The 111,513-nt window shown below is 70.3% G+C and carries 109 protein-coding genes and 3 tRNA genes (2 of these 112 only partly in view); 65 read left to right on the top strand and 47 right to left on the bottom strand.

All coding sequences use genetic code 11. The features are described from left to right. The 4 genes from aztB to aztD form a co-directional block, all read left to right on the top strand. Positions 1-665: the 3' portion of a zinc ABC transporter permease AztB gene (gene aztB, locus MT347_RS08610; RefSeq protein ID WP_243500116.1), read on the top strand. It extends 190 nt beyond the left edge of the window; only the last 665 of its 855 coding nucleotides appear in the window; its start codon lies beyond the left edge, outside the window; the stop codon is at positions 663-665. Between the two features lie 50 nt (positions 666-715). Further along, a complete protein-coding gene (locus MT347_RS08605) occupies positions 716-1,897 on the top strand; it encodes an ABC transporter (RefSeq protein ID WP_243500114.1) in 1,182 nt (393 codons plus the stop codon). Position 1,898: 1 nt separating this feature from the next. Beyond that, a complete protein-coding gene (gene aztC, locus MT347_RS08600) occupies positions 1,899-2,807 on the top strand; it encodes a zinc ABC transporter substrate-binding protein AztC (protein ID WP_243500112.1) in 909 nt (302 codons plus the stop codon). An 88-nt stretch (positions 2,808-2,895) separates the two neighbouring features. Then, on the top strand, positions 2,896-4,098 hold the full coding sequence (aztD, locus tag MT347_RS08595; RefSeq protein ID WP_243500110.1) for a zinc metallochaperone AztD: 1,203 nt from the start codon (positions 2,896-2,898) through the stop codon (positions 4,096-4,098). A gap of 12 nt (positions 4,099-4,110) precedes the next feature. Here aztD and MT347_RS08590 read toward each other — a convergent pair whose 3' ends face one another. Continuing rightward, complete coding sequence (locus tag MT347_RS08590) at positions 4,111-4,998, bottom strand: LysR family transcriptional regulator (protein WP_243500108.1); 888 nt, start codon at positions 4,996-4,998, stop codon at positions 4,111-4,113. A 99-nt stretch (positions 4,999-5,097) separates the two neighbouring features. On the opposite strand from MT347_RS08590, the gene MT347_RS08585 reads away from it, so the two are divergent. After that, a complete protein-coding gene (locus MT347_RS08585; protein WP_243500106.1) occupies positions 5,098-8,595 on the top strand; it encodes a bifunctional proline dehydrogenase/L-glutamate gamma-semialdehyde dehydrogenase in 3,498 nt (1,165 codons plus the stop codon). Positions 8,596-8,747: 152 nt separating this feature from the next. On the opposite strand, the gene MT347_RS08580 is transcribed toward MT347_RS08585, so the two are convergent. Next, positions 8,748-9,422, bottom strand: a complete 675-nt coding sequence (locus tag MT347_RS08580; RefSeq protein WP_243500104.1) for a pyridoxamine 5'-phosphate oxidase family protein — start codon at positions 9,420-9,422, stop codon at positions 8,748-8,750. Between the two features lie 81 nt (positions 9,423-9,503). Between MT347_RS08580 and MT347_RS08575 the strand changes: the two genes are divergently transcribed. Further along, a complete protein-coding gene (locus MT347_RS08575) occupies positions 9,504-11,030 on the top strand; it encodes a PLP-dependent aminotransferase family protein (RefSeq protein WP_243500102.1) in 1,527 nt (508 codons plus the stop codon). Here the strand turns inward: MT347_RS08575 and MT347_RS08570 are convergent. The 3 genes from MT347_RS08570 to MT347_RS08560 form a co-directional block, all read right to left on the bottom strand. After that, a complete protein-coding gene (locus MT347_RS08570) occupies positions 11,002-11,529 on the bottom strand; it encodes an AAA family ATPase (protein WP_243500099.1) in 528 nt (175 codons plus the stop codon). The genes MT347_RS08575 and MT347_RS08570 overlap by 29 nt on opposite strands. Positions 11,530-11,574: 45 nt before the next feature. Next, positions 11,575-13,086 (bottom strand): HNH endonuclease signature motif containing protein, encoded by a 1,512-nt coding sequence (locus MT347_RS08565; RefSeq protein ID WP_243500097.1) that lies wholly within the window; start codon positions 13,084-13,086, stop codon positions 11,575-11,577. Positions 13,087-13,221: 135 nt separating this feature from the next. Continuing rightward, a complete protein-coding gene (locus MT347_RS08560) occupies positions 13,222-14,805 on the bottom strand; it encodes an NAD(P)/FAD-dependent oxidoreductase (protein WP_243500095.1) in 1,584 nt (527 codons plus the stop codon). Between the two features lie 62 nt (positions 14,806-14,867). Here MT347_RS08560 and MT347_RS08555 point away from each other — a divergent pair, with 62 nt between their 5' ends. The 4 genes from MT347_RS08555 (at position 14,868) to MT347_RS08540 (ending at position 17,552) form a co-directional block, all read left to right on the top strand. Continuing rightward, positions 14,868-15,665: an inositol monophosphatase family protein gene (locus MT347_RS08555; protein ID WP_243500093.1), complete on the top strand. Its 798-nt coding sequence runs from the start codon at positions 14,868-14,870 to the stop codon at positions 15,663-15,665. Between the two features lie 251 nt (positions 15,666-15,916). Beyond that, complete coding sequence (locus MT347_RS08550; RefSeq protein ID WP_243500091.1) at positions 15,917-17,305, top strand: M23 family metallopeptidase; 1,389 nt, start codon at positions 15,917-15,919, stop codon at positions 17,303-17,305. Positions 17,306-17,371: 66 nt separating this feature from the next. Beyond that, a tRNA-Thr gene (locus MT347_RS08545) sits at positions 17,372-17,443 on the top strand. 35 nt (positions 17,444-17,478) lie between these two features. Beyond that, positions 17,479-17,552: transfer RNA gene (locus MT347_RS08540), tRNA-Met, on the top strand. Positions 17,553-17,620: 68 nt separating this feature from the next. On the opposite strand, the gene MT347_RS08535 is transcribed toward MT347_RS08540, so the two are convergent. Further along, positions 17,621-17,812 (bottom strand): zf-TFIIB domain-containing protein, encoded by a 192-nt coding sequence (locus MT347_RS08535; RefSeq protein ID WP_243500089.1) that lies wholly within the window; start codon positions 17,810-17,812, stop codon positions 17,621-17,623. Positions 17,813-17,892: 80 nt separating this feature from the next. Here MT347_RS08535 and MT347_RS08530 point away from each other — a divergent pair, with 80 nt between their 5' ends. Further along, the gene (locus tag MT347_RS08530) at positions 17,893-18,825 is read left to right on the top strand and encodes an aldo/keto reductase (protein ID WP_243500087.1); all 933 of its coding nucleotides are present in this window, start codon (positions 17,893-17,895) and stop codon (positions 18,823-18,825) included. Positions 18,826-18,867: 42 nt separating this feature from the next. Here the strand turns inward: MT347_RS08530 and MT347_RS08525 are convergent, their stop codons facing one another. The 8 genes from MT347_RS08525 to MT347_RS18145 form a co-directional block, all read right to left on the bottom strand. Beyond that, a complete protein-coding gene (locus MT347_RS08525; protein WP_243500085.1) occupies positions 18,868-19,245 on the bottom strand; it encodes a hypothetical protein in 378 nt (125 codons plus the stop codon). Further along, positions 19,242-20,234, bottom strand: coding sequence for a hypothetical protein (locus MT347_RS08520; RefSeq protein WP_243500083.1), 993 nt, complete (start codon positions 20,232-20,234; stop codon positions 19,242-19,244). The genes MT347_RS08525 and MT347_RS08520 overlap by 4 nt, the downstream gene beginning before the upstream one ends. Further along, complete coding sequence (locus MT347_RS08515; RefSeq protein ID WP_243500081.1) at positions 20,221-20,736, bottom strand: RNA polymerase sigma factor; 516 nt, start codon at positions 20,734-20,736, stop codon at positions 20,221-20,223. The genes MT347_RS08520 and MT347_RS08515 overlap by 14 nt, the downstream gene beginning before the upstream one ends. 412 nt (positions 20,737-21,148) lie before the next feature. Then, entirely contained in the window at positions 21,149-21,772 is a 624-nt protein-coding gene (locus MT347_RS08510; protein WP_243500078.1) for a TetR/AcrR family transcriptional regulator, read from the bottom strand. A 12-nt stretch (positions 21,773-21,784) separates the two neighbouring features. Then, on the bottom strand, positions 21,785-23,188 hold the full coding sequence (locus MT347_RS08505; RefSeq protein WP_243500077.1) for an NAD(P)/FAD-dependent oxidoreductase: 1,404 nt from the start codon (positions 23,186-23,188) through the stop codon (positions 21,785-21,787). Between the two features lie 75 nt (positions 23,189-23,263). After that, positions 23,264-23,521, bottom strand: a complete 258-nt coding sequence (locus tag MT347_RS08500) for a hypothetical protein (protein WP_243500074.1) — start codon at positions 23,519-23,521, stop codon at positions 23,264-23,266. Beyond that, positions 23,518-24,360: an NAD(P)-dependent oxidoreductase gene (locus tag MT347_RS08495; RefSeq protein ID WP_243500072.1), complete on the bottom strand. Its 843-nt coding sequence runs from the start codon at positions 24,358-24,360 to the stop codon at positions 23,518-23,520. The genes MT347_RS08500 and MT347_RS08495 overlap by 4 nt, the downstream gene beginning before the upstream one ends. Before the next feature lie 96 nt (positions 24,361-24,456). Then, positions 24,457-24,579 (bottom strand): hypothetical protein, encoded by a 123-nt coding sequence (locus MT347_RS18145; protein ID WP_279391167.1) that lies wholly within the window; start codon positions 24,577-24,579, stop codon positions 24,457-24,459. 121 nt (positions 24,580-24,700) lie between these two features. On the opposite strand from MT347_RS18145, the gene MT347_RS08490 reads away from it, so the two are divergent. The 6 genes from MT347_RS08490 (at position 24,701) to MT347_RS08465 (ending at position 29,344) form a co-directional block, all read left to right on the top strand. Then, positions 24,701-25,243, top strand: coding sequence for an RNA polymerase sigma factor (locus MT347_RS08490; RefSeq protein ID WP_243500070.1), 543 nt, complete (start codon positions 24,701-24,703; stop codon positions 25,241-25,243). A 5-nt stretch (positions 25,244-25,248) separates the two neighbouring features. Next, positions 25,249-25,821: an Asp23/Gls24 family envelope stress response protein gene (locus tag MT347_RS08485; protein WP_243500068.1), complete on the top strand. Its 573-nt coding sequence runs from the start codon at positions 25,249-25,251 to the stop codon at positions 25,819-25,821. Next, positions 25,818-26,138, top strand: a complete 321-nt coding sequence (locus MT347_RS08480; RefSeq protein ID WP_243500066.1) for a hypothetical protein — start codon at positions 25,818-25,820, stop codon at positions 26,136-26,138. The genes MT347_RS08485 and MT347_RS08480 overlap by 4 nt, the downstream gene beginning before the upstream one ends. Positions 26,139-26,209: 71 nt before the next feature. Beyond that, entirely contained in the window at positions 26,210-27,058 is an 849-nt protein-coding gene (locus MT347_RS08475) for an SDR family oxidoreductase (RefSeq protein ID WP_243500064.1), read from the top strand. A gap of 124 nt (positions 27,059-27,182) precedes the next feature. Further along, the gene (locus MT347_RS08470; RefSeq protein WP_243500062.1) at positions 27,183-28,187 is read left to right on the top strand and encodes a pyridoxal-phosphate dependent enzyme; all 1,005 of its coding nucleotides are present in this window, start codon (positions 27,183-27,185) and stop codon (positions 28,185-28,187) included. Then, entirely contained in the window at positions 28,184-29,344 is a 1,161-nt protein-coding gene (locus MT347_RS08465; protein WP_243500060.1) for a cystathionine gamma-synthase, read from the top strand. Before MT347_RS08470 ends, MT347_RS08465 begins: the two co-directional genes overlap by 4 nt. A 119-nt stretch (positions 29,345-29,463) precedes the next feature. On the opposite strand, the gene MT347_RS08460 is transcribed toward MT347_RS08465, so the two are convergent. Further along, entirely contained in the window at positions 29,464-30,099 is a 636-nt protein-coding gene (locus MT347_RS08460; RefSeq protein WP_243500057.1) for an NADPH-dependent F420 reductase, read from the bottom strand. A 260-nt stretch (positions 30,100-30,359) separates the two neighbouring features. Between MT347_RS08460 and MT347_RS08455 the strand changes: the two genes are divergently transcribed. From MT347_RS08455 to MT347_RS08440, 4 genes are read left to right on the top strand one after another with little or no spacing between them, the layout of a single operon-like run. After that, positions 30,360-31,262: a sulfite exporter TauE/SafE family protein gene (locus tag MT347_RS08455; RefSeq protein WP_374206520.1), complete on the top strand. Its 903-nt coding sequence runs from the start codon at positions 30,360-30,362 to the stop codon at positions 31,260-31,262. A 32-nt stretch (positions 31,263-31,294) separates the two neighbouring features. After that, positions 31,295-31,744 (top strand): MaoC family dehydratase N-terminal domain-containing protein, encoded by a 450-nt coding sequence (locus MT347_RS08450; protein WP_243500053.1) that lies wholly within the window; start codon positions 31,295-31,297, stop codon positions 31,742-31,744. Next, positions 31,741-32,145 (top strand): MaoC/PaaZ C-terminal domain-containing protein, encoded by a 405-nt coding sequence (locus tag MT347_RS08445; protein ID WP_243500051.1) that lies wholly within the window; start codon positions 31,741-31,743, stop codon positions 32,143-32,145. The genes MT347_RS08450 and MT347_RS08445 overlap by 4 nt, the downstream gene beginning before the upstream one ends. Beyond that, the gene (locus MT347_RS08440) at positions 32,145-33,281 is read left to right on the top strand and encodes a UDP-N-acetylmuramate dehydrogenase (protein WP_243500049.1); all 1,137 of its coding nucleotides are present in this window, start codon (positions 32,145-32,147) and stop codon (positions 33,279-33,281) included. The genes MT347_RS08445 and MT347_RS08440 overlap by 1 nt, the downstream gene beginning before the upstream one ends. 86 nt (positions 33,282-33,367) lie before the next feature. Here the strand turns inward: MT347_RS08440 and MT347_RS08435 are convergent, their stop codons facing one another. The 3 genes from MT347_RS08435 to MT347_RS08425 all read right to left on the bottom strand — a co-directional run bounded on the left by MT347_RS08435 (position 33,368) and on the right by MT347_RS08425 (position 35,987). Continuing rightward, positions 33,368-34,117, bottom strand: a complete 750-nt coding sequence (locus MT347_RS08435) for an endonuclease domain-containing protein (protein ID WP_243500046.1) — start codon at positions 34,115-34,117, stop codon at positions 33,368-33,370. Positions 34,118-34,421: 304 nt separating this feature from the next. Further along, positions 34,422-35,621, bottom strand: a complete 1,200-nt coding sequence (locus MT347_RS08430; RefSeq protein WP_243500044.1) for a pyridoxal phosphate-dependent aminotransferase — start codon at positions 35,619-35,621, stop codon at positions 34,422-34,424. A 39-nt stretch (positions 35,622-35,660) separates the two neighbouring features. Then, positions 35,661-35,987, bottom strand: coding sequence for a hypothetical protein (locus tag MT347_RS08425; RefSeq protein WP_243500042.1), 327 nt, complete (start codon positions 35,985-35,987; stop codon positions 35,661-35,663). A 54-nt stretch (positions 35,988-36,041) separates the two neighbouring features. On the opposite strand from MT347_RS08425, the gene MT347_RS08420 reads away from it, so the two are divergent. After that, positions 36,042-37,334, top strand: coding sequence for a chloride channel protein (locus MT347_RS08420; RefSeq protein WP_243500040.1), 1,293 nt, complete (start codon positions 36,042-36,044; stop codon positions 37,332-37,334). A gap of 112 nt (positions 37,335-37,446) precedes the next feature. On the opposite strand, the gene MT347_RS08415 is transcribed toward MT347_RS08420, so the two are convergent. Continuing rightward, positions 37,447-38,982 carry a PucR family transcriptional regulator ligand-binding domain-containing protein gene (locus MT347_RS08415; RefSeq protein ID WP_243500037.1) on the bottom strand — a complete coding sequence of 512 codons (1,536 nt, stop codon included), beginning with the start codon at positions 38,980-38,982 and terminating at the stop codon, positions 37,447-37,449. A 92-nt stretch (positions 38,983-39,074) separates the two neighbouring features. Here MT347_RS08415 and gabT point away from each other — a divergent pair, with 92 nt between their 5' ends. From gabT to nusG, 8 genes are all read left to right on the top strand, one after another. Further along, positions 39,075-40,424 carry a 4-aminobutyrate--2-oxoglutarate transaminase gene (gene gabT / locus MT347_RS08410; protein WP_243500035.1) on the top strand — a complete coding sequence of 450 codons (1,350 nt, stop codon included), beginning with the start codon at positions 39,075-39,077 and terminating at the stop codon, positions 40,422-40,424. Between the two features lie 108 nt (positions 40,425-40,532). Then, entirely contained in the window at positions 40,533-41,987 is a 1,455-nt protein-coding gene (locus tag MT347_RS08405) for an NAD(P)/FAD-dependent oxidoreductase (protein ID WP_243500033.1), read from the top strand. Beyond that, complete coding sequence (locus MT347_RS08400) at positions 41,984-42,856, top strand: universal stress protein (protein WP_243500031.1); 873 nt, start codon at positions 41,984-41,986, stop codon at positions 42,854-42,856. Before MT347_RS08405 ends, MT347_RS08400 begins: the two co-directional genes overlap by 4 nt. Next, positions 42,853-44,418, top strand: coding sequence for an APC family permease (locus tag MT347_RS08395; RefSeq protein ID WP_243500029.1), 1,566 nt, complete (start codon positions 42,853-42,855; stop codon positions 44,416-44,418). The genes MT347_RS08400 and MT347_RS08395 overlap by 4 nt, the downstream gene beginning before the upstream one ends. Positions 44,419-44,440: 22 nt before the next feature. After that, a complete protein-coding gene (locus MT347_RS08390) occupies positions 44,441-45,802 on the top strand; it encodes an NAD-dependent succinate-semialdehyde dehydrogenase (RefSeq protein WP_243500027.1) in 1,362 nt (453 codons plus the stop codon). Between the two features lie 228 nt (positions 45,803-46,030). Next, positions 46,031-46,103: transfer RNA gene (locus MT347_RS08385), tRNA-Trp, on the top strand. Positions 46,104-46,145: 42 nt separating this feature from the next. Then, entirely contained in the window at positions 46,146-46,421 is a 276-nt protein-coding gene (gene secE / locus MT347_RS08380; protein WP_243500025.1) for a preprotein translocase subunit SecE, read from the top strand. Positions 46,422-46,481: 60 nt separating this feature from the next. Next, complete coding sequence (gene nusG, locus MT347_RS08375; RefSeq protein ID WP_243500023.1) at positions 46,482-47,606, top strand: transcription termination/antitermination protein NusG; 1,125 nt, start codon at positions 46,482-46,484, stop codon at positions 47,604-47,606. A 185-nt stretch (positions 47,607-47,791) separates the two neighbouring features. Here the strand turns inward: nusG and MT347_RS08370 are convergent, their stop codons facing one another. Next, a complete protein-coding gene (locus tag MT347_RS08370) occupies positions 47,792-48,652 on the bottom strand; it encodes a hypothetical protein (RefSeq protein WP_243500020.1) in 861 nt (286 codons plus the stop codon). A 425-nt stretch (positions 48,653-49,077) separates the two neighbouring features. Between MT347_RS08370 and rplK the strand changes: the two genes are divergently transcribed. The 6 genes from rplK (at position 49,078) to MT347_RS08340 (ending at position 54,038) form a co-directional block, all read left to right on the top strand. Further along, the gene (gene rplK / locus MT347_RS08365) at positions 49,078-49,509 is read left to right on the top strand and encodes a 50S ribosomal protein L11 (RefSeq protein WP_013585556.1); all 432 of its coding nucleotides are present in this window, start codon (positions 49,078-49,080) and stop codon (positions 49,507-49,509) included. 11 nt (positions 49,510-49,520) lie between these two features. Beyond that, the gene (rplA, locus tag MT347_RS08360; RefSeq protein WP_243500018.1) at positions 49,521-50,213 is read left to right on the top strand and encodes a 50S ribosomal protein L1; all 693 of its coding nucleotides are present in this window, start codon (positions 49,521-49,523) and stop codon (positions 50,211-50,213) included. 210 nt (positions 50,214-50,423) lie between these two features. After that, positions 50,424-51,230 (top strand): amino acid ABC transporter substrate-binding protein, encoded by an 807-nt coding sequence (locus MT347_RS08355; RefSeq protein ID WP_243500482.1) that lies wholly within the window; start codon positions 50,424-50,426, stop codon positions 51,228-51,230. A 113-nt stretch (positions 51,231-51,343) separates the two neighbouring features. Continuing rightward, positions 51,344-52,009, top strand: coding sequence for an amino acid ABC transporter permease (locus MT347_RS08350; protein WP_243500016.1), 666 nt, complete (start codon positions 51,344-51,346; stop codon positions 52,007-52,009). Next, positions 51,996-52,796 (top strand): amino acid ABC transporter ATP-binding protein, encoded by an 801-nt coding sequence (locus MT347_RS08345; RefSeq protein WP_243500014.1) that lies wholly within the window; start codon positions 51,996-51,998, stop codon positions 52,794-52,796. The genes MT347_RS08350 and MT347_RS08345 overlap by 14 nt, the downstream gene beginning before the upstream one ends. Before the next feature lie 198 nt (positions 52,797-52,994). Beyond that, positions 52,995-54,038, top strand: a complete 1,044-nt coding sequence (locus MT347_RS08340) for a nitronate monooxygenase family protein (protein ID WP_243500012.1) — start codon at positions 52,995-52,997, stop codon at positions 54,036-54,038. Positions 54,039-54,261: 223 nt separating this feature from the next. Here MT347_RS08340 and MT347_RS08335 read toward each other — a convergent pair whose 3' ends face one another. Together MT347_RS08335 and MT347_RS08330 are read right to left on the bottom strand one after the other, a co-directional pair. Next, the gene (locus tag MT347_RS08335; RefSeq protein WP_243500010.1) at positions 54,262-54,537 is read right to left on the bottom strand and encodes an acylphosphatase; all 276 of its coding nucleotides are present in this window, start codon (positions 54,535-54,537) and stop codon (positions 54,262-54,264) included. A gap of 327 nt (positions 54,538-54,864) precedes the next feature. After that, positions 54,865-55,512 (bottom strand): LysE/ArgO family amino acid transporter, encoded by a 648-nt coding sequence (locus MT347_RS08330; protein ID WP_243500480.1) that lies wholly within the window; start codon positions 55,510-55,512, stop codon positions 54,865-54,867. 69 nt (positions 55,513-55,581) lie between these two features. Here MT347_RS08330 and MT347_RS08325 point away from each other — a divergent pair, with 69 nt between their 5' ends. Beyond that, complete coding sequence (locus MT347_RS08325) at positions 55,582-56,526, top strand: LysR family transcriptional regulator ArgP (protein ID WP_243500008.1); 945 nt, start codon at positions 55,582-55,584, stop codon at positions 56,524-56,526. 1 nt (position 56,527) lies between these two features. Here MT347_RS08325 and MT347_RS08320 read toward each other — a convergent pair whose 3' ends face one another. From MT347_RS08320 to MT347_RS08305, 4 genes are all read right to left on the bottom strand, one after another. Further along, the gene (locus tag MT347_RS08320; RefSeq protein ID WP_243500006.1) at positions 56,528-57,547 is read right to left on the bottom strand and encodes an NADP-dependent oxidoreductase; all 1,020 of its coding nucleotides are present in this window, start codon (positions 57,545-57,547) and stop codon (positions 56,528-56,530) included. 356 nt (positions 57,548-57,903) lie between these two features. Continuing rightward, a complete protein-coding gene (locus tag MT347_RS08315) occupies positions 57,904-58,377 on the bottom strand; it encodes a MarR family winged helix-turn-helix transcriptional regulator (RefSeq protein ID WP_243500005.1) in 474 nt (157 codons plus the stop codon). Then, a complete protein-coding gene (locus MT347_RS08310) occupies positions 58,370-60,064 on the bottom strand; it encodes an MDR family MFS transporter (RefSeq protein ID WP_243500003.1) in 1,695 nt (564 codons plus the stop codon). The genes MT347_RS08315 and MT347_RS08310 overlap by 8 nt, the downstream gene beginning before the upstream one ends. 96 nt (positions 60,065-60,160) lie before the next feature. Beyond that, entirely contained in the window at positions 60,161-60,841 is a 681-nt protein-coding gene (locus MT347_RS08305) for a YqaJ viral recombinase family protein (RefSeq protein WP_243500001.1), read from the bottom strand. 103 nt (positions 60,842-60,944) lie between these two features. Here MT347_RS08305 and MT347_RS08300 point away from each other — a divergent pair, with 103 nt between their 5' ends. The 5 genes from MT347_RS08300 to MT347_RS08280 all read left to right on the top strand — a co-directional run bounded on the left by MT347_RS08300 (position 60,945) and on the right by MT347_RS08280 (position 68,842). Further along, positions 60,945-61,229 carry a hypothetical protein gene (locus MT347_RS08300; RefSeq protein ID WP_243499999.1) on the top strand — a complete coding sequence of 95 codons (285 nt, stop codon included), beginning with the start codon at positions 60,945-60,947 and terminating at the stop codon, positions 61,227-61,229. Positions 61,230-61,710: 481 nt separating this feature from the next. Further along, a complete protein-coding gene (locus tag MT347_RS08295) occupies positions 61,711-62,562 on the top strand; it encodes a hypothetical protein (protein ID WP_243499997.1) in 852 nt (283 codons plus the stop codon). Between the two features lie 411 nt (positions 62,563-62,973). Next, a complete protein-coding gene (rplJ, locus tag MT347_RS08290; RefSeq protein ID WP_243499995.1) occupies positions 62,974-63,489 on the top strand; it encodes a 50S ribosomal protein L10 in 516 nt (171 codons plus the stop codon). Between the two features lie 38 nt (positions 63,490-63,527). Then, complete coding sequence (gene rplL, locus MT347_RS08285) at positions 63,528-63,914, top strand: 50S ribosomal protein L7/L12 (RefSeq protein ID WP_058232706.1); 387 nt, start codon at positions 63,528-63,530, stop codon at positions 63,912-63,914. A 269-nt stretch (positions 63,915-64,183) separates the two neighbouring features. Next, the gene (locus tag MT347_RS08280; RefSeq protein ID WP_243499993.1) at positions 64,184-68,842 is read left to right on the top strand and encodes an ExeM/NucH family extracellular endonuclease; all 4,659 of its coding nucleotides are present in this window, start codon (positions 64,184-64,186) and stop codon (positions 68,840-68,842) included. Positions 68,843-68,942: 100 nt separating this feature from the next. Here MT347_RS08280 and MT347_RS08275 read toward each other — a convergent pair whose 3' ends face one another. After that, entirely contained in the window at positions 68,943-69,953 is a 1,011-nt protein-coding gene (locus tag MT347_RS08275) for a LacI family DNA-binding transcriptional regulator (protein WP_243499991.1), read from the bottom strand. A gap of 238 nt (positions 69,954-70,191) precedes the next feature. On the opposite strand from MT347_RS08275, the gene MT347_RS08270 reads away from it, so the two are divergent. The 3 genes from MT347_RS08270 to MT347_RS08260 all read left to right on the top strand — a co-directional run bounded on the left by MT347_RS08270 (position 70,192) and on the right by MT347_RS08260 (position 73,976). Beyond that, positions 70,192-71,523: an ABC transporter substrate-binding protein gene (locus tag MT347_RS08270; protein ID WP_243499989.1), complete on the top strand. Its 1,332-nt coding sequence runs from the start codon at positions 70,192-70,194 to the stop codon at positions 71,521-71,523. Positions 71,524-71,805: 282 nt separating this feature from the next. Next, the gene (locus MT347_RS08265; RefSeq protein ID WP_279391190.1) at positions 71,806-73,002 is read left to right on the top strand and encodes a sugar ABC transporter permease; all 1,197 of its coding nucleotides are present in this window, start codon (positions 71,806-71,808) and stop codon (positions 73,000-73,002) included. Beyond that, a complete protein-coding gene (locus MT347_RS08260; RefSeq protein WP_243499985.1) occupies positions 72,999-73,976 on the top strand; it encodes a carbohydrate ABC transporter permease in 978 nt (325 codons plus the stop codon). Before MT347_RS08265 ends, MT347_RS08260 begins: the two co-directional genes overlap by 4 nt. A gap of 199 nt (positions 73,977-74,175) precedes the next feature. Here MT347_RS08260 and MT347_RS08255 read toward each other — a convergent pair whose 3' ends face one another. Together MT347_RS08255 and MT347_RS08250 are read right to left on the bottom strand one after the other, a co-directional pair. Then, the gene (locus MT347_RS08255; protein ID WP_243499983.1) at positions 74,176-74,847 is read right to left on the bottom strand and encodes a DUF305 domain-containing protein; all 672 of its coding nucleotides are present in this window, start codon (positions 74,845-74,847) and stop codon (positions 74,176-74,178) included. A gap of 1 nt (position 74,848) precedes the next feature. After that, a complete protein-coding gene (locus MT347_RS08250) occupies positions 74,849-75,556 on the bottom strand; it encodes a DUF3105 domain-containing protein (protein ID WP_243499981.1) in 708 nt (235 codons plus the stop codon). A gap of 231 nt (positions 75,557-75,787) precedes the next feature. Between MT347_RS08250 and MT347_RS08245 the strand changes: the two genes are divergently transcribed. From MT347_RS08245 to MT347_RS08235, 3 genes are all read left to right on the top strand, one after another. Further along, positions 75,788-77,161: a multidrug effflux MFS transporter gene (locus tag MT347_RS08245; protein ID WP_243499979.1), complete on the top strand. Its 1,374-nt coding sequence runs from the start codon at positions 75,788-75,790 to the stop codon at positions 77,159-77,161. A gap of 112 nt (positions 77,162-77,273) precedes the next feature. Continuing rightward, positions 77,274-77,987: a phosphatase PAP2 family protein gene (locus MT347_RS08240; protein WP_243499977.1), complete on the top strand. Its 714-nt coding sequence runs from the start codon at positions 77,274-77,276 to the stop codon at positions 77,985-77,987. A 10-nt stretch (positions 77,988-77,997) separates the two neighbouring features. Further along, entirely contained in the window at positions 77,998-79,935 is a 1,938-nt protein-coding gene (locus MT347_RS08235) for a helicase HerA-like domain-containing protein (RefSeq protein WP_243499975.1), read from the top strand. 219 nt (positions 79,936-80,154) lie between these two features. Here the strand turns inward: MT347_RS08235 and MT347_RS08230 are convergent, their stop codons facing one another. Together MT347_RS08230 and MT347_RS08225 are read right to left on the bottom strand one after the other, a co-directional pair. Beyond that, complete coding sequence (locus MT347_RS08230) at positions 80,155-81,624, bottom strand: MFS transporter (RefSeq protein WP_243499972.1); 1,470 nt, start codon at positions 81,622-81,624, stop codon at positions 80,155-80,157. A 62-nt stretch (positions 81,625-81,686) separates the two neighbouring features. Beyond that, complete coding sequence (locus MT347_RS08225) at positions 81,687-83,237, bottom strand: carboxylesterase/lipase family protein (RefSeq protein WP_243499970.1); 1,551 nt, start codon at positions 83,235-83,237, stop codon at positions 81,687-81,689. A 65-nt stretch (positions 83,238-83,302) separates the two neighbouring features. On the opposite strand from MT347_RS08225, the gene MT347_RS08220 reads away from it, so the two are divergent. The 5 genes from MT347_RS08220 to MT347_RS08200 all read left to right on the top strand — a co-directional run bounded on the left by MT347_RS08220 (position 83,303) and on the right by MT347_RS08200 (position 87,139). Then, positions 83,303-84,907 carry an SDR family oxidoreductase gene (locus MT347_RS08220; RefSeq protein ID WP_243499968.1) on the top strand — a complete coding sequence of 535 codons (1,605 nt, stop codon included), beginning with the start codon at positions 83,303-83,305 and terminating at the stop codon, positions 84,905-84,907. Between the two features lie 153 nt (positions 84,908-85,060). After that, positions 85,061-85,543, top strand: coding sequence for a molybdenum cofactor biosynthesis protein B (locus tag MT347_RS08215; protein ID WP_243499966.1), 483 nt, complete (start codon positions 85,061-85,063; stop codon positions 85,541-85,543). Beyond that, the gene (locus MT347_RS08210; protein ID WP_243499964.1) at positions 85,540-85,968 is read left to right on the top strand and encodes a molybdenum cofactor biosynthesis protein MoaE; all 429 of its coding nucleotides are present in this window, start codon (positions 85,540-85,542) and stop codon (positions 85,966-85,968) included. Before MT347_RS08215 ends, MT347_RS08210 begins: the two co-directional genes overlap by 4 nt. Positions 85,969-85,994: 26 nt before the next feature. Next, on the top strand, positions 85,995-86,675 hold the full coding sequence (locus MT347_RS08205; protein WP_243499962.1) for a hypothetical protein: 681 nt from the start codon (positions 85,995-85,997) through the stop codon (positions 86,673-86,675). Between the two features lie 11 nt (positions 86,676-86,686). Beyond that, positions 86,687-87,139: a helix-turn-helix transcriptional regulator gene (locus MT347_RS08200; protein ID WP_243499960.1), complete on the top strand. Its 453-nt coding sequence runs from the start codon at positions 86,687-86,689 to the stop codon at positions 87,137-87,139. A 60-nt stretch (positions 87,140-87,199) separates the two neighbouring features. Here MT347_RS08200 and MT347_RS08195 read toward each other — a convergent pair whose 3' ends face one another. From MT347_RS08195 to moaA, 5 genes are read right to left on the bottom strand one after another with little or no spacing between them, the layout of a single operon-like run. Next, positions 87,200-87,436, bottom strand: coding sequence for a MoaD/ThiS family protein (locus tag MT347_RS08195; RefSeq protein ID WP_243499958.1), 237 nt, complete (start codon positions 87,434-87,436; stop codon positions 87,200-87,202). After that, complete coding sequence (gene moaC, locus MT347_RS08190; protein WP_243499956.1) at positions 87,433-87,939, bottom strand: cyclic pyranopterin monophosphate synthase MoaC; 507 nt, start codon at positions 87,937-87,939, stop codon at positions 87,433-87,435. Before moaC ends, MT347_RS08195 begins: the two co-directional genes overlap by 4 nt. Continuing rightward, positions 87,936-89,159, bottom strand: coding sequence for a gephyrin-like molybdotransferase Glp (gene glp / locus MT347_RS08185; protein WP_243499953.1), 1,224 nt, complete (start codon positions 89,157-89,159; stop codon positions 87,936-87,938). Before glp ends, moaC begins: the two co-directional genes overlap by 4 nt. A 14-nt stretch (positions 89,160-89,173) precedes the next feature. After that, positions 89,174-89,956 (bottom strand): HesA/MoeB/ThiF family protein, encoded by a 783-nt coding sequence (locus tag MT347_RS08180; protein WP_243499952.1) that lies wholly within the window; start codon positions 89,954-89,956, stop codon positions 89,174-89,176. After that, a complete protein-coding gene (moaA, locus tag MT347_RS08175) occupies positions 89,953-91,167 on the bottom strand; it encodes a GTP 3',8-cyclase MoaA (protein WP_243499949.1) in 1,215 nt (404 codons plus the stop codon). The genes MT347_RS08180 and moaA overlap by 4 nt, the downstream gene beginning before the upstream one ends. Before the next feature lie 233 nt (positions 91,168-91,400). On the opposite strand from moaA, the gene MT347_RS08170 reads away from it, so the two are divergent. The 3 genes from MT347_RS08170 (at position 91,401) to MT347_RS08160 (ending at position 93,677) form a co-directional block, all read left to right on the top strand. Continuing rightward, positions 91,401-92,276, top strand: a complete 876-nt coding sequence (locus MT347_RS08170; protein ID WP_243499947.1) for a carboxypeptidase-like regulatory domain-containing protein — start codon at positions 91,401-91,403, stop codon at positions 92,274-92,276. Positions 92,277-92,541: 265 nt separating this feature from the next. After that, positions 92,542-93,126, top strand: a complete 585-nt coding sequence (locus MT347_RS08165; protein WP_243499945.1) for a hypothetical protein — start codon at positions 92,542-92,544, stop codon at positions 93,124-93,126. Then, the gene (locus MT347_RS08160; RefSeq protein WP_308194224.1) at positions 93,123-93,677 is read left to right on the top strand and encodes an RNA polymerase sigma factor; all 555 of its coding nucleotides are present in this window, start codon (positions 93,123-93,125) and stop codon (positions 93,675-93,677) included. The genes MT347_RS08165 and MT347_RS08160 overlap by 4 nt, the downstream gene beginning before the upstream one ends. A gap of 280 nt (positions 93,678-93,957) precedes the next feature. Here the strand turns inward: MT347_RS08160 and MT347_RS08155 are convergent, their stop codons facing one another. Then, entirely contained in the window at positions 93,958-94,959 is a 1,002-nt protein-coding gene (locus MT347_RS08155) for an SDR family oxidoreductase (RefSeq protein WP_243499943.1), read from the bottom strand. A gap of 193 nt (positions 94,960-95,152) precedes the next feature. Between MT347_RS08155 and MT347_RS08150 the strand changes: the two genes are divergently transcribed. Beyond that, positions 95,153-96,076, top strand: a complete 924-nt coding sequence (locus MT347_RS08150; protein ID WP_243499941.1) for a MerR family transcriptional regulator — start codon at positions 95,153-95,155, stop codon at positions 96,074-96,076. A gap of 239 nt (positions 96,077-96,315) precedes the next feature. After that, a complete protein-coding gene (locus MT347_RS08145) occupies positions 96,316-96,711 on the top strand; it encodes a molybdopterin-binding protein (protein WP_243499939.1) in 396 nt (131 codons plus the stop codon). Between the two features lie 222 nt (positions 96,712-96,933). On the opposite strand, the gene MT347_RS08140 is transcribed toward MT347_RS08145, so the two are convergent. Then, a complete protein-coding gene (locus MT347_RS08140; protein ID WP_243499937.1) occupies positions 96,934-97,845 on the bottom strand; it encodes an SDR family oxidoreductase in 912 nt (303 codons plus the stop codon). 129 nt (positions 97,846-97,974) lie between these two features. Then, positions 97,975-98,820 (bottom strand): helix-turn-helix transcriptional regulator, encoded by an 846-nt coding sequence (locus MT347_RS08135; protein WP_243499934.1) that lies wholly within the window; start codon positions 98,818-98,820, stop codon positions 97,975-97,977. Positions 98,821-99,077: 257 nt separating this feature from the next. Between MT347_RS08135 and modA the strand changes: the two genes are divergently transcribed. The 4 genes from modA to MT347_RS08115 all read left to right on the top strand — a co-directional run bounded on the left by modA (position 99,078) and on the right by MT347_RS08115 (position 102,452). Further along, positions 99,078-99,860 carry a molybdate ABC transporter substrate-binding protein gene (gene modA / locus MT347_RS08130; protein ID WP_243499933.1) on the top strand — a complete coding sequence of 261 codons (783 nt, stop codon included), beginning with the start codon at positions 99,078-99,080 and terminating at the stop codon, positions 99,858-99,860. Next, complete coding sequence (gene modB, locus MT347_RS08125) at positions 99,857-100,636, top strand: molybdate ABC transporter permease subunit (protein ID WP_243499930.1); 780 nt, start codon at positions 99,857-99,859, stop codon at positions 100,634-100,636. Before modA ends, modB begins: the two co-directional genes overlap by 4 nt. Next, positions 100,633-101,820 carry a sulfate/molybdate ABC transporter ATP-binding protein gene (locus MT347_RS08120; protein WP_243499928.1) on the top strand — a complete coding sequence of 396 codons (1,188 nt, stop codon included), beginning with the start codon at positions 100,633-100,635 and terminating at the stop codon, positions 101,818-101,820. The genes modB and MT347_RS08120 overlap by 4 nt, the downstream gene beginning before the upstream one ends. Positions 101,821-101,891: 71 nt before the next feature. After that, positions 101,892-102,452: a hypothetical protein gene (locus MT347_RS08115; protein WP_243499926.1), complete on the top strand. Its 561-nt coding sequence runs from the start codon at positions 101,892-101,894 to the stop codon at positions 102,450-102,452. A 12-nt stretch (positions 102,453-102,464) separates the two neighbouring features. Here the strand turns inward: MT347_RS08115 and cydC are convergent, their stop codons facing one another. The 4 genes from cydC to MT347_RS08095 are packed head-to-tail and all read right to left on the bottom strand — an operon-like array spanning position 102,465 to position 108,357. After that, the gene (gene cydC, locus MT347_RS08110) at positions 102,465-104,159 is read right to left on the bottom strand and encodes a thiol reductant ABC exporter subunit CydC (protein ID WP_308194223.1); all 1,695 of its coding nucleotides are present in this window, start codon (positions 104,157-104,159) and stop codon (positions 102,465-102,467) included. Beyond that, a complete protein-coding gene (cydD, locus tag MT347_RS08105; protein WP_243499924.1) occupies positions 104,156-105,862 on the bottom strand; it encodes a thiol reductant ABC exporter subunit CydD in 1,707 nt (568 codons plus the stop codon). Before cydD ends, cydC begins: the two co-directional genes overlap by 4 nt. A 20-nt stretch (positions 105,863-105,882) precedes the next feature. After that, a complete protein-coding gene (cydB, locus tag MT347_RS08100; protein WP_243499922.1) occupies positions 105,883-106,908 on the bottom strand; it encodes a cytochrome d ubiquinol oxidase subunit II in 1,026 nt (341 codons plus the stop codon). 9 nt (positions 106,909-106,917) lie between these two features. Then, complete coding sequence (locus MT347_RS08095; protein WP_243499920.1) at positions 106,918-108,357, bottom strand: cytochrome ubiquinol oxidase subunit I; 1,440 nt, start codon at positions 108,355-108,357, stop codon at positions 106,918-106,920. 132 nt (positions 108,358-108,489) lie between these two features. Here MT347_RS08095 and MT347_RS08090 point away from each other — a divergent pair, with 132 nt between their 5' ends. After that, positions 108,490-109,035 carry a PadR family transcriptional regulator gene (locus MT347_RS08090; RefSeq protein WP_243499918.1) on the top strand — a complete coding sequence of 182 codons (546 nt, stop codon included), beginning with the start codon at positions 108,490-108,492 and terminating at the stop codon, positions 109,033-109,035. Positions 109,036-109,135: 100 nt separating this feature from the next. Next, entirely contained in the window at positions 109,136-109,426 is a 291-nt protein-coding gene (locus tag MT347_RS08085; RefSeq protein WP_243499916.1) for a hypothetical protein, read from the top strand. A gap of 17 nt (positions 109,427-109,443) precedes the next feature. Here the strand turns inward: MT347_RS08085 and MT347_RS08080 are convergent, their stop codons facing one another. Continuing rightward, on the bottom strand, positions 109,444-109,788 hold the full coding sequence (locus tag MT347_RS08080; protein WP_308194222.1) for a cation transporter: 345 nt from the start codon (positions 109,786-109,788) through the stop codon (positions 109,444-109,446). A gap of 11 nt (positions 109,789-109,799) precedes the next feature. After that, entirely contained in the window at positions 109,800-110,081 is a 282-nt protein-coding gene (locus tag MT347_RS08075) for a metal-sensitive transcriptional regulator (protein WP_055956168.1), read from the bottom strand. 231 nt (positions 110,082-110,312) lie between these two features. Between MT347_RS08075 and MT347_RS08070 the strand changes: the two genes are divergently transcribed. Continuing rightward, positions 110,313-110,672, top strand: coding sequence for a hypothetical protein (locus MT347_RS08070; protein WP_243499914.1), 360 nt, complete (start codon positions 110,313-110,315; stop codon positions 110,670-110,672). A gap of 17 nt (positions 110,673-110,689) precedes the next feature. On the opposite strand, the gene MT347_RS08065 is transcribed toward MT347_RS08070, so the two are convergent. After that, a complete protein-coding gene (locus MT347_RS08065; RefSeq protein ID WP_243499912.1) occupies positions 110,690-111,382 on the bottom strand; it encodes an ABC transporter ATP-binding protein in 693 nt (230 codons plus the stop codon). Next, positions 111,379-111,513: the end of an FtsX-like permease family protein gene (locus MT347_RS08060; protein WP_243499910.1), read on the bottom strand. 927 nt of this gene lie beyond the right edge of the window; only the last 135 of its 1,062 coding nucleotides appear in the window; its start codon lies beyond the right edge, outside the window; the stop codon is at positions 111,379-111,381. Before MT347_RS08060 ends, MT347_RS08065 begins: the two co-directional genes overlap by 4 nt.

Below are 111,513 nucleotides of genomic sequence, written 5' to 3'. Positions count from 1 at the left end.
TCCTGCTCGGGGCCGCCGTCAGCGCCGTCGTCATGAGCCTGGGCATCGGAGCGCTCCAACGCCGGGCGAAGCTCTCGTACGACTCGAGCATCGGCCTGCTGTTCGTCGGCATGCTCGCTCTCGGCGTGATCGTCATCTCGCACGCCGGCAGCTTCGCCACGGATGCCACCGCCATCCTCTTCGGCGACATCCTCGCGATCGGCGCGGGAGACATCGTCGTCCTCGCCGTCGCCGTGATCGTCGGGCTCGCCGCCGCGATGCTGACGCACCGATCGCTCGTCGCCCTGGCCGTCGACGAGCGGGTCGCCCGCGTACTGGGTCTCAGCCCGCGCGTCGCGCAGACGGTGCTGGTGGGGCTCGTCACCCTGGCCGTCGTCGCCTCCTATCAGGCGGTCGGCTCGCTCCTCGTCGTCGGTCTGCTCGTCGCACCGGCGGTCGCCGCTCGTCGGTGGACCCACCGCATTCCCACGACCATGGCGCTCGCCGCCGCCATCGGCTCGGCCGCGGTCGCGGTCGGACTCCTCATCTCCTGGCACGCGGCGACCGCGGCGGGGGCCACGATCGCCGCCACCGCCATCGGCGCGGCCGGCGTCTCGTGGGCACTCGCAGCGTGCCGTGACGCCGTGCGCCGCCGCGTGGCATCCCCTGTTCTCGTTCCCGTCTGACCCGGAAAGTCCTCATGCCCCATCCCCCCACCTCCCGATGCCTCGCCCCGATGAGCGCGCTGCTTCTCCTCGCCCTCGCCGGGTGCGCGTCCCCGGCGTCGACCCCGCCTGCCGAGACCCCGTCCGCCGACACCCACGGCGAGATCGCCGGGGCCGCGGAGCTCGCCGAGCCCGCCGTGGGCCTCACCTCCATCGACGGCGAGGGACGGGTGTCGCACCTCGACCTGCTCGACGAAACCACCACCGACCTCGGCGCGGTGCGCGTGCCGCTGTCGCTGCACTCTGACGGGCGCTACCTGTTCGCGGCTGACGAATCCGGCGTCTCGATCGTCGACAGCGGCGTGTGGACCTGGGACCACGTCGACCACTTCCACTACTACCGCGCCGCGGCTCGGATTCTCGGCGAGGTGGAGGGCGAGGGGACCGCCGTCGTGGCGACGTCGAACTCCTCGACCACCGGCGGCACGGGGCTGTTCTTCCCGGGCTCGGGTGAAGCCGTGCTGCTCGACACCGAGGCGTTGTCCAGGGGTGAGGTCGTCGAGACCTTCCGCCTGTCGGTGGCGCCGGGCGCCGGGCTCGTCACGCCCGCGGGTTCGTTCGCCGCCGTCGCGGCGGGCGGTGAGATGACGCTGCACACGGCCGACGGCTCCGCGATCGGTGAAGCCGAGACATGCGCCGATCCCGCCGGGACGGTCACCACCCGCGTCGGTGCGGTGATCGGATGCCAGGACGGAGCCCTCCTCGTGACCGTGGAGAACGAGCAGCCCGTCGTCGAGCGCGTGCCGTATCCGTCTGGCACGGTTGCGCCCCGCGCCACCGCGTTCGCCAACCGCGAGGGTCGCCCGACCGTCGCCGCCGTGGCCGAGGGCGTCGGGGTGTGGCTCCTCGACACCCGCGAGCGCTCATGGACTCTGCTGCCGACACCCGAGCCGGTCGTGCAGGCCACCGCGGTGGACGACAAGGACGCGAACGTTCTCGCTCTCACCGCCGACGGCCGGGTGCTGGTCCTCGACGGCGAGACGGGGGCGCAGCGCGCGGCGACGACGCCGCTCGTGGGGGCGAGCCTCGCAGCGGGCCAGCCGGTCACGCTCATCGCCGACCAGCAGCGCGCGTACCTCAACGGTCCCGCCGAGGGCCGGATGTGGGAGATCGACTTCGCCGACGACGCCCGCATCGCCCGCGAGTTCGCGCCCGAGCGCACGCCGCTCTTCGTCGCCGAGACGGGACGTTGACGTGCGGAAAGCCCTCGCCCTCGTCCTCACCACCGCGGTGCTCGCCCTCGCCGGGTGCGCCGGGACCGCGGCATCCGATCGCCCGCTCGTCGTCGTGACGACGAACATCCTCGGCGACGTCGTGTCGAACCTCGTCGGCGACGACGTCGAGGTGCTGACACTCATGCGCCCCGGTGCCGACCCTCACTCGTTCGAGATCTCCGCGGCCGAGGCAGCCCGTATGCGCTCGGCCGACCTCCTCGTGGCCAACGGGATCGGGCTCGAGGAGGGGCTTCAGCAGCACCTCGATGCCGCGGCATCCGAGGGGGTGCGCACCTTCGTGGCCGGCGACGCCGTCACCGTGCTGCCGTACACCTCGACCGACGCCGGGGGAGCCGACGACCCCCACTTCTGGACGGATCCCGCGCAGATGGACGCCGTCGTCGACGCCCTCACGCCGGTCCTGGAGCAGATCGACGGGGTCGACGCCGACGCGATCGCCCGGAACGCCTCCGCGTATCGCGCGGAACTCGGCGACCTGGATGCCGAGATGACCACCGCCTTCGCGGCCATCCCCGCCGAGCGGCGTGCCCTGGTGACCAACCACCACGTGTTCGGCTACCTCGCCGACCGTTTCGGGTTCCGGCTGGTGGGGGCCGTCATCCCCGGCGGAACGACCCTCGCCGCTCCCAGCACGAGCGACCTCGCCGACCTCGTGTCGGCGATCGACGAGGCGGGGGTCCCCACGATCTTCGCGGAGTCGTCGTCACCCGACCGCCTCGTGCGGGCACTGGCGAACGAGGCCGATCGCCAGGTGACGGTGACCGAGTTGTTCACCGAATCGCTGACCGACGCCGGCGGTGGCGCCCCCGACTACCTGACCATGATGCGCGTCAACACCGAGCGCATCTCCTCCGGCCTCGTTCCCTGAGCCACCACAGCCCCTGACGCGCCCTGGAGCGCGTCGACCCCCGGCTCCCGTGCACGCGGGAGCCCGCCACCACAGAAAGAGAAATCACATGCGCAGTTCTTCCTTCCGACGCGCGGGCCTGCTCGCGCTGGCGGTCGGCGCCACCGTCGGCCTCTCGGCGTGCGCCGGCGGTGCCGGCACCGGTTCGGCCGCTCCCACCTCCGGAGCCCCGGAGGACATGGATACCCGCGTCGCCCTGTCGTACCCCGGCGGCATCGTCGTGCTCGACGGCGAGAGCCTCGAGACGCTGGGGGACTTCCCCTCCGAGGAGTTCACCCGCCTCAACTCCGCCGGCGACGGTCGCCACGTCATGGTCACCACGAGCGCGGGCTTCCAGGTGCTGGATGCCGGCACCTCGGCCACCGAGCCCGAGCTCACCGACCTCGTGTTCCCGGCGTCCAAGCCCGGTCACGTCGTCGCGCACGGCGGCACCACCGTGCTGTACGCCGACGGCACGAGCGACTCCACCGTCTTCGACACCGATGCCCTGTTGGCATCCACCGACGCCCTCCCGACCTTCGAGACCATCCCGGGTGTCGAGGCGCACCACGGGGTGTCGATCGTGCTCGAGGACGGGTCGTTCGTCACGACCGTCGGCAACGCCGACGGTCGCACGGGCATCGTCGTGAAGGACCCCTCGGGCGCCACCGTGGCCGAGAACGCAACCTGCCCCGGCGTGCACGGCGAGGGTACGGCGAAGGACGAGGTCGTCGTCTTCGGGTGCGACAACGGCGCCCTGATCTACGACGACGGACAGATCACCAAGGTGGATGCCCCCGATCAGCCGTACGGCCGGTCGGGCAACATGTTCACCAGTGCGACCAGCCCGCTGGTGCTCGGCGACTACAAGGACGACCGCGACGCGGAGGGCTACCTGCTCCACCGGGTGTCGGTGGTGGACACGGCCGACAAGACGCAGACCATCGTCGACATGCCCGAGGGCGCCGAGTACACCTTCCGCGATCTGGCGCGCGGCCCCGAAGACCTCGGGTACATCCTCGCCTCGGACGGCGCCATCCACGTGTTCGACCTCGAGAAGGGCGCGTTCACCGGGGCGTTCCCCGTCATCGGCGCGTGGGAGGGCCCGACCGAGTGGCAGGATGCCCACCCCGCGATCAAGGTATCGGGGAACATCGCGTACGTCACCGAGCCGGCGAAGAACGCCGTCCACGCGGTCGACCTCACCACGGGCGAGGTGGTGAAGAGCGTCACGCTCGACGTCACGCCGAACGAAATGGCGCTGACCGAGTAAGGCCCGCGCGATCTACCGACCGCCCCGGTCGTACGCCACCTGCAGTGCTCGTCGCACCGCGCGTACGCCGGGGCGGTCGGCCGTTCCGCGGCGGACGGCGGTGAACACCTCGCGTCGAGGCCCGCCCGGCAGGTCGACCAGACGCACCGGCGGGGTGTCGCCGGCGAAGACGAGGTCGGGGATCATCCCCACCGCGTGACCGGATGCTACGAGCCGCACATGCGCGGTCAGGTCGGCCATCTCGAAGCGCACGTCGGGCTCGAAGCCGGCGGCGCGACACTGCTGCGTCGCCCACTGCCGCGCGGCGGTGCCGACGGGCTCCATGACCCAGGCGCGCCCGCGGAGGTCTTCCAGCCCCTGCGCCGGATGGTCTCGGGAGACGGCGAGGCGGATGGCATCGCGCCCCAGCAGGCTCCGCTCGATGCCGTCGCGGAGCTCGCGCGTGTGACCGGGGTACTGCTCGGCGACCGCGAGATCGAAGCCGCGCGCGGCGACCTCGAACAGCCCTTCTTCGGGGGCGAGTTCCGCGACCTCGATGCGCAGCTGCGGTTCCCTCTCGGTCAGGACGTCGAGGGCGCGGGGCAGCAGCCCGTGGGCCGCGGACTGCATGACGACGACGCGCACGGGAGCGAGCGACGGGCGGAGGCGCTCGAGTTCGGCCCTCGCCGCTTCGTCAGCGGCCAGCATGCGCGCGGCGTGGGCGGCGAGGGCCGCGCCCTGAGCGGTGAGACGCAGACGGCGCCCGTCGGGCTCGAGGAGGCGGACGCCCGCTTCGCGTTCCAGCAGCGAGAGCTGTTGCGAGATGGTCGATGGGCTGTACGAGAGGGCTTCGGCGACGGCCGCCAGGGTGCCGCGGAGCGACAGCTCGTGGAGTAACCGGAGCCGGCGGAGATCGAACATTGCATCCCTTCGTTTTTGTCGAACATAACCCGTCACCAATCATCGCTTTTCCTGACGGGATGCGGGCCGCATGCTGAGGGCATCCGAGGAAGGACCGCCATGTCGCTCACCGACGCATCCCCCGCCACCGAGCTGATTTCGCCCGCCGAGCTGATTTCGCCCGCCGAGCTGATTTCGCCCGCCGAGCTGGTCTCGTCGGCTGAGCTGGCGGACGAGGCGATTGCCCTCGTGCGCCGCTGGCTCGCCGAGAGCCGTCAGGAACCGGTCGACGCCGCCGCCCAGCGGCTGGCCGGGGTGCTGCGCGATCCTCGTGGCCTCGACTTCACGGTCGGCTTCGTCGACGGCGTCGTGCGCCCCGAAGACGTCCGGGTCGCCGCGCGCAACCTCGCCGCGCTCACCCCGCTCGTCCCGAGCTTCCTTCCGCTGCACTTGAAGGCCGCGATCCGCCTCGGCGCCCTCGCCGCGCCGATCCTCCCGCGGGTCGTCGTGCCCTCCGCCCGCGCGGCCCTCCGCTCGATGGTGCGCCACCTCATCGTCGACGCCAGCGACCGCAAGCTCGGCGACGCCATCACCTCGATCCGCGGCCGGGGCGACGGCATCCGACTCAACGTCAATCTGCTGGGTGAGGCGATCCTCGGCAAGAAGGAGGCGGCCCGCCGGCTCGCGGGAACACGCAAGCTCCTCGCCCGTGACGACGTCGACTACGTCTCGATCAAGGTGTCCTCCACCGTTGCCCCGCACACGCCGTGGGCGTTCGATGCCGCCGTGTCCGACGCGGTCGAAGCGCTACGTCCGCTGTACCGCGTGGCGAAGGAGACTGGCACGTTCCTCAACCTCGACATGGAGGAGTTCAAAGACCTTGATCTCACCCTCGCGGTATTCGAGACGCTGCTGTCGGAGCCGGAGTTCCGCGAGGTGGAGGCCGGGATCGTGCTTCAGGCCTATCTGCCCGACGCCCTGGCCGCGATGATCCGCCTCCAGGAATGGACCGCGCGGCGCGTGGCCGCCGGGGGAGCGACGATCAAGGTGCGCGTGGTGAAGGGCGCGAACCTGCCGATGGAGCGGGTGGATGCCGACGTGCACGACTGGCCCCTCGCGACCTGGCCGTCGAAGCAGGCGACCGACGCCTCCTACAAGGCGGTGCTCGATTACGCGCTCCGTCCCGCGCACACGCGGCACGTGCGCATCGGTGTGGCCGGCCACAACCTCTTCGATGTCGCCCTCGCCTGGTTGCTCGCCGAGCGGCGGGGAGTGACGGGCGGCATCGACGTCGAGATGCTGTTGGGCATGGCGACGGCGCAGCAGGCGGTCGTGCGTCGCACCGTCGGGTCGATCCTCCTTTACACCCCGGTCGTGCACCCGCAGGAGTTCGACGTCGCGATCGCCTACCTGATCCGCCGCCTGGAGGAGGGTGCGTCGAGCGAGAACTTCATGTCGGCGGTGTTCGACCTCGACACCCACGTCGCGCTGTTCGACCGCGAGCGCGACCGCTTCCTGGCATCCCTCGCCGACATGCCGTCGGGGGTGCCGACGTCGAACCGTGTGCAGGACCGCAGCGCGCCGGCTCCGGCCGCGCCGAGCCGGGGATTCCGCAACGCCCCGGACTCCGACCCGGCGATCGCCGCGAACCGCGGCTGGGCGCGCGCGATCACGGCCCGGATGGAGGGGTCGGACCTCGGTCGCGACACCATCGCCTCCCACACCGTGACCGACGAGGTGACGTTGAGCGCGCTGATCCAGGATGCCGCGACCTCCGCCGCCGCCTGGCGTGAGCTCGGGGCGGCAGGGCGTGCCGAGATCCTCCATCGCGCGGGCGACGCCCTCGAGAGGCGTCGTGCCGACCTGCTCGAAGTCATGGGCGCCGAGTGCGGAAAGGTCATCGAGCAGAGCGACCCCGAGGTGTCGGAGGCGATCGACTTCGCCCACTATTACGCCGAGCAGGGCCGCGGCCTCGAGGACGTGGACGGCGCGCGCTTCACCCCGGTCGGTGTGACGGTGGTCACCCCGCCGTGGAACTTCCCCGTCGCGATCCCCGCGGGCTCCACGCTCGCCGCGCTCGCCGCCGGCTCCGCCGTGGTCATCAAGCCGGCGGCCCTCGCGGAGCGCTCGGGCGCCGTGATGGTAGAGGCGCTGTGGGAGGCGGGAGTGCCCCGAGAGGTGCTGCGACTCGTGCAGGTGTCCGAGAACGATCTGGGACGGCAGCTGCTCACGCACCCGGCCGTCGAGCGGGTCGTGCTGACCGGTGCCTACGAGACGGCCGAGCTGTTCCGCTCCTTCCGTCCCGATCTGCCGCTGCTGGCCGAGACGAGCGGCAAGAACGCCGTGATCGTCACGCCCAGCGCCGACCTCGACCTCGCCGCGAAGGACGTGGCCATGTCGGCCTTCGGCCATGCCGGTCAGAAGTGCTCCGCGGCCTCGCTCGTCGTGCTCGTCGGCTCCGTCGCCCGCTCGCGCCGCTTCCGTGACCAGCTCGTCGACGCGGTGACCTCGCTCGAGGTGGGGATGCCGTGGGACGAGGCCTCCCGCGTCGGCCCGCTCATCGAACCCGCTCAGGGCAAGCTGCTCGAGGCCCTGACGACACTGGAGCCCGGCCAGCGGTGGCTCGTGGAGCCCCGCCGCCTCGACGAGGACGGGAGGCTGTGGCGTCCCGGCATCCGCGAGGGCGTCCAGCCCGGGAGCGCCTTCCACCGCACCGAGTACTTCGGACCGGTGCTCGGCATCATGACCGCGGAGACCCTCGAGGAGGCGATCGACATCGTCAACGCCATCGAGTACGGCCTCACCTCGGGCCTGCACGCGCTCGACTCATCGGAGATCGACTCCTGGCTCGCGCGCATCGAGGCGGGAAACGTCTACGTCAACCGCGGCACGACCGGCGCGATCGTCCAGCGCCAGCCGTTCGGCGGGTGGAAGAAGTCCGCGGTGGGCGCGGGCACCAAGGCGGGCGGACCGCACTACCTGTTCGGATTCGGGTCGTGGACGGATGCCGAGACCACGGCGCCCCGCTCGGCCGACGCTCTCGCCGCGCCCGCGCTGGCGGCCGTACCCGCGGGGGACCGCGCGTGGGTGGCAGCGGCCCTGTCCAGCGATGCCGCCGCGTGGGCCGAGGAGTTCTCGCTCGCCCGCGATGTGACGGGGCTGGAGTCGGAGCAGAACGTGCTGCGCTACGGTGCGGTGCCGGTCACGGTGCGTGTCGAGGATGCGTCGGAGGCGGCGCTCGTGCGCGTCGCCGCCGCGGGCGTCCGTGCGGGATCTTCCGTGACGGTGAGCGCGGCTCGCGAGCTCTCGCCCGCCGTGCGCGCGTGGCTGCAGGGAGTCGGCGTGCGCGTCGCCGTCGAGGACGGTGCCGAGTGGGCTCGCCATGGCGCCCGCCTCGCTCGATCGGGCGGTCGCGTGCGCCTCCTCGGCGGATCGGTCGCCGCGCTCGCCGAGGCCACCGGGGGATCTCCCTCGGTCGCGGTGTACGCCGGCGAGGTCACCCGTGCCGGACTCGTTGAGTTGCTGCCGTTCCTGCGGGAGCAGGCGGTGTCGATCACGGCGCACCGCTTCGGCACGCCGCGACGGTACGAGGTGCCGCCCCTGGTGAGCGCGCGCTGAGCCCGCCCGACAGACGAGCGGGCTTCAGGCCGTGCCCCGGGTGGCGACGCGTTCTGCCGCGCTCAGGCCGCCGGGCGACGGGCGGGCTTCAGGCCGTGCCCCGGGTGGCGACGCGTTCTGCCGCGCTCAGGCCGCCGGGCGACGGGTGGTCGTCAGGCCGTGCCCCGGGCGGCGACGCGTTCTGCCGCGCTCCGCACGGACGCCGGAACCGGTGTGCCCGGCACCGTCTGCGGTGAGGTGACCGGCTCGCCCGCGCTCATCCGCAGGGGCAGGATGCCGGCCCACACCGACCGGTCCTCGCCGTCGTCGTCGACCTCGACCAGTGAGCCGGCGTTGTCCTTGACGCTGGCCTCGGCGAGCGGGATGCGAAGGACCATCGTCGCGGCGACCTCGCGCGGGGTCATCGGCCGCACGTCGTCGCTGCGCCCGGGCATGAGGTGCTCCGACAGGGTCAGCAGCGCCGTTTCCTTCTCTGCGGGAGGGACGACGGATGCCACGGCGTGCACGATCGCGCAGCGGTAGCGCATCGAGCTGTCGAACAGCGAGCGCGCGTACTTCAGGCCCAGCAGGTGCGTCACCGTCAGACACACCGGCGCTCCCGCGGCGATGCGACGGAAGAAGTCGCTGCCGGTCGATCCGTGCACCAGCACGTCGTCGCCGTCGCGGGCGATGCCCACCGGGAGGGCGACCGGGCGGTCGTCGCGCACGATGGCGAGGGTGCCCGCGAGGGCCCCGTCGACAACGTCGTACAGCGCGGAACGGTCGGTGATCTGGTGGTGGGCGCCCCGGCGGACGCGCGTGAGGGCGGTGAGCGGAAGATCGGTCATGGACCCAGTCCAGTAGCTGCACTGGTCCAGCGAGTAGTCCGCTTCGCCTCGCTGCGAGTGGACCAGTGCCAGAGTGTAGGCGTGATCTCCCTCGGCATCCTGGACCGCAGCTCGGCTGCGCCGCTGCACGAACAACTCGCGCACGGGCTCCGCGCCGCGGTGCTCGCGGGACGTATCGGAGGGGGAGAGGTGGTGCCGTCTACGCGTGCGCTCGCCGCTGATCTGGGAGTCGCGCGCGGGACCGTCGTCGCGGCGTACGAGATCCTCGCGGGCGAGGGGTACCTTCTCACCCGGCCGGGAGGGAGGACGGTGGTCGCCGAGGTCGCGCACCGTTCGCCGCTGCCGCCTCTGCCGCGCGGACCGGCTTCCGACCGAGCGCGCGTGAAGCGCTCCGTCGTCGACCTTCGGCCGGGCCGACCCGGCACAACGGGACTCGCTGACGCCGCGTGGCGATCGGCGTGGCGCCGCGCGACGGCGAACGATCCGGATGCCGACGTGTACGACCCCGCAGGCACGCCGGCCCTGCGCGCGGAGATCGCGCGGCACCTCGGTCGCGCGCGGGGCCTCGACGTGTCGGCCGCCGACGTCGTCGTCACCGCGGGGACCAGCGACGCGATGCTGCTGACCCTTCTCGCGCTGTCGCCTCGGAATGGTCGCGGGTCCCTGCGCGTCGCCATCGAGGATCCGGGGTATCCACGCGTCCGCATGATCCTGCGCCGCCTCGGGATCGAGGCGGTTCCCGTGCCCGTGCGCCCGGGGTCGGGCCTGGCCCTCGATGCCCTCGAAAAGCTGCATGGAGTCGACGCGGTCATCGTCACCCCGCATCACCACTACCCGCTCGGCAGTCGATTGGATGCCGAGGATCGCGCCCGTTTGCTGGCATGGGCTGCTCGCGAGGATGTGGTGGTCATCGAGGACGACTACGACAGCGAGTTCCCGCACGGCCGCGCGCCCCTCCCGCCGCTGCACCTCCTCGATCCCGCGCGGGTCGTGCTGATCGGGAGTCTGTCGAAGACCCTCACCCCTGCCGTGCGGTGCGGATGGATCGTGGCGACCGGCGACGTGGGGGCCGCGATTCGCGCAGCGCGTGACGACCTCGACCTGCCGGTCTCTCTCGTGCAGCAGCACGCGCTCGCGCTATACATCGCCGAGGGATCGCTCGCGCGTCACACCGCGCGGCGGCGCCGAGACTACCGCCACCGCCGACGGCTTCTGCTCGAGGCGTTCACGGGCGCGGCCGGCGTGGAGCTGACGGCCACCGACGGCGGCCTGCACGCGGTGGCCGTGCTCCCCGGCGTCGTGCCGTCCGGCGTCGCGCACCCCGGCGCCGGAGTCGACGGCGCCGGGACCGACGGCGAGCGGACGAGCGTGGAGCGTGCGATCGTCGCCGATCTGGACCAGCGCGGCGTTCGGGTGGCCCCGCTGGGGTCGTACGCCGTCGATGCGGACGCGACCTCGCTGCCGGTGGGAATTGCTTTCGGATACGCCGAGCCATCGACGGTCGCGCTGATGGAGGCCGTCCACGCGATTATCGACGTGCTCCGAAGGCACGCTGCCCGGGGTGCATCGCAGGATGAGGTCACTCATCGAGCCATCCCGTCTCGGTGAGCAGTGCGTGCGCGATGTCGGCGGGTGCGCGGCCGTCGGTGGCGATGCGGATGGCGATGTCGAGGGCGTCGAGTTCCGCGGCAGCGCGGCGGCTGCGGTCGATGTGCACCGCTGCCGCGGCTCCGAACTCGCGCCGCCGGAGCCGATCGCTGACGGTCTCGTCGTCGGCCGTGAGCAAGACGCCCCGGGCCTCGACCTCCCCACCGAGTGCCCGGCTGAGCCCGTCGATCTGCGCGACACTGACCGTGTTCGTGAAGAGCAGACGGTGGTATCCGGCGCGTCGATAGTTGCTCCACATCGCCGCAAGATTCTGTTCCGCCAGGTCGATACCCGCGCGCCACGGCTCGGGGTGCGCCTGATCGAGGTTGTCACCCTCGATGACCGCATGTCGCACGTCGCGTCCGGCCAGGATGCGCGACGCAGCCGCCGCGACGGTCGTCTTGCCCGATCCCGATCGGCCGCCGATGAAGATGACCCGGGTCGCCCTTGCACTGTCCATGTCCTCGATGCTCTCTCTCGTGTGCGGCTCCCGGTCGCACCCCACTCAGAACGGGGGCGGGTCCGGCACGATGTCGTCGCCGACACCGTCCGGAATGAACAGAACGCGTGGGGGAGGGGTCTCCATCACCTTCTGCCCGAGCGGACTCTCGAACCGCAGGTTGCCGTCGAGGTCTTGGGAGACGGTCCATTCGGTCTCCGTCTTCAGCGTGTGATGCCGAACACACAGGTGGGCGAGGTTGCTGAGGGTCGTCCCACCGCCGTGCTGCGCCTCGTGATTGTGGTCGATCTGGCATCGAGTGAGCGGTGCACGGCATCCGGGCGCACGGCAGTGTCGATCGCGTGCGGCGAGGTACCGCCGCTGAGCGGAGGTGGGGCTGTAGCGGTCGACGTCGAGCACAGTGCCGACGACGGGGTCGCACAACACGCGGTCCCAGCCCGGCGCGCGGGCTGCCAGCCGGCGTGCCGTCTGCGGGTCGATCGGGCTTCTCCCCGCGACTGCTGCGCCGACATCCGAGAGACCCAGAAGAGTGAGGACCGGCACGGTGATCTGCACCTGCGCGCGGATCGCTCCGAGGCCGCCAGGGCAGGAGGGGTCGTCCGTCGGGTCGACGGTGGGCGCAGCGGTGAGAAGGAGGTCGGCGCAGATATCGGCGCCGATCTGGTTCAACGTGCGGTCGTCTCGAACCGGGGCGGGCATGGCGATTCCGGGTTCATGGGCCGGTGATGCGGTGCCGGGGGTGGACGCCGGCAATCCTGCGTCGACGAGAGAGCTCGCCGAGGTGTCGGCGTGACGCGGATTCGTCTCCGCTTTCCGAGACTCGCGCGCCCCGGTATCGACCGCACGAGCGCCCGTTTGCTCGGGACGCCTACCGTCCGCGGAACCGGCACCCGCGGCCCGAATCGCCGCAGCCTGCTTCCTCAACCGATCGCGGATGCCGTACGCGACCGTCGCCGGCAGGATGACGCTGAGCTCGGCCATTCCGTCGGCGAGGTCACGGACGCTGACTCCCCGCGTCGCGGCCGCGCGAGCGTGTCGTTCCGTCATGCCAACGGGCTGAACGCTCTCGGCCAGTTCGCGTGCGAATGCCCGCGTTCGCCCCGGTGAGTCGCGTTCGGCGCGCGAGAGGACGACCTGCTCCCACCCCGCGCGGGTGTCGTCGTCGTCGATCACGGCGCCCGTGTCGAGGATCGCCTGCGCGTGACGCATGCCGATGCGTCCCGACTCGAGCGCGTCGACGGTTGCGCAGAATTTCTCGGTGAGGGTGTGTGCCTCGTTGAGCTCTCTCTGGACGGCCAGGTCGTGCGTGTGTGTGGCCGCGGCGATCTCGAGCGCTACAGGGCGCACTGGGAGTTCCCGCTCTTGCGAGGCCCGGGAACCCGAGCGGGCCACCTGATCGAGGGCGATCCCCATGACCGCAGCCCGATGCCGAATCAGACTCGCCTGTACCCGCGTCAGCGCGAGCGTGCTCACGCGGATCTGACTGACGAGATCGCGAAGGCGCTCGCGCTCGGCGTCGGAGACATTCTGAGCCTCGGCAGGAGAAGAATCGGCCATGACTCGAGTATAGAAACTATGTTCTAATTCGTGTCCGAAGTTCACCCCGCCCCCGCGCAGTTTCACCTGGTGAACGAAGGGCGCGTCGACCCGTCGAGAGCCCGGCCTACGGGGGCGCATCAAGCGGCCGCAGACTCACCCCTCCAGAATCTCCAGCGCCGCCATCGCAGCGTTCTGTCCGCCGATGCCGCTGACCGCCCCGCCGCGCTGCGCACTCGATCCGCACAGCAGTACGCGCGAGTGCGGGGTCGCCACGCCCCACCGCTCCGCCGGGGTCGACGCCGCGGACGACAGCCACGGCCACGACAGGGCCCCGTGGAAGATGTCGCCGCCGACCATGTTGAGCGACTTCTCCAGGTCGCTCGTCGTGCGCGCTTCGATGCACAGCCGTCCGTCCGGTGCTCGGTGAATGCAGTCCCGCAGGGGTTCGGCGAGCACTGAGTCGAGCGAGGCCTGTGCCGCGGCCAGCAGTCGAGCTCCGGCGGCGACGGGGTCGGTGTCCTCGATCAGCCGGTGCGGCACCTGCAGCCCGAACATCGTGAGCGTTTGCGCGCCCGACGCGCGCAGCTCCTCACCGAGGATGGAGGGATCGGTCAGCGAGTGGCAGTAGATCTCGACGGGGAGTGGCTCGGGGATGAGTCCTCCGGATGCCGCGACGTGCGCGGCATCCAGTTGGGTCATCGTCTCGTTGACATGGAAGGTGCCCGAGAAGGCGGCCTCCGGAGTGACGGACTCGTCGCGCAGCCGAGGCAGCCGCGACAGCAGCATGTTGACCTTCACCTGCGCGCCCTCCGCGACCTCGGCCCCGGTGGTCGTCGAGCCTCCAGCCGCCAGCATCCGGTCGAGCACCGCGCGCCCGACGCCGCTGAGGATCAGATCGCCGTGGAACACCTCGGAGCGGTCGGTCATGGTGTGCACGTCGCCGTCGGGCGAGAGCGAGATGACCTCGACCCCGGTGATGATGTGCGCGCCGGCCTCGCGCGCGGCCCGTTCCAGTTCCGCCGTCACCGCGCCCATGCCGCCGACGGGCACGTCCCAGTCGCCCGTCTCACCGCCGATCACGTGGTACAGAAAGCACTTGTTCTGCGCGAGCGAGGGGTCGTCGGATGAGGCGAAGGTGCCGATGAGTCCGTCGGTCAACGCGATCCCTCGCGCGAGGTCGCTGTCGAGGGAGCCGCGCAACAGGTCGCCGAGAGGGCGCGAGGTCAGAGCGTCCCACAGCTCGTCGTCGCCCACCCGCTCGCGCACGTCGTCGGCCGTGGGCAGCGGCTCGGTCATGGTGGGGAACACCGCGCGCCCGAGAGGAGCCAGGCGTTCGCCGAACGCGGCGAACCTCTCCGCTTCTCCGGTGTCGCCCAGGGTTCGGACGAAGGAGGCGGCCGTGGCATCCGAGTCGTGCGTGTCGACCAGGATTCCGCGCGACGGATCCGTCGGGTCGGGCGTGTACGAGGAGTACCGACGCCGGCGCAGCTCGATGCGCAGGCCGAGATCGTCGATGATCCTCCGGGGCAGAAGACTGACGAGATACGAGTACCGCGACAGACGCGCGTCGACCCCCGCCCAGGGGCGTTCCGATACGGCGGCGCCACCCACGGCATCCGATCTCTCGATCACCACGACCCGGCGCCCCGCGCGGGCGATATAGGCCGCGGCGACGAGGGCATTGTGCCCTCCTCCCACGATGACGACGTCGTACCGGCGAGAATCCGAAGCTGTCATGTCGACCACGCTATCCACAGCCGCGAATTCGGCGAGAGGGGTGGCGCACTAGCGTGGATGCCATGACCTCTCCCGCGGATCTGCTCGACATCGCCACACGCATCGTCCGAGAGGCGGGGGCGCTCGCCCACCGCCGCCGCCAGGAGGGGGTCACGGTCGCGGCCACCAAGTCCGCCGCCGCCGACATCGTCACCGCCGCCGACCGCGAGGTCGAGGCCTTCATCCGTTCGGAGCTCGCGCGAAAACGACCGGATGACGGGTTCTTCGGTGAGGAGTCCGGAGCCGAAGAGGGCACGAGCGGCATCACGTGGGTCGTCGACCCGATCGACGGGACGGTCAACTACGCCTACGGCATCCCGGCCTGGGCGGTCAGCATCGCCGCGGTCGAGGGTGTGGCTGAGACGGCGTCGTGGACGGCGCTCGCCGGAGTCGTGTTCAATCCCGTGACGGGTGAGCTGTTCCGCGCCGCGCGCGGCGGCGGGGCGTGGCTGGGCGATCGGCGGCTCTCCGTCAGCGAGGTGGGGGAGGCCGGCGGACTCGTCGCGACGGGCTTCGGCTACAACCCCGAGACGCACGGTCCGGCCCTTGCCCAACTGTCGCGCGTCATGCCGATCGCACGCGACGTCCGGCGGATCGGTGCGGCGTCGCTCGACCTCGCATCCGTGGCCGCGGGCCGTGTCGATGCCTACTACGAGAGCGGGACGCACCCGTGGGACCACGCTGCCGGCGCTCTGCTGGTCGAGGAGGCAGGGGGTCGGATCGGCGGCGCACCCGGAGGTCGGCCGGGCAAGGGCATGGTCATCGCGGCGGGCGCGGACTTCTTCGCGAAGCTGGAGCCGCTGCTCGACTTCGACCGGTGAATCGTCCGCCCGCTCATCGCTTTCCCAGATGGGCGGGGTAGGCTGTTTACCAGTTCGTTATCTTCCGCAACCCGAAACTGCGGAGATGGCCAAGCCCTACAGCCCGAAGCCGTCGCCTCTTGCGCGACACGACACGAGAGCCCTTCGCGTTGCCGTCAGAAGCCTCCCCGATCGAGCCCGCCCCCACCCGGCGGTCCCGTCGCCCCCTCGCTGCCGCCCCCGAGCTCGAATCCCGGTCGACCCGGGGCGAGATGCGCCGCCGAGGACTCACCGATTCGCCGGCCGCGACGCCCCTCGATCCGGCGCCGGTCGACGCACCGAACGCCTCGCAGCCCGAGCTGATCGAGAACGTGGCCGCCGCCGTCCTCGAGACGGTGATCGCCGCGACGATCGATCCCACGCTCCCCGAGAAGGATGCCGCACCCGCGACCGACGAGGCATCCGATGCCCTCGAGATCACCGTGGTCGATGAGCGCTCTTCCGACGACGTCGCCGTGATCCTCCAGAGCGCGTCCAACGACGTGGCGACGACGCCTGTCACCCTGCCGACCTCGCCGATCACCCTTCCCGTCTCGTCGCGCCGCTCGCGCCGCCGTCCGCAGGGCGCGACCATCCTCGACAGCGCCGAGACACCGGCCATGCGGGCTCTTGAAGCCCCGGCCGCCGAGGTCGATCAGCCCTCCTCCGCGCAGACCCCTACCGCGCACCCCGAAGCCGCGCAGCCCGACGCTGAGCCGTCCGACGCCGCGCAGGATCAGGATGCGGCTGACGACGAGTTCGTCGCCGCCGCGCGCCTCTTCGCGTTCACCGGCGAGACCGCCGTTCAGGCGGCTCCGGTCGTCGCTCCCGCGCAGACCGCTGTTCCGGGGCTTCCCGCCGCAGCAACGGCCGGCTCGCGTCGCAACGTTCGCCGCCTTACGGCGACGTCGTTCTCCATCGGCGTCATGGGCGTTGTCGGTCTGCTCACGGTGGGCATGACCATGCCGGTCAGCGCGCTCGCCTCGGCCAACGGCACCGACAGCGTCACCGCCACCGAAACCGCGACGACCCGTTTGGCCGTCGGTGGCGACGTCGCGGCATCCGAGGGTGCCATCCAGGCGTACGTGGCTCCGGCCCAAGCGGCGTCGGGTGTCGTCGACCGCGCAGACGGCTACAGCGCGACCACGTACGCCAAGATGGCCGCCGACTCGGGCATCACCAACCCTTCCAACTTCTACGTCAACGACCCGACAGCGCCCATCCAGTGGCCGTTCGCGGTCGGTGTGCCCATCACGTACGGCTTCGGCATGCGCGACGGCACCATGCATGAGGGTGCGGACTTCGTGCCCGGCGAGGGGTCGCCCGTGCAGGCGATCGCCGACGGCACCGTGCGCATCGCGACCGAACAAGGCGGCGCCTTCGGCGTCACGGTGCTCATCGACCACGAGATCGACGGTCAGCTGGTCTCGAGCCGTTACGGTCACATGCAGTATGGCTCGCTCCAGGTCACCCAGGGGCAGCAGGTGAAGGTCGGCCAGTTCCTCGGGCGCACCGGCAACACGGGACGTTCCTTCGGTGCGCACACGCACGTCGAGATTCTGCAGAACGGCACCACCCCGATCGACCCGATCGTGTGGCTGCGTCAGCACACCGGCGGCTGACCCCGATTGGTGGGAGGGTGTCGCGGTCTGATATCCTCTTCAAGTTGCCCGGAGCGATCCGGGTACGCCCCGATAGCTCAGTGGTAGAGCACTTCCATGGTAAGGAAGGGGTCGTCAGTTCAATCCTGACTCGGGGCTCAAGGCATCCACGTTCACACTGCGGATGCCGTCGCGGCGGGGTAGCTCAGTTGGTGAGAGCGCACGACTCATAATCGTGAGGTCGCGGGTTCAAGCCCCGCTCCCGCTACACAATTTCCTGATCAGCCCCGGTTGCGACCGGGGCTGTCGTCGTTTCCCGGACGAGCCCGGCCAGCTTCAATCCCAGCGCGTGTCCCGCTCGTCGTCGTCCCCGGCCCGCGCCGGGTCCGTGCCCGGCCACTCCAGCTGGAAGCCGCACTCTCGACACTCGTCGGCGCGGATGCCCTCGTCGAGCAGCGGGTGCATCGTCACGCCGCACGCGGGGCAGATCGGCTGCGCCGCGTCGGCGAAGGGGTTCGCGTAGTCCACAGGCCCTCCGTCCGTACCGGGATGCCGAGTGTCCGGCCCTCCTCCATTGTCGCGGCCCGACGTGCCGCTAGCGTCGGATCATGCCTGCTTCTTCCGCCCGCCTGGGCTTCGGCCTGGCCGCCGTGGGACGGCCGGCGTACATCACCACCGACCGCGACGACGATCTGGGCACCGCCGCGGACCGCTCGGTGTCGGCGCTCCGCGCCAGAGCGCACGAGTTGCTCGACGAGGCGTGGGGTCTCGGCATCCGGTACGTCGACGTGGCGCGCTCGTACGGCCGGGCGGAGGAGTTCCTCGGCGATTGGCTCGCGGCGCATCCTGAGAGGCGTTCCGAGCTCGTGATCGGCTCGAAGTGGGGGTACGCGTACGTCGGCGAGTGGAAGATGGATGCCGCCGTGCACGAACGCAAGGAGCACTCGGCGGCCATGTTCGACCGGCAGTGGCCCGAGACGCGCGCCGCCTTGCGGTCGGCGCCCGACTTCTTCCTCATCCACTCGGTGACGCCCGACAGCGCGGTGCTCTCTGACGAGGCGGTGCTCGAGCGGATGCGAGGTCTTCGGGTCGACGGGGTGCGGGTGGGGCTGTCGACGAGCGGTCCCCGCCAGGCGGACGTCGTGCGGGCGGCGATGCACCTCGACGACAGCCCGTTCTCCGTGGTGCAGTCCACCTGGAACCTGCGCGAGTCCTCGGCGGACGCCGCGTTGACCGAGGCCCACGACGCCGGCTGGACGGTGGTGATCAAAGAAGCGCTGGCCAACGGGGAGTTGGCGAGGGCGGAGGCGGGCACTGACCTCGACGAGGCGGCATCCGGGATCGACACCGATCTGTTCTCTCTCGGAGCGGCCCTCGGACAGCCGTTCGCCGACATCGTGCTGAGCGGCGCGACGACAACCGACCACCTGCGCCGCGGCGTCGGGGCGCAGGTGGTCGGGGTCAGCCGAGCGGTGCTCGAGCGTCTGGCTGTCGAGCCCGCGGACTATTGGCGGCGCCGGTCCGAGCGGCCGTGGCGCTGACGCGGCACGAGCGGGCCTGTCCCTCGCGGGCGAGACGACCGATCAGGGAACGCAGCGCACGTCGGCGACGGAGCCCGACACGTTCGCCCACGACCCGGCGATCGCGGTGGCGAGCACAGAGCCCGACGATGACCGAGCCTGCGCGTAGCCGGTGGAACGGGCATCCGCGATCGAACGCACCGTCATCCCGGGTGCGTACGTCCCGCACGAGGACCACGACACCCGCGTGCCCGACAGGCCCGTTCCGCTGAACGCGCACACGTTGCCGGTGGCGCAGCTGCCCACAGCCTCCTCGCCGGGCACGTCCATGCTCATGCCGAGCTCGGGCCAGCGTGCGTGGTTCGCGTCGATGACGATGCCGCCCGGTAATTCCTCGAGTGCGGCGGCGATGTCGGGGTGGAGGTCATCGGGAGCGGTCATTGCGGGGCGTCCTTCCTATCGCGCACATCCCACAGGATGTAGTCGGTGATCGATCCGGCGGGGAGTTTCAAGTTCGGGTTGTCCTCGACGAGGGCTGATTCATAGCCCACAATGCGGCCCGTCTCCGTCGAGATCAGCAGGGAGATGTCCGCGTTGGCTGCGCCCGACAGGATGCCGCCGAGCCCGACGACCGGGCGACCTAGGCGGTCGTGGGTGGTGCCCAGCACACGCAATCCGGGCGCGGAGCCGATGAGATCGAGCAGGGCCGACTGCTGCGCACCCGTGAGCGTCCACTCGCTCTGCAGCGACCGCACCGCCAGCATCACGTCGCCGGCCGTGAGCGGTTCGCTCGCCCCCGTCGAGGCGACTGCCAACGCCCGCATGGCGTCGACGGTCGGGGCGGGAGGAGTGCGCGTGAGAGGGGAGAACTGGTTCTGCACAAAACGCATGTCGCTGACGACGGTGCCGGGCGTCGGATCGTCGGCGGGGACGGTGTCGCCGTCGGCGTTGGTCGTCTCGGCCGCCGTGGTGACGATCGACCCGGACAGGTCCTCGTTCCACCGCAGGTCGACCCACTCGCGGCGGAAGACCGTGGCCTCCGCGTCATCGGGAGAGCCGCTGAAGTACCACCCGAGCGAGAGCGACCGGCGCTCCGGCAGGAGGGAGGTCGTCGACTCGGCCAGTCGCCGCTGTGCGTCGGCGATCACCTCCGAGGCACCGTCGGCGACGGCGGAGTAGACGAGGGGCTTGGGAGTGAGGGCGTATGCCGAAGGAGCCGGCATCCAGAGAACCCCGGACACGATGGCGAGCACGAGCACCACGGCAGCCGCGGCGGACGTCCAGGCGAGAACGGGGCGACGTCGACGTGCGACGGGGCGGCCGACGATCTCACGCAGACGTCGTTCGGCGTCGAGCGGGATCGGTGCCTCGGGCGGCGTACGGGCGGGGTCGAGCCGACGCAGGGCCCGCGCGAGCTCATCGTCGGTCATCGCGCACCTCCTCGCCGGTCGGGGCCGCTCGGCCCAGGAGGGGTCGCAGTCGCGAGCGCAGACGATTCAGCCGGGTCCACACGGCGCCCTCGCTCGTGCCGATCACGACCGCGACCTCGGCGGCCGACAGCTCCTCCCAGTACGTCAGCCAGAGGATCTCGCGCTCGCGCTCGGGCAGCTCGCGAATGGCGTCCAGCAGGCGCTCGGTCATCGCGGGCTCCGCCTCGCTCGACAGGGTGCGCACGTGGTCCTCGATATGCGTCCACAGGGCCCCCTCTCGATCACGTCGTCGGTATTCGTTTGCAATGAGATTGCGTGCGGTCCGGTACAGCCAGGGCAGTCCGAACGGATCGCGGGGATCGCGTTTGCGCCAGGCGATCTCGAAGCAGTCCATCGTGAGGTCTGCGGCGGCCTCGCGATCCGAGACGCGCCGTTCGATGAATCGGAGAACGGCGTTGTGGTGCTCGCGGAAGAGCGCCACGAAATCCGACTCGTTGATCACCGGTGTAGGTCTCCGTGTATTCGTAAGGACAGTGTTTGATCGAGGCAAATCCTTACACATCGACGTGACCGGAGTTTTTTTGCGAGGGGCTGTAAGGATCCGATTCCGACAGACACCTCTCTCATGGGGGTGGGTGTCCTCTCCGGCTTCGAGACGACACCCGCACGCCCGCCGACCGATGTTCGGGACTGACCTCGGCGGGTGAGGGGTTGCACTGCGTGGGGGCAGTGCAACCCCTCGGATCCTCGACACCGATGCCTGATGCCGCGACGCCGACGTCAGTCCGGATCGACCACGGTATTCGTGATGCGGGCCGTTGCGATGAGTCGCTCGGCGTCGTCGCGGACCACGACGTCCTCGGTCGCTGCGTCACGGCGCGCCGCGGAGGGCACCGCGACCCGCAGCCGCGCGCTCAGGCTGTGCGTAGGCCGTCGAGGGCGATGCGCACGATGTCCGCGCCGAGGCGCCCGCCGTCGACGCCGCCGCCGGGGCGATACCACTCCACGACGGAGTTGATCATGCCGAACAGCAGACGGGCGGCGACCGCGGCGTCGACGTCGTCGCGCACGTCTCCCTCGGCCTGCGCCGCGGCGACGAGGTCCGTCACGCGGTGGTCGAAGACGCGCCGGCGCTCGAGGGCCGCCTGCTCGACGGGACTGTTGCCGCGCACGCGCAACAGCAGCGTCACCGAGGGAAGTTGTGCGACGAGCACGTCCGTGGCGCCGGTGAGCACGAAGCGAAGGCGCTCGGATGCCGGTCCCACCGAGGCGCGGGGATCGTCGAGCACGGCCTCGAGGCCGCCCAGACCCGTCTCCAACGCCACCGAGAGCAGCTCTTCTTTCGAGGCGAAGTGATGGTAGAGCGCCGACTTCGCGAGTCCGAGGTGGCGGGCGAGGTCGGAGACGCTCGTGGCGTCGTAGCCCTGCGCGTTGAAGACCTGCACCGCCACGGCGAGGATGCCGTCGCGATCGTACCCTGGTCGCCCTCGTCGAGCGGGGGAGTCCTCAGAGGTCGAGGCGGGGTTCGGCGCGGTCACGATGTCAGTGTGTCACTCCAGCAGCCCGGGGGAGTCGGCGCGCAGAAGCGCGCGCGCCGCGTTGCCGATGACCGCGCTGTAGGTCGGGTAGGCGAATCGCACGCCCGCCAGGGTCGCCACGTCGATACCCGCGGCCATCGCCGTCGTGACCGACTGGATGACCTCGACGGCGTTCTCGCCCACCGCGTGCGCTCCGAGCACGAGCTCCCGGCGACGGTCGGCGATGAGCATGAGGAAGCCGTTCTCGCGGTCGTCGATCACCGCGCGGTCGAGGTCGGCGAAGCTGACCGTCGCCACGACGCACGAGGGGTCGCGGTCGCGCGCCTGCTCCTCGGTGAGGCCGACACCGGCGTAGTCGGGGTCGGTGAACCCGCCCGCGGGGAGCAGGTGGTGGGGTGTGCGGCGGTTCGCGCCGAGCACGGCGTTCTCGGCGGCGGCCTCGCCCTCGAACTGCGCCGCCTGCACCAGCATGTCGCGGCCGTTCGCGTCCCCCACGGCGAGAATGTGCGGCACGACCGTGCGGAAGTATCGGTCGACGGGGATCGCCGAGCGCTCCACGTCGATCCCGGCACGGTCGAGGCCCAGGTCTTCGACGTCGGCCGGCCACCCGGTGGCCATGATGACGACGTCCGCGTCGACCTCGCGTGCCTCGCCGCTCTCGCGCCAGGTCAGGCGGATCGCGTCATCCCGCTCCTCGAGGCGTTCGACCGTTTCGATACCGGTGTGCACGTCGACCCCGTGCGCCACGAAGGAGTCGGCGATGACACTCGAGATCCGGGCATCGGATGCCATGAGCACCCGCGGCGCCACGTCGAGCAGTGTCACCTCGGAACCGAACGAACGGAACACCGTCACGAGTTGGGCGCCGGTGTTGCCCGCGCCGATGACGGCGACGCGGCGGGGGAGTTCGGTCAGGGACAGGACGTCCTCGGGAACGGTCGCGAGCTCGGCGCCCGGGATGGGAAGGCGCCGGGAGTGTCCGCCCACGCACACGAGGATGGACTCGGCGCGCACGAGGCGGCCGCTGTCGAGGCGCAGGGTGTGATCGTCGACGAAGCGGGCGCGTCCCTCGTGGATGAGCTCGATGCCGGCTTCGGCGAAACGCTCGGCCTCGCGCTTGATGGAGCGCACGGCATCCACCCGTTCATGTACGCGGCTCACCACGGCCGGCCAGTCGACGCGGGGTTCGTCGACGACGATCCCGTAGTCGTCGGCCGAGCGCGTCTCCCTCATGAGACGGGCGGCCTTCGCGAGGACGCGCGTGGGGACGCACCCGGTGTTGACGCAGGTGCCGCCGACCCGACCGGCTTCGAGCACGACGACGGAGGCGCCGAGCTCCGCGGCCCTCAGGGCAGCCGCGGTTCCGGCCGGTCCCGCGCCGATCACGGCGATGTCGTAGCTGTCGGCGTCGCTCACGATGGTTCTCCCGTTCGATCGGTGATCCCAGTCAAACCCGTCCCGACGACGGGGGCGCAGGGCTTGCGCCGCGGGTCAGAACCCTTCGTAGATGTCGGTCGCCGTCAGCCCCGTACCGCCGAGGGCGTGGACCCCCGGAGCGGGATGCAACTCGAACGTCGTGCCGTCGTGCAGGAGCACGGCGGTGTAGTCGCCCCGGGTGTCGAGCTTGAGCTCGTAGCGGCCGGTGTCGATCAGCCGGAGCGTCACAACCGCTCCGCTGCGGGCCAGGAAGCTCACTTCTTTCTCGTGGGCCGTGGGGAGAGGGATGACGGGCTGGTCGTCGTCGGTCATTTGTGATCGCGCCATGAGTGCTGCGGGTCGAAGCCGAGGAGGCGCCGCGCCTTGTCGATCGACAGCAGCGTCGTGTTCTCGCCCAGATCGCCGCGTGTCTCGACGCCAGGGAACACCTCGGCGACGAGCTCGGCGTTCGGACGCGTCATGACCGTATCGGCGGCGGCGATGATGAACGTGTCGAACCCCGTCGGTGCGGCATCGAGCGCGCGCTCGATCGACTGCGCGCCGTCCCGCGCGTCGATGTAGCCCCACAGGTTCCACTTGCGGGTGCGCGCGTCGGCGTCGAAGGGGAACTCGGCGTAGTCCTCGGGAACCATGACGTTGGAGAACCGGAGCGCGGTGATCGCCAGGTCGGGATGCCACCTCACCAGCTCGGTCGCCAGTCGCTCCTCGAGCGTCTTCACCAGCGAATAGACCGACTCGGGCCGCGGGGCGTACTCCTCGTCGACGGGGATGTAGGGCGGCGGCACGTCGAACGGCAGGCCCAGGACCGTCTCGCTGGAGGCGTAGACGATTCTGCGGATGCCGAGGCGCACGGCGGCCCAGAACACGTTGAACGTGCTCGTCATGTTGTTGTGGAACGTGGCGATGTCGGAGCGGATGCCGGGTGCGGGGATCGCGCCGAGGTGTACGACGGCGTCGAAGCCCGTGTGCTGGTCGTTCACTCCGGCGAGGGCGTCGATCACCTGGCCGTAGTCGGTGAGGTCGACCTGGACGAAGCCGGGCCCCCGCTCACCGTGGATGTCGAGGCCGATGACGTCGTGTCCGGCGGCACGCAGTTCGTGCGCGACGACGGTGCCGAGCTTGCCGGAAGAGCCGGTGAGGGCGATACGCATAGGGGTCCTTCGGGTTGGAGGTGGTGTCGAAGATAGTGCCGGGCACCGACAGTCGGCCGCGGGTTGACGTCGAGACCGCCGAGCCGCACAGGGCGGTCAGCGGTTGTACGCCTCCTCCTGCTCGTCGTCGTCGGGGCCCTGGGCGACGACGGCGTCGACGATGACGGTGTCTCCGCCGTCGTCGCGGGCGCCGACGAGGGTCGAGCCGGTCCGTGCCATGCGAAGGGTCCGTCCGTCAAGGTCCGAGCCCCCGGACGACCCGGGGTGTTTCGCTATGGGGACGAGCCGGATCCGTGAAACGTCACGGATCGAGGCTGGAAAATTGCTGACAGGAACCGCGATGCCCTCTTTGTCTTCCGCCACAGACGCGTTCCTCGCGTCGCGGGCGGCCGACGGTGACCAACTCGCCTTCGGGGTGCTGGTGCGCAGGCACGCGCCCTTCCTCGTCGCCTTCGCGACGCGATTGACCGGGTCGCGCGCCGATGCGGACGACTGCGTTCAGGAGGCCCTCATCACCGCGTGGCGGCGACTGCCCGACCTGACCGATCCCGAGAAGGTGCGCAGCTGGCTCACCACGATCGTGTCGCGCAAGGTGACCGACCGGATGCGATCGCGCAAGATCTCGGAGCAGATCGACGAGCAGATGGTCTCGGCGAAAGACGACCCGGAGCGCGCCGTTGTGGCATCGTCGCAGATGGACGCGCTGAAGAAGGTCCTCGGTGATCTGCCCGAGGAGTTGCGCGTCGTCTGGGTGCTTCGCGAGGTCGGCGGGCACAGTTACGACGAGATCGCCGTCGAAGTCGGCGAGACCGCCGCGACCGTGCGAGGCCGTCTCGCCCGTGCCCGAAAGACCGTGTTGGAACGCATGCAGGAGTGGAGGTGACCGGAATGAGTGACGACATCGACGACATCGGCGGCTCGGGGTACTCCCTCGAGGAGCTCTCGGCCTACCTCGATCGGGGGCGCACCCCCCGCATCCCCGCGATCGAGCGCAACGCTGAGTGCCAAGCCGTCCTCGCGTCCATGGAACGAATGGGCCGTCTGTCTCGCGAGATCGTCGAGGAGCAGGCATCCGAGCCCCTCGCCGAATCCTGGTACGACAGCATCATGCGGCAGGTCATGCGCGAGTTCCGTGCGGGCCGCGACATCCCCCTCGCCCGCGCCGCGGACGGTACCGAGATCGTCGTGACCGAAGGGGCGCTGTACGAGTTGATCCGCACCGTCGGCGACGGCGTGTCGGGAGTGCTGGTCGGCCGCGTGCACCTGAACCAGTCCGAACCGGAGGCCCCGCTCGACGTCCGCGTAACGGTGAGCGTGCGCTTCGGCCGCGCGATGACGGCCGCTGTCGACGAGATGCGCGACGGCATCCGCACCGCCATCGAGCGCCATGGCGACCTCAGAGTGGGTCGAGTCGATGTCACCGTGGGCGACGTGCACACGGACGAGGGAGAAGACCGATGACCCCGATCACCGCCGCCGAACTGGCGCCGCGCATCGATCTCGCCGTGACCGCGGTCGAGGGCGTGCGAGAGAGCTACTCCGCGCGTCCGGTCGTCGCCCGCGCGATCGAGCACGTGGCCGAAGTCGAGGGTTCGCTGGCCTCCGTCGAGGAGGCGGCGGGTGCTCGCGCCATCACCGTGTGCATCGGGGTCTCGCAGGATGAGGACGCGGCGACCGTGGCATCGGCCGTCGCCGCCGCCGCCCGAGGAGCGGGGGACGACGGCATGCCGTCGTCCGTTCGCGTGCGCGTGGCGCGTCTGGTGGTCCCCGCTTCCTGAGTCGCTTCACGGCCCTCGACACCCACGGCGGCTTACGCTGGGAGCACCGCCCGCTCGCTCTCGGAGGTCGTATGACCACGCCGCCCCTCATCGCCGTCACCGGATCCACCGGCGCCGTAGGAGGACGCGTCGCGCGCGACCTCGCCGCCCGCGGCATCCCTCAGCGTCTTCTGGTTCGCGACGCGTCGCGCGCGCCGTCGCTCGAGGGCGTCGACGTGCACGTGGCGGGGTACTCCGACGCGGATGCCGCCCGCACGGCTTTGCAGGGGGTGGAGACGCTCTTCATGGTGTCGGCGTCCGAGACCGCCGACCGGGTCGAGCATCACCGGACGTTCGTGGAGGCTGCCGCGGCCGCCGGTGTCCGTTCCATCGTCTACACCTCGTTCCTCGCGGCGGCCCCCGACGCCGTCTTCACGCTCGGGCGCGACCACGCCGCGACCGAGGAGATCATCGGTGCGTCGGGCATGCGGTGGACGTTCCTGCGCGACAACTTCTACATGGACATGATGGAGCTCTTCGCCGGTGACGACGGCGTCATCCGAGGTCCTGCCGGCCACGGGCGGTGCTCCCTCGTCTCCCGTGCCGATGTCGCGGCCACCGCGGTCTCGGTGCTGCGGGACCCCGGCGCGCACGCCGACACCGCGTACGACTTGACGGGTCCCGAGGCCCTGACGATGACCGAGGTGGCGCAGAAGATCTCCGCCGTCCGCGGTCACCCCGTGCGTTTCGTCGACGAGAGCATCGACGACGCCTACGCCTCGCGCGCCGCCTTCGGCGCCCCGCGCTGGCAGGTCGACGCCTGGGTCAGCACCTACACCGCCATCGCCAGCGGCGACCTCGCCGCCGTGTCCGACGACGTCGAGCGCGTGACGGGCCGGAAGGCGCAGGTTTTCGAGGAGTTCCTCGGCGCCGTGTCGTGACGATCGGCGGGGGAGGGTATGCTGGCCGCGTGCTGACCTGTCGCTGTTGTCGCTGAACGCTCCCGCGTTCTCTCGACGACCCCGTCAGCCGCGCCCTCCGGCGCCACATCCCCAGGAATCCATCGTGCGTTACGCCCAGAGCGTCGCCGACCTCGTCGGCAACACCCCCCTCGTCCGCCTGACTCGGGTGACCGAGGGCATCGCCGCCACCGTGCTGGCGAAGATCGAGTACTTCAACCCCGGCGGTTCGTCGAAAGACCGTATCGCCGCCAACATCCTCGACGCCGCCGAGCGCGACGGTCAGCTGGCGCCCGGCGGAGTGATCGTGGAGCCGACCAGCGGTAACACCGGCGTCGGCCTCGCCCTCATCGCCCAGCAGCGCGGGTACCGGTGCGTTTTCGTGGTTCCCGACAAGGTCGCCGAAGACAAGCGCGCGGTCCTCCGGGCCTACGGCGCCGAGGTCGTGGTGACGCCCACGAATGTCGAGCCCGACGATCCGGACTCCTACTACAGCGTGAGCGACCGGCTCGTCCGCGAGATCCCGGGTGCGTTCAAGCCCAACCAGTACGCCAACCCCAACGGTCCGCGCAGTCACTACGAGACGACGGGCCCAGAGATCTGGCGCGACACCGACGGTCGGCTGACCCACTTCGTCGCGGGCGTCGGCACGGGCGGAACGATCACCGGCACCGGACGCTATCTGCGCGAGGTCGCGGGCGGCAGCGTGCGCATCGTGGGGGCCGACCCGGTCGGCTCGATCTACTCGGGCGACGACGTGCACGGCTACGACGTCGAGGGCGTGGGCGAAGACTTCTGGCCCGCGGCGTTCGACCCGTCGCTCGTCGACGGTTACGAGCGCGTCTCGGATGCCGAGTCCTTCGCCATGACGCGGCGTCTCGCTCGCGAGGAGGGCCTGCTCGTCGGGGGTTCCAGCGGAATGGCCGTCGTCGCCGCCCTCCGCGTCGCCCGCGATCTCCCCGCGGAGGCGGTGGTGGTCGTGGTACTGCCCGACCACGGCCGGGGATATCTCAGCAAGATCTTCGACGACGACTGGATGATCGCGCGCGGCTACGACGTTGCACCCGTGGCATCCCTTCTTCCCCCCACTCCCGAGGAGCACTCCGCATGAGCACCCACGACGCCGCCCGCGGCTTCGACAGCCTCGCCGTCCACGCGGGTCAGACCCCCGATGAGGCGACGGGCGCGGTCATCCCCCCCATCCACGTCTCCACCACGTTCGTGCAGGACGGCATCGGAGGCCTCCGCGGGGGCTACGAGTACGGCCGCAGCGGCAACCCCACGCGCACCGCGCTCGAGGTGCAGATCGCCGCACTCGAGGGCGGTGTCCGGGCGCTGTCGTTCGCCTCGGGCCTGGCCGGCGAAGACGCCCTGCTGCGCGCGGCCCTCGTGCCCGGCGACGAGGTGCTGCTCGGCAACGACGTGTACGGCGGCACCTACCGTCTACTCGCGCGAGTACTGGGTCCGTGGGGCGTGAAGCTGCGCGTGGTCGACATGAGCGATCTGGATGCCGTGGCCGCGGCCATCGAGGAGCGCGCGCCGAAGATGGTCTGGGTCGAGACGCCCAGCAACCCCATGCTGCGCATCACCGATATCGCGGGCCTCGCGCGCCTGGGCCACGCGGCCGGTGCCCTCGTCGTCGTCGACAACACCTTCGCGTCGCCCGCGCTGCAGCGCCCGCTCGACCTCGGCGCCGACGTCGTCGTGCACTCGGCGACGAAGTACCTCGGCGGTCACAGCGACGTCGTGGGAGGAGCGCTCGCCTTCGCCGACGCCGACCTCGCCGACAAGACGCAGTTCCTGCAGTTCGCCGCCGGCGCCGTGTCGGGCCCCTTCGACGCCTACCTCACCACGCGCGGCATCAAGACGCTCGCGGTGCGGATGCAGCGGCACAGCTCGAACGCGCAGGCCGTGGCCGAGCACCTCGCCGGTCATGATCGGGTGGCGACCGTGTACTACCCGGGCCTGCCGACGCACCCCGGCCACGAGCTGGCCGCGTCGCAGATGAGCGGTTTCGGCGGCATCGTCTCGCTCGCGCTCGCGGACGGTGCCACGGCCCGCCGCTTCGCGGAGTCGACGCGTCTGTTCACCCTCGCGGAATCGCTGGGCGGAGTGGAGTCCCTGGTGAACTATCCGGATGCCATGACCCACGCCTCCGTGCGCGGAACCGAGCTCGCGGTCCCCGACACGATCGTCCGACTCTCGGTGGGCATCGAGTCGGTGGAGGACCTCGTCGCCGACGTCGATCAGGCGCTCGCGTCCCTCTGACCTACGGCTTCGCGGAGTCCGTGGCATCCACGCGGAAACGCGATTCGCGCCGATGAACACGCTGAGAGAGCGTTCATCGGCGCGAATCGCGGTTCTGGGCGAGCTGCGCGGCGCGCGTCTCAGCGCTCCGCGCGATCCAGGTTCTGCCGCAGCTCATCGGCGTTCTGCCGCACGACGTAGGCGGGCTGGTCGCGCTCGACGCGCCAGCTCTCGCGGAGCGGGCCGATGTTCACGGTGTCGAAGCCGAACTCGTCGTAGATGCGGGTCACCAGCGCGACGGCCTCGTCGGAGTCGCCGGCCGTGGCCAGGGCGCGACGGTCGTCGGTGTCGGCGGGGGAGCCGTCCGTGAGGATGTCGGCGGCCATGATGTGGTTGAACGCCTTCACCACGCGCGATTCCGGCAGGTGCTCTTGAAGCATCTGCGAGGTGGTGGTCTTCTTCTCGTCGAGCTCGGCGATGCGGCCGTCGCGCTCGAAGTAGTAGTTGTTCGTGTCGAGGACGGTCTTGTCCGCCAGGGGAGCGACGGGGACCTCGCGGTAGGCCTTGAGAGGCACGGTCACCACGACGATGTCTCCGGCCTCGGCGGCATCCTGAGCCGTCGCTGCGCGGGCGCGGTCGCCGATCGACGCGACGAGGTCGGCGAGCGTCTCGGGTCCCCGGGAATTCGCGATCACGACGTCGTAGCCGTTCTTGGCGAAGCCCTTCGCGAGTGCCGAGCCGATGTGTCCTGCTCCGATGATTCCTACGGTTGTCATGACGGACATCAACGGCGACGGCGGGAACGCCATTCCCGGCCCGGGCGAAAAATCAGCGGGACAAATATTTAGCACTCCGAGCTATCGGCGTCAAGCGGTGGGATGACGGTGGTCGGGCGGAATATCGTCATCTTGTCGCACCCTCACGAGAGTGGTCGCGGGCCGGTGTTCGGGTCACCGTCCTGCTTGACCTGTGAGGGCGACGGCCCCCGGTGGACGCGGCTTCGGACCACCGGGGGCCGCTTTCTTTTCGCGCACCGATGCATTCCGGTCACGCGCGTCATGGCCTGCGGCGCGCGGGTGGAAGACTGGAACTCGGCGGCACTCCGTCCGCCCTGGTACGTCCCCGAAGGAATCCCGAGCCTGTGACCTCCGACACCCGCCCCGTTCGCTCCACCCGGTTCTTCCTCGTCTGCATCGGCGTCGGCCTGCTGGCGGGACTGCTGTCGGGCCTGTTCGGCGTGGGTGGCGGCACCGTCATCGTGCCGCTGTTGGTGCTGCTGCTCGGATTCAACCAGCGGCTCGCCGCCGGGACTTCGCTCGCGGCGATCGTCCCCACGGCATCCGTCGGCGTCATCTCGTACGCGGTGCACGGCTCGGTGGCGTGGCTTCCCGCGCTCATCCTCGCCGCCGGCGCCGTCATCGGCGCGCAGATCGGCACGTGGTTGCTGCCGAAGCTCTCGCAGACCGCCCTGCGGTGGTCGTTCGTGGCGTTCCTCGCGGTCGTCATCGTCAGCCTGTACTTCGTCGTCCCCTCGCGCGACGCCGATCTCGTGCTGACGTGGGTCACGGGACCGCTGCTCGGCGTGCTCGGCGTCATCACCGGCATCCTGGCCGGCCTCCTCGGCGTCGGTGGCGGCATCATCGTCGTCCCCGCGCTCATGCTGCTGTTCGGCACGAGCGACCTCGTCGCCAAGGGCACGTCCTTGCTCATGATGATCCCGGCGGCGGTCTCGGGGACCGTGGGCAACCTCCGCCGATCCAACGTCGACCTGCGGGCGGCGGCGTGCGTCGGCCTCGCGGCGTGTACGACGACCGCCCTCGGTGCCTACATCGCCACCCTGGTCGATCCGCTCGTCGGCAACATCCTCTTCTCGATCTTCCTGGCGTTCATCGCGGTGCAGATGGCGGTCAAGGCCGTGCGCGGTCGCCACCAGCGCTGAGAGCGGCCCGGCCGCGTCGATAGACTGATTCGATGCCCGTGAATCCCGAACTGGTCGGTCGCGCCTTCCCGGCGACCGCACCGTATCTCGTCGGTCGTGAGAAGGTGCGCGAGTTCGCACGTTCCGTGTTCGCCGACGCCCCGCACCACGTCGACCCCGAGGCGGCTCGCGCACTCGGCTATGCCGACGTGGTCGCCCCGCCGACATTCGCCATTGTCATGCAGGACATCACGCTGCAGCAGATGCTGGCCTACCCGGACTCCGGCATCGAGCTGTCGCGCGTCGTGCACGCCGAGCAGCGCTTCCGGTACTCGCGACCCATCGTCGCCGGAGACGAACTGGTCGCGACGCTGACGGTCGCCGGCGTCCGCGCGATGCGGGGCAGCTCCATGGTCACGATGGAGGCGGAGGTCGTGGATGCCGACGGCGCCCACGTCGTGACCACCACCAGCATTCTTCTCGTGGGGGACTCCGACGCATGAGCGATTTCACCGTGGGCCAGATCATCGCCGAACGCTCCGTGCACCTGACGCGTGAGTCGCTCGTGCGCTACGCGGGAGCGTCGAACGACTTCAACCCCATCCACTACAACGACGACGTCGCCGCGGCCGTGGGCCTGCCGGGTGTGCTCGCGCACGGCATGCTCACGATGGGGATTGCCGTCGGCATCGTCTCCGATGCGCTGGGAGACCCCGGCCTGATCGCCGAGTTCGGTGTGAAGTTCACGCGTCCCGTGGTCGTGGACGCCATGACCGGTGCCGACATCCACGTGCGCGCCGAGGTCGGCGCCGTCGACGACGACGCGGCGCGTGTCGACCTCACCGTGACGTTCGCCGACACCTCCGTGCTCGGCAAGGCGCAGGTGCGGGTGCGGGTGCGCTGATGCCCGAGGTCGCCCCGATCCCGCTGTCGCGGCTGACGACGCTGCGCACCGGAGCCGCCCCCGCGCGCCTCGTCGAGGCGGCCTCCGCCGCCGAGCTGGTGGCGGCCCTCCGCGAGGTCTGGGCCGGCGGCGAGCCCTGGTTCGTGCTCGGTGGGGGGTCCAATCTCTTCGTGGGCGACGAACCCTTCGACGGCACCGTCATCCGCGTGCGCACGACGGGCATCGAAGAACTCCCGGGCTCGCACGACGGCACCGTCCGCCTGCGTGTGCAGGCAGGGCACGACTGGGACGCGCTCGTGGCCGAGACCGTCGAGCGCGGTTACGCCGGTATCGAGGCCATGTCGGGGATCCCCGGTACCGTCGGTGCGGCGCCGGTGCAGAACATCGGCGCGTACGGGCAAGAGATCGTGCAGACCCTCGTCGAGGTGGAGCTGATCGATGAGGCGAGTGGCGAGGTGTCGGTCGTTCCCGCCTCCGAGCTCGGACTCGGGTTCCGCACCTCCGTCCTCAAGCAGCACTACGGCTCCACGCCCCCGCGCACCGCCGTCATCCTCTCGGTGACGCTCGAGCTCGCGCGCATCGGCGACGGGGAACGTCCGATCGCAGGTGAACAGCTACGCTCCGCCCTCGGACTGGATGCCGCCGACACGGTGTCGCTGCGCTGGATCCGCGACCACGTGCTCGCCACCCGTTCGCGCAAGGGAATGGTCCTCGACGCCGAAGACCCCGACACCTGGAGTGCCGGCTCCTTCTTCCAGAACGCCATCGTTTCCGAGGCGTTCGCCCGGACACTCCCCGCGGCGTGCCCGAAGTGGCCCCTGTCGCCGGAGCTCGACCCGGTCAGGGTGATCCCGCTGGCCGCGTTCGACGGCATCCTTCCGCCCCCGCCCGTGGAGCGGCGCGAGGTGAAGGTGAGCGCGGCCTGGCTCATCGAGAACGCCGGGCTCTCGCGCGGTTTCCGCTTCCCCCGCTCGCGCGCCGGTCTGTCGACCAAGCACACCCTCGCGCTGACCAACCGCGGCGAGGCGACGGCCGCCGAGATCGCCGAACTCGCCCGCTTCGTGCAGAGCCGCGTGGCGGCGGAGTTCGGCCTGGTCCTGCAGCCCGAGCCCGTGCTGGTGGGCGTGGAGCTGTAGCCCCGCCCGCCCCCTTCGGTCGGCTAGCGCGTGACTCGCCAAGAATCGTCGCTTCGACACCCCCGAAGGCGACAATTCTTGGCGACTCACGCGACCGGGGTTTGCGCCAGGAGGCGGCGGATTCGCCCGAGCAGGGCGACGGGATCGTCGAAGTCGCGGGCGGTGACCACGGTCATCCGGTAGCCGAGCGACTCCAGCTCGGCGCGCCGTGACTGGTCTTTGCTCCACTGGACCGGGTCGCGGTGATGGTCGCCGTCGTACTCCATCACGAGACGCTGCGCGGGATAGAGAAGGTCGACGCGGGCCACGAAGCGCGCACCGTCGAAGATCTCGACGTTGCTCTCGGGCGCCGGGAGCCCTGCCTGGATCAGAAGAACGCGAAGTTCGGACTCGCGTGGGGACTCCGCCCGCTCGTCGGCGAGATCCACCGCGAGGCGCCGCTTCTTCGACCCGCGGCCGCCGAGGAAACGGCGATGGGTTCGCTCGAGGTCGTCGCGCGTGGCGAGGGGGTGACGGCGCGAGATGAGGCGGTCCGAGATCGCTGTCAGTTGTCCGACCCCGAGGGACTCAGCGAGCTCGGCCCATGTCCGCAACGGAGAGGTGCACCGGATGCCATCGACCTCCACGATGTCTTCGGGGACGACGGTCAGGGCACGCCCGGTCGTGCGCGGCCGCCGGATGCGGTTCTGGCCCGAGGGGACGCCGATGACCGGCTTCTCCCACGCGACCGCATCGAGGGGACGAGGAAGAGGGAGCCCATGCAGAACGGCCGCAGTCGGGCCGCAGAAGAAGGCGTGCGGGGGCAGGGCGCGCGAGAGCGCCGCAAGGAGTTGCATCTGCGTCGAGTGCTTCTCGACGCGGATTCCGGCATGTGGCGCGGACCACTCCGATGCTCTCAGCGTGCTCGGGGACAGACCGTGCGCCGCCCCTTCCGCGACGGTGAACGCAGCAGCGGGGCCGACGGGGCGCGGTGGAAGAGGCATCCGCCGATCATCACCGCTTCAGTGTCACCGCGTGGTTCCCTCTCCACAGCCTGTCGGCGCTGATGCGCGAGTCGCCAAAATCTGTCGCTGCGACACAGCTCGAAGCGACAGATCCTGGCGACTCACGCAGGGGCCGGAGGGGCCGGAGGGGAGAGAGCTAGGCGAAGAGGCGCTGGAGGCGCTGCACGCCCTCGAGGAGCTGGTCGTCGCCCAGGGCGTAGGACAGGCGCAGGTAGCCGCTCGGGCCGAAGGCCTCACCGGGCACGACCGCGACCTCGGCCTGCTCGAGGATCAGATCGGCGAGCTCGAGCGACGACGTGGGGGTCACGCCACCCCACGTTCGGTTCAGCAGGCCCTGCACGTCGGGGTACACGTAGAACGCCCCCAGCGGGTTGGGCACCTCGACACCGTCGATCTTCGACAGTTCCGACACGATCAGCTTCCGGCGGCGGTCGAAGGCGAGACGGAACTGCTCGGCCTCGTCCTGCGGCCCGGTGAGCGCTGCGACGGCGGCCCGCTGGGCGACGTTGTTGACGTTGCTCGACAGGTGGGACTGCAGGTTGGCGGCGAGCTTCATGGCATCCACCGGTCCCACCATCCAGCCCACGCGCCATCCGGTCATCGCGTAGGTCTTGGCGACGCCGTTGACGAGGATCGTCTGCGCGGCGAGCTCGGGGACGGCCTCGACGATCGAGACGGCGCGGATGCCCTCGTAGGTGAGGTTCTGATAGATCTCGTCGGTGATGACCCAGATGCCGTGCTCGAGCGCCCAGCGGCCGATCTCGGCGGTCTCCTCGGCGGTGTACACCGAGCCGGTCGGGTTCGACGGCGACACGAAGACGAGCACCGTGGTCTTGTCGGTGCGCGCGGCCTCGAGCTGGGCGACGGTGACCTTGTAGTCCTGGTCGGCTCCGGCGAACACCTCGACGGGCGTGCCGTCGGCCAGCGCGATCGCTTCGGGGTAGGTCGTCCAGTAGGGCGCGGGCAGCAGCACCTCGTCGCCGGGGTTCACCACGGTCTGAAACGCCTGGTAGACCGCCTGCTTGCCGCCGTTCGTGACGATGACCTGCGAGGGAGCGACCTCGAGACCCGAATCGCGCAGCGTCTTCGCGACGATCGCCTCGCGCAGCACGGGCAGGCCCGCCGCGGGGGTGTAGCGGTAGTTCGCCGGGTTCTGCAGCGCCTCGGCGGCGGCATCCACGATGAAAGACGGCGTTGCGAAATCCGGCTCGCCCGCGGCGTACGAGATCACCGGGCGGCCGGCGGCCTGAAGGGCCTTCGCCTTGGCGTCGACCTTGAGGGTCGCGGACTCGGCGATGGCGGACAGCTTGCGGGAAAGAGGAGCGCGGGAGGTCACGTCTTCGAGCCTAGTGTTTCGGTCCGGACGCGCCGAGGGTCAGATCGCCGATCCCACCCACAGCAGGAACGGGGGCACCAGCATCAGGATGCCGACCACCAGCGCCACGATCGAGATCGACCGAGGCCCGCGGCGCCGCACGCCGACCGCGATACCGATGATGGCGAGAACCACGACGACGACCCCGTCCAGCACGAGAAGGGGCAAGAGCACGAGTCCCAGCCACCAGATCGCGTTCATCTCGGGAATCAGCCCGATCAGGAAGACCCCCAGTGCCGGGAGGGTCACCAGGCTCGCGAGGCACACCGCGATGATGCCGAGGACGTCGACACCGCGCCGGCGCGGCGGGGGAGGAAGTGCCGTCATGCCGTCACGCTAGCGCGCCATCGGCGCGACACACGGGTCGGTTACCGTGAGCGGGTGACAGCGCCCACCACGCCCCTCCGCTCCCGACGTCGGGGACTTGGCTCGCTCGTCCGGCTCGGGCTGGCGACCGCGCTCGTCGGCGTCGCCGCGGGTCTCGCGGTGCTCGTGCTCGTCTGGATCGTGCACAGTCTGGAGCATCTCGTGTGGGGGCACGAGGAGGGGCCGTTCCTCGACGGCGTCGCCGTCCCCGACCCCTGGTGGTTTCCGATCGCGACGGTGGGCGGCGCTGGCGTCGTCGTCGCCGTCGGGTGGTACCTCCTGCGCCGGTTCGGCCGGCGCATCGCCACCGTCGAGCAGGGTGTCGAGGGTGCGCCGATGCCGTGGTGGGAGACGCTCATCGACACCGTGCTGCAGGTGGGGTCGGTGGCGATGGGGGCGTCCATCGGCAAGGAAGTCGCCCCGCGCGAACTGGCGGCGATGGCGGGGTCGAAGGTCGTGCGATGGCTGCGGCTGGACGCCCGGTGGTGCCGCATCCTCATCGCCGCCGGTGCCGGCGCCGGTCTCGCCGCCGTCTACAACGTCCCCCTCGGCGGCGCCCTGTTCGCGATCGAGATCCTGCTGGCCCAGTTCAGCGTCGGCGCCGCGGTGGTCGCGCTCGCCGCCAGTTCCCTGGCCACCCTGGTCGCGCGTCCGCTGGTCGGGGACGGGTCGCTGTACTCCGTGGTATCCGTCGAGGTGAACGCCTCGTTGATCGTCGCCGCGGTGCTCATCGGGCCCCTGATGGGGTGGGGCGCGACGAGCTTCTCGGTGGTGACGAAGAAGCTGGCGCGGTTCCGCCCCGAGGGCTGGCGGTTGTTGATCGCCCTCCCACTCGCCTTCACCGCGGTAGGAGTCCTCGGCGCGGTGTTCCCCTTCATCCTCGGCAACGGTCGCGCGCTCGCCGCCGCCGGATTCGACCTCTCCCAGCCCGCGCTGCTGCTCATCGCACTCGCCCTGATGAAGTACGTCGCCACCTCGATCTCGCTCGGGGCGGGGGCGATCGGCGGCACGCTCCAGCCATCGGTCGCGATCGGCTCGGCACTCGGCGCGGCCGCAGCGGCCGGATGGGCCTTCGTTTGGCCCGGCGCCGACGGCACGGCGCTCGCCATCGTCGCGGCCGCGGCCTTCCTGGCATCCAATATGCGCGCGCCGTTCACCGCGGTCGCCCTGGTCATCGAGTTCACCGACACCGGGTTCACCCTGCTCGTGCCGATCTTCCTGGCCGTGGCGGGGTCGCTGGCGGCCTCCCGCCTGACCTCCCGCGAGAGCCTCCGCCGATTCGCGCCCATCGACCCGTCGCGGGCGTAGCGCGCGGGCCGGTCGTCGAGAGCATCCGTGGCAGTCGTGCGCCGTGCTCTGACCTGTCCACCCGCCGCACCTGGGCACCGGCACCCGCCGAGCCGCCGCGGGCCGCTCGCGCCTACTCCGCGAGACGCAGCGCGGCCCACAGCTCCGCGCGCGCGGCGAACGACGACAGGTCTCGCTCCACGACCCGCTCGGCCAGCGCCATCCGGGCGCGGACGGTATGGCGATGGATGCCGAGCGCGTGCGCCGTCGCCTCGTGCGAGCAGTCGTTCGCGAGCCAGGCGTCGAGGGTCTCGATGAGCGCGGAGCCCTGCTCGGCGTCGTGCCGGCGCAGGGGAGCCAGAGCACCCGCGGCGACGGTCCGGGCAGCGTGCGAACTGAGCGCGGCGATGAGCCCGGCACGGGCGGTGTCGGCGAAATCCGCGACGCCCGGCGTGGGCACCCGGTCGCGGGCGGTGCGGGCCTGCTCGAGCGCGCGGGAGAAGCCGTCGTACCCGGTCGGCGTCGAGCATCCGACGACCGTTTCGAACCGGTCGGCGACCTCGGACAGCAGGTCGCGCGCGCCCGCGGGAACCACGAGGACCAGTCCGTCGTCGCCCCGGCCGAAGAACAGGTCTCCCCGCCGCTCGTGGGCGCGGCGCTCGAGCCACTCCGAGAGAGCGGTCGAGCGAGCGGATGCCGCCGGCGTCAGCGCCACGATGACCGGTGCGCTCGGCAGGGGACCCAGCAGATCGCGGGCCGCGCGTCGCGCGAGGGCGGGGTCGTCGCCGCTCAGCGACTGCACCAGCCCGGCTCGGAAGGTGCCGATCGCCCGCCCGAGGCCGTCCTGCTGCTCGAGAGCGAGTGCCGCCATCGCCACGACCGCGGTGACGACGCTGCGGGCTTCATGGTCGAGGTCGTCGGCGGCGATCGCCAGAGCCCCGCGGAGGTGCCCGCCGCGGCCGAGCGTCTGCACGGTGACCGCGACATCATCGACGCGCACGGCGCCGGCGGCGCGCGTGCCGCGACGAAGCATCGCCGTGACCTCCGCGGCGACGGCGTCCACCGCGGCCGGTGCGAGCGTGCCGGCGGGGTGCGCGTCGCGCAGGCTCCCGGCGGCGTCGAAGAGGCCCACCCAGCAGTCGAGCTGCCGCGACAGTTCGGCGAGAGTGGCCGAGAGGCCGTCGGGACGCAGCGCGGCGAGGGAGACCGCCCGCTGGGCCGCGAGCGACCAGCTGCGGCGCGCGTAGGCGTCGGCGGCGATCGCCTCGGCGCCGGCACGGGCCACCGCGATGAAGGGCGTGCGGTAGGGCACTTCGAACAGCGGCATCCGCGCCGCCGCGCACGCCTCGACGAGGCTCGAGGGGATGCCGTCGCGAACCACTTCCGTGCCGAAACCGAGCGCACGCACGCCGCGGGCCAGTAGCCGTCCGACGTAGGCGGTGTAGTCCGCGGCCGTCGCGTCGGCGAACTGCGTGCCCGTGGTCAGCAGGACCAGCCCCTCGCTGAGGAAGGGCGTGGGGTCGGCGAGGTCGCTGGAGTGCACCCAGCGCACCGGCCGGTCGAGACCGCCGGGCGCGAGGTCGCCCTCGTCGATCACGAGGCGCAGATGGAGGTCGCGCCGCGCGAGCAGTGCCCGCAGGCTGGGCGGAACAACGGTGTCGGCGACCATGCGTCCTCCTGTACAAGTCGTATACGGCGGTGCGAGCGACTGTACATCCAGGAGAGTGCGAGCCGTGACGCGCCGTCCGTAGCATCGCCGCCATGAGCCTCGACACCCTCCCCACCGTCGGCGGTCCGTCCCTCACCCAGGAGCGCCGTCTCGTCACCGCCATTCCCGGCCCCCGCTCGCAGGAGCTGCTCGACCGCAAGGCTGCGGCCGTGGCATCCGGTGTCGGCCACACGGTCCCCATCCAGGCGGTCGCCGCCGGCGGGGGAGTCGTCGTCGACGCCGACGGCAACTCGCTCATCGACCTCGGTTCGGGCATCGCCGTCACCAGCGTCGGCAACGCCCACCCCGCCGTGGTGGCCGCCGTGCAGGAGCAGGTCGCCGCCTTCACCCACACGTGCTTCATGATCTCTCCGTACGACTCCTACGTCGCCGTGGCCGAGGCGCTGAACCGCCTCACGCCCGGCGACCACGCCAAGAAGAGCGCGCTGTTCAACAGCGGCGCCGAGGCCGTCGAGAACGCCGTCAAGATCGCCCGGAAGTTCACGGGGCGCCAGGCCGTCGTCGCGTTCGACCACGCGTACCACGGCCGCACCAACCTCACGATGGCGCTCACGGCCAAGAACATGCCGTACAAGAGCGGCTTCGGGCCCTTCGCGGCCGAGGTCTACCGCGCCCCGCTGTCCTACCCGTACCGCGACGGACTGTCGGGCCCCGAGGCCGCGGCCAAGGCGATCTCGCTCATCGAGAAGCAGGTCGGCGCCGAGAACCTCGCCGCCGTCATCATCGAGCCCATTCAGGGCGAGGGCGGCTTCATCGTCCCCGCCGACGGCTTCCTCAACGCGATCGTCGACTGGTGCCGCGACAACGGCGTCGTCTTCATCGCCGACGAGGTGCAGTCCGGCTTCGCCCGCACCGGTGCGATGTTCGCCAGTGAGCACTTCGGCATCGTCCCCGACCTCGTCACCACCGCCAAGGGCATCGCCGCGGGACTGCCGCTGGCGGCCGTGACGGGACGGGCCGAGATCATGGATGCCACTCACACCGGCGGCCTCGGCGGAACCTACGGCGGCAACCCGGTCGCGTGCGCGGCGGCCCTGGCCTCCATCGACGCGTTCGAGAACGAGGGGCTCATCGAGCGCGCGCAGCAGATCGGCGAGGTGCTGAAAGACCGCCTCCACGCCCTCCAGGCGAACGACCCCCGCATCGGCGACGTGCGCGGACACGGTGCGATGATCGCCGCCGAATTCGTCGACCCGACCACCGGCGCACCCGACGCCGCCCTCACCGCGGCCGTCGCCAAAGCGTCGATCGCCGAGGGCGTCATCGTGCTGACCTGCGGTACGTACGGCAACGTCATCCGGTTCCTGCCCCCGCTGTCGATCGGCGACGAACTGCTCCACGAGGGCATCGACGTCGTGGCGGCAGCCCTCGCCCGCTCCTGACGAACGCCCCGGCGGCGGCGGCCCGAACTCCACCGCCGCCGGGACCAGGGCTCCCGCCGGACCCCGGTGCCGTGACAACGAAGACGTAACGAGAAGGAAGAAGATCCCATGGACGAGATCACCCGCGACGTGGTCGTCATCGGAGCCGGCGCCGCCGGCCTCACCGCCGCCAACGACTTGCGCAGGGCCGGCCTTTCAGTAGCGGTCCTGGAGGCGCGCGACCGCGTGGGCGGGCGCCTGTGGACCGACGTCATCGACGGCGCGATGCTCGAGCTCGGCGGGCAGTGGGTCTCGCCCGATCAGCAGGCCCTCATCGACACCGTGGCCGACCTGGGGCTGACGACTTATAGCCGGTACCGCGACGGTGAGAGCGTCTACGTCGGAGCCGACGGCGAGGCCAAGCGCTTCACGGGCGAGATGTTCCCCGTGGCCGCCGCGACCGAGGAGGCGATCGACGAGATCACCGCGCGCCTGGATGCCATGGTCGCCGAGATCGATCCCGACCGGCCGTGGGCGCACCCGAAGGCCGCCGAATGGGACACGGTCTCGTGGGACGCCTGGCTGCGCGAGCAGACCGACGACGACGAGGCAGTCCGCAACCTCGCGTTCGCCACCGGCTCAGCGATGCTCACCAAGCCCACGCACACGTTCTCGCTTCTGCAGTCGCTGCTCATGGCGGCATCCGCGGGCTCCTACTCCCACCTCGTCGACGCCGACTTCATCCTCGACAAGCGCGTCGCGGGCGGCCTCCAGCAGGTGCCGGAGCTGCTGGCCGAGCGTCTCGGCGACGACGTCTTCCTCAACCAGCCGGTCCGCCGCATCGTCTGGGGCGCCGAGTCGTCGACGCCGGACCGCCCGGCCGATACGGGTCGACGTGTCACGGACCTCCAGGCGCTGACCGCCCGCGTCGAGGCCGCGGCATCCTCCTCCGACGGCGTCACCGTGATCGCCGACGGCGTCACCGTCCGCGCCCGCTTCGCCATCCTCGCGCTGGCGCCGGTGCTGTACCCGCGCATCTCGTTCGAGCCGCCGCTGCCGCGCCTGCAGCACCAGATGCACCAGCACATCTCGATGGGCTTCGTCATCAAGGTGCACGCGGTGTACGAGACGCCGTTCTGGCGCGAGCAGGGCCTTTCGGGCACCGCGTTCAGCCCCTACGAGCTCGCCCACGAGGCGTACGACAACACCAACCACGGCGACGAGCGCGGCACCCTCGTCGGGTTCGTCTCCGACCAGAACGCCGACGACCTCTTCCGGTTGAGTGCTGAGGAGCGCAAAGAGCGCATCCTCGAGTCGCTGTCGCATTACTACGGCCCCGAGGCGAAGAGCCCGGTCGTCTACTACGAGAGCGACTGGGGTACCGAGGAGTGGACCCGCGGAGCATACGCGGCCAGCTTCGACCTCGGTGGCCTGCACCGTTACGGCGCCGACCTGCGCGAGCCCGTCGGACCCCTCCACCTCGCCTGCAGCGACATGGCCGGGGCCGGATACCAGCACGTCGACGGCGCGATCCGTCAGGGGCACCGTGCCGCTGAAGAGATCCTCGATCGGACCCGCGGATGAGCATCGACCGCGTCGTCGTCGGCTACACGGCCACCGAAGCCGGCCGGGACGCCCTCGCCCTGGGGGCCCGTTTCGGTGCCGCGCTCGACGCGTCGGTCCACGTCGTCGTGGTGCTGCCGTCGGCCGAGAACAACGTCTCGATCCCCGTGGACGCCGGGTACGAACGGCTCGTGCAGGAGACCGCCCGCGGATGGCTGCGCGAGGCCGTGGCGCCGCACCCCGGCGCCCGGGGTCACGTGCGCGTCGCGCACTCCGCGGCCGAGGGACTGGTTGCCGCCGCGGAGGAGTTCGACGCGGGGCTGATCGTCGTCGGCACCGGCGGGGGAGGGCCGCGCGGGCGTCACCGTCTCGGTACCACCGCCGAGGAGCTGGTGCACTCGGCTCCTATTCCCGTCGCGCTCGCCCCGGAGGGCGCCCGCGGCATCGATCCGGGCGTCGGCGTCGCGAGGGTCACGGCCGCGATCGGCACCCGCCCGGGCGCCGAAGCGCTCCTCGACGCCGCCGCGACGATCTCGCGCCGCACCCACGCGCCGCTGCGGCTCCTGTCGCTCGCCGGGGTCGACCTGCCCGACCGCATCGACGCCGGCCTCACCCGTCTGACCGGCCAGACGCACGCCACGAGCGTGCTCGACGCGGTCAGGGCGTCGCTTCCCACCGAGATTCCGGCCGAAGCGGTCGTGGGTACCGGCAACGACGTCGAGGACGCCGTCGCGCACATCGACTGGCGCGACGGCGAGGTCGCACTCGTCGGATCCAGCCGGCTCGCACAACCGCGTCGACTGTTCCTCGGATCCACCGCGGGTCGCATGCTCCGCGCCCTTCCCGTCCCCATGATCGTGGTGCCCCGCACCTCGGAGGTCTCCTCATGACCAATGCTCGCAACGACGCGAGTCCCGCGCCCGGGCCCGACAGCGCCGTCACCACCGGTATCTCGAACAAGGGTCTGCGCGTCGGCTCGATCGGCATGATCGGTGCCGTCGTCATCGGCATCTCGACCATCGCCCCCGCCTACACGCTCACCGGCGCCCTCGGGCCCACCGTCTCGGCCGTGGGCTTCCAGGTGCCGGCGATCATCCTCGTCGGTTTCATCCCGATGCTTCTGGTGGCCCTCGGCTACCGCGAGCTGAACTCCCGGATGCCGGATGCCGGGACCTCCTTCACGTGGGCGGCGCGCGCGTTCGGACCGTGGGTGGGCTGGATGGCGGGGTGGGGTCTGGTCGCCGCCACCGTCATCGTGCTGTCCAACCTCGCCGGTATCGCGGTCGACTTCCTGTTCCTGCTGATCGCGCAGATCAGTGGCAACGCCGACATCGCGGAGCTCACGCGGGTCGTCCCGATCAACATCGCGGTGTGCCTGATCTTCATGCTTCTGGCGACGGTGGTGTCCTACCGCGACCTGCAGACCACCCAGCGCCTGCAGTACGGCCTGGTCGGCTTCCAGATCCTCGTGCTGCTGGTCTTCGCCGGCGCGGCCGTCGTCGAGATGCTGAGCGGCAACGCTTTCGACGCCAGCCCCGTGCAGGCGTCGTGGTTCAACCCCTTCGAGGTGGACTCGTTCAGCTCGTTCGCGGCCGGCCTGTCGCTGTCGATCTTCATCTTCTGGGGCTGGGACGTCATCCTCACGATGAACGAGGAGACGAAGGACCCCGACCGCACGCCGGGGCGCGCCGCCACCGTCACGGTCTTCCTCATCGTGGCCCTGTACCTGTTCATCGCCGTCGCGCTGCTGATGTTCGCGGGCAACGGCACCGGCGAGCTGGGCCTGGGCAACGAGGACATCCAGGAGAACGTCTTCTTCCACCTCTCGGGACCCATCCTCGGACCCCTCGCGTTCCTCGTGTCTCTCGCGGTGCTCACCAGCTCGGCATCCTCGCTCCAGGCAACCTTCGTGGGCCCGGCGCGGACCCTGCTGGCCATGGCGCACTATGACGCCCTGCCGAAGAAGTTCGCGAAGGTGAGCCCGCGGTTCTTCACCCCCGGCTACGCCACGATCGTGTCGGCCGTCGTCGCCTCGGCGTTCTACGCGATCATGCGCGTGCTCAGTGAGAACGTGCTGACGGACACCATCACGGCACTCGGCGCCATGATCTGCTTCTACTACGGCCTGACCGCCTTCGCGTGCGTCTGGTACTTCCGCAAGCAGTGGTTCGACTCGGCGCGCAACGTCTTCCTGACCCTCCTCGCCCCGCTCGTGGGCGGTGGCATCCTGGCCGTGCTGTTCGTCACGACCCTCATCGACAGCGCCGATCCCGAGTATGGATCGGGATCCAACATCGGCGGTGTCGGGCTCGTGTTCGTCATCACCGTCGTCATCATCGTCACGGGCATCGTGTTGATGGTGGCGCAGCGGGTGGCGAGCCCGGCCTTCTTCCGCGGTGAGACCCTGGGTCGGGAGGCACCCGCCAGTGCCCGCCGCCGCCGCACGTCCTGACATCGAAACGACAAGGAGCACCATGAGCGACTACGCCGTCGTCAATCCCGCCACGGGGGAGACCCTCGCCGAATACGACACCTTGACTGACGCCGGAGTCGAGGACGCCCTGGCATCCGCCCACGATGGATACCGCGCGTGGTCTCGGACCGCTCCGGCGCAGCGGGCCGAGGCGCTGCGGCGCGTGGCCGAACTCCACCGCGAGCGACGCGACGACCTCGCCGCGATCATCGTGCGTGAGATGGGCAAGCCGCTGGAGGCGGCGCTCGGTGAGGTCGATTTCGCCGCCGACATCACCGAGTACTACGCCGACAACATCGACAAGATCACCGGCGACACCCCCCTCGACATCCTGGGGGAGGGCTCCGCGGTCATCCGCCGATCCCCGCTGGGCGTCCTGCTGGGCATCATGCCGTGGAACTTCCCCTACTACCAGGTCGCCCGCTTCGCCGCCCCGAACCTCGCGGTCGGCAACACGATCCTGCTCAAGCACGCACCCCAGTGCCCCGAGTCCGCCGAGGCGCTGCAGGCGATCTACCGCGACGCAGGGCTGCCCGAGGGGGCCTACGTCAACATCCGCGCCACGAACGACCAGGCGGCGACGATCATCGCCGACCGGCGCGTGCAGGGCGTGTCGGTGACGGGGTCGGAGCGCGCGGGCGCCGCGGTCGCCGAGATCGCAGGACGCAACCTCAAGAAGGTCGCGCTCGAACTCGGGGGTTCCGACCCGTTCATCCTGCTGTCGACGGATGACCTGGATGCCGCCGTGCAGGCCGCCGTCGACGCCCGCCTCGACAACAACGGCCAGTCGTGCAACGCCGCGAAGCGCTTCATCGTGATCGACGACCTGTACGACGCCTTCGTGGCGAAGTTCTCGGCCGCTCTCGGTGAGGCCAGGGTCGGCGACCCGTTCGCCGACGATACGGTGCTCGGCCCCCTGTCGTCGCTCGCCGCCGCGGAGCGTCTCGATGAGCAGGTGCAGCGCGCCATCGCTCAGGGCGCGACCGTCGAGGTCGGCGGCACACGCGACGGGGCGTTCTACCCCGGTACCGTGCTGACGGGCGTCACGCGCGAGATGGACGCGTACGGCGAGGAGTTCTTCGGCCCCGTCGGCACCGTCTACCGCGTCGCGAACGAGGACGAGGCCGTCGAGCTCGCCAATGACACCGGCTACGGTCTGGGCTCCTACGTCTTCACGACGGATGCCGAGCAGGCTCAGCGCATCGCCGACAGGATCGAGGCCGGCATGGTCTACGTCAACGTCGTGCTCGCCGACTCGCCCGAGCTGCCGTTCGGCGGGGTCAAGCGCAGCGGCACCTCGCGTGAGATGGGGCTGCTCGCGGCCGATGAATTCGTGAACAAGAAGCTCATCCGCACCGTCTGATCGTCGTCTCGTCCCTCGACCCGGTCCGCCGGGCCGGGGGACACCCGCGGTCCGGTTCCGGGCCCTCGATACCGGCCTCGGTTCGCCAGGCCGAGGTCGATGACATAGACTGGATAGTGCAGTCGAAATCTGCATTCTTTCGCTGTGCCCTCGGGTACGCGGCATCCTCCCCTGAGAGATTCCACGCGAGAGTGCGCTGATTTCACATCCTGGATCCCGCGGGATCTTAGGGCGGTAGCTCAATTGGCAGAGCAGCGGTCTCCAAAACCGCAGGTTGCAGGTTCGATTCCTGTCCGCCCTGCGCACAGCGCACGCTGGCACAGACACAGACCAAGGTGGTTCGATGACGCAGGACGAGGCGAAGGGCGAGATCGTCGCCGAGCGCGGCGCCGCCCGTGAGAAGAAGCCCAACTTCTTCGCACGGATCGCCCTCTTCATCCGCCAGGTCTTCGCAGAACTCCGCAAGGTCGTCACCCCGACCCGGCAGGAACTGCTGAAGTTCACCGCCGTTGTCCTCGGTTTCGTCGTCGTCATGATGGCGATCGTCTACGGCCTCGACGTGCTGTTCGTGTGGATCACCACCGCCGTCTTCGGCGTCCCCGGTACCGCCGGCGCCTGACCGGCGTTCGTGCGGACGTGCGGCGCCAAGAGCGGCCGCCTCTGAACGGAAGAGATCACAGTGTCTGAAAGATATGTCGACGACGCCGATTGGGCGACGGCAGCGGAGCAGTCCAGCGAGGACGACGAGGCCCAGGAGGGCAACGTGCTCGAGTCTCAGGAGCGCGCCTCCGACTCCGCCGAGCACGCCGCAGTCCACATCGTCGATGACGAAGCCGACCTCGACGACGCCGACCTCGGCGACATCGACATCACCGACCCGGAGGCGGACGCGATCGTGAACGACGCTCTCGAGATCGACGAGACCAGCGAGGCCGAGGCCGCCGCCGACGTGCTGACCGACGCCCTCGCCGAGGAGCAGGCCGAAGAGGCCGCCGAGGCTGCCGACGAGGTCACCCCCTACGACGGTCCCGACATCAACGGCGAACCCGACGCGCCCGTGCTCGACGAGGATTTCGTCGACGAGGTCTCCGCGGCTGCGAGCGTCGTCGACGAGGTCGAGGCCGACGAATCACCCGCCGATGCGCCCACCGACCTCGACCCCGACGACGAGGACGAGGACGCCGACCCGTACGAGGCGTACCGCACAGAGCTGCGCTCGCTCCCGGGCAAGTGGTACGTCATCCACTCCTACGCCGGTTTCGAGCGCAAGGTGAAGGCCAACATCGAGCAGCGCAAGTCGACGCTCGAGGTCGAGGACGACATCTACCAGGTCGAGGTCCCCATGGAGGACGTCGTCGAGATCAAGAACGGCCAGCGCAAGATGGTCAACCGCGTGCGCATCCCCGGCTACGTGCTGGTGCGCATGGACCTCAACGAGGACACCTGGTCCGTCGTGCGCCACACCCCCGGTGTCACCGGCTTCGTGGGCAACGCCCACAACCCCACGCCGCTGCGGTTCGACGAGGCCTTCAACATGCTGAAGAGCCTGGTCGAGATCAAGGAGTCCGCTCCGACCAAGGCCGGTGCCGCCAAGGGTGCCGCGACCGCTCAGCGCGTCATCCCCGCCGAGGTCGACTTCGAGACCGGCGAGACGATCACGATCAAGGAAGGCTCGTTCGCGGGACTTCCCGGCACGATCAGCGAGATCAAGCCCGAGAGCGGCAAGCTCACCGTGCTCGTGTCGCTCTTCGAGCGCGAGACCCCGGTCGAGCTGTCGTTCGACCAGGTCACCAAGATGGTCTGACGCCCTCGCGCGTCTCGCGGACGCCCCGCTCTGCTCCGGCAGGCGGGGCGTTCGCCGTTTCCGCCCTTCCCGCGTCGGCGTCCGCGCTCTCCGATAAACGCTATTCCTGCCGAAACACGCTGCGTTGCGCCGTGTTCGACGAGGATCACCGTTTATCGATGCGTTCAGGGCGGAAGCAGCCCCCGTCAGTCGGAGCGGGGGTTTCGCGCCAGGGTGTGCAGATTTGCGGCGTCGCATGCACGCAGCGGGGACAGGCCCGCCAGTCGCAGCGCATCTCGGAGTCCGTTCACCCCGAGAGTCGCTGAATAATCCCACCGAGCCACCCGCCACCCGGCGCGTCGAAGCGCGTCCTCTCGACGTTTCTCCTCGCGAACGGCGTTCCGCGATCCCGTCGGGTCGATCTCGTCATACTTGCGCCAACCGTCGGATTCGCCGACTATGCGCTCGCGTGGCCAGCAGAAGTCCGAGCGGTACAGCCGCCCCTCGACCCGGTGCTCTTGCTGGAGCACGGGCGAGGGGAACCCGCACCACTCGATGACGGCGCGGCTCAGCGATTCGCCGACCGATTCGGCGGCCGGTGACGCGCGTTCGAGGATCCACGTCACGCGCTTTCGACCCCGTCCGTCGCGCCGGCGATCGAGGATGGCTCGCAGCTCGGGCTCGGTGACACCGTGCGTGCGCATGGCTGCGTCGGCCACGGCTAGGCCGAACGCAGGCGGCAGGGCTCGGGCGAGGTCGATCACGGTGTCGGCGACCGATGTCAGGTGGATGCCGTCGACAGCGCGACTCCGCCGGTCGTCGGCGCTGGTGTGCACGCGAACGTCGCCGTAGGACAGCGATCTGTTCCGTCGCGCGTCGAACAGGTGAAGGTGCCGCGGATGACCGAAGAGCGGCAGCCCCATCAGCGCCGCCGCGGACTCGTGCGAGAACACGCCATCGGGTCGGACGAGATGCAGCGCGTAAACGCGCAGTAGGTAGCGGCTCCATGAGGGCAGGTCGTTCCATGCCCGCCGCGGGGCGTAGACGCCGGGGCGTACGCGATGCAAGGTGGCGTCCGTCGATGGATGCGTACCAAGGGCTGCGGTGTTCGCGGCGGCGATCAGCGACGTGGGAGGCGAGACTAGCGGGGGTCATCCCCAGAGGGTGTCAAAGCGCCTCCCGTCGCCGTGACCGTTTGTGGATAACGCCCCGCACTCTCCGCGATAAACGCCGTTCCTCTCGAGACGCACCGCGCCTCAGCATGTCTCGAGAGAACCAGCGTTTATCGCGGAGATGACGTGACGCCGAGATGGCGGAGAGGCAGAGAGGTGGCGGTGCGGTAGGAGTGGCACGGACGGTGGATGCCGGAGAGCGCGGCGTCGCGTATGATGGGGAGGTTGCGTGCGTCAGCGCGTGACGACCGCTGCCCGGAACCGCCGGGCGTGCGGGAGAGAGGGAGCCGCGAGGCGCCCGCTCGAGAGAGGAAAAGGATATGGCACCCAAGAAAAAGGTGACCGGCCTGATCAAGCTCCAGATCAAGGCGGGCGCGGCCAACCCCGCGCCGCCGATCGGTCCGGCGCTCGGTCAGCACGGCGTCAACATCATGGAGTTCTGCAAGGCCTACAATGCGGCGACCGAAGCCCAGCGCGGCAACGTCATCCCCGTCGAGATCACGGTCTACGAAGACCGCAGCTTCACCTTCATCCTGAAGACCCCGCCCGCCGCGGAGCTCATCAAGAAGGCAGCCGGCCTCGCCAAGGGCTCGTCCACGCCCCACACGGTCAAGGTGGGCAAGCTCACCAAGGACCAGGTCCGCGAGATCGCCACCACCAAGCAGCCCGACCTGAACGCGAACGACATCGAGGCCGCCTCGAAGATCATCGCCGGCACCGCCCGTTCCATGGGCATCACGGTCGAGGACTGAGGGAGATAACAATGGCTACCAAGTCCAAGGCATTCCGCGCCGCAGCTGACAAGATCGCGGCCGACACGTTCTACACCCCGACCGAGGCCGTCGCCCTCGCGAAGGAGACCGGCTCGAAGAAGTTCGACTCGACCGTCGAGGTCGCGCTGAAGCTCTCGGTCGACCCCCGCAAGGCCGACCAGATGGTCCGCGGCACGGTCATCCTGCCCCACGGCACGGGTAAGACCGCGCGCGTCATCGTCTTCGCCAACGGCCCCGCGGCCGAGGCGGCCCTGGCCGCCGGCGCCGATGAGGTCGGTGGCACCGAGCTCATCGAGAAGGTCGCCGCCGGTTACACGTCGTTCGACGCCGCCGTCGCCACCCCCGAGCTCATGGGTCAGGTCGGTCGCCTCGGTAAGGTCCTCGGACCCCGCGGCCTCATGCCGAACCCCAAGACCGGCACCGTGACCCCCAACCCGGCCAAGGCCGTCGAGGAGATCAAGGGCGGAAAGATCGAGTTCCGCGTCGACAAGCACGCCAACGTGCACTTCGTCGTCGGCAAGGCGTCGTTCACTGCTGAGCAGCTCGACGAGAACCTCGCCGCAGCGCTCGAGGAGATCGTCCGCCTCAAGCCGTCGAGCTCGAAGGGCCGTTACATCCAGAAGGGCGCCGTCTCGACCACCTTCGGTCCCGGCATCCCGCTGGACGTCAACGTCATCGCCTGACATTCGTCACCCGAGGACCCCGCCGTGCCCCGCGCCGGCGGGGTCCTTGCGTTTCCGGGCGCGGTCGGCCTGCACGATCGTGCAATACGACGTCATGCGGGAAGACGCGAGCGTCCCCGCGTGTTCTGCTGGAGGGTACGCCTGCACCGCGTGCCTTCCAGTTGCCCTCGGCAACCGTCTCCACCCTCCCCACACATGTCTGGAACAGCTATGCCCCGTCGCCGTTTGACCGTCCTCGCCGCCACCCTGGGCCTGAGCGCCCTCGCGCTGACCGCCTGCAGCGGCGGAGCGACCTCCGAGGCCTCCCCGGGAGCGGGGTCGGAATACGGCCTCGTCTCGGACGGCACCCTCACCGTCGCCACTGAGGGCACCTACCGCCCGTTCTCGTTCCACGAGGGCGCGGGAGACCTGACCGGCTTCGACGTCGAGATCGCCCAGGCCGTGGGCGAGAAGCTCGGTCTCGAGGTGAAATTCCAGGAGACCCAGTGGGATGCCATCTTCGCGGGCCTCGACGCCGGACGCTTCGACGTCATCGCCAACCAGGTGTCGATCAACCCCGAGCGCGAGCAGAAGTACACCTTCAGCACCCCGTACACCGTGTCGCGCGGCGTCGTCGTCACCACCGAGGGTGACACCTCGATCTCGAGCTTCGCCGACCTGTCGGGCAAGACGACCGCACAGTCGCTGACGAGCAATTGGTATGAGCTGGCGACCGAGAGCGGCGCCCAGGTCGAAGCGGTCGAGGGCTGGGCGCAGGCTGTCGCGCTGCTCACGCAGGGCCGGGTGGATGCCACGGTCAACGACGAGCTGACCTTCCTCGACTACGAGAAGACGAACAGCCCCACCGGTCTCAAGATCGCCGCCGAGACCGAGGACACCTCCGAGAGCGCGTTCGCGTTCAAGAAGGGTCAGGACGCTCTCGCCGAGGCCGTCGACGGTGCCCTCGACGAGCTGCGTGCCGACGGCACGCTCGCGGAGATCAGCCAGAAGTACTTCGGCGCCGACGTCACCCAGTAAGAGTCGGCTGTAAAGCCCCGCGGACCGACCACCTCCCACCCCTAGCGTGGGGGCGGTCGGTCCGCTCCCGCGTGCAGGATCCGGGCGGTGCGTCCGCGTGAAGAAGGAGGCCCATGAACGACATCTGGCCGCTGTTGCTCGACTCGTTCTGGCCCATGGTGCTGGCGGGCTTGCGGGGCACCATCCCCCTGTCGTTGGCGTCATTCGCGATCGGTCTCGTGATCGCGTTGTTCGCGGCCTTGCTCCGCCTATCGCCGAACATGGTGCTGTCGGGGATCGCCCGGTTCTACATCTCGATCATCCGCGGTACCCCGCTGCTGGTGCAGCTGTTCGTGATCTTCTACGGCCTCCCCGCCGTGGGGCTCACCATCGAGCCGTTCCCGGCGGCGGTGATCGCCTTCTCGCTCAACGTCGGCGGATACGCGGCCGAGGTCATCCGCGCCGCCATCCTGTCGGTTCCGCGCGGGCAGTGGGAGGCGGCGCACACCGTGGGCCTCTCGCCGGCGAAGACGCTGACGCGCATCATCCTCCCGCAGGCGGCGCGCGTGTCGGTGCCTCCGCTGTCGAACACGTTCATCTCGCTCGTGAAGGACAGCTCCCTGGCATCCCTCATCCTGGTGTCGGAGTTGTTCCGCCAGGCCCAGAACATCGCGGCCTTCTCGTACGAGTTCATGGCCGTCTACCTGGAGGCGGCGCTCATCTACTGGCTGTTCTGCCTCGTGCTGTCGTTCGGGCAGAACGCCCTCGAGAAGAGGTTGGATCGACATGTCGCCCACTGAGAAGCCGCTCCTGCAGGTCACGGGGCTCGAGAAGAGCTTCGGCACGAACCGTGTGCTCGCCGGTGTCGACCTCGAGGTGCGCCGCGGCGACGTGCTGGTGCTGATCGGCCCCTCCGGGTCGGGCAAGACCACGGTGCTGCGCTGCCTGAACGGTCTGGAGACTCCGGATGCCGGAGTCGTGGCGTTCGAGGACGGACCGACGGTCGATTTCTCGATGAAGGTGACGAAAGCCGACCGGACGGCGCTGCGCGACCGTTCGGCCATGGTGTTCCAGCACCACAACCTGTTCCCGCACCTGACGGTGATCCAGAACGTCATCGAGGGACCCGTCCAGGCGCACGGTGTTCCGAAGGCCGAGGCCGTCGCGCAGGCCGAGGCGCTGCTCGCCCGGGTGGGCCTGGCGGAGAAGCGTGATGCGTACCCGTCGGAGCTGTCGGGCGGACAGCAGCAGCGTGTGGGGATCGTCCGTGCGCTGGCCCTGAAGCCGCACCTTCTTCTCTTCGACGAGCCCACCAGCGCCCTGGACCCCGAACTCGTCGGCGAGGTGCTGATGGTGCTGCGCGAACTCGCGACGGAGGGGTGGACGATGGTCATCGTCACGCACGAACTGGGCTTCGCCCGTGAGGTCGCCGACGAGGTGCTGTTCTTCGACGAGGGCGTCATCGTCGAGCGCGGCGCGCCGTCGGAACTGCTCCGCCACCCCGAGAAGGAGCGCACGCGGCGGTTCCTGAACCGACTCCTGCGGCCGCTCGACGGCCCCGACCCTACGTCGGACGACGGCGAGTGACGCGGACGGCCTCGAGCCCGCGTCGGATGGTGGCGCGTATGCGGACTGCGCCGGATAGACCGACGGCTCGTGGTGCGAACGACGCGCTCAACGCGAACGACAGAGAGTGACGCGGGCGAAAGCGAGTAACGCGAACGACAGCGCGTGACGCGGGCGACTGCCCCTCGCGCGGGCGGCGAGGCGCAGTAGCGTCGGAGCATGCGACGCCTCGAACGCCTCCTCGGTATCGATACGCCCATCGTCCTCGGACCCTTCGGCGGGCTCTCGTCGGTCGCGTTGACCGCGGCCGTGAGCGACGGTGGGGGCCTCGGCTCGTTCGGCTTCTACGGATACACGCCCGACCGGATCCACGACACGGTCACGGCTCTGCGTGCGGCGACGCCCGGGCGCATCGCCGTGAATCTGTGGCTCCCGCGTGGTGACGAGGTCGTGCCGGGCGAGATCGACGTCGCGCCCTTCCTCCGTGCCGCCGACCCGCTCTTCGCCGCCGCCGGGATCGCTCCGCCGGAGCCCCCGGCATCGTTCATGCCCCCGCTCGCCGACCAGCTCGACGCGGTCTTCGACGCGCGCCCCGACGCGCTGAGCGTCGTCTTCGGCATCCCGGATGCCGGCACCCTCGAGCGGGCGAAGGGGCTCGGCATCCGTGTGATCGGCACCGCCACGTCGGTCGCGGAGGCGGTGGCGCTCGAGGCCGCGGGTGTCGACGCTGTCGTCGCGACCGGGTCGGAAGCCGGGGGGCACCGGGTGTCCTTCCTGCGCGAACCGGCGCAGTCGCTCGTCGGCACGTTCGCGCTGGTCCCCCAGGTGGTGGATGCCGTGGACATCCCCGTCATCGCCGCCGGCGGCATCGCCGACCGGCGCGGCGTCGCGGCGGCATTCGCGCTGGGGGCCGCGGGCGTGCAGGTCGGAACGGCGTTTCTGCGCACTCGACAGTCCGCCGCGACCCCGGGTCACCGCAGCGCGATCGCCGCAGCCGCCGACACCGACACGGTGCTGACGCGGGCGATGAGCGGACGGTTGGCCCGTGGCATCCCGAACCGCGCCATGCGCGAGCTCGAGGCGTCTGGCGTGATCGCGCCGTTCCCGGCGCAGAACTGGCTCACGGGGGTCTTCCGCGCCGCAGCGGCCGCGTCGGGCGACGCCGACCTCGTGTCGCTCTGGGCGGGTCAGGCCGCCGGACTCGCGCGTCTCGACGACGCGCGGAAGGTGCTCGAGGAGTTGCGCGCGGGGCTGCCCGGCTGAGCCGTTCGGCGGTCCAACTGCGGCTGTCGGGTCGCGGCGGTGTCATCAGGCGTTCGGTGCGGCGCTGCGGGCGTGAGGTCCGAGGCCGTGTCCGGCGTTCGGCGCGGAGCTATCGGCGGTCGGGGCTCCGGCGGTGGCGTCGGGCGATCGGCGCCGACCTGCGTCTCGGGGTCGCATCGGCCCGGCGGCCCGGGGAGTCGGGCCCTTGAACCGCTGCGCCTCCTCAAGCCGTGGCGCGGATCTCGAAACCCTCGGGAGGCGCTTCCGTGCTCTCGACCACGTCGACGCGGTCGACGCCGGCCGACGGTGGCCCTGTGTGCGCCCACGCGGTCACAGCGTCGACGGTTCCCGCGTCTCCCGCGACAAGGGCTTCGACCGTTCCATCTCGACGGTTGCGCACCCAGCCTCGAGCGCCCGCGCGCTCGGCCGCAGCCTGCAGCGCGTAGCGGAAGCCGACGCCCTGAACCCGCCCGTGCACCGTGATCGTCACTGCTCGCATGGGTTCATTCTCGCGGAGGCGCGGTCGTGGGGAGTGGTCATCGGGGCTCGGGGCGCGTTCCGCGTTCTGGGGCGGGCCGATCCCGCCCCGAACCGCGGATTCCGCCCCGAATCGTGGATGCTGCCCCGAATCGTGGATGCTGCCCCGAGCCGCGGATGCTGCCCCGAATCGTGAATGCTGCCCCGAATCGTGGATGCTGCCCCGAATCGTGGATGCTGCTCCGAACCACGGATTCCGCCCCGAACCGCGGACCCAGCCCCGACCTTGGAGGGCCGAAACGCGCGTCGAACCTGACGGGCCGGTGTTGACGCCGGGAGGACGTGCGGGTCAGTGAGGCAGCACGAGCGACAGCGCGATCGCGAACATCACCACGGCGATGACCGCGTCGAGGATGCGCCAGGCGCGCGGAGTGTCGAGCCACCGGCCGAGGAACCGCGCCCCGAAGCCCAGCGCCGAGAACCACACGAGGCTCGCGACACAGGCGCCGATCGCGAACGCCCAACGTCCCTCGCCGTGCGTCGAGGCGATCGAACCCAACAGGAACACGGTGTCGAGGTACACGTGCGGGTTCAGCCACGTGAGGGCGAGGCAGGTCAGCACCGTGGCGGTCAGGGTCGTGCGCGTGCGCATGACCGTGCCCCCGGCATCCGGAACAGGGGGCGCGGATGAGTGCACGTTCAGGGTCTCACCGCTCGGCCGCAGGGCCCGACGCGCCGCCAACAGACCGTAGCCGACGAGGAACGCCGCTCCCGCCCAGCGCACGACGACGATCAGCCAGGGAACCGCCTGCAGCACCAGACCGATCCCCGAGACGCCCAGCAGGATCAGGACGGCGTCGGAGATCGCACACACCGCGACGACGACGACCAGGTGCTCGCGACGGATGCCCTGGCGCAACACGAAGAGGTTCTGCGCGCCGATGGCGACGATGAGGGAGAAACCGAGGCCGAGACCGGCGAGCAGGGGAGTGAGCACGGTTCGACGGTAGAGAGGCGTCGCCAGGAAGACCAGCTCATCATTCTGCACGACCATTAGCATTGCTTCATGTCCGTCTCCTTCGATCTCGCCCGGACTCTCGCGACGGTGGTGGAGGAGGGCACTCTGGATGCCGCGGCTCGCCGCCTGCACATCACGCCCTCCGCCGTGAGTCAGCGCATCCGCGCCCTCGAGGATCAGCTCGGGCGGGTCGTGCTCGTGCGCTCGAAACCGGTCCGGACGACCGAGGCCGGGGACGCGGTCGTGCGCCTCGCGCGCCAGCTCGCCCTGCTCGAGCACGACGCGCTGGCCGCGATGGGCGCCGAGGGCGGGTCAGTGGCATCCGTCCCCCTCGCCGTCAACGCCGACTCGCTCGCCACCTGGTTCCTGCCGCCGCTGGCCCGCGTCGCCGCCCGTCGGGCGGTCGTGTTCGATCTGCACCGGGACGACCAGGATTTCACGGCGGGCCTGCTGGAGTCGGGCACGGTCATGGCCGCCGTCACCTCGAGGGAGACTCCGGTCGCCGGGTGCCGGGTACGACGACTGGGCGTGCTGCGGTATGAGGCGGTGGCCACGGCCGGTTTCGCCGCGCGCTGGTTCACTTCCAGCGCCGACGCAGACGCCGACGCCGGCGCCGACGCAGCCCCCGACGTCGACGCCGCCGTGCTCGTCGACGCCGACGCGCTCGCCGTGGCGCCGGTCGTCGACTTCGACCGCCGCGACGACCTCCAGACCCGTTGGCTCGCGCGCCGCGGAGTGGCGGCGGCGGCGCCACCGCGACACCGGGTGCCGGCATCCCAGGACTTCGCCACCGCCATCGAGCTGGGACTCGGGTGGGGGCTGCTCCCGGGATTCCAGTCCGCGGCGGGTCTCGCGACGGGCGCGCTCGTGCGCCTGGGCGACGATCCCGTGGACGTCCCGCTGTTCTGGCAGCAGTGGAACCTCACCTCGCCGCTGCTCGACGAGATCGCCGACGAGATCGTCGACGAGGGGCGCCGCGTGCTCGCGCGGTGAGTCAGTCGTCGCTGACGCGCAGCACGATCTTCCCGCGCGTGTGGCCGCGCTCGAGCTCCGAGTGCGCGGAGGCTGCGTCGGCGAGGTCGAATACCCGATCGATGTAGACCCGTACGGCACCGGAATCGAGCAGACGTGCGATGGTCGCCAGCGCACCGCCGTCGGGGATGGTCTTGTAGTCGGTGGAGCGGATGCCGCGGGCGGCGGCCGCCTCGCGGAAACCGGGCCACGCACCGGTCGGCACCTCGATCAGCAGCCCGCCCGGGCGCAGCACGTCGAGCGAGCGTGTGCCCGTGTCGTCGGACACGTTGCCGATCAGGTCGATGACGACGTCGACGTCGGCCAGGACGTCCTCGAAGCGCGTCGAGGTGTAGTCGACCACCTCAGCGGCGCCGAGCTCACGCAGCCACTCGAGGTTCTGAGGCGACCCCGTCGCGATGACGTGCGCCCCGAAATACGCGGCGAACTGCACGGCGAAGTGTCCCACCCCACCGCCGCCCGCGTGGATGAGGACGCGCTGGCCTTGATGGGCGAGTGCCGTCTCGACCACGAGTCCCCACGCGGTGAGGGCCGCCAGGGGCACGCCCGCCGCCTCCACGTGCGACAGGGAAACCGGCTTGCGGGCGAGCGAGAGGGTCGGTACGACGACGTACTCGGCGTAGGTTCCCGCGGTGCGCGGGAAAGCAGCCATGCCGTACACCTCCGTGCCCACGGGGAAGGGGTGCGCGTCGAACGGGGCGCGAACGACGACACCGCTGACGTCGAACCCGGGCACCGCGGGCCACGAGTCGACGGATGCCGACATCCCGCGGCCGGCGCGCGTCTTGGCGTCGATGGGGTTGACGCCCGCGGCCACCACCCGCACCAGCACCTCGCTCAGCACCGGGGTCGGCACGGCCGTCTCGGTGACGCGCAGCACCTCGGCGTAGCCGGGCGCGTCGTAGACCACCGAACGCATCGTCTCGGGCACCGCGGGGGCGGGGTGCAGGGCGGTCTCGGGACGCGTCGATCGGAATCTCATCGGGCGCTCTCTCTCGCGGGATAGTCGCAGTCGCGGCGGCCTCGCCGGAACCATCCCAGTCAAGCGCCTCATTGTCTCGACGGTGTTTCGCCGCCGTCACCGTGTCGCGACGCACCCCTCGCTGTCGCGCACGCGCCGAGACCGCGAGGGCACGCCGAGGGCGGCTCTGGCGGGAGGAGGCTGCGCCCGTCGAAGCCTCTGGGCGTGGCGTGGGTGCCGGTCCCTTCGACAAGCTCAGGGACCTGGGGCGAGGCGGGTGGGTGCCGGTTCCTTCGACAAGCTCAGGGACCTGGGGCGAGGCGGGTGGGTGCCGGTCCCTTCGACAGGCTCAGGGACCTGGGGTGGCGGTCGGCGCGTCAGTCCCGGACGGGGACTTCGCCCACCGCCAACGCGTGCAACAGCGTCGAGAGGTGCCGGATGTCGTCGATCGACCAGTCGGCGATGGCCTCGAAAAGGCGGCTCTCGTGCGGAGCGCGAGCGTCGGCGAGACGCTGATGACCCACGTCGGTGACCGCGATGAGGCGTGAGCGTCCGTCGTTCGGATCGGGCGTGCGGGTGACGAGCCCCAGTTCCTCGAGTTCGGTGATGGACCGGCTGAGGAAGCCCTTGTCGGCCGCGAGGCGCTCGGCCAGGGCCGAGAGTGTCAGGGGGCCGAAACGACTCACCACCGAGAGCGCTTTGAAGGTGGCCGGGAGCATTCCGGGGCTCACGCGTTCCGCCGCCTCGGACACGAAGCGGCGGAAGACGGTCATGAGCTCCGAGAACGACGATTCCAGGGCCTGTACGGCCACCCGGCGGTCATCGGTCACGTCGCTCATCACGTCAGCCATCCTCTCCCATCTCGGCGTCGCGGCGCGCGTGACGCGAGCCGACGGCATCCACTGTCCGCACGGAACCGGTGGCGGAGAGGGTGGCCATGGCCTCGGGGACGGAGACGGTGGCGAGATCGGCCTCGCTCGCCGCCACCCGCTCGGCCGTGGTCATGCGGGTCAGCGGACGGTTCGGCAGGAACAGGATGGCGATGAGGCTGATCACAGCCACGGGCACCGCGATGAGGAACGAGTGCGCGATGGCCTGGGCGTAGACGTCCTCGACGATGACCCGGACGGTCTCGGGAAGGGCCGAGACCTGCGGGATCGTGCCCGACTGCAGCGACGCGGCCACCGCGGCGCCGTCTGCGCCGAGTCCCCTGATCGCCGCCTGCAGGTCGGCTGCGCGATCGGCGAACAGGCTCGTCGCCATGCTGGCGAGCGCCGCTCCCATGACGGAGACGCCGATCGTGCCGCCCAGGCTGCGGAAGAACGTCACTCCCGAACTCGCCGCCCCCATCTGCTCGGGGTCGGCGGTGTTCTGCACGATCAGGACGAGATTCTGCATCGTCATGCCGACGCCCGCGCCGAGCAGCGCCATGTAGAGCGAGACGAGCGCGAAGTTCGTGTCGTAGTGGATGGTCGACAGCAGGAACGAGCCCGCGATGAGCAGCGCGCCACCCGCGATGAGGAACGGCTTCCAGTTGCCGAAGCGCGAGATGAGCGCACCCACCACGATCGAGGACACCAGGAGCCCGCCGATCATGGGAATGGTCATGACACCGGCCTCGGTGGGCGTGGCGCCGCGAGCCATCTGCATGTACTGGCTGAGGAACACCGAGGTGCCGAACATCGCCAGGCCCGTTGCGATGGAGGCGATCGTAGCGAGGGTGAAGGTGGCGTCGCGGAACAGCGTGAGGGGCACGAGCGGCTCCGAGGAGCGCAGCTCGACGACGACGAAGAGCACGGCGGCGAGGACGGCTCCGCCGACCATGAGCACCGTTTCGACACTGGCCCACTCGTAGGAGGTGCCGGCGTTCGTCACCCAGATGAGCAGCAGCGAGACCGCAGTCGACAGCAGGACGATGCCGACGTAGTCGATCTTCACCTTCCGCTTCGCGCGGGCCGGGAGGTGCAGCGTGCGCTGCTGGATGAGGAGCGCGGCGACGGCGAAGGGAAGGGCGACGAAGAAGTTCCAGCGCCAGCCGAAGGCGTCGGTGATGACGCCGCCGAGCAGAGGTCCGCCGACGGTCGCGACGGCCATGACGGCGCCGAACAGGCCCATGTACCGGCCACGCTCGCGCGGGCTGATGATGTCGGCCATGATCACCTGGCTGAGCGCGGCGAGACCGCCGGCACCCAGACCCTGCACCGCGCGGAAGGCGATGAGCATCTCGGTGTTCTGCGAGAACCCGGCGGCGGCGGTGGCGAGCACGAAGATGGCGATCGCGACCTGGATGAGCACTTTGCGGTTGAACAGGTCGGCGAGCTTGCCCCAGATCGGGGTCGAGATCGCGGTGGTGAGCAGGGTCGCGGTGATGACCCAGGTGTAGGCGTTCTGGTCGCCCGACAGGTCATGCACGATGACCGGTAGCGATGTCGAGACGACGGTCGAGGCGAGCATCGACACGAAGGTGCCGAGCAGCAGCCCGATGAGGGCCGGGAGCACGCGCCGCGGCGCGGCGGTCTCGGGGGGAAGAGTTGTCATGCGGAGCTCCACGTGGGGGACGGATGCCGCGACGACGATGGCGCGATTAGTTGACTGATGTCAACGATACGCCTGATGCTTGACTTGCGTCAACTATTAATCGAGGAGCGCGAGGGCGCGGTACCTCTCGGTGGGCTCGGGGCGCACCGGCTCGGGGCGCGGTTGACGTGCCTGCATCGTGCGGCGGTAGAGCTCGTCGATGAGAGACGTGGCCAGGCTCACCAGCTTTGCGATCTCGCGCTCGTCGCGGTCGATCCACTGGCATCGAGGCTCGTCATGGAGAGGGACGAAGCCGTCGTGCTGCTCCCACGCGACCAGGGTGCGCTCGGCGCCGAGCACGTGCTGCTGCCACCAGATCTGCCGCATGTAGGTGCGGGGGATCGAACGCCACGCCTTGTTCGTGGTCTTGATCTCGGCGAGCACGATGCGGCCCTCGCCGTCGACGACGACACCGTCGGGGGTCGCGAGGTGACGCCTCTCGACGACCGCGTGGTACAGAGCGGACGAAGGCCGGATGCCGTGCGTCGCGGCGACCCACGCCGCGATCTCGGGCTCGCGCCGACGGCCGTGCGCGGTGAAGGCGTTGCCCGAGAAGTTCGAGCCCATGAGCTTGGCATCCGCTGCCCGAGTGATCGCATTCGCGCTGGTGAGGGTGGCGACGTCGGTGGCGGTGATGCCTCGTGATCGCGCGCGGATCCACGCCACGCGATCGCGCGAATCGGCGACGATGCGTGCATCGAGGTCGGCGCTGCGGGAGGCGACGAGCTCGGGGGACATGCGTTCGACCCTAACCCCGCTCGATCGAGGATCGGAGGCGAATCCCGGCGCGTCGGCATCCGGGGTCTTGTCCTGAAAGTAAGGGTGACCTAAGTTGTTGGGCATGACTTCGGATGCCGCTTCGCTGCGTCGACCCGACGGGGGCCGCTGGTGCGATCTCGAGGGGGCGGTGCTGCTCGGCGGCGACGCGCGGAACCTTCCCGAGATGCGGCGCATCGCCGCCGCCCTGTCGCCCGCCGCGCACGTGACCGTGCTGGTCGAGGTGTGCGGGTCGGATCAGGTCGGCGTCATCGACGCGCGCGAAGGCCGGGTGAGCTGGCTCGACCGGTCGCTCGACGGCGGCCTGCGGCCCCGCGGCGAGCGTCTCGCGCAGGCGATCCACGCCTGATGCGCCGAGTGGGCCTGCGGCGACGACCCGGTGTGCACCGTCTGGCTCGGCGCCCGCACCCCGTCACGCATCGTGCGGATGACGCGGGCCTTGTTGCCCGAGTCTCGCGTGTCCTGACGCGGCGGGGCCTGGCTTGCCGGCCGGGATGCCCGCGGCGTCGGCGCGGCGCGGCTGGTGGCGGTTCGCTGAGGACGCATGGGATGGCCGAGAACGTACGTGATTGCCGCCCGTGCGGTGCGTCTTCGTCAATCGAGCGCGTCCTCGTGAGGGTCGGTGGGCTTCCTCCCCTGCGCGCGCCTGTGGAGAGGGAGCGACGCCGGGATGCTGGAGTCGGCAGGGTGGACGCATGCAGGCGGGATCATCGATCGAACGCGCTCGGCGGTCGCTGTTCTCCCGATCGGAACTGCGCGAGCGCGGTGTCTCGGAAGCGGAACTCAGGAGGTCCGGCGCCGGCGGCGCATGGTTCCGAATCCAGCCCGGGGTGTACATCGCCCGCGATGAATGGGTATCGGCGCGGCCAGCCGACCGCCACCGCTTCGCGATCCTCGCCGCCGTCGACAGGGCGCGCGACGCCGGCGGGGTGGTCTCCCACCTCTCGGCGGCCGTTCTTTACGCTCTGCCGCTCTACCGATTCCGCGGCGGGCCTGTGCACGCGACGGTTCCGCGCTCCGCGCATCCTCCGAGTGGACGCGGGCTCCGCCGGCACACAGGCGCCCTGGGCCCGGAGGATGTCGTCACCGTTGACGGGATCCGCTGCACCTCGCTCGGACGGACGGTCTTCGACATCGCGTGCACCGAGGAACGGGAGATGGCGCTGAGCTGCGCCGATGGGGCTCTTCGTCGCGTCGCTGTGCACGGTCGGCGGTTCGACTCCGACGCGCAGACTCTCTGGCGTGACGCCATGCGCGAGCGCGTCGCGCGCGCACGGGGGCGACGCGGGGTGCGCGAGGCTGGCTGGGTCGTCGAGTTCGCCGATGGAAGGGCGGAGTTGCCGGGCGAGAGCGTGAGTCGGCTCCAATTGCACCGGCTCGGTTTCCGCGATATCGATCTGCAGGTGGCGGTGGAGGGTCCGCGGGGGTCCGCCTACTTCGTCGACATCGCGTTGCGCGACGTGCGAACGTTCTGGGAGTTCGACGGCGAGGTGAAGTACCGGGAACCCTCCCTACGCGGGGGTCGTTCCGTCGAAGACGTCGTCCTGGACGAGAAGAGACGTGAAGACTGGATCCGCGGTGTCACGCAATGGCGATTGTGCCGCGGTGGCTTCGCCGACATCGCCTCGCCGGAGGCGCTCGCCGCCCGCCTAGCGGCGTTCGGAGTGAGGCCGCCGCGATGACCGGCGAGGACGTACTCCTTCGCCGCGATGACCGGCGAGGACGTACTCGTTCGCCGAGGACGCATCCGTTCAGCATCAATCCGATGCGGCGTCGACGAAGCACTGCGTCCTCGGCGCTTGCGCACCGCGGCGCGGGCGGGGAGGCAGGGTGGGGCGGCGCCCAGTTTGGTGGCGGGCGGGAGGGTCGGGTACAGTAGAACCCAAGCCAAAGACCGTCGGTTATCGGAGTGCTCGCACTCCGGTCGAAGCGTCTGCTGAGAAGCAGAGAACCTACGCAGGTCACTTGAACTCCTCCCGAGAGGGAATCCGAGCTCCGTGCGCCTGCGCCGGAGCTCTTCTTTTTGCCCAGACCCGGTGTCTTCGGCCGGCGCCCCGCCATCGCGGAGCGCCTCGTACACACAAGGAGTGGCCATGGCGCAGAAGGATGCATCGGTCGCCGAGCTCACGAAGAACTTCGAGAACTCGACCGCCGTTCTGCTGACCGAGTACCGCGGTCTGACGGTTGCCCAGCTCAAGCAGCTGCGCAACGATATCCGTCAGGACGCGGATTACGCCGTGGTGAAGAACACGCTGACCAAGATCGCCGCGTCCAACGCGGGGGTCACGGGACTGGACGACGAGCTCAAGGGCCCGTCTGCCATCGCGTTCGTGCACGGCGACCCCGTCGCCGTCGCGAAGAGCCTGCGTGCCTTCGCCAAGGCTAACCCTCAGCTCGTGGTGAAGGGCGGCTACTTCGATGGCGCCGCTCTGACCGCGGATGAGGTCAACAAGCTCGCCGATCTCGAAAGCCGTGAAGTCCTGCTGGCGAAGCTCGCCGGTGCGATGAAGGCGACGATGACCAAGGCGGCATACGTCTTCCAGGCGCTTCCGTCGAAGGCCGTTCGCACGGTCGACGCGCTGCGCGAGAAGCAGGACACCGCGGCCTGACCCGGCCCGGCTGATTAACCCGATCAAGGAGATACAACATGGCTAAGCTCAGCACCGAAGAGCTGCTCGACGCGTTCAAGGAGCTCACGCTCATCGAGCTGTCCGAGTTCGTCAAGGCGTTCGAGGAGACCTTCGACGTCACCGCTGCCGCCCCCGTGGCCGTCGCCGGCCCCGCCGCCGGTGGCGCTGCCCCCGCCGAAGAGGTCGAGGAGAAGGACTCGTTCGACGTCGTCCTCGAGGCCGCCGGTGACAAGAAGATCCAGGTCATCAAGGTCGTCCGCGAGCTCACCTCGCTCGGCCTCGGCGAGGCCAAGGCCGTCGTCGATGGTGCTCCCAAGGCCGTGCTCGAGGGCGCGAACAAGGAGACCGCCGACAAGGCCAAGGAGGCCCTCGAGGCTGCCGGCGCCACGGTGACCCTGAAGTAATCACGCTTCACGCGGTCGCGGTAACGCGATACACGAAGACCCGGATGCCACTGGCATCCGGGTCTTCGTCGTTTGCGGCCCGGGATGCCGGCGGGCTCCGGACGCTCCGCGCCGTGTGAGACCCGGTTTCACCGCGTGAGGGACCGATGTTCACCAGATCGAAATGTATAAGTCTGGGAAAACCGTATGCCATCGCTTACGGTCGTGGGGAACCCCCGTCGATCCCCCCATCCGACGTCGATCGTTCGCGCGTCGGTACCTGGAGACTCATGCCCAACGCTGCCTCGCGCGTACCCGCGCGCCGCTTCACGACCGCGCTGAGCGCCGCCCTCGGCGTCGCTCTGCTCGGTTCCGCACTCGTCCCGCTTCCGGCCTTCGCCGCCGACGGCCCCCGGGTGGTGATCAACGAGGCCTACCTGAAGGGTGGGAGCAACGGAGCCTTCTTCAACAAGAAGTTCGTCGAGCTGTACAACGCCGGCGACACCGCTCAGGACCTCAGCGGGTGGTCGCTGCAATACCGCTCAGCGAGCAGCGTGGCGGCCCCGACCGGTGCGAACACGCAGCTGTTGACCGGGTCGATCGCCCCCGGCGGGTACTACCTCATCGGACTGCCGGGCAACGGTGACGGCAGCGTCGGCGCCGACTTGCCCGCCGCCGACATCACGAGCGGGGGCCTCAACCCCTCGGGCACCACCGGCCAGCTGTTCCTCGCCAATGTCGCGGAGTCGCTCGCGGTGCCCGCGGGCTCCGTCGCCGACAGTCGCGTCGTCGACTTCCTCGGGTACGGCGGCGCGGCGAGCTTCGAGACCACGGCGGCGTCCGTCGACGGCCCCAACGGTACGGCGAACGCGCTCGTGCGCACGGGCTTCGTCGACACGAACGACAACTCCCTCGACTTCACCAACACCACCACCGTGACGCCCCAGGGCTCGGGCGGCGCGGTCACGCCGACGCCCGCGCCGACCGCCACGGCCACCCCCACAGCGACGCCGACCGCCACGCCGACGCCGACACCCACCGCGACCGTCACCCCCGGCACGGTCACGCCGATCCGCGACATCCAGGGCACCGGAGCGACGACGCCGCTCGCCGGCGCCACCGTCACCACGCGCGGTATCGTCACCGCCGCCTACCCGACGGGCGGATACAACGGGTTCTTCGTCCAGACCCCCGGCACGGGCGGTTCGCTGGACCCTGCCACCCAGACCGCGTCCGACGCCATCTTCGTCTACGGCTCCGACGCCGCGAAGCAGGTGTCGATCGGCCAGCACGTCGAGGTCACGGGCACCGCGGGCGAGTTCTCCGGGCAGACGCAGATCACCGCCGACTCAGCCTCCGTCCGCATCCTCACGGAGCAGGCCGCCGCCGTGCAGCCCGCGGCGATCACGTGGCCGAAGACCGATGAGGAGCGCGAACGCTTCGAGGGCATGCTTCTCGCGCCGCAGGGCGACTTCACCGTCACCAACACCTACTCGACCAATCAGTACGCCGAGGTCGGCCTCGCCGCCGGCGAGACGCCGCTGCGCACCCCCACCGACGTGGCGCGCCCCGACAGCCCGGAGTACGTCGCGGCCGTCGCCGACAACAAGGCGCGCGCGGTCGTGCTCGACGACGGTGCCTCGATCAACTTCCTGAACGACGCCAACAAGGGCATCCCGCTGCCGTACGTCTCGCTCACCGAACCGGTGCGCGTCGGGGCCGCCGTGGAGTTCACCCGTCCCGTCATCCTGGACTTCCGCAACAACGCATGGAAGTTCCAGCCGACCGGACAGCTGACCGTCGACAACAAGGCTTCCGTGCAGCCGGCGACGTTCGAGAACGATCGCACCGCGGCCCCCGAGGCCGTCGGCGGCAACGTGAAGATCTCGAGCTTCAACGTGCTCAACTACTTCACGACGACGGCCGAGAGCGTCGGGTGCACCTCGACCTACAAGGACCGAGAGGGCAACCCCGTCACGGCTGACACGTGTCCTTCCCCCGGTCCCCGTGGAGCGGCGAACGACGCCAACCTCCAGCGCCAGCAGGCGAAGATCGTCGCCGCCGTCAACGGCCTCGGTGCCGATGTGGTCTCACTCGAGGAGATCGAGAACTCGGCCGTCTTCGGCAAGAACCGGGATGCCGCGCTGTCGACCCTGGTCGATGCCCTGAACGCCGCGCTCGGCTCACCGGAGTGGACCTTCGTGCCCTCGCCGGCGGTGCTCCCGGCATCCGAAGACGTGATCCGCACCGCCTTCATCTACAAGAAGGCCGTCGTTGCGCCGTCCGGCGACAGCGTCATCCTCGACGACCCGGCGTTCCGCAACGCGCGACAGCCGCTCGCGCAGGCCTTCGCCCCCGTCTCCTCTCCGGATGCCAAGATCCTCGCGATCGTGAACCACTTCAAGTCCAAGGGCGACAGTCGTCCCGCGGCCACCGGTGACAACGCCAACGGCATCCAGGGAGCCTTCAACGGTGACCGCGTGCGTCAGGCGGAGGCTCTCGGCGCGTTCGCGAAGACCCGCTCGGCTGAGGTCGGCACGGACGATGTCTTCCTGCTCGGAGACTTCAACGCCTACACGCAGGAGGACCCGATCCAGAAGCTCCGCGAGTACGGCTTCGAGCCGCTCGAGGCGGGCACGGGGAAGTACTCGTACTCCTTCAGCGGGCAGTCGGGCTCGCTCGACCACGTGCTGGCCTCGCCGTCGGCGCGCGAGCTGGTCACCGGCACCGACATCTGGAACATCAACGCGGTTGAGGCGCTCGCGCTGGAGTACAGCCGCTTCAACTACAACGTGCTGAACTTCTACGACACCACGCCCTACCGGTCCAGCGACCACGACCCGGTGATCGTGGGCTTGGATCTCGGGCCCGAGACCACCGACATCACCCTGCTCGGCATCAACGACTTCCACGGTCGGATCGACGCCAACACGGTGAAGTTCGCCGGCACGATCGAGAGGTTGCGGGCGGAGGCCGGTGAGGACAACACGCTCTTCCTCTCCAACGGAGACAACATCGGCGCCTCGCTCTTCGCCTCGGCGTACTTCGACGACGAGCCGACCATCGAGGTGCTGAACGCGCTCGAGCTCGCGGCATCCGCCACGGGGAACCACGAGTTCGACAAGGGCGCCGCGGACCTCACCGGACGCGTGACCGACGCCGCGGACTTCCCCTACCTCGCGGCGAACGTCTATAAGGACGGGCAGCCGCTCCTCGACGAGTACGCGATCTTCGAGGTCGACGGACTCCGCGTGGGCGTCATCGGCGCCGTCACGCAGGAGACGGCCCAGCTCGTCTCGCCCGGCGGCATCGAGGGGATCGAGTTCCGGGAGCCCGTCGCCGAGGTGAACCGCGTGGTCGCCGAGATCGAGGACCAGGTCGACGTCATCGTCGCCGAGTACCACGAGGGCGCCGCCGAGGGCGATTCGACGGGCGAGACCATCGAGGCGGCGGTGGCCGCGGGCGGCGCCTTCGCGAAGATCGTGAACGAGACGGATGCCGCGGTCGACGCGATCTTCACCGGTCACACCCACCAGAAGTACGCGTGGAACGCCCCGATCCCGGGCGGTGAGGGGACACGCCCGATCGTGCAGACCGGAAGCTACGGCGAGAACATCGGGGAGATCGTGCTGACCGTCGATCAGGAGAACGGCGAGGTCGTCGACTACTCCGCGCGCAATGTGCCCCGTCTCGCCGCGGCGACCGTGCCGAACGACCCCGCGCAGACCGCTGCGAACAGCGCCGCCCTGGACGCCGAGCTGATCGCCACCTATCCGCGCGTGGAAGAGGTCGACCGGATCGTGAAGCTCGCCCGTACCGAGGCCGACCGAGTCGGCGCCCAGCCGGTCGGATCGGTCACGGCCGACATCACCACCGCATTCCGCGGCGGTTCGTACGTCGACGGCGTCTACACCGGCGGCCAGCGCGACGACCGCTCGAAGCAGTCCGCGCTCGGTGGCCTGGTCGCCGACGCCCTGCGCGACACCCTCGCGGATCCGACGCGCGGCGGGGCCGAGATCGCCTTGGTCAACCCGGGTGGTCTGCGCGCAGAGCTGCTCTACGGCGGCGACGGGATCATCACGTTGGCCGAGGCCAATGCCGTGCTGCCGTTCGTGAACAACCTCTGGACCACGACGCTGACCGGCGAGCAGCTGCGACTCGCGCTCGAGCAGCAGTGGGGCAACACCGCCGGCCGCGACCGTGATCTGGCGCTCGGTGTCTCCGACAACGTCCGCGTCACCTACGACGTGGCGCGGGGTCCGGGTCAGCGCATCACCGGTATCTGGATCGACGGGGTGGCCGTCGACCCGGCGGCGCAGTACCGTGTCGGCTCGTTCAGCTTCCTGCTGCAGGGTGGTGACGCGTTCAAGGCGCTCGGCCAGGGCGCGGACACCCGCGATTCGGGCCTGATCGATCGCGACGGCTGGATTGCCTACCTGGAGGCGAATCCCGGCCTGACCCCCGACTTCACCGCCCGTGCGGTGCAGGTCTCGGGCATCCCGGCCGAGGTCGTGCCCGGCGGCGACGTGACGCTCGCCGTCTCGAATCTCGACCTGACCTCGCTCGGCGCTCCGGCGAACACCTCGCTGGCCCTGGATCGGGACGGCGACACCGCGACCTCGCCGACCTTCCCCGTCATGAACGGGGCCGCGACGGTCACCTACGGCGTCCCGGCCGACGCTTCGGGCGTGGTCGAGCTGCACCTGGTCGCGCAGCCCAGCGGGACCGACGTGTCTGTGCCGATCCAGGTCGGCGTGCTCGGCGGCGGCTCCGGCTCCGGTGCGGGCCAGGGTGCCGGCGTGGGCCAGGGCGGCGGCTCGGGGCAGGGCGGGTCCCTTCCCTCCACGGGTGCCGACACGGGCTGGATGGGTGCCGGTGTGCTGGCGGCACTTGCGCTGCTCGGGCTCGGTGTCATCGCCCGTCGCCGGTCGGTTCGCCACAGCGACTGACCTTCGTCGTCACGAAAGCCCCGGATGCCATGTCATCCGGGGCTTTCGCCGACGTGCGCGGGCGACTCCGGACGTCACGGTATCCGGGGCCCTCGTCGTCTCAGGTGGAGCGCGGGGGAGCGGTGGACGCGCGCACGACCAACCGCGTCTCGGCATCGGTGCGCGGTGGCGCCTCGCCGGTGCCTTCGATCATCGAGACGAGGATGCGCGTGGCCTCGATCCCCTGCGCGAGGGGGAACTGCTCGACGGTGGTGAGGGAGAACATCTCGGCGTAGTCGTGCCCGTCGATCCCGACGACGCTGAGTTCGGTCGGCACCGAGATGCCCATCCGTCGTGCGGCGATGATCACCCCGATGGCCACCTCGTCGCACGCGGCGACCACCCCCGTCGGACGTGAAGCCGCGTCGGCGAGGAACGAGGCCGCGGCGGCGTACGCATCAGTGATGGTGAGGGTGGAGGGGACATCGCGGATACGCACGGCGAGACCGTGGTCGTTCATCGCGTTGCGGTAGCCGATCGAGCGCTCGTCGACGTCTTTCGCCGGGGCGTCGGTGCGGGGCGTGCTGCCCACGAAGGCGATATCGGTGTGACCGAGGGCGATCAGATGCTGCGTGATGATCCGCGTGATGGCGATGTTGTCGAGCCCGAGCGTGGGAACGCCGGAAAGGGCGTTGCCGATGCTGACCACGGGCTTCCCGATGTTGGCCAGGCGTTCGAGGTCGGCGTCGTCGGGCTCGAGGGCGACGGCGATGATGCCGTCGAAGCGCTTCCTGGCGAGGTAGGTCGAGTACAGGCTCTCGCGATCGTTCGAGCCGGGCTCGGCGACGTACAGGGTCACGTCGTAGCCGAGGGGGATGAGGGTCCGCTCGACGCCCTCGACGATCGAACCGAAGTACCAGCGGTTCACCTTCGGCACGATGAGGGCGATCGTGCGGGTGCGGCCCGTCGCCAGGCTCACCGCACTCGTCGAGGGGACGTAGCCCAGAGATGCCGCGGCATCCACGACCCGTTGGCGAGTGCCGTCGGAGACGTAGCCGCCGCCCGTCAGGGCACGGCTGGCGGTCGACTTGGACACGCCGGCCAGGCGCGCCACCTCGGCGATTCCGCTCATGCGTGGTCTTCCTCGTCCTGCGTCGACGTCCGTGTCGACGTCGAAGAAGATTATCCGACATCGGGGAAAAGTGGAACCGGTTCCGGGTCGAGGTGTGACGCGGCAACGCCGCCAATCCGCTAGTTATCGGTTCGTGATCTGGTCACGGTTGCAACTGTTGTGGATTGCCTCTACGGTTGCCTGGAATCGGTTCCCGAATGGATCCGGTGCACCACAGAACTCAAAGAGGAGAGACCACATGGGTATGTCACAGCGGACTCGCCTGCTGGCGCCCGTCGGGCTGCTGGCGGTCGGTGCGATCGCTCTCGCGGGCTGCGCCGAAGGCGACAGCGGCGGCGCGAGCGGATCGGGCGGAGGCGAGACCACGGTCCGCATCTCGGGCGGAATCACCGGAACCGAGGCCGACGCGCTGAACCAGACGTTCGAGCAGTTCACGCAGGACACCGGGATCAAGGTCGTCTACACCGGCGACAAGGGCTTCGAGGGCAACATCGTGACGAAGGTGTCCGGCGGAGACGCCCCCGACATCGCGATCGTCCCGCAGCCGGGTCTGCTCAAGACCCTCATCGGCACCGGCGATGTGCAGGCAGCCTCCGACGCCGTCTCGTCCAACGTCGACGAGTACTGGGGAGAGGACTGGAAGTCGTACGGCACCGAGGACGGCACCTTCTACGCCGCCCCGATGCTCGCCAACCTCAAGGGCTACGTCTGGTACTCGCCCGCGAAGTTCGCCGAGTGGGGCGTCGAGGTTCCCAAGACGCTCGACGAGCTCATGACGCTGACCGCGACCATCCAGCAGAAGACCGGCGCCGCCCCGTGGTGCGCAGGCTTCGCGTCCGACGCCGCGTCCGGCTGGCCGGGAACCGACTGGGTCGAGGACATGGTCCTGCGCCTCTCCGGCCCCGACGTGTACGACCAGTGGGTCGCCAACGAGGTCAAGTTCACCGACCCGCAGATCAAGGCGGCCTTCGACGCGGTGGGTGACATCCTCCTCAACCCGTCGTACGTGAACGCCGGTTTCGGTGACGTCAGCAGCATCAACTCGACCGCGTTCGCCGACGTCGCCGCCAAGGTCGCCGACGGCAGCTGCCCCATGACCCACCAGGCCTCGTTCCTTTCGGCGAACTTCCTGACGGTCACCAACGCCGCGGGCCAGACGCCCACGATCGCGCCCGACGGTGACGTGTACGCGTTCCTGACCCCCGGTGTTACCGAGGGTGAGCTCGCGGTCGAGGGTGGCGGCGAGTTCGTCGCGGCCTTCTCCGAGGACGAGAGCGTGCAGAAGGTCGTCGAGTACATGTCGACCCCGGAGTTCGCCGACGCCCGCGTCAAGCTCGGCGGCGTGATCTCCGCCAACAAGGGTGCGGACCCCTCGCTCGCGTCGAGCGAGTTCCTCACCGAGGCGATGAAGACGCTGCAGGACCCGAGCACCACGGTGCGTTTCGACGCCTCCGACCTGATGCCGGCGACTGTCGGCTCGGGCTCCTTCTGGAAGGGCATGGTGAGCTGGATCGACGGCTCGCCCACCGACCAGGTGCTCAGTGACATCCAGGCCGGTTACGACAACTAGTCGGAACCGACGAATCGATGGGCCGCCCGCGACGCGGGCGGCCCATCCGGTCCATACTCATAATCCGCCCCACGCACCACACGGGCACTCATCGATGAGCACGAAGGCGTGTTCGGGAGGGACGTCATGACCGATATCAAGAACGCGGAGACGACGCCGACGGCGTCACCACCTCCGACAGGCCGGGGCAAGCCCGCGTCACGCGGCTCCGCAGCCACACGTCGGACCACGCTTCTCGTGGTCCTCGTAGGTCTCATCCTGGCGGTGGCCCTCTTCCTCTTCATGGTGACGCGCGCCCCCGCCGACACCAAGCCGACCACCCTCGGCTTCTCCCTCAACAGCTTCTTCATCTGGCTCGGCGGGCTGAGCCCGATCGCGCAGATCCCGCTCGTGCTCCTGGTGTTCGGCGCCGTGGTCGGCCTTCTGCTGCTGCTCATCGAGTACGCGCCTCGCTCGGGCAAGGGCTATTTCTGGCTGCGACTGGCGGCGTGCTTCGTCATCCCTGTGCTGGCCTTCATGCTGCTGCGGCCGTACCAGAACGCCGTCGTCTACGTCCTCGGCATCGCCATCATCCTCGGGGCGATTCTCTTCTACGCCGACTACCGCTCCCGGCAGGGCGCGGGGTACCTGTTCCAGCTCATCCTGTTCGCCGCCCCGGCCGCGATCCTGCTGCTGCTCGGCCTGGTCTATCCGGCGATCACGACGTTCTTCCAGTCGTTCTTCGACAAGACCGGGGAGAACTTCGTCGGCTTCGAGAACTACATCTGGACCTTCACGAACCCCGAGGGCTTCTGGTCGGTCATCAACACGCTCATCTGGGTGCTGCTCGCGCCGACCATCGCCACGGCGATCGGCCTCGCCTACGCCGTCTTCATCGACCGCGCGGCGGGGGAGAAGTACCTCAAGGTGCTGATCTTCATGCCCTTCGCGATCTCGTTCGTGGGCGCCGGCATCATCTGGAAGTTCGTCTACGACTTCCGTCAGGGCGACCAGATCGGCATCCTGAACGCCATCGTCACCTCCTTCGGCGGCCAGCCGATCTCGTGGCTGTCGGCGGCACCCCTGGTCAACACGCTGCTGTTGGTCGTGGTGTTCATTTGGAGCCAGACGGGCCTCGCCATGGTCATCCTGTCGGCGGCCATCAAGGCCGTCCCGCCGGAGCAGAACGAGGCCGCCGAGCTCGACGGCGCGAGCGCCTGGGAGCGTTTCATCAACGTCACCGTCCCCGGCATCCGCTCGTCGCTCATCGTGGTGCTCACCACCATCGCCATCGGCGCGCTGAAGATCTACGACATCGTCGCCGTCATGACCGGCGGTCGTAACGACTCGACCGTCCTCGCCTTCGAGATGGTCAACCAGCAGCAGCGCTTCCAGAGCTACGGACACTCCGCGGCACTGGCGGTCGTGCTGTTCGTCTTCGTGCTGCCGCTGATCATCTTCAACGTGCGCCAGATCCGGAAGCAGAGGGAAGTGCGATGACCACCTCCACCGTGGTGCTCGAACCCACCACCGACACCCGCACCGCCCGCCAGGTCGCCCGCGACACGCGAAAGCACGAGGCCATGGCGCGCAGGCGCCTGACCTCCAAGGGCGCCACGATCGCGGCGATCGCGATCGCGTTCTTCTGGACGATCCCGACGTTCGGGTTGTTCCTCACCTCGTTCCGCCCCGGATCCGACACCCAGTCGACCGGGTGGTGGACGGTGTTCACCAACCCGTCGTTCACGCTGGAGAACTACCGCCTCGCGCTGACCTCCGGCGGGACGGCGCTGACGCTGGCCCAGTCGTTCCTGAACTCGCTGGCGATCACGATCCCGGTCGTGCTCTTCGCCCTCGCGATCGCGTCGCTCATCGCGTACGCCTTCGCATGGATCGACTTCAAGGGCCGCAACTTCTTCTTCATCTTCATCTTCGCGCTGCAGATCGTGCCGCTGCAGATGGCCCTCGTGCCGCTGCTGAGCCTGTTCTCGCGAGGGCTGACGATCAACGAGGTCACGATCTTCCCGGGCTTCGACCTGCGCGGGGCGGAGCACAGCTTCGCCACCGTGTGGATCGCGCACGTGATCTTCGCGATGCCGCTGGCCATCTTCCTGCTGCACAACTTCATCGCAGAGATCCCCGCGGAGGTCATCGAGGCGGCGCGCGTGGACGGCGCCGGTCACGGGCAGATCTTCTTCCGCCTGATCCTGCCGCTCGCCGCTCCCGCCCTGGCGTCGTTCGCGGTGCTGGAGTTCATCTGGGTGTGGAACGACCTGCTGGTGGCGACGATCTTCGCGCCATCGTCCTCCCTACCACTGACCCAATCGCTGAACTCGCTGTCGGGCACGTGGGGCGACCAGTGGTTCCTGCAGTCCGCGGGAACATTCATCTCGATCCTGGTTCCGCTGATCGTCTTCTTCCTGCTGCAGCGCTTCTTCGTGCGCGGCCTGCTGGCGGGGGCGACGAAGGGCTGAGGCTCGATCTTCCCGCGAGGGGCGCGGCGTCCGAAGGGGTGCCGCGCCCCTTCTTCGCGCTCGCGCGGGCATGTGCGGCAGCGGTGCGGTGAGAAACGGCATCCGTCGCGAGACACGCCGTGACACTGCGTGTCTCGCGAGGCGGTGCGTTTGTCGGGCGGGGTGGGCGGATGCCGGGGCGTCAGCGCAGGCGGGGCGGTCAGGAGCTGCAGCCGAGGCGCGATTGGATGTCGCGCATCGCGTCGATCTCGGCGGACTGCCCGCTGACGATCGTGCCGGCGACCTCTTTCACCCGCGGGTCGTCGCCGAGCTCGATGACGGCCTGCGCCATGGGGATCGCGCCCTGGTGATGGCGGATCATCAGGCCGAGGAACAGGCAGTCGGCGGGCTGGCCCTGCAGGGCGCTGAGCTCGTCGAGCTCGGCATCCGAGGCCATTCCCATCTCGGTGAGCAGCTGCTCCTGCGTGAGCGCCGCGGTATCGCCGTGGCTGTGCTCGCCCGACGCTTCCATCCACGTCATGAGCGGCTGGCTCGACGCCTGCGGCAGGCCCCACTCGACGAGCCACCCGTACATCTCGCCGCGCTGACCCGCCTGACCGGTCGCGATGTCGTACGACAGGGTGCGCAACTCGTCGTCGTCGGTCTTGCGGTAGATCTCCATGGCCATGAGCACCGCCTGCGTGTGGTGCACCTGCATGTCGCGGGCGAAGCCGGCATCCGCGGAGGTTTCCGACGGGTGCGCGGGCGCGGCCGTCGCACCGAACGCCGTGAAGCGTCCGACCGCGAAGACCACGGCCATCACGGCGACCGCGACGACCGCGACGACGATCCAGCGGACCGCGGGACGCGCCGCCGGAGCGTCGTCGCTCACGTCAGGCCTTGCCCGGACCGTCGATCGCGCCGGAGCAGGCGGCATTGGGCTCGGGGACATTCTGGCTACGCCAGAACTCCGTGAAGAATTCCTGGATGCGCGGGTCGGTCGGGTCGTCGACCTTGAGCTGGTTGTTCCATCCGCTGACCGCGACGGGGGTGTCCATGTCGGGGTACGGGGAGAGGATCGCATAGCTGGAGGGCAGGACGGCCTTGAGCGCGTCGACACCGGCCTCGCCGACCCGGGCCGGGTCGTAGGTGACCCAGATCGCGCCGTGCTCCATCGAGTGCACCGCGTTCTCGTTCACCTGCGGCTCGGTGTAGACGCCGCAGTTCAACCAGTAGGGGTTGTGCGGGCCGCCGGCGGGCGGGTTCTGCTCGTACGTCACCGTGCCCTGCACGTGGTCGGAGCGGTTCTCGAACGTCTGGACGCCGCTGATCTCCTGCCCCGTGGCGTTGCCGGCCTCGTAGCTGGGCGCGGGCGCGGGAGCGAGCGCGAAGGATGCCACCACGAGCCCGATCACGGCGAGGGAGGCCACCGAACCGACGACCCACCACACCAGCTTGCCGCGCTTACGGCGTGCCACCTGCTTCTGGTACTCGGCCAGCTTCTCCTGGCGCTTCTGCTCGCGCTGCTGCTTGACGGTGAGCTCGATCTGAGCCTGCTTGGCGGGGTTGCCGCTCGCTCGCTTATCGGAGGGGGAGGTCATGCGGTGTGTTCAGTCTCTCTTCGGGGCGGGACACATCGGCATCCGCCGACACGTCCAGCCTATTCGGGCGAATGGGCCGGTGGCCTGGGAGGAACCCCCGAGCCGGAATGGTGGCACGAGGGGAGTCGCGATAGTATGACGATGTCGAATCGATTCGAGGTTCGACGATCCCCCCACTTTCTCAGCCCGATTCCGTCGGGCTGTCCGTCGTCACGAAACGAGACCAGCCGCGTGCTCGATACGTCTTCCCACCCCGTCATCACCCCCTCCCCCTCCACGACGCCCTCGTCGTCGGCGGGCGTGCCGTCGCGCCCCGTGCCGACGGCCACAGGCGCCATCCGGACGCTGGGCAAGAACCCGGCTACCGCTCCGATCGTGCTGCACCCGGGCGACGCGATCCCGGCGTCGCGCCGCGTGCTCTACATCGTGCTGCTGGGTGCCCTGACCGCGCTCGGTCCGTTCACGATCGACCTGTACCTGCCGGCGTTCCCGGTGCTCGAGGCCGACTTCCAGACCACGGCCGCGGCCATCCAGCTCACCCTGACCGGCACCATGATCGGCTTCGCGCTGGGGCAGCTGATCGTCGGCCCCCTCAGCGACAAGGTCGGTCGCAGGCTTCCGCTGCTCTCGGTGACCGCGCTGCACGTGGCCGCCAGCATCTTCGCGGCGTTCGCTCCGACGCTGGGCACCCTCTCGATCGCGCGCGTGCTCATGGGCGCCGGCGCCGCCGCAGGCGGCGTGGTGGCCGCCGCGATCATCCGCGACCTCTTCGGCGGCCGACGCCTCGTCGTCATGCTCTCGCGCATGGCGATGGTCTCGGGCGTCGCCCCCGTGCTGGCGCCGCTGGCCGGCTCAGCCCTGCTGCTGGTGATGAACTGGCGCGGGATCTTCGTCGTGCTCGCGGTCTACGGCGCGGTGATGCTTGTGTCGGCGATCATCTTCATCCCCGAGACGCTGCCCGCGGCACGTCGTGGCGGCCCGGGAGCCACGACCGTGTGGCAGCGGTACGGCAGTGTTTTCCGCGACCGCGTCTTCATCGGCGTGCTCGTCATCGGGGCGATGGCCTTCAGCGGTCTGTTCTCGTACCTGTCGGCATCCTCGTTCCTGTTCCAGGTGACCTACGGATTCAACCCGCAGCAGTACGGGGTGCTGTTCGCGGTCAACTCCGTGGGAGTCGTCGTGGGCGTCCAGGTGGCGTCGCGACTCGCCGCGCGCTTCGGGCCGCAGTGGGTGCTCGCGGTGTCGACCGCGGTGCTGGTGCTCGCGGGCGGGGCCATCGTGCTCACCGATCAGCTGGGCCTGGGCCTGTGGGGCACGGTCATCCCCCTGTTCTTCTTCATGACCGCGTGCGGCTTCACCTTCCCGTGCGCGCAGGTGCTGGCGCTCGACCGGCACGGCAAGGCCGCCGGGACGGCGCAGTCGATCATCGGCGCGGCCAACTTCGGTGTCGCCGGCATCATCTCGCCGCTGGTGGGACTTCTCGCGACCGGTTCGGGGATCACGGCGACGACCATGGCATCCGTCATGGTCGGGTGCGCGGTGATCGGCGTCATCGCGCTCTGGACGCTCGTCCGTCCGCGCACGGTGGAGCGTCTCGCGCCCTGACCGGTGCTCTGCGGATGCCGCGTGTGGCGGCGAACAGTATCAGAGCCGTCGGAACAGGCTGTCGGCGTGCCCGACCATTCCGCGGCGCCGCGGGACGCGGCATCATGACGTGATGGATGACAGAGCGATGGACGACCGGGCGATCGATGTCGTGCTCGACACGCGACCGCAGCGTTTCCGGGCCGTCGTGGGTGTCGTGCTCCTGGCGCTCGCGTGTGGACTCGGGGCGTGGGTCTTCTTCCGCGGTCCCAGCCCGTTCGGGGTCGACGTGTGGTGGAACCAGCTGTTCGCCGCGGCTCCGTCACAGCCCGTCTACGTCTTCGCGCTCGTGATGGACACGGTGGGGGGTCACCTCACCGCCGTGCTGATCGTGCCGCTGCTGGGGGCGTCGGCGCTGGTCCTGTCGCGCCGACGATGGTCGGCGGTGTACTTCCTCGCCGCCTCGGTGGGGAGTGCGCTGTTCGTGCAGGTCGTCAAGCACACGTTCGGCCGCGCGCGTCCGGAGGACATCCTCATCCTGAGCGACTACGGCTCGTTCCCCTCGGGGCACACGGCGAACGCCGCGACCATCGCCGTGGTGGCGGCGGTACTGTTTCCGCGAGTGTGGGTGCGCATCGTCGGTGTCGCCTGGGTGGTGCTGATGGCGTTCAGCCGCACCTACCTGCACGCGCACTGGCTGTCGGACACGGTGGGCGGCGCGCTCGTCGGCGCCGGAGCCGCCCTGGTGTTCGCCGCGGCGTTCTCGCGCTTGCGCGCCCGTGACGAGGACCGGCTGACGATCCGGCGCGCGCGGAAATCGGATGCCGAGGCGTCGGCCTCGTCGTAGGCTGACGCGCATGAGCGACCCCGGCGACGCAGCCCCCGTTCCCTCCGCGGTCGAAGCCGAGCTGGCGCGCCGGAGAGCGGAGGCGGAGGCGGCCGAGGCGGAACTGCGGCTGGCACGAGCGCGTGCCGACCTCGCCGCGGCCGAGGCCGCCGCGGCAACCGCGCGGGCGCGGGCGGCCGGCGGGCAGGGGGCACCTGCCGCGCCGGAGGCCGCGACACCGTCCGCGTCCTCCGCACCCGCCGTCACGCCCGCACCCGCCGCGTCCGCACCCGCCGCGCCGCCCGCACCCGCCGCAGCGTCGACCTCCGCGGCATCCGGTGCCCCGCTCACCGACGCGCAGGTCGCCGGGATCGCCGCGGGCTACGCCGCCGACGGCGCGGCGCTCGACCTGGGCGTGCTCGTGAACGGCGGGCCGGTGGCATCCGTTCCCGTGCGCATCCCGCTCGCGATGATCAACCGCCACGGCCTCGTGGCCGGAGCGACCGGTACCGGCAAGACGCGCACCCTCCAGCTGCTGGCCGAGCAACTGTCGGAGAACGGCGTGCCCGTGTTCGCCGCCGACATCAAGGGCGACCTGTCGGGAGTCGCCGCCCCCGGCGCACCGAGCGAGAAGCTCACCGCTCGCACGGCGGCGATCGGACAGGAGTGGACGCCGCTCGCCTTCCCGACGGAGTTCTACGCGCTCGGCGACGACGTGGGTTCGGGCATCCCGGTGCGGGCGACGGTGTCGGGCTTCGGCCCCCTCCTGCTGAGCCGGGTGCTGGGCTTGAACGCGACGCAGGAGTCGAGCCTCGGGCTCGTCTTCCACTACGCCGACGAGAAGGGCCTCGCCCTCGTCGACCTGTCGGACCTCCGCTCGGTGCTGACCTTCCTCACCGGCGACGAGGGCAAGGCGGAGCTCAAGGGGATCGGCGGGCTGTCGGCCGCCACCGCGGGGGTGATCCTGCGCCAGCTGGTCGCCGTCTCCGCCGCGGGCGCGGAGTCGTTCTTCGGCGAACCCGAGCTCGACGTGCGCGTGTTCCTGAGGACGGATGCCACCGGCGCCGGTGTCATCAGCCTGCTCGAGGTGCCGAACGTCGCCGCGCGCCCGGAGTTGTACTCGACGTTCCTGATGTACCTGCTGGCCGAGCTGTACGAGGTGCTGCCCGAGGTGGGCGATGTCGACAGGCCCAAGCTGGTGTTCTTCTTCGACGAGGCGCACCTGCTCTTCCGCGACGCGTCGAAGGCGTTCCTTTCCGCCATCACGCAGACCGTGCGCCTGATCCGTTCGAAGGGCGTGGGCGTGTTCTTCGTCACGCAGACGCCGAAGGACGTGCCCGGCGACGTCCTCGCGCAACTCGGCTCGCGCGTGCAGCACGCCTTGCGCGCGTTCACCCCCGACGACGCGAAGGCGCTGCGCGCGTCGGTGCGCACCTACCCCGACTCCGGCTACGACCTCGAGCGCGTGCTGCAGGAGTTGGGGACGGGCGAGGCGATCATCACGGTGATGAGCGAGCGGGGAGCGCCGACCCCGGTCGCCTGGACCCGCATGTTCGCGCCGCGGGCGTCGATGTCGCCGATCACCGCCGAAGCGATGGCGGCGGCCGTGACGGCATCCCCTCTCTTCTCGACGTACGGCACGGCGATCGATCGCGAGTCGGCGCGCGAGATCCTCGGCGCGCGGATGCAGGCCGCGACCGAGGCGCGCGAGGCCGAAGAACGGGCCGAGAAGGCCGCCGCCGACGAGGCCGAGTACGCCAAGCAGAAGGCCGCGATCGACAAGGCCAACGCCGCCGCGCAGAAGAAGGCGCAGCAGGAGTACGAGCGGATCCTGAAGTCCACGGCGGCACCGCGCGGGCGGGCGAGCACTCCGGCGCCCGGGTTGGACGGACTGCTCGGGCGCGGGGCGACCAAGAGCATCGTCTCGGGAGTGATCCGCGGGATCTTCGGCACGGGCCGGCGGCGGTAGGTCGCGGGTCCGGCGCTCGGCGGCGCGGCGCGGCGCCCGAACCGTGTACACGGGCGGTGTGTGCGCACGCTGTGCTCGAGGTCCGCGATGTGCAGAGGCTCCGTCGGGTGGGGGCGTGGCGGCGGAGGGCGTGCGCATCGCGGAGGTCGTGCGCGGTGTGCGCAGTCCTGACGGGAGTGGATGCCGTGGTGCTCGGCATCCACTCGTCCCCGGCTCGGGTCAGGGTCGGCGGAGCTCCAGTGGCATCGTGGAGGTGTCGATGAGCGGGTCGTCGTCCTGTCGCTCGACGACCGCCTCCGCCTCGGCCGGGGTCTCCACGGTCGGCATCGAGCCCAGGAGCGGGCGTCTGGCCGTCTCTCCCATCGCGAGCATCGCGACCAGCCCGAGGGCGGCGAAGAACATGATGTAGAACGCGGGCATGAGGGTGTTGCCCGTCCAGTCGATGAGCGCCTGGCTGAACAGCGGGGTGGTGCCGCCGAACAGCGACACGGCGATGTTGTACGCCACCGCCATCGCCCCGAAGCGCGACGCGGTGGGGAAGAGGGCGGGTAGGGCCGATGCCGCGATCGCGACGTAGAAGCCGACCGGGATCGCCACGATGAAGAGGGCGATCATCACGGCCCAGATCTCGCCGATCTGCATGATGAGGAACGCCGGGACCGTCAGGACGATGGCCGAGCCCGCGGCGATCGCGTACACGGGGCGGCGTCCGATGCGGTCGCTGAGGCGTCCGATGAAGGGCAGCGCCGCCGACATCACCAGGAGCACCGGCACCGTGGCCACCGCGGCGGTGAGGTTGGACACCCCGACCTCGGTCTCGAGGTAGACGGGCATGTAGCTCGTCAGCGCGTACCCCGCGGTGTTGGTCGCGGCCACGAGCGCGATGGCGATGAGGAGCGAACGCCAGTGATGACGCACGATCCCGCGCAGTCCCTGGCGGGACATCGGGTCGTCGGCGTCGATCTCGGCCGTGTGGCCCTGCTCGAACGACGGCGTCTCGGGGATGCGCAGGCGGAAGTAGATCGCCACGATGCCCAGGGGGATCGCGAGCAGGAAGGGGATGCGCCAGCCGTACTCGGTCATGGCATCCGGGCCCGAGAGGTTCGTGGTGATCGCCGTCGTGAGGGCCACGGCCGAGGCGCCCGCGGCGAAACCGACGTACGAGCCGACATCGAGGAACGACGACCAGAAGCCACGGCTGCGGTCGGGCGAGAACTCCGAGACGTAGGTCGTGGCTCCGGCGTACTCGCCGCCCGTGGAGAAGCCCTGCACCATCTTCAGCAGGTACAGCGGCACGATGGCCCACAGCCCGATCTGGGCGGAGGTGGGCAGGATGCCGATGAGCGCGGTCGCCGCGGCCATCATCGCCATCGTCAGGAACAGCACCTTCTGCCGGCCGATGCGGTCACCGAGGGGTCCGAGCACGAAGCCGCCGAACGGGCGGACCAGGAAGGAGATGGCGAAGCCCAAGAGGGTCACGAGCAGGTTCCACGGCGCGGGGACGTTCGAGGCGAACACGGCGCTCAGGGTGACGGCGAGGTAGCCGTAGATGCCGAAGTCGAACCACTCCATGAAGTTGCCGACGACGGTGCCGCCGATCGCGGTCCGCACGCGCTTCTTGTCGACGACGATGACGTCGTCGACCGCGAGTCGGGGGGAGGGGGATGCCGAGGGGGGATTCTCGTTCATCCTTCTAGCGTTACTCCGATCGCCGCGAGGATGCCAATCGCTGCGCCGTCTCGACGATCGTGCTAGCGGAAGGCCAGCACGTCGTCCCCCCACGCGCGCCGGAGGTCGGCGTCGAGGTCGCCGACGACCCGATCGCGCCGGTCGATGACGAGCGTCGCGCGGGTGTCGACCGAATACGGGGGCCAGTCGGGCGATTCGGATGCCGCGGGTTCCCGGCCGTGAGCGAAGGCGCTCCAGCGCTCCTGCATCCGCGCCGACAGTTCCTCGGCGGTGCGGCGCCCGCCCAGGCGGAAGGTGAGGTCCTTCGGTCCGCCGTCCAGGGCACCCCAGAGATAGATCAGCTCGCTGCCGTGCGTCGCCCCGAGGCGGACGAGGCGCAGGAACGGCGTGCTGTGGTCGAAGCGGTACAGGTACACGGGGGCGACGGCGCTGTGTCCCTCGGCGACCCACAGGGTGGGCAGGCGGAAACCGATATCGCCGGCGATGTCGAGTCCCAGGGCTCGGTGGCGGACATGCTCGTAGGCGGCCAGGACCTGCGACCGTTCCGGCAGGACGACCTCGGGGTTCTCTTCGGCCATGTCGGCGAACATGCGCTCGATGCGCTCGCCCGTGATGGGGATGAGCGGTGACTTCATGTAGGCGAACAGCGACGCCTCGTCCTTGTTCGTGCCGATCATCAGGGGCACCGGGAGTCCGCGTCCCTCCCTCAGAACCGTCACGGGCGCTTCGGGGACGAGGTCGCCGTCGACAACGGGAGCGAAGGCGAGCGTGCCCGGATCCTCGGTCGGGACGTCGGCGAACAGGCGCTGGCCGGTCTCGGCGAGCGCTGCGGCATCCACCGCGCGCAGCTCGTCGCCGACGCCGGGGGTGGCGGCATCGAGGCCGAGCAGGTCGACGAACCGCTCGGCGACCCGTTTGGCGCGCTCCCGGCCGTAGACGCTCGACGCGGGGGAGGACTGCGCGATCGCGCGGTGGAAGAGACCGGATGCCGAGGGCGTCGCCAACAGCGTCGTCACCAGGCCGCCTCCCGCCGACTCGCCGAAGACCGTGACCCGGTCGGGATCACCGCCGAACGCCGCGATGTTGCGTCGCACCCAGGCGAGGGCGAGCAGCGCGTCGCGCAGGGCCAGGTTGGCGTCGAAGCCCGCGTCGGGGAAGGCCGCGTCGAGGTCGAGGAACCCGAGGGCGCCGAGACGGTAATTCAGGGTGACCACGACCACGTCGCCGGCGGCGGACAGGCGGGCCCCGTCGTAAGTGCGCTGGCTCGCGGCGCCGAAGACGTAGGCGCCGCCGTGCAGCCACACCATCACGGGCCGGGGCACCGAGGCGTCGGCATCCGGGGCCCAGACGTTGAGGAAGAGGCAATCCTCGCTCTGGGCGATGCCCTCACCGAGGGGCAGGGGGCTGGGCGGTTGCGGGCACGCCGCGCCGAAGGTGCCGGCGTCGATCTCGTCGTCGGCGTCGAGTGCGGCGAGGGGAGCGCGCCAGCGCCGTGGTCCCACCGGCGCCTGGGCGTAGCGGATGCCGAGCCAGTGGCGAGAACCGCCCGCGAGGCGGCCACGGAAGCGTCCGGCCGGGGCCGCGGCCACCGGGTCGGGGGAGACGTCGGTCACGCGCTCACCCTAGCGCCGCCGTCAAGCCCCCGGCGATGTCGGAGGCCCGGCGTACCGTGACGGGCATGAGCGAGCTGACCACACCCACCGGCCGCGAACCCGCCCTCGTCGCGCAGTCCCGCGATGACGGGTCCAAGCCCCGTGCCCTGGTGCTGGGAGCCACCGGCTACCTGGGCGGGCGTCTCGTTCCGCGACTGATCTCGGCGGGTTATCGCGTGCGCGTCCTCGCCCGTGACCCGCGGCGCGCGGGGGCGTTTCCGTGGGGCGATGAGGTCGAGGTCGTCAAGGGCGACGCCACCGACGTCTCGGCGGTCACGGAGGCGGTCGACGACGTCGACATCGTCTACTACCTGATCCACTCGATGGGCGGCGGGCGCGACTTCGAGAGCACCGACCGCCGCGCGGCACAGACGGTCGCCGATGCGGCGGCCGCGGCATCCGTTCATCGCATCGTGTACCTCGGCGGCCTCCACCCCGATGACGCGACCCTGTCGGCGCACCTGCGCTCGCGCGTCGAGGTCGGCTCCATCCTCATGGCCAGCGGGGTACCCACCCTCGTGCTGCAGGCGGGGGTCGTCATCGGTTCGGGCTCCGCGTCGTTCGAGATGGTGCGCCACCTGACCGATGTGCTCCCGTACATGCCCGCGCCGAAGTGGGTACGCAACCACATCCAGCCGATCGCGGTGCGCGACGTGCTGCACTACCTGCTGGGGGCCGCGCGCGTGGCGCCGAACGTCAACCGGGCGGTCGACATCGGCGGACCCGACGTGTTGCGGTACGGGCAGATGATGAACGGCTACGCCCTCGAAGCGGGCCTGAACCAGCGTCCGATCGCGTCGCTGCCCGTGCTCACGCCGCGGCTCGCGTCGCACTGGGTCAACCTCGTGACACCGATCCCGAAGTCGATCGCGCGCCCGCTCGTGGAGTCGCTGCAGAACGACTGCGTGGTCAAGGACCGCGCGGTCGACGACCTCATCCCGCGTCCCGAAGCGGGGCTGATGCCCTACCGCGAGGCGGTCCGCCTGGCGATGCGGCGCGTCAACAACGACGACATCGAGACCAGTTGGCTGGATGCCGAGGTCTCGGGCGTTCCGAGCGACCCGCTGCCGAGCGACCCCGACTGGGCCGGCCGTCTGGTCTACACCGACAAGCGCTCGATGACGACGACGGCGAACGCCAAACAGCTGTGGTCGGTGATCGAGGGGATCGGCGGCGAGAACGGCTGGTACTCCTCGCCGCTGCTCTGGGCGGTCCGCGGCTGGATGGACCGGCTCGTCGGCGGTGTGGGACTCGCGCGCGGTCGGCGGAGTCGCTCGGTGGTGACCGTCGGCGATGCGCTGGACTTCTGGCGCGTCGAAGCCATCGAGCCCGGCCACCTGCTGCGGCTGCGCGCCGAGATGAAGGTTCCCGGCGGCGCGTGGCTGGAGCTGCGCGCCACCCCCGAGGGCGACGGGGCGCGCTTCGACCAGCGCGCGCTGTTCTTCCCCATGGGTCTGGCCGGGCGGCTCTACTGGCTGGCCGTCCTCCCGTTCCACGGGTTGATCTTCAGCGGTATGGCGCGGCGCATCACCGCCGCCGCCGAACACGTTCAGCGCGAAGACCCCGAGCCGCAGTCCGAGGCGGGCCGCATCGCGCCGGAGGTGCCCGAGGTCGAGACGATCGGCGGGTGAACCCGGGTCGTCGCGCGAACACGGCGGGTGGCGCGTGGGAATGCGACTTCGCCCGCGGGTCCGCGTCGGGATGCCGCCTCGTCGGGGGCGGGCGTGCCGGAGCGTCGCGGCGGCGCTCTGCCCGCGGCATCCGGTCGCGCCTAGGCTGAGCACGTGCCGCATTCCGCCCGAGTCATCACCGTCTCCGACCGCTCCGCCGCGGGACTCCGCGAAGACCGTGGGGGACCGTTGGCCGTGTCGCTTCTGCGCGATGCCGGGTTCGCCTGCGCCGACGCGATCGTCGTCCCCGACGGCGCCGACAGCGTCGAGGCGGCCCTGCGAGAGGCCGTCGCGGCGGGACCCGGACTGATCGTCACGACCGGCGGAACGGGCGTCTCGCCGCGCGATCGCACGCCCGAGGGCACGTCGCGCGTGCTGGAGCGCGAACTGCCCGGTATCGCCGAAGAACTTCGGCGCCGCGGCCTGTCCGACACCCCGCTGTCGATCGTCTCGCGCGGCCTCGCCGGCATCGTCGACCCCGGCACGCTCATCGTCAACCTTCCCGGATCCACACGGGCCGTGGCATCCGGGATCGCGGTGATCGTCGAGATCGCCCCGCATGTGCTCGACCAACTCGCTGGAGGGGACCACTCATGAGCGCCGTCCGTCTCGCGCGCCTCTCCGAGGAGCCGCTCGACCTCGATGCCCACCTCGACGCCGTCGAGGACTCCTCGTCGGGCGCGGTCACGACCTTCGTCGGCCGCGTGCGCGACACCGACCCCGACGCGTCCGACGCCGTGGTCGCCCTCGAGTACAGCGCGCACCCCGACGCCGAACAGACGCTGCACCGCATCGCCGCCGCGGCGGCCGAGGGCACCGACGCGATTGTCGCGGTCAGCCACCGCGTGGGTCGACTGGGCGTGGGCGACGCGGCGGTCGTGATCGCCGTGGCATCCGGGCACCGCGCCGAGGCGTTCGACGTCTGCCGCACGGTGATCGAGACGATCAAGACCGACCTGCCCGTGTGGAAGCGCCAGGTCGAGGCCGACGGAGCGACGCAGTGGAAGGGCCTGGGGGGGTAGGTATCGGATCTGATACCATAGCGAGCATGGATTCGGATCTTCCCGCCGGGCTGGCTGAGGTTCTTGACTCCGCAGCGCGGCTGCAGGAGCTCGTTCCGGATGCCGTCCTGGTCGGCGGGTCCGCGGCGGCCCTGTACGCGCGCCACCGAATGTCGACCGATCACGATCACGTGCTCACGGACCTCCGGGATCGATTCGACCTCGTGCTGGATGCTCTCGAGCGTGACGGCGACTTCGTTCTCAACCGAGCCGTGCCGGGGAAGATCATCCTGGGCGAGCTGGGCGGCATCGAAGCCGGCGTGCGGCAGCTCATCCGTCGTCGCCCGCTCGAGGTCCAACGCGTGACACTCCCGTCCGGAGGAGAGATCACGGTGCCGACGGTCGCCGAGATCGCTCGCGTGAAAGGCTTCTTGATCGTCAAGCGCAACCAGATGCGCGATTACCTCGACGTCGCCGCGCTATCCGGGGCTTTCGGCCCCGCCGAGATCGGCGGCATCCTGCGGGGCATCGACGAGTACTACACCGATCCCTCGCATCCCGAGGATCGCCCTGTGCAGGCCCAGCTCGCCCGACAGCTCGCCGCTCCGGCTCCCCGAGACTCTCGCGCGATCGGCGGACTCTCCACCTATAAGGAGCTCGCGCCCCGCTGGCGCGAGTGGAGCGATGTCGTCAGCGAGTGCCGCGCCCTGTCCGTTCACCTGATCTGACCGGAGTCACCGTGCCCTTGCGTTTCCGCAACGTCGACGTCACCCCCGACGACCCCGTCGAGTCCTGGGGCTTCGAGGGGATGCTGGCCGCGATGGATCGAGGGTACGCCGTCGACTGGCGCAAGCTCATCGAAGCCGTCTTCGATGATCCCGTCCTCCGCGCGATCTACGACGACGCGCGCGATGCGGCGGAGTCGGAGGCGACAGTGATTCTCTTGGATGCGGCGCTCGCCGCCCGCAGTCGTTCCACGGAACAGGAAGCGCGGGAGCGTCTGCGGGCGGCTTTCCGCGCCACCGGTCTCACGCACGCGCAGCTCGCCGGGCGGCTCGGCACATCGAGGCCGCGCATGACGTCGTATCTGAGCGGTTCCGTCACGCCGGCCATGGACGTTTTAGTCGCCATCGAAGCAATCGCCCGTGAACGGCGCGCGCCGTTGCTCGCCGCACACCTCGAACTGGTGTGAGCCCGAGCGCTGGCGCGGCGTTCGGCGCGTTGCCTCCATACCGGCTCCTCCCGGGGCGGCTCAGCCGCCGGCGAAGGGCGGCAGCACGTCGACGTGGGTGACTCCCGCGAGCGGGGCGTCGTCGTCGTGCCGGGTGCCGTCGAGCAGCACGGCGCAGCGGTCCAGGATGCCGCCGAGCGCGGGGTGGTCGACGACGACGGCGGTGCGGAGGGCCACGAGGGTCGACTCGGTGCGGTCCTCGGCATCGGTGCCGGCGGCCTCGGCGGCGGCGGCGAAGTAACGGACGCGGACGCTCACGCGGATGCCCCCTCGGCGTCGGGGGCGTCGCCCTCGCCCGGTCGCATCCAGTCGCCGGACTTGCCGCCGGTCTTCGACACGATGCGCACGTTCTCGATGGAGGTGCCCTTGTCCATGCCCTTCACCATGTCGACGATCGCCAGCGCCGCGACCGAGACGCTCGTGAGCGCCTCCATCTCGACGCCGGTGCGGTCGGCGGTGCCGACCGTCGCCTCGATCTCGACGCCCTCGTCGGTGATCTCGAGGTCGACCGAGGCGCGGTGAACGCCGATCACGTGCGCGAGGGGGAGGAGTGCGGGAGTGGACTTCGCGGCCTGGATGCCGGAGATGCGCGCCACGGCCAGCACGTCGCCCTTGGGGGCGGTGCCGTCGCGCAGGGCCGCGACCACCTCGGGCGCGCAGCGCACGAAACCGCGGGCGGTGGCGCTGCGGACAGTGGGCTGCTTGAGCGTGACGTCGACCATGCGGGCGTGGCCCGCGGCATCCAGGTGCGTGAAGCTCATGGAATCAGCATGACATCGAGCGGGTCGTCGACCGACACGGTCGACACCTCGGCGGGGATGATGGCGAAGGCCTCCGCGCGGGCGAGCGACGCGGCCAGGTGTGAGCCCGAACCGCCCGCCGTGGCGGGGCGCACGGTTCCCGCGACGAGGTCGATCACCGCGGGGAGGTACTGGCGGCGTCCGGGAGGGGTGGTCCAGCTTTCGGATGCCGCGAGCCGGGCGATCCGCCGATCGACGACGGCGCGGCCCTGCAGCGCCAGCAGCGCGGGGCGCACGAACACCTCGAACGACACTGCCACGCTCACCGGGTTGCCGGGGAGACCGAAGACGAGTCGTCCGTCGTCGAGCACGCCGAAGGCCTGCGGTTTGCCGGGCTGCATGGCGACTTTGTCGAAAGCGATGCGGTCGGAGAGGGCGAGGCGGACGGGCTCGTAGGCTCCGGCGCTCACACCTCCGGTGAAGACGATCACGTCGGCGTCGTCGGCGCGGGAGAGGACCGCGTCGACACCGGCGGGATCGTCGCCCACGCGATCGACGAGCACGACCTCGGCGTCGGCCGCGGCGACCATCTCGGCGAGAAGCGTCGCGTTCGAGTCGGGCGTCTGACCCCGGCCGAGGGCCGTGCCGGGATCGACGAGCTCGCTGCCCGTCGACACGACGGCCACTCGAGGGCGGCGCCGCACCACGACCTCGGCGACGCCGGCGGCCGCGGCAGCCGCCAGAGCGAAGGGGCCCAGGCGCTCGCCGGGGGAGAGGACCGCGACTCCCGCGCGCGTGTCGCCGCCGCGGCGTCGGATGAACGCTCCCGCGGCAGCGGGAGCCCGCAGCACCTCCACCGTGCCGAGCGAATCGGCGAGACCACCCGCGGTGTCTTCGAAGGGCACGATCGCGTCCGCGGCGGCGGGAACGGCCGCCCCCGTCATGATGCGCGCGGCCTCCCCCGGAGCGAGGTCGGGATCGTCGGCCGTGCCGGCCGGTAGATCGGCCACCACTCTCAGCGACGCCGGGTGCTCGGCATCCGCCCCCTCGACGTCGGCGAAGCGCACGGCGAAGCCGTCCATCGAGGAGTTGTCGAAGCCGGGGAGGTCATGGGCCGCGAGCACCGGCTCGGCGAGCGTGCGGCCGGGCGCGTCGGACAGGGGCACGGTCTCGGCGGGGAGGACCGAGACGGCGACGAGCACGCGGGCGCGGTGCTCCTCGACGGTGAGCAGCGGGGTCATCGGGGCCTCCGGGGTCAGGGTGAAACGACGCGGCGCGTCGCCGGGGTGAGCGGGATCACGTCGTGCCGGGCGCGCAGGGCGTCGATCACGACGAGTCGCCCGAGCAGGGGGTCGCCGGCGCCGGTCACGAGCTTGATGGCCTCGGTCGCGAGCATGCCGCCGACCTGCACGCACAGCGACCCGAGCACGCCGACTTGCGCGCACGTCGGGGGTTCACCGGCGGAGCCCGTGGGGAACAGATCTCCCAGCACGACCGGGGCGTGGCCCTCGGGTGGGGCCGACCAGAACACGGTGATCTGCGCCGCCCACTCCTGCACGGCTCCCCAGACGAGCGGGATGCCGAGGTCTTCGGCCGCGGCGGCGACCGCTTCGCGGGTGTCGAAGGTGTCGCTGCCGTCGATCACGAGGTGGGCGTCCGCGAAGAGCTCGCGCGCGTTGTCGGAGGTCAGTCGTACGTTTCGTTCATGGACGAGGGTGAGGGGCGAGAGATCGCTCACGGCACGCGCCGCGGATGCGGTTTTCGCGGTGCCGATGTCATCGACGCGGTGCATCAGCTGGCGCTGCAGGTTCGTACGCTCGACGATGTCGTCGTCGATGACGGTGAGTTCACCGACGCCCGCGGCAGCGAGGGCCAGCAGCACGGGCGAGCCCAACCCCCCGGCTCCGACGACCGCGATGCGGGCAGCGGCCAGACGGCGCTGGCCCTCCTCGCCGATCGCCACCAGCACGGCATGACGGGCGGTGCGGATGAGCTCCTCCGGGGCGAGGGATGCCACGGGCTCGACGAGCGGCCTCATCCGCCGATCGCGCTCATCGTGCGTTCGGGCTGTACGAAGTCGGGGCGCGCGAGTCCGACGCGGTCGGAGCCGTGGGCGCGGGGCTTGACCCACATGGCATCCCGCCAGATCTGCGCGAGTCCCTCGTCGTCGGCGCCGTCACGGAGCGCCGTGAGCAGATCGGTCTCTTCGTGCGAGAACAGGCACGAGCGGATGCGACCGTCGGCGGTGACGCGCGTGCGCGAGCAGGCGGAGCAGAACGGCTCGGTCACCGACGAGATGATGCCGACGTGTCCGGCGAGCGTCGTCTCGCCGTGGCGGCGCACCTCCCAGCGTTCGGCGGGGGCGGCGCCCCGGCCACGCGGATCGGCGGTCAGGCTGAAGCTCTGCTCGATGGCCGCGCGGATGTCACGCGCCGGGATGACGTTGGTCGCGCTCCACGAACGATCGCCGTCGAGCGGCATGTCCTCGATGAAGCGCATCTCGAAGCCGTTCGACACGGCCCAGTCGACGAGCGGCACGACTTCGGTGTCGTTGATGCCCCGCAGCAGCACCGCATTGATCTTGATGGGCCCGAGGCCCGCCGCGCGGGCGGCCTGGAGACCCGCCAGCACCTTATCGAGGTGGGGGCGACGGGTGAGCTCGGCGAAGGTCTCGGGATGCAGGGTGTCGAGTGAGACGTTCACGCGGGTGAGCCCCGCGTCTTTCAGCGCCTGCGCCCGACGGTCGAGCCCGACGGCGTTGGTCGTCATCGAGATCGGCAGGTCGGGGTTGTCGGCGCGGATGCCGGCGATGATGAACTCGAGGTCCTTGCGCACGAGAGGTTCACCGCCGGTGAGGCGCAGTTCCTCGGCGCCGAGCGACTGCACCGCCACGCGCACGATGCGGCGGATCTCATCGGTGCTCATCAGCTGCGACTGCGGGAGCCACGGCATCCCGTCGGCCGGCATGCAGTACGTACAGCGCAGATTGCACTTGTCGATGACCGAGACGCGCAGGTCGGTGGCGACGCGGCCGAAGCGGTCTTGCAGGCCGCCGTCGGTCGGGGCGCCGGTGGCTCGGACAGCGCCGGGTTCGCGCTGCGGTCCGGGCCGCTGCGGATCCGCCGGTCGGGGCCCTCCGGTGGAACGGATCGCGCCGAGCTGGGCGGCCGGGCCTGCTGCCGACGTGACGGTGGCGCCAAGCGGCACGGACACCGGACGCGATGTCGCGTGCGCGTGATCGGCATCCATGGCTTGAGCCTAGGTGAGCCCTGCGGGGATGGGGCGGGCCGAGACGGGAGTGGGAGGAGTTTCGCGGGTTTCCGGACGCGCTGAGAACGTTGAATCCGGTGCCTTCAGCGCTTCACGCTGAGCGTATCGAGCGTCGGTTCTCGCACGTCGTCGAGGGGCGTGTGGCGGGCGACGACCTCGGGGTCCTATCGTCGGGACGGATGGGGGCGCCGTGCTCCCGCTGGGGGATCTTCATGTCATTGTTCTCGTTCGCTACCGTCCGAAATCCGATCGCCGTCGCGGCGGCCGTCCTGATCCTGAGTTCAGGGGTTGCCGTTCCCGCCCACGCGGATGCCCTCGAGGCGACCGGCGCCATCAGTGGCCGAGTGCTCCTGGAGGGTCCTCCCGACGCTCCGCCCGCCGCGGGCACCGAGGTGTACCTGTTCCCACCCGCGGTGAATGAACAGACCCCCACCGTCATCGCCACCACCGCCGCCGACGGCACCTTCACCGCCGACGTCGTCCCCGAGGTGGAGTACGTCGTCGCCGCGCAGGTCGATGACGGGGTCCACGTGCCCCGCAATCTCGGAGCCACCACGAGAAGGGACAAGGGGACCGCTTTCGCCGTGGCTGCCGGCGAGACGCTCGTCCTTCCCTCCTACGTGCTGCCGCTGGGTGCGACCATCAGCGGTCGCGTCAAAACGGACGACGGCGGTCCCGTCTGGGTTTCGGCTTCTTCGGGCGCATTCGGCCTCAACTTCGACGCTCAGACGGACGCGAACGGTGACTACACCGTTCGTGGACTCGAACTCGGCACCTACTTCGTGACCTTCGAAGGCCGCGGCAGTAACGGCGAGCCGCAGCAGTGGTGGCCGAACGCGCCGACCGAGGGCGGAGCCCGACCCATCGTCGTCACCGACGTGGACCAGGCTTTCACCGGTATCGACGCTGACCTGCGGGCCCCGCGCACGAATCCGCTCGAATCCGCTCCCTGCCTCGACCGCTCCACCCTCACGTTCGCGAAGGCCGCCTCTGCCGCTCGCGCGTATCTCCGAAGCCACCCCGACCTCGACGTGCGGAGAGACCTCACCCGCGCCGATGTAACGCGGTACCTCGCCCGCTGCGCCTGACGCACTCGTCAGGGGGAGAGGCCGTCGGCGTCACGCCGACGGCCTCTCACGTCTTCCAGCCGCGCGGGTAGCGATGAGACCGCCCGGGGAACAGGGGGAGCGGTGAGCCTCAGCCCTCCACGAGCGGCACGGCGAGTACCGGCGGATGCGCTACCGATCGTGCGGATGCAGGAACCGAGGTGTTGCATCGAGTCGGATCTCACGAGCACGATTGGGCTTCAGGTGGACATGTACCGGGTGAGATCACCCACGATTGGACACCACGATGCCCACTGACCCCGTTGCAGACGTACTCAACGCCGCAGCCCCGCTCGTCCGATTCGATGTGTCGGCGCGCAACCGTCGAGCCACCATCCGGGCCGCCCGGCGCAGCGCCGGAACTCACGCGGCTAGTACGGTGCGCCTTGCTGTCGCAGCGGGTTTTGCTGTCGCGCTGGTCGCAGGCGGCGGGGCGACGGCGTTCGCGATGAGTCCGGAACTGCGCGAGTGGATGGCCCCGAACATCGAGGACCCCTACGTGACGATCGAATACGCGATGCCAAGCGGGGCGATCTGTACGGAGACCTGGGGAGACACCATCGCGACTGATCCTGAGGCAGCTGCGGCGCTGCGCGCCTGGGTCACCTCCGCAGACGTCCTCACTCTCATCGACATCGACGCCGCGATGACGCACCTGCGTTCCGAGAAGGACTACGTGGACGTGGAGGTTGGCTCCGATACCGAGTACAGCTTCGCGATGGGGAATGCCCTCATCGCCGCGGCCCGCGACGAGCTCGAGCGGCGGGGCTTCCCGCCGGGATCGATCGATTCGTGGTCGAGCGAGGCTGACTGCACGACGCCGGCCCCATGACACGAACGACTGACCGTTCCAGGATGCTGACGGCTGCGTTGTCAGACGCCATGCCCGCTCTCGCGGGGTATTTCCAACGCCGGGTTCGCCCTGACGACGCTCCAGATCTCCTCGGGGAGACGCTGGTCGTCGCGTGGCGACGTGTTGCGGAGACTCCGGACGGTGTCGAGGCGACGCGAATGTGGCTGTTCGGGATCGCGAGGGGGACTCTCCTGAACCATGCCCGGGGCGAGCGGCGCCGCCTCGCACTGGTGGACCGCATCCGCAGCGGCATGTCCCGCGAACAGACCGCCTCCTCCGACGTGGGGACCGATGTGCGTGACGCTGTCGACCGCCTTGACGAGAACCTGGCGGAGATCGTCAAACTCATCCACTGGGACGGGTTCACGATGCCAGAAGCAGCCACGATCCTCGGCGTTCCCCTGACGACGGTGCGAAGTCGTTATCGGCGCGCTCGAGAGACCCTGCGTGAGACCCTTGGAATCGAGCGAGAGAACGACTCGGGCGTCGGAGCGGTTGCTGCGATCGTGACGGGACCTGCTCGGGAGTAGCGCGGAGAGTTCCTCCGGCCGACGACCAGCGCCTCCGCAGACGGCCGCAGGTGCGTGCGGTGGTCCCGGCCGCTGCGCACCCGCCGGGCGGTGCGGCCGGTGGTGCACACTGCGCCGAGCTGGGAGGCCGGGATTGCCGTGGCCCCCACCGCCTTCCACCGAGTCCTTCCTCTCCGACCGAGAGCCACCTCATGTGCCCACGGTAAGCCGGCTCCGCGACGCGAGACGGTGACGGCGGCGCGCGACTGAGCGAACGTGCCGACTCGGGAAAGCGCGACGGCTAGCGCCGTCGGGCTGCCGCCGCCGTCACCCCGACCGCGGCGGCAAGGGTGAGGGCGAGCGTGGAGAAGACGGGTCGGCGGTGGCGGATGGCCCACGTCTGGGGGCTGAACGAGTGGGCGTCGTCGGAGAATATGCCTCGGGCGCCGTGGTCGCCCGCGACGGGTTCCCACAGGTTCGAGGGCTGCGTAGAACGAGGCTTGCCCGTCTCGACCTGCCCGCTGTACGCCGTCTTCGCGAGGAACCAGTCGAGGAACCGACCGGCGAATCGAGCGCCGAGGATGGTGGCCGCAGTGGGTTCGCCCACCCACGTGCGTCGACGTGGCACGTCCGCAACATCCGCGATCGCACGTGCACCGACCTCGGGTTCGAAGATGGGAGGTACGGGCTGGGGGTGTTCGGGGAAGTTCGACTTCACCCAGCCGAACTGCGTCGTGTTCAGCGCGGGCATGTCCACCAGCGACACTGCTACATCGCTGTGAGTGTGCGTGAGTTCCGCGACGACGGCGTCGGTGAACCCATGGACGGCATGTTTCGCGCCACAGTAGGCCGCCTGCAGCGGGATCCCTCGGTGGGCGAGGGCTGAACCGACCTGGATGACGTGCCCCGTCCCGCGAGAAGTCATCCGGCTGAGCGCCGCACGGGTGCCGTTGACGACCCCGAGGTAGGTGACCTGTGTGGCTCGATCGAAGTCCTCGACGGACGTATCGAGGAACTCCGAGATGGTGCCCGCCATCGCATTGTTCACCCACAGGTCGATAGGACCGAGCTCGTCCTCGATCGCCGAGGCGGCCGCATCGACGGCGCCCCAGTCCGCAACATCGGTGCTGACGGCGTAGCCCCGGCGTCCCCGCGCCTCGATCTCTCGCACGGTGGCGGCCAGACCGTCCTCGCCTCGCGCCAGCACGGCGACATCCCACCCCCGATCCGCCAGCTCCCGACTGATCGCTCGCCCCAGGCCCGCAGACCCTCCCGTCACTACCGCCACACCACGCGCGCTCATCGTTCCCCCTCATCACCGGTTAGCTTCGCGGCAACCGTACGACCCGCACCCACCATCGAGAGGGGGTTGTGGGACGCCTCACCGCCGTACCCGAGAACTCGAACGGGCTGAGCCTCCCGGCGCGCACCGCCGGAGCGGGCGTGCCAGCTCGCGCAGTTGACTCCGCCCCAGGGGCAAGGCTCACAGTATGAACATGCCCACCACGCTTCCCCCGAACTTCTCTGCGGGTCGATTTCGTTCACTGACCGGCCTCTCCGAGAAGGCGCTGCGGCTGTACGCCGACCACGCCGTTCTCACCCCCTCTGCGATCGACCCGGTCAACGGCTACCGGTCCTACGCCCCCGACCTGATCGTCGACGGCATCACGCTGGATCTCCTCCGTCGAGCAAAAATCCCGCTCGACGACCTCCGCCCCGACAGCCGGTTCCGATTCGACGAGCATCGCGGAAACCTGGCGATACGCAGAGCCATGGAGGACTTCTACCTCGACGTGGCCGAGCGCGTTGCCACCACTGACCCCGATGGCCTCGAGGCGAGCGTTCACGACGCAGATCCTGCGCACTGGATCGGGTGTGAGATCCCCTTCGGCATCTCCTCGGATTCGAATGAGTTGACAGAGACCTTCACTGCGTTGGCGGTGGATCTTCCGAACCTCGACCGTGTCTTCGTCGACGCTCTCCGGGCAGAGGGGATCGAGCTCCTCCCGGAATCCTGGACCACATCGGTATCGACTGTCGTATCTCGAATGCGCCTCGCGCATCGTGTGACAGGTCCTGCTTCACCCGACGCCCTTCGCCGCGTGGGCGACGTCGTTGCACCGCTGCTGGATGCCGCCGCGCGGGTCACGTCAGGCACGCTGCCAACGCGACAGGAGCTGGTCTACTCACTGCCGCACGCGACCGCCACGGACGACACGGGCCTCGACGACTCGACGCTCTCCTATCTCGCCAACATCGCTTTCGCCCACCGGATTGCGACCGGCCACGTTCACGCCCTCAGCGACGTCGCCCGCCGCCGGGCCTTCTCGGTGTCCATGTTCGATTCCTCAACCAGCGCCGAAGACGTCTTCGACCTGGTGCCCCACTCGGCGCCTCCCCAGCCAGCGCGCGACGCGTGAGGCCACGGATGTAGCGTTCGCGTCTTCTGGGTCTTCGTACTCGCGGGTCTCGCGGCAAACCCTGCTCTCGCCACGGAGCTCCATCCGCATCGGTGGCGGAGCACTGCGGGTCCGTTCGGTGCGAAGCCGCGTCGCCCCTCTCGCGGTGGCGCACGACGTGAAGAGCCCCGGATGCACCGCTTGCGTCCATCCCCGTGACCGGCCCGCGCCCCGGCGGACTCAGGCGCTACGGTCGGGGGATGCCGAACACCTTCCGCATCGCGACGGCCGCTCGCCTCCTCGGAGTCAGCGACGACACGGTGCGTCGCTGGATCGATCAGGGTGTGCTGCCGACGACGGGATCCTCGCCGGCGGAGATCCCCGGCGCCGCCCTGGCCGAGCGCGCGGTCGCGCTCGCCGACGAGCCCGATGACCCGACCGGCGTCGCATCCAGCGCCCGCAATCGGTTCGTCGGGATCGTCACCCGCGTGCAGATCGACGGGGTGATGGCGCAGGTAGACCTGCAGTGCGGTCCGCACCGGGTGGTGTCGCTGATGTCGGCCGAGGCGGCCAACGAGCTGGCGCTCGAGCCCGGCTCGCTCGCTGTGGCGTCGGTCAAGGCGACGGTCGTGACGGTGGAGGCCCCGCGCGGGTGAGGCGTCGGTCGCGCCACCCACTACCGAGGTGGTGCGTGGCGAGCCCCGCGCGATCGAGGCGGTGCGTGGCGAGCCCCGCGCGATCGAGGCGCGATGACTCCGACGACGCCCGAGGTGGTGCCTGTCGGGGCCGGCGCGACGAGATTTCGGACGCGGCCGCGTGATCCACAGCGAGGAGCTGAGGCCCGCGGCGGCATGCCGGCGCAGCCGCGCACTCGAGCGTCAGACCGCGAAGCGCGGACCGATGGCGTCGGTGGTGAGCTCCCAGAGCTTCCGCGCGTCGCCGGCGTCGCGGAAGGGCTCCCACAGCGCGACCGAGCGGGCCGGGCCACCGATGAGTCGGGAGGGTCCGAAGAACGTGCCGCTGGATGCAGGAGCTGTCGCGGCGAGCACGGCGGGTTCGGCGGCGGATGCCACGGTGCCGGTCACGTGCACGCGCGAGAGCAACCGGATGACACGGCGGGCGCCGAGTTCGCGCGAGCGGCCGAGACCTGGTTGCGCCGCGAGCAGGTTGGTGGGCGAAACGCCGGGGTGCGCCAAGGTGCTGGTGACCTGCCATCCCTGGGCGCGGCTGCGGCGTTCGAGCTCCTGGGCGAAGAGACCGACGGCGATCTTCGACTGCGTGTACGAGGCCATCGCGTCGTAGGGAGTGGCGTCGATCGCATCCTCGCGCAGACGCCCCCGGCGGGCCGCGATGCTCGTTTGGTGCACGATGCGCGCGCGACCCTCGCGCAGCAGCGGGAGCAGGCCGAGAGTGAGTGCCGCGTGACCCAGGTGGTTCGTGCCCCACTGCAGCTCGAAGCCGTCGGAGGTCGTCTGCCGGTGCGGTGGGGTCATCACGCCGGCGTTGTTGACGAGCAGGTGCACGGGCCGCCCCTCCCCGCGGAGCTCGGTGACGAGAGCGTGCACCGAGTCCAGACTCGCGAGGTCGAGCGTGCGCGTGGAGGCCTCGGCATCCGGGATCTCCCTGCGCAGAGCGTCGAGCGCGCGTCGGCCCTTCTCGGGGGAGCGGACGGGCAGGACGACCTCGGCGCCGAGTGAGGCGAGGCGCGTCGCGATGACCGTGCCGATGCCGTCGCTGGCACCGGTGACGACGGCCAGACGGCCGCGGAGGGAAGAAGAGGTGGGGGACATGGTCGGTCCTTTCGCGTCGATGTCTCGATGCTCTCGCCCGTGCCCTGAGCGGGCCAGTGCCCGCTCAGCCGCTGTTCGGCGATCCACCCCTCAGCGCCGCACGTCGTGGGCGGGTGCGACCGGGCAGCCTCAGTGTGCTGCGGTGGAGGGCGCGCCGATGACCGCCAACAGGCGCAGCTTCTCGGCGCTCTCGCTTCCGGGCTGGGCGGTGTAGACGAGCAGGCGGTGCGAATGGTCGGGGTCGAGCAGGGTCTGGCACGACAGATCGAGATGGCCGACGTCGGGGTGGTGGAACCGCTTGATCTCCGGCGGCCGGGCGCCGACCTCGTGCGCGTCCCACAGCGCCGCGAACTCCTCGCTGACGGCGCGGAGGTCGTCGGCCAATCGCGCCGGTCGGGAGTGCGGTCCGCGCGTGGCGACGAGCTCGCGCAGCCCCGCCGCATAGACCCGCGAGAGGACCGCGACCTCGTCGGCAGGGTAGGCGATGCGAGTGGTCGGATCGGTGAACCAGCGATACCCGAGACTCCGCGCGGGACCCGTGCGCCGCGACGCATCGCCGAGGAGGGCGACACCCAGGCGGCTCTGGCGCAGGGTCTCGCCGAGCTCCGAGACGATCTCGGCGGGGGTGTCGTCGAGACGGTCCAGCACGCGCAGCATCCCGGGGCCGACGTGTTCCGTGCCCGAGTGGCGGGAAGGCGGCTGGTGTCCCGCGAGCCGGAAGAGGTGATCGCGCTCGGCGAGGCTGAGGTGCAGGCCCTGCGCGAGGGAGGTCAGCATCTGCTCCGAGGGGGTGGGACCCGTGCCGCGTTCGAGACGGGCGTAGTAGTCGGTGGACAGGTGGCAGAGGAGGGCCACCTCTTCGCGACGCAGGCCCGCCGTTCGTCGTCGCACGCCGCGCGAGAGCCCGACATCCTCGGGCTGCAGGGCCTCGCGGCGGTGCTGGAGGAAGTCGCCCAGGCCGGTCAGGTCGCTCATATCGTCGCTCGCATCCCCCGTTCCTACCGCGCCGCGCGGAGTCGTGCCAGGACTCGCCGGTCCACCCCTCGCGCTCGCCGTGGCGGCTCCGGCGTCGGGCCCGCGAGGGTGTGCCAGCTGACGAAGCGGTCGCAGCCTGCAATCGAGATGTCGGCGAAATGCCGCCGTGCTGCGAAAGCGGCCTTGTAACGGCTATGAATCCGCAGATGCGGAATAATAGGGAGGTAGCGGCCCTCCGGCGTCGCCGAAAGGATGCCATGTCTCGCTCTGTCCGTCTTCTCGCCCTCCTGGGCGCTGCGGCTCTCCTTGCCGGGTGCGCCGGCGCCGCGCCCGCCCCCGCCGCCCCGGCGGCATCCGAATCCGCCGTGTCGTCGGACGACCTCACGGGGACCGTCGAGGTCTACGCCGCGGCCTCCCTCCAGCGCTCGTTCGATGAGATCGCGACGGCGTTCGAGCAGGAGCACCCGGGCGTCACGGTGAGCGCGGTCTACGACGGCTCGAGTACCCTCGCCACCCAGATCGGCGAGGGCGCACCTGCCGATGTCTTCGCCTCTGCCGACGAGAAGAACATGGCCAAGGTCACCGCCCAGGCGCCCGACCCTCAGGTCTTCGCCGGCAACACCCTCGTCATCGCCGTGCCGACGGGGAACCCCGGCGGTGTCCGGACGCTCGCCGACCTCGCGCGCGTGACCACCGTCCTGTGTGCGCCCGAGGTCCCCTGCGGCGCGGCCTCGGCGACCCTGCTGTCGAACGCGGGCGTCAGCGTGAGCGCGGCGAGCTCGGAGCAGAACGTGACCGCGGTGCTCACGAAGGTCGCGGCATCCGAAGCCGACGCCGGACTCGTCTACGCCACCGACGTCGTCGGGCGCGACGACGTCGAGGCGATCGTCCCCGACGGTGCCGACGCGGTCGTCAACCGCTACCCGATCGCCGCGCTCACGGGGGCGCAGAACCCCGACGCGGCATCCGCGTTCGTCGCTTTCGTGCTGTCGGACGAGGGACAGCGGATCCTCGCCGACGCCGGTTTCCGCGCGCCGTGAGAGCCGCGGGATACGTCCCGCGCTGGCTGATCGCGCCGGCGGTGGTCGGGCTGCTCTTCCTGCTCGTGCCGCTGACCGCGCTCATCGTCCGCGTCGAGTGGGCGACGCTGTGGAGCGACATCAGCTCGGATGCCGCGCTGTCGGCGCTCGGTCTGTCGCTATCGACGGGGGCGGTGGCGACGGCGCTCTGCGCGATCGTCGGCGTCCCTCTCGCCGTTCTCATCGCGCGAAGCCCCGCTCGCATCGCGGCTGTGCTTCGCGCATTGGTCACCGTGCCGCTCGTCCTGCCACCGATGGTCGGTGGTGTCGCGCTGCTCTATCTCTTCGGGCGGAACGGCTGGTTCGGCGCGCTCGGGTTGCCCTTCTCCACGCCCGCCGTGGTGCTCGCGCAGGTGTTCGTCGCCCTGCCGTTCCTCGTGCTCGCCGTGGAGGGCGCGCTGCGCAGCACCGGGGTCGAGTTCGAGCGCGCCGCGGCGTCGCTCGGGGCATCGCGCGCGACGATCCTGCGCCGCATCACGCTGCCGCTCGCGGCCCCGGGAATCGTCGCGGGCGTCGTACTGTGCTTCGCCCGCGCGATCGGCGAGTTCGGGGCGACCGCGCTGTTCGCCGGCAACCGCCCGGGCGTGACCCAGACCATGCCGCTCGCCATCTACACCGCGTTCAACGGCGCGGGCGTCTCGCAGGGCACTGCCGTGGCGCTGTCGCTGCTGCTGCTGGTGACCGCGGTCGCGGTATTGCTGCTCGTGCGCGGGTGGCGGCCGGGGGTGGGGCGATGAGCGGTGAGGGCCCCGCGGTCGGCGGTCGGTCGGACGGCACGACGGGACCCGTGCCGGATGCCGCTGCGGCCGGGCGACGGGTCGGCTCCGGCGGAGACGCTCCGGATGCCGCCGAGCGCGGGGAGCATCCGCGGAACGCCGGAGCCGCTCAGGATGCCGCCGCGCTCCGCGCCCACGTCGTCGTGGGCCGTCGCGACTTCGAGGTCGACATCGCCCTCGACGTCGACCCGGGTGAGACCGTCGCGGTGATGGGGCGCAGCGGCGCGGGAAAGTCGACGCTCCTCGACGCGCTCGCCGGCCTCACACCGCTCGACGGCGGCACGATCACGCTCGACGAGCGGGTGCTCGATCGCGCTCCACGGGTGCGGACCGCCCCCATGCACCGCGGCATCGTGCTGCTGGGGCAGGACGCCCGGCTCTTCCCGCACCTCACCGCGCGCGAGAACGTCGCTTTCGGTCCGCGGGCGGCCGGGGTCTCGGCATCCGCCGCTCGGACCTCCGCAGACGAGTGGTTGGCGCGGGTCGGGCTGCCCGGCGCGGGTGGCCGCCGGCCCGCGCAGTTGTCGGGCGGTGAGCAGCAGCGCGTTGCGGTCGCCCGGGCCCTCGCGGCTGAGCCGCGGGTCGTGTTGCTGGATGAGCCCCTCGTGGCCCTCGACGCCGTGACGGCGTCGGAGATCCGGGCGATGCTGCGGGATCGTCTGGCCGGGGTGACGACCGTGGCGGTGACCCACGATGCCGTCGACGCCGCAGCTCTCGCCGACCGGCTCGTCATCGTCGAACGCGGGCGGGTGACGCAGGCGGGTCCGGTGCGGGAGGTCCTGGCGGCGCCCGCGACCGATGTCGCCGCGAAGATCGCCGGGCTCGAACGGATCGTCGGGGTGGCGCGCGGCGACGCGTTCGAGCGGGGCGCGCTGCGGCTTGAGTCGACGGATGCCGCTTCTCTCGCCGCCGCGGCCAACGAGGGTGCGATGCTCGCCGCGGTGTTCTGCGCGTCCGACGTACGGCTGGGCTCCGGCTCGCCGGGGGTCGTGTCGCGCCTCGAACCCACGCCGGCGGGCGTACGCGTCGTTCTCGACATCGGCGCGGCCGAGGTGCCGCCGACCGAGGCGGTGGGGATGCGGCCGGGCGATGTGGTGCGATGGAGCATCGGGCCGGATCGCGTGCGGTTCGTGCCGGCATCCTGAGCCGGGGCGGAGTGGGGGCGGCATCCTGACACGGGCGTCCTGTCGCACAGGCGCGCCCCTACACTCGACGCATGGGGATGAGGCGAGGTCGGGCCGTGCTCGCCGTGTGCGCGGTCGGGCTGATCCTCACCGGGTGCTCGCCGACCCTACCCGCAGCCCAGCCCCCCGTCACGGCGAGGCCCGAGATCACCCGCGCAGCGCAGGGACCCGCACTGCGGATCGAGACGGACTTCGCCCTCCCCGGTGATCCGGACCCGTGTCAGGCGGCCCGATTCCCGGAGGTCCTATCCGACCCGGGCCAGATCGAACAGCTCGGCGGAGCGACGCTCGCCGTCCCCTTCGATCGGGGGCCGATGCCGAATGCGTCGGGCGAGACGATCGTGGACGCCACCGGGGTGCCGGTCGCCTATGTCGTGGCGGAGAACGACGTTTTCTCGACAGTGGGTGCTCGCCTGTGCGTCGGAGAGCAGTGGCTGCGCTGGGTGAACTTCGCGCGACGCGACGGAGAGGCGCTGTACGTCGGCGACACCCTCAACATCGACGCGCACACCATCCTCAGCGTCGGTGATCAGAACGGCTCCGTCTCGAGCAATGAGTTCCCCGAGGGGTTCGTGCTCCCGCCGCAGCGCTGAGTCTCCGCGCCGTCAGCGGCGAAGGATGATGCGCTTTGAGACCATCCGCCCGCCCTCCACCCGCACCTCGCGATCCACCAACCCCTCCGGCACCTCGATGTGCGACACGAGCACCACCGCCTGATCGCTCTTCACCGCGCCGAGCAGATCGCGCAGCAGGGCATCGGATGCCGCGGGATCGACGCCCGCGGTCGGCTCGTCGAGAACGAGCACGGGGAAGCCGCGCAGCAACGCCCGCGCCAGAGCGAGACGATGCGCCTGCCCGCCCGAGACGAGCGCGCCACGATCGCCGATGAGGGTGTCGAGGCCCCCGCGTCCTCGCGCCCACCCGTCGAGGCCGACGCGGGCGAGCACCGACCAGAGGTCGGCGTCGAAAGCGGCGTCGCGGGCGAAGAGTAGGTTCTGCCGCACGGTCTCGTCGAAGAGGTGCGGCGCCTGCTCGATGATCCCGACGGTGCGGCGCAGATCATCGCCCGAGAGCTCCCGCGCCTCCACGCCGCCGATCGTGTACGACCCCTCGTAGTCGAGGAAGCGACCTAGCACGTGGGCGAGGGTCGTCTTGCCGGCACCGCTCGGGCCGGTGATCAGGACGCGCTCGCCGGGGCCCACACGGAGGTCGACGTCGTGCAGTCGACCGGAATCGCCGTCGGTGTCGCTCCGCGTCGGCCAGTGGGCCCGGATGCCGCGCAACTCGAGGCCCGTGCCCAGGGCGGGGGCAGCGCCGGTCGCCGCCGGTTCGGCGCGAGGAAGGCCCGCGGGGATGTCGGCGGGAACGGCGGCGGCGATGCGCTCCGCGGCGGCGCGCACCTGTCGCCACGACGCCAGGGCGAGGGGAACCGGGCCGAAGACCTCGAACACCGCCATGGGCAGCAGCACGACGACCGCCAGCCCCGGTCCCGACAGCGGGCCGAGGGGAGCCGCGACGAGAAGGGCACCCAGGGAGGCCGCACCGGCGAGCGCCGACACCGCGCCGGCCGTGAGCCCCTGCGCGCCACCGCGGCGTACGACCGCCCGGCGCAGCGCGGCATCGGCGGAGCGGACGCGCGCCGTGGCGGCATCCAGGGCCCCGTACGCGGTGAGCACGTCGAGATTCGTCAGCAGGTCGTGCACGGCGTCGGCGACGGTGGCGCGAAGCGGTGCGATCGAGCGCTCGGCGCGCGAGCCGGCCGCCCAGCCCACCGCGACGGCGACGGCGAACGCCACGAGGAGGCACCCGAGCAGCACGAGGGCGGCCGGCCACGAGACGAGGGCCGTGAAGACGACGGCGGCGAGCGAGGTCAGGGCCGCGACCGACAGCGGCAACACCACGCGCAACGGGAGGTTCTGCAGCTCGTCGACGTCGTCGACGACGCTGGAGAGCAGCCCGCCGCGACGGGCACGCCCCAGCCCGTCGGGGGCGAGGGGCACGAGCTCGCGCACGAGATCGGCCCGCACCCCGGCAAGCTGGTGCAGGGCCGCGTCATGCCCGGTGAGTCGCTCGAGGTACCGGAACACCCCGCGCGATAGCGCGAACGCCCGCACCCCGACCACGGCCATCGACAGGTACATCACCAGCGGCTGCTCGGCCGCCCGGGCGATGAGCCACGCGCTCGCCGCCAGCAGCGCGATCGCGCTCGCCGCGGTGCCGAAGCCGGCCAGCACCGCGGGAGCGAATCGCCGACGCGAGGGCATCGCGGATCTCAGGATGCCGCGGACGCGAGTGTTCACGCGCGCACCTCTTCCGTCCCGCGTGAGTCGCCAGGATTTGTCGCTTCGAGGTCGGCGGAGGCGACAAATTCTGGCGACTCACGCGACTCACGCGACTCACGCGGGGGGAGTAGGTCGATGACGCGGTCGGCGATCGCCCGCGCAGAGGGGCGGTGCGAGATGAGCAGCACACCGCGACCGGCATCGGCCTCGGCGCGCAGCGTCGTCCACAGGTGCGCCTCGGTCGCGGCATCCAGGGCACTTGAGGGCTCGTCGAGCACGAGCACCGATGCGCCCGTCACCCGGGCCCGGTACAACGCCCGCGCCACGGCGACGCGCTGCGCCTCCCCACCCGAGAGCCCCGACCCGCCGGCGCCGAGTGCCGTGGCGGGGTCGATGCCGGAGGCTCCCGCGTCGGCCAGAGCCGCGATCACGGTGGCGGGTTCGAGGGACGCTCCTAGCGAGACGTTCTCGGCGACCGATCCCGTAACGAGCCCCGGCCGCTGTCCCGCCCACGCCACCGAGGCACACGCGTGCGGCACCACACGACCATCGACGCGCACCTCGCCGTCGTACTCGGCGTACCCGAGCAGCGCCGCGACGAGGGACGACTTGCCCACGCCACTCGGACCTGTCACGAGCACGAGCTCGCCCGGTCCCACCGACAGCGACACTTCCGGGAGGGCTCGGCCCCCGCGGTCGACGCGGATGCGGTGAAGTGCCACCGTCGACCCGGGCGTTGCGTCCGCGGCATCCGGGTTCGGCGTCGCACGGGCGGAGTCGAGCGCGTCGAAGATCTCGTCGGTCGCGGCCACCCCCTCGCTCGCGGCGTGGAACTGCACTCCCACCTGACGCAGCGGCAGGTACGCCTCGGGCGCCAGCAGCAGCACGAAGAGCCCCACGAGCAGGCTGAGATCACCCGCAAGAAGGCGGAAGCCGATCGTCACGGCGATGATCGCGACCGAGATGGATGCCAGGAACTCCAGCGCGAACCCCGAGAGGAACGACACGCGCAGCACCGTCATCGTCTCGCGCTTGTAGTCGCGCGTGATCGTCTCGATCGAGTCGGCGGCCCGGTGCTGCCGGCCGAACGCCTTGAGTGTGCCGAGGCCCTCGACGGTGTCGGCGAAGCGCGCCGCAAGGCGCCCGAGCGTGCGGTACTGCCGCTGCTGGACGCCCCGGGTGGCGAGACCGATGAGCACCATGAACAGCGGGATCAACGGGATCGTCAGAGCGACGGTGAGGCCCGAGAGCGGGTCGGCCAGTGCGATCGTGCCGATCAGCACGGGCATGGTGATCGCGGTGGCGACCAGTTGCGGCAGGTATCGGCCGAAGTACGCGTCCAGAGCCTCGAGGCCGTGCCCCGCGGTCAGCGAGAGCGAGGCCGTGTTCCGCCGCGCGAGCCATCCGGGGCCGAGTCTGCCGACCGCCGAGACGAGCGCCGCACGCAGCTGCAGCGATGCCGCCGCGGCTCCTCGCGCCGACACACGCTCCGAGGCCGCGATCAACAGACCTCGCACCACGACGAGGGATGCCGCGACCCCGACGTGACCCCAGAGCTCGTCGAGCGGCCGGCCCTCGATCGCCCCGACCAGCGCGTGGGTGAGTGACCACGCGAACCCGACGACGACGCCGGTCTGCGCGAGCACGATGGCCGCGGTGACGGCGAGGAAGCCGCGGGAGGCGGTCGCGTAGCGGAGGAGCCGGGGGTCGACGGGTTTCATGGGGTGGTGTCCAGGGGGCGTCAGTGCGCGCCGAGCGCGGCCTTCTCGATGCGGGCGCGGGTCACGCGCTTGCGGAACACCCAGTACGTCCAGCCCTGGTAGGCCAGGATCAGCGGCAGGAAGATCAGGGCCGCCCAGCTCATGATCGTCAATGTGTAGTCGGTGCTCGAGGCGTTGTCGATCGTGAGGCTGGATCCCTCAGCCAGGGTCGAGGGCATGACGTTCGGGAACAGGGCGAAGAACAGGGCGGCGACGGCTGCGACGATGGTCACCGCGCCCAGGGCGAAGGCGGTGCCCTCGCGGTCGCGGCTGTTGGCCACCCACGAACCGATGAGCGTGAGCGCGGCCACTCCCGACAGGCCCACCAGCCCGAGGAACAGCGGGGCGTCGGCGGCATTCGCGACGGTCCACGCCAGGAACAGTGCCGCAAGCGCGATGGTCACGAGACCCGCGCGTCCCGCGAGGCGGCGCGCATCGGCCCGCACCTGTCCGTCGGTCTTCAACGCGACGAAGTAGAGCCCGTGCAGGAAGAACAGCGTCAGTGTCGTCAGCCCGCCCAGGATGCCGTACGGGTTCAGCAGCGTCAGTACGGTGCCGACGTACTCGTGGTCGGCATCCAGGGGCACGCCCTGCACGATGTTCGCGAAGGCGACGCCCCAGAGGAACGCCGGTGCTGCCGACCCGAAGAAGATCATGCGGTCGAACGAGCGCTTCCAGCGGAGCGAGTCGCGCTGGTGCCGATACTCGAACGACACGCCCCGGGCGATGAGCGCGAGCAGGATCACCAGCAGCGGCAGGTAGAAGCCGCTGAAGAGCGTCGCGTACCACTCGGGGAACGAGGCGAACAGGGCGGCGCCCGCGACGATGACCCACGTCTCGTTGAGGTCCCACACGGGGCCGATCGTGTTGATGATCTGCCGGCGGGCGATGTCGTCCTTCCCGAGGAAGGGGATCGACATGCCCACGCCGAAGTCGAAGCCGTCGAGCACGAAGTAGCCGACGAAGAGGAAGGCGACGATCCAGAACCAGAGGTACGCGAGATCCATGATGAGCTCCTAGTAGACCGTGGTCGGGGTGTTCTCGATAGAGTCGTCGCGCACGGCATCCGGGTCGGGCAGGGGGTCGGGGCCCTTCTGCGCGTACTTCTTGATGAGTCCGAACTCCACGACGGCGAGGCTGGCGTACACGAGGGTGAACGCCACCAGCGAGATGAGCACGCTCCAGCCGGGGACGCTCGGCGAGACGCCGTCTTCAGTGAGCATGAGACCGAAGACGATCCAGGGCTGACGGCCCATCTCGGTGAACACCCAGCCGACGAGGCTCGCGAGCATCGGCAGGGGAGCGGCCCAGATGGCCACGCGCCACATCCACGGCGCGACGGGGCGGGTCGCCTTCTTGCGCGTGACCCACAGGCCCGCGACGCACACCAGCGCGGCGATGCCGCCGAGCGCGATCATCCAGCGGAACGCCCAGTAGGTGACCCACAGCACGGGGGCGAAGTTGCCGTCGACTTGGTCGGCGAACTGCGGGAACAGCTGCTGGCTGTAGAGCGTGTTGAGGTCGTTGATCCCCTCCACGCACCCGTCGAGCGAGTGGGTCGACAGCAGGCTCAGCAGGAACGGCACCCGGATCGAGAACAGCTCGCTCGTGCCGTCGGGGGTTCCGAGCGTGAAGATCGAGAACGAGGCATCCGCTCCGCAGACGGTGTTGAAGGTCGCCTCGGCCGCGGCCATCTTCATCGGCTGGGTGGCCACCATGACCAGGCTCAGCTGGTCGCCGACGATCGCGACGAGCGCGAACGACACCACCGTCGACCACAGGCCGAAGCGCAGGGTCTTGCGCATCATGTCGACGTTCCGCCCCCGCGCCAGGTGCCAGGCCGAGATGGCGACGACGATCATGGCGGCGAACATCCAGCCCGCGAAGATGGTGTGCGGGAAGGCGGCGAGGGCGACGGGGTTGGTGAGCAGGGCCCAGAAGTCGACGAGTTCGGCGCGGTGACCCTCGGCCGACATCTGGTAGCCGACCGGGTTCTGCATGAACGCGTTGGCGGCGATGATGAAGTACGCCGAGAGGGTGGCGCCGATCGACGCCATCCAGATGCTCGCGAGGTGGGCGAGGCGGGGGAGCTTGTCCCACCCGAAGATCCACAGGCCGATGAAGGTCGCCTCGAGGAAGAACGCGAGCAGCCCCTCGAAGGCGAGCGGGGCGCCGAAGACATCGCCGACGAAGCGCGAGTACGCCGACCAGTTCATGCCGAACTGGAACTCCTGCACGATGCCGGTGACCACGCCCATGGCGAAGTTGATCAGGAAGATCTTCCCGAAGAAGCGCGTGATGTGCAGCCACCGGACGTCTCCCGTGCGGTACCAGACGGTCTGGAAGACGGCCACGATCAGCGACATGCCGAGCGTCAGGGGCACGAACAGGAAGTGGTACAGCGTCGTCAACCCGAACTGCCAGCGGGCGAGGGCGAGGGGGTCGAGCCACTCCATCGGGAGCCTCCGATCAAACCGGATTGTGTGGTCAGACCACATGGTACGCCGGGGCTCTCCGGCGCGTCGGGGGATCCCTCGGCGTCGAACGATATACTCGGCAAGCCATTTTCAACCCGCCGGGAGGCGCCCGTGTCCGTCCGTCTGAGCCTGCTCGCGATCCTCGATCGCGGCGCCTGCTACGGCTCTCAGCTGCGCGCCGAGTACGAGCGGCGCACGGGCGCGCGGGTCAACGTCGGGCAGGTGTACACGACGCTCGAGCGCCTCGAGCGCGACGGGTTGGTGACCGGCGCCGGCGTCGACGACGAGGCGCGCGTGCTGTGGGAGCCGACGGAAGCCGGTCGCGTCGAGACCCGCGCGTGGCTGTCCACCGCATCGCTGGCCGAGGGACGCGACGACGTCGCGCTGAAGATCGCCCTGGCGGTGACGCTGCCGGGTGCCGACATCGGCGGCATCCTGTTCACCCAGCGCGCGGCCGTTCGTGCGGCCCTGGCCGAGTCCGAGACCGAAGACCCGGATGCCGTGCCCGCAGCGATCGTCCGTGCGGCCCGGCGCGCGCGGCTCGACGCCGACCTGCGATGGCTCGATGAGGTCGCGGCGCTGACGGTCGGGGCGACCCCGTTCGAGCTGTCCGAGGACCGTCCCCGTCGCGGTAGGCCCGCCCGCTCAGCCGGGTAGCGTACGGCTAATGCGGTGCTGAGGATCCGTCAAGCCCGGGACACTTCCCGGCTCGACGCTCCACTCTGAGAACACCCCGGACGACCGAAGGAGTTCTCGCATGGTCATGGAAGCACCGCTCAGCCGCCGGGGTTCGTCGAAGGCAGCCCGTCCCCTCGTTTCCGGTCCCGTCCCCACGGTGTCGACTGGGGCTCCGACGGAGATCCCCTGGACGCGGATCGACCTCGACCTCTACGAGGTCAGCCGCGGCGGCTACATCGTCGGCTACGTCGAGGTCGTGGGCGCGGTGTTCGTCGCCCTCGGTGGAGCACGGTACGACCGCGCGGTCGAGGTGTCGCAGCACGTCACCTTCCACGCGGCTGTCGACGTGCTCGTTCGCGGCGTGCTCTGACGCCGGCACGCGGCCGCTCAGCGCGCGAGTGTGTAACCGGCCTCGTCGATCGCCGCCGCGAGGTCGTCGTCGCTCGCCGCCCCCGTCGATGCGATGCGCACGACCGAGACACCTCCGTCGTGCAGATCGACATCGACGACTTCGACGCCGTCCAGCGCCGTGAGTTCCTCGGTGACCGCGCGCACGCAGTGGCCACACGTCATGCCCTCGACGCGGAGCTCGCTCGTCGCGGCCTGCGCCGTCAGGTTCTGCGTCGTCGGCGTGGATGCCACGCCCCCGGCGCCGCACCCGCACCCGTCGCTGCATCCGCCGGAGACGGGGGTCGTGGCGCTCAGGCCGAGGTCGATTCGCTGCTCGGTCATAGGAGTCTCCTTCACGAACGGACCAGCCGGGCGATGGCCTGGTTGGCTTCTTTGAGTTTCTCTTCGGCGACGGGCCCGCCCTGGGCCGCAGCCTCGGCGACGCAGTGCGACAGGTGATCGTCGAGCAGCGAAAGGGCGACGTTCTCGAGAGCCTTGGTGACCGCTGACACCTGGGTCAGGATGTCGATGCAGTACTGGTCGTCGTCCACCATGCGCGCGATGCCGCGCACCTGTCCCTCCGCGCGGCGGAGGCGCTTCAAGAGGTCGTCCTTGTTGCCCTCGTATCCGTGCATGGCGGCAATGATACCCCCGTGGGGTATGCCTAGCATCGTCCCCGATCCTGTCAACCCCCTCGGCTCCGGACCTTCGGCGGGAGATGGTCGGAACATCAGGAGGTCGACATGCACAACCGTCGTACCGGTGGTGGTCGAAGATGACCGCCGAACCTTTCCCCACCGGACCCCATCGCCCCGTGCGCATCCCGGCCCTGCCGCCGCTGCGCTCGCAGCGGAGACAATCTGAAGATGACGAAAACGCTGGCGGCACTGCCGGGCGCCGCGCGGAGACTGTGTCTGAGCCGAAGAAACGGCGAGATCTGCACCCGTGAGGACGGCCACCGTGGCCTGCACCACCGCACGGGCGGACGTCTGCTGTGGAGCGACCTGCAGGCCGACCCGCCCGCGTGCACCGGGGCGGGGGAGCCGGCGGCACCGGCTCCCACCCTCCCCGACGGTTACCCCGGCGGGCGGGCGCTCTGCCCGGTCTGCTGGGCGTTCGTCGCACCCGTGAACGGTGTGCTCGCCCCGCACGATTCGTGGCGCGGCGACGAGACGCGTGAAGAGGCCGACCGGCGACGGGACTGGTTCAACAGCTTCGGCTGGTGAGGTCCACCGCGTCGGATTCAGACCGGCGCCGCGACGAGACGGGCACGTCCGTCGACGACCTCGACCGTCTCGTCGAGCGTCCCCGCGTGTACGACGTCGTGGGTGACGAGAAGCGTGGCCGTCCCCCGCTCGCGGGTCAGGCGGGCGATCAGCGCCATGATCTCGGCCCCGCGTGCCGTGTCGAGCGCACTGGTCGGCTCGTCGACGAGCAGCACGCGCGGGTCGTGCACGAGTGCGCGGGCGATGGCGACGCGTTGGCGCTGCCCGCCCGACAGCTGGGCGGGTCGTCGATCGCCGTGGGCGCCGAGGCCCACGGCATCCAGGATCTCGTCGACGCGTCCGCGGACCTCGGCGCGCCGCTCCCGTCGGCCCCGCCCGCCGAGCTCGGCCATCACGCGCAGCTGCTCGCGGACGGTGAGGGCGGGCAGGAGCTGCGGCTGCTGGAAGACGATTCCGATGCGCTCGCGGCGGAGGGTCGTGCGCCCCGCGGCGCTGAGGTCGGTGGCCTCCACGCCGTCGACGACGACGCGTCCGGAGTCGGGACGCACCAGGGTGGCGGCGAGGGCGAGAAGGCTCGATTTGCCGGAGCCCGAGGGGCCGGTGATCCCGGTGAGGACCCCCGGGCGGCCCTCGAGCGTGACGTGGTCGACCGCGGTGACGCGCGCATCGCCGTCGGGATAGGTGAGGGTGACGTCGTCGAGAAGGATCATCGTGTGCTCCCGAGAGCGGTGAGGGGATCGGAGGTGGTGACGGTGCGCAGCGACACGGCCGCACCGATCAGTCCCAGCACGATCATGACGAGCGCGGGGGCGAGGGTCGTGAGCGGACCGAGGACGAACGG

This window comes from Microbacterium sp. VKM Ac-2923 (assembly GCF_022815605.1).
Taxonomy (GTDB): Bacteria; Actinomycetota; Actinomycetes; order Actinomycetales; family Microbacteriaceae; genus Microbacterium.
Note: the sequence above shows the minus strand (reverse complement) of the source record. Positions and strands in the feature narration are given on the sequence as shown.

Excerpts from the sequence above, each read along its gene's own strand:
- MT347_RS08340 (WP_243500012.1), top strand. The coding sequence starts at position 52,995 with ATGCGACGCCTCGAACGCCTCCTCGGTATCGATACGCCCATCGTCCTC.
- MT347_RS08165 (WP_243499945.1), top strand. The coding sequence starts at position 92,542 with ATGCCCACTGACCCCGTTGCAGACGTACTCAACGCCGCAGCCCCGCTC.
- MT347_RS08490 (WP_243500070.1), top strand. The coding sequence starts at position 24,701 with ATGCCCTCTTTGTCTTCCGCCACAGACGCGTTCCTCGCGTCGCGGGCG.
- rplJ (WP_243499995.1), top strand. The coding sequence starts at position 62,974 with ATGGCGCAGAAGGATGCATCGGTCGCCGAGCTCACGAAGAACTTCGAG.
- MT347_RS08530 (WP_243500087.1), top strand. The coding sequence starts at position 17,893 with ATGCCTGCTTCTTCCGCCCGCCTGGGCTTCGGCCTGGCCGCCGTGGGA.
- MT347_RS08085 (WP_243499916.1), top strand. The coding sequence starts at position 109,136 with ATGGTCATGGAAGCACCGCTCAGCCGCCGGGGTTCGTCGAAGGCAGCC.
- MT347_RS08500 (WP_243500074.1), bottom strand. The coding sequence starts at position 23,521 with ATGACCGACGACGACCAGCCCGTCATCCCTCTCCCCACGGCCCACGAG.
- MT347_RS08260 (WP_243499985.1), top strand. The coding sequence starts at position 72,999 with ATGACCACCTCCACCGTGGTGCTCGAACCCACCACCGACACCCGCACC.
- MT347_RS08095 (WP_243499920.1), bottom strand. The coding sequence starts at position 108,357 with ATGGAGTGGCTCGACCCCCTCGCCCTCGCCCGCTGGCAGTTCGGGTTG.
- rplK (WP_013585556.1), top strand. The coding sequence starts at position 49,078 with ATGGCACCCAAGAAAAAGGTGACCGGCCTGATCAAGCTCCAGATCAAG.
- MT347_RS08275 (WP_243499991.1), bottom strand. The coding sequence starts at position 69,953 with ATGAGCGGAATCGCCGAGGTGGCGCGCCTGGCCGGCGTGTCCAAGTCG.
- MT347_RS08315 (WP_243500005.1), bottom strand. The coding sequence starts at position 58,377 with ATGGCTGACGTGATGAGCGACGTGACCGATGACCGCCGGGTGGCCGTA.
- MT347_RS08155 (WP_243499943.1), bottom strand. The coding sequence starts at position 94,959 with ATGAGCGCGCGTGGTGTGGCGGTAGTGACGGGAGGGTCTGCGGGCCTG.
- rplL (WP_058232706.1), top strand. The coding sequence starts at position 63,528 with ATGGCTAAGCTCAGCACCGAAGAGCTGCTCGACGCGTTCAAGGAGCTC.
- MT347_RS08325 (WP_243500008.1), top strand. The coding sequence starts at position 55,582 with ATGTCCGTCTCCTTCGATCTCGCCCGGACTCTCGCGACGGTGGTGGAG.
- MT347_RS08305 (WP_243500001.1), bottom strand. The coding sequence starts at position 60,841 with ATGTCCCCCGAGCTCGTCGCCTCCCGCAGCGCCGACCTCGATGCACGC.
- MT347_RS08355 (WP_243500482.1), top strand. The coding sequence starts at position 50,424 with ATGCCCCGTCGCCGTTTGACCGTCCTCGCCGCCACCCTGGGCCTGAGC.
- MT347_RS08570 (WP_243500099.1), bottom strand. The coding sequence starts at position 11,529 with ATGGACAGTGCAAGGGCGACCCGGGTCATCTTCATCGGCGGCCGATCG.
- MT347_RS08230 (WP_243499972.1), bottom strand. The coding sequence starts at position 81,624 with ATGAACGAGAATCCCCCCTCGGCATCCCCCTCCCCCCGACTCGCGGTC.
- MT347_RS08070 (WP_243499914.1), top strand. The coding sequence starts at position 110,313 with ATGACGAAAACGCTGGCGGCACTGCCGGGCGCCGCGCGGAGACTGTGT.
- secE (WP_243500025.1), top strand. The coding sequence starts at position 46,146 with ATGACGCAGGACGAGGCGAAGGGCGAGATCGTCGCCGAGCGCGGCGCC.
- moaC (WP_243499956.1), bottom strand. The coding sequence starts at position 87,939 with ATGAGCTTCACGCACCTGGATGCCGCGGGCCACGCCCGCATGGTCGAC.
- modA (WP_243499933.1), top strand. The coding sequence starts at position 99,078 with ATGTCTCGCTCTGTCCGTCTTCTCGCCCTCCTGGGCGCTGCGGCTCTC.
- MT347_RS18145 (WP_279391167.1), bottom strand. The coding sequence starts at position 24,579 with ATGGCACGGACCGGCTCGACCCTCGTCGGCGCCCGCGACGACGGCGGA.
- MT347_RS08270 (WP_243499989.1), top strand. The coding sequence starts at position 70,192 with ATGGGTATGTCACAGCGGACTCGCCTGCTGGCGCCCGTCGGGCTGCTG.
- MT347_RS08485 (WP_243500068.1), top strand. The coding sequence starts at position 25,249 with ATGAGTGACGACATCGACGACATCGGCGGCTCGGGGTACTCCCTCGAG.
- MT347_RS08475 (WP_243500064.1), top strand. The coding sequence starts at position 26,210 with ATGACCACGCCGCCCCTCATCGCCGTCACCGGATCCACCGGCGCCGTA.
- aztD (WP_243500110.1), top strand. The coding sequence starts at position 2,896 with ATGCGCAGTTCTTCCTTCCGACGCGCGGGCCTGCTCGCGCTGGCGGTC.
- MT347_RS08400 (WP_243500031.1), top strand. The coding sequence starts at position 41,984 with ATGAGCATCGACCGCGTCGTCGTCGGCTACACGGCCACCGAAGCCGGC.
- MT347_RS08390 (WP_243500027.1), top strand. The coding sequence starts at position 44,441 with ATGAGCGACTACGCCGTCGTCAATCCCGCCACGGGGGAGACCCTCGCC.
- MT347_RS08450 (WP_243500053.1), top strand. The coding sequence starts at position 31,295 with ATGCCCGTGAATCCCGAACTGGTCGGTCGCGCCTTCCCGGCGACCGCA.
- MT347_RS08205 (WP_243499962.1), top strand. The coding sequence starts at position 85,995 with ATGGATTCGGATCTTCCCGCCGGGCTGGCTGAGGTTCTTGACTCCGCA.
- MT347_RS08495 (WP_243500072.1), bottom strand. The coding sequence starts at position 24,360 with ATGCGTATCGCCCTCACCGGCTCTTCCGGCAAGCTCGGCACCGTCGTC.
- MT347_RS08170 (WP_243499947.1), top strand. The coding sequence starts at position 91,401 with ATGTCATTGTTCTCGTTCGCTACCGTCCGAAATCCGATCGCCGTCGCG.
- MT347_RS08345 (WP_243500014.1), top strand. The coding sequence starts at position 51,996 with ATGTCGCCCACTGAGAAGCCGCTCCTGCAGGTCACGGGGCTCGAGAAG.
- MT347_RS08405 (WP_243500033.1), top strand. The coding sequence starts at position 40,533 with ATGGACGAGATCACCCGCGACGTGGTCGTCATCGGAGCCGGCGCCGCC.
- MT347_RS08480 (WP_243500066.1), top strand. The coding sequence starts at position 25,818 with ATGACCCCGATCACCGCCGCCGAACTGGCGCCGCGCATCGATCTCGCC.
- MT347_RS08310 (WP_243500003.1), bottom strand. The coding sequence starts at position 60,064 with ATGACAACTCTTCCCCCCGAGACCGCCGCGCCGCGGCGCGTGCTCCCG.
- rplA (WP_243500018.1), top strand. The coding sequence starts at position 49,521 with ATGGCTACCAAGTCCAAGGCATTCCGCGCCGCAGCTGACAAGATCGCG.
- MT347_RS08220 (WP_243499968.1), top strand. The coding sequence starts at position 83,303 with ATGAGCGAGCTGACCACACCCACCGGCCGCGAACCCGCCCTCGTCGCG.
- MT347_RS08455 (WP_374206520.1), top strand. The coding sequence starts at position 30,360 with ATGCATTCCGGTCACGCGCGTCATGGCCTGCGGCGCGCGGGTGGAAGA.
- MT347_RS08395 (WP_243500029.1), top strand. The coding sequence starts at position 42,853 with ATGACCAATGCTCGCAACGACGCGAGTCCCGCGCCCGGGCCCGACAGC.
- MT347_RS08160 (WP_308194224.1), top strand. The coding sequence starts at position 93,123 with ATGACACGAACGACTGACCGTTCCAGGATGCTGACGGCTGCGTTGTCA.
- MT347_RS08435 (WP_243500046.1), bottom strand. The coding sequence starts at position 34,117 with ATGCAACTCCTTGCGGCGCTCTCGCGCGCCCTGCCCCCGCACGCCTTC.
- MT347_RS08115 (WP_243499926.1), top strand. The coding sequence starts at position 101,892 with ATGGGGATGAGGCGAGGTCGGGCCGTGCTCGCCGTGTGCGCGGTCGGG.
- gabT (WP_243500035.1), top strand. The coding sequence starts at position 39,075 with ATGAGCCTCGACACCCTCCCCACCGTCGGCGGTCCGTCCCTCACCCAG.
- MT347_RS08565 (WP_243500097.1), bottom strand. The coding sequence starts at position 13,086 with ATGGCCGATTCTTCTCCTGCCGAGGCTCAGAATGTCTCCGACGCCGAG.
- MT347_RS08445 (WP_243500051.1), top strand. The coding sequence starts at position 31,741 with ATGAGCGATTTCACCGTGGGCCAGATCATCGCCGAACGCTCCGTGCAC.
- MT347_RS08300 (WP_243499999.1), top strand. The coding sequence starts at position 60,945 with ATGACTTCGGATGCCGCTTCGCTGCGTCGACCCGACGGGGGCCGCTGG.
- MT347_RS08335 (WP_243500010.1), bottom strand. The coding sequence starts at position 54,537 with ATGCGAGCAGTGACGATCACGGTGCACGGGCGGGTTCAGGGCGTCGGC.
- MT347_RS08350 (WP_243500016.1), top strand. The coding sequence starts at position 51,344 with ATGAACGACATCTGGCCGCTGTTGCTCGACTCGTTCTGGCCCATGGTG.
- MT347_RS08320 (WP_243500006.1), bottom strand. The coding sequence starts at position 57,547 with ATGAGATTCCGATCGACGCGTCCCGAGACCGCCCTGCACCCCGCCCCC.
- moaA (WP_243499949.1), bottom strand. The coding sequence starts at position 91,167 with ATGGATGCCGATCACGCGCACGCGACATCGCGTCCGGTGTCCGTGCCG.
- MT347_RS08240 (WP_243499977.1), top strand. The coding sequence starts at position 77,274 with ATGGATGACAGAGCGATGGACGACCGGGCGATCGATGTCGTGCTCGAC.
- MT347_RS08590 (WP_243500108.1), bottom strand. The coding sequence starts at position 4,998 with ATGTTCGATCTCCGCCGGCTCCGGTTACTCCACGAGCTGTCGCTCCGC.
- MT347_RS08425 (WP_243500042.1), bottom strand. The coding sequence starts at position 35,987 with ATGACGGCACTTCCTCCCCCGCCGCGCCGGCGCGGTGTCGACGTCCTC.
- MT347_RS08080 (WP_308194222.1), bottom strand. The coding sequence starts at position 109,788 with ATGACCGAGCAGCGAATCGACCTCGGCCTGAGCGCCACGACCCCCGTC.
- MT347_RS08525 (WP_243500085.1), bottom strand. The coding sequence starts at position 19,245 with ATGACCGCTCCCGATGACCTCCACCCCGACATCGCCGCCGCACTCGAG.
- MT347_RS08465 (WP_243500060.1), top strand. The coding sequence starts at position 28,184 with ATGAGCACCCACGACGCCGCCCGCGGCTTCGACAGCCTCGCCGTCCAC.
- MT347_RS08235 (WP_243499975.1), top strand. The coding sequence starts at position 77,998 with ATGAGCGACCCCGGCGACGCAGCCCCCGTTCCCTCCGCGGTCGAAGCC.
- MT347_RS08065 (WP_243499912.1), bottom strand. The coding sequence starts at position 111,382 with ATGATCCTTCTCGACGACGTCACCCTCACCTATCCCGACGGCGATGCG.
- cydD (WP_243499924.1), bottom strand. The coding sequence starts at position 105,862 with ATGAAACCCGTCGACCCCCGGCTCCTCCGCTACGCGACCGCCTCCCGC.
- MT347_RS08440 (WP_243500049.1), top strand. The coding sequence starts at position 32,145 with ATGCCCGAGGTCGCCCCGATCCCGCTGTCGCGGCTGACGACGCTGCGC.
- MT347_RS08460 (WP_243500057.1), bottom strand. The coding sequence starts at position 30,099 with ATGACAACCGTAGGAATCATCGGAGCAGGACACATCGGCTCGGCACTC.
- MT347_RS08555 (WP_243500093.1), top strand. The coding sequence starts at position 14,868 with ATGACCTCTCCCGCGGATCTGCTCGACATCGCCACACGCATCGTCCGA.
- MT347_RS08180 (WP_243499952.1), bottom strand. The coding sequence starts at position 89,956 with ATGAGGCCGCTCGTCGAGCCCGTGGCATCCCTCGCCCCGGAGGAGCTC.
- MT347_RS08280 (WP_243499993.1), top strand. The coding sequence starts at position 64,184 with ATGCCCAACGCTGCCTCGCGCGTACCCGCGCGCCGCTTCACGACCGCG.
- MT347_RS08585 (WP_243500106.1), top strand. The coding sequence starts at position 5,098 with ATGTCGCTCACCGACGCATCCCCCGCCACCGAGCTGATTTCGCCCGCC.
- MT347_RS08550 (WP_243500091.1), top strand. The coding sequence starts at position 15,917 with ATGCGCCGCCGAGGACTCACCGATTCGCCGGCCGCGACGCCCCTCGAT.
- glp (WP_243499953.1), bottom strand. The coding sequence starts at position 89,159 with ATGACCCCGCTGCTCACCGTCGAGGAGCACCGCGCCCGCGTGCTCGTC.
- MT347_RS08265 (WP_279391190.1), top strand. The coding sequence starts at position 71,806 with ATGGTGACGCGCGCCCCCGCCGACACCAAGCCGACCACCCTCGGCTTC.
- MT347_RS08250 (WP_243499981.1), bottom strand. The coding sequence starts at position 75,556 with ATGACCTCCCCCTCCGATAAGCGAGCGAGCGGCAACCCCGCCAAGCAG.
- MT347_RS08150 (WP_243499941.1), top strand. The coding sequence starts at position 95,153 with ATGCCCACCACGCTTCCCCCGAACTTCTCTGCGGGTCGATTTCGTTCA.
- MT347_RS08135 (WP_243499934.1), bottom strand. The coding sequence starts at position 98,820 with ATGAGCGACCTGACCGGCCTGGGCGACTTCCTCCAGCACCGCCGCGAG.
- cydB (WP_243499922.1), bottom strand. The coding sequence starts at position 106,908 with ATGGATCTCGCGTACCTCTGGTTCTGGATCGTCGCCTTCCTCTTCGTC.
- MT347_RS08520 (WP_243500083.1), bottom strand. The coding sequence starts at position 20,234 with ATGACCGACGATGAGCTCGCGCGGGCCCTGCGTCGGCTCGACCCCGCC.
- MT347_RS08120 (WP_243499928.1), top strand. The coding sequence starts at position 100,633 with ATGAGCGGTGAGGGCCCCGCGGTCGGCGGTCGGTCGGACGGCACGACG.
- MT347_RS08075 (WP_055956168.1), bottom strand. The coding sequence starts at position 110,081 with ATGCACGGATACGAGGGCAACAAGGACGACCTCTTGAAGCGCCTCCGC.
- MT347_RS08415 (WP_243500037.1), bottom strand. The coding sequence starts at position 38,982 with ATGGTCGCCGACACCGTTGTTCCGCCCAGCCTGCGGGCACTGCTCGCG.
- MT347_RS08560 (WP_243500095.1), bottom strand. The coding sequence starts at position 14,805 with ATGACAGCTTCGGATTCTCGCCGGTACGACGTCGTCATCGTGGGAGGA.
- MT347_RS08210 (WP_243499964.1), top strand. The coding sequence starts at position 85,540 with ATGAGCGCCGTCCGTCTCGCGCGCCTCTCCGAGGAGCCGCTCGACCTC.
- MT347_RS08145 (WP_243499939.1), top strand. The coding sequence starts at position 96,316 with ATGCCGAACACCTTCCGCATCGCGACGGCCGCTCGCCTCCTCGGAGTC.
- MT347_RS08580 (WP_243500104.1), bottom strand. The coding sequence starts at position 9,422 with ATGACCGATCTTCCGCTCACCGCCCTCACGCGCGTCCGCCGGGGCGCC.
- MT347_RS08605 (WP_243500114.1), top strand. The coding sequence starts at position 716 with ATGAGCGCGCTGCTTCTCCTCGCCCTCGCCGGGTGCGCGTCCCCGGCG.
- MT347_RS08140 (WP_243499937.1), bottom strand. The coding sequence starts at position 97,845 with ATGTCCCCCACCTCTTCTTCCCTCCGCGGCCGTCTGGCCGTCGTCACC.